The 110,935-nt window shown below is 66.7% G+C and carries 115 protein-coding genes and 6 tRNA genes (1 of these 121 cut by a window edge); 43 read left to right on the plus strand and 78 right to left on the minus strand.

Going from position 1 to position 110,935, the window contains the following annotated elements; genetic code table 11:
• From H2037_RS05480 to H2037_RS05520, 9 genes are all read left to right on the plus strand, one after another.
• A partial coding sequence (locus H2037_RS05480; RefSeq protein WP_292118766.1) for a DnaB-like helicase C-terminal domain-containing protein occupies positions 1-798 on the plus strand: 798 nt, incomplete at its 5' end.
• 47 nt (positions 799-845) lie between these two features.
• Entirely contained in the window at positions 846-1,097 is a 252-nt protein-coding gene (locus H2037_RS05485) for a hypothetical protein (RefSeq protein WP_292118768.1), read from the plus strand.
• Positions 1,098-1,135: 38 nt separating this feature from the next.
• Positions 1,136-2,200 carry an alanine racemase gene (gene alr / locus H2037_RS05490; protein ID WP_292118772.1) on the plus strand — a complete coding sequence of 355 codons (1,065 nt, stop codon included), beginning with the start codon at positions 1,136-1,138 and terminating at the stop codon, positions 2,198-2,200.
• Positions 2,201-2,249: 49 nt separating this feature from the next.
• Positions 2,250-3,620 (plus strand): DNA repair protein RadA, encoded by a 1,371-nt coding sequence (radA, locus tag H2037_RS05495; RefSeq protein ID WP_292118774.1) that lies wholly within the window; start codon positions 2,250-2,252, stop codon positions 3,618-3,620.
• A gap of 29 nt (positions 3,621-3,649) precedes the next feature.
• The gene (locus H2037_RS05500) at positions 3,650-4,246 is read left to right on the plus strand and encodes a CvpA family protein (protein WP_292118775.1); all 597 of its coding nucleotides are present in this window, start codon (positions 3,650-3,652) and stop codon (positions 4,244-4,246) included.
• Positions 4,247-4,272: 26 nt separating this feature from the next.
• The gene (gene purF, locus H2037_RS05505) at positions 4,273-5,778 is read left to right on the plus strand and encodes an amidophosphoribosyltransferase (RefSeq protein WP_292118776.1); all 1,506 of its coding nucleotides are present in this window, start codon (positions 4,273-4,275) and stop codon (positions 5,776-5,778) included.
• Between the two features lie 13 nt (positions 5,779-5,791).
• Entirely contained in the window at positions 5,792-6,103 is a 312-nt protein-coding gene (locus tag H2037_RS05510; protein ID WP_292118777.1) for a hypothetical protein, read from the plus strand.
• Between the two features lie 26 nt (positions 6,104-6,129).
• A complete protein-coding gene (locus tag H2037_RS05515) occupies positions 6,130-6,474 on the plus strand; it encodes a VOC family protein (RefSeq protein WP_292118778.1) in 345 nt (114 codons plus the stop codon).
• 40 nt (positions 6,475-6,514) lie between these two features.
• Positions 6,515-7,267 carry an SDR family NAD(P)-dependent oxidoreductase gene (locus H2037_RS05520; RefSeq protein ID WP_292118781.1) on the plus strand — a complete coding sequence of 251 codons (753 nt, stop codon included), beginning with the start codon at positions 6,515-6,517 and terminating at the stop codon, positions 7,265-7,267.
• Positions 7,268-7,274: 7 nt separating this feature from the next.
• On the opposite strand, the gene H2037_RS05525 is transcribed toward H2037_RS05520, so the two are convergent.
• Entirely contained in the window at positions 7,275-8,159 is an 885-nt protein-coding gene (locus tag H2037_RS05525; RefSeq protein ID WP_292118783.1) for an oxidoreductase, read from the minus strand.
• Positions 8,160-8,303: 144 nt separating this feature from the next.
• Here H2037_RS05525 and H2037_RS05530 point away from each other — a divergent pair, with 144 nt between their 5' ends.
• Positions 8,304-9,197 (plus strand): AraC family transcriptional regulator, encoded by an 894-nt coding sequence (locus tag H2037_RS05530; RefSeq protein ID WP_292118785.1) that lies wholly within the window; start codon positions 8,304-8,306, stop codon positions 9,195-9,197.
• 5 nt (positions 9,198-9,202) lie between these two features.
• Here H2037_RS05530 and H2037_RS05535 read toward each other — a convergent pair whose 3' ends face one another.
• The 9 genes from H2037_RS05535 to H2037_RS05575 all read right to left on the minus strand — a co-directional run bounded on the left by H2037_RS05535 (position 9,203) and on the right by H2037_RS05575 (position 16,315).
• Positions 9,203-9,652, minus strand: coding sequence for a lysozyme inhibitor LprI family protein (locus tag H2037_RS05535; protein ID WP_292118788.1), 450 nt, complete (start codon positions 9,650-9,652; stop codon positions 9,203-9,205).
• 25 nt (positions 9,653-9,677) lie between these two features.
• Positions 9,678-10,166, minus strand: coding sequence for an NUDIX domain-containing protein (locus tag H2037_RS05540; protein WP_292118790.1), 489 nt, complete (start codon positions 10,164-10,166; stop codon positions 9,678-9,680).
• A gap of 4 nt (positions 10,167-10,170) precedes the next feature.
• Positions 10,171-11,790 carry a ribosome biogenesis GTPase Der gene (gene der / locus H2037_RS05545; protein WP_292118791.1) on the minus strand — a complete coding sequence of 540 codons (1,620 nt, stop codon included), beginning with the start codon at positions 11,788-11,790 and terminating at the stop codon, positions 10,171-10,173.
• A 32-nt stretch (positions 11,791-11,822) separates the two neighbouring features.
• Positions 11,823-13,202 carry a PQQ-binding-like beta-propeller repeat protein gene (locus H2037_RS05550; RefSeq protein ID WP_292118794.1) on the minus strand — a complete coding sequence of 460 codons (1,380 nt, stop codon included), beginning with the start codon at positions 13,200-13,202 and terminating at the stop codon, positions 11,823-11,825.
• Between the two features lie 23 nt (positions 13,203-13,225).
• The gene (locus H2037_RS05555) at positions 13,226-13,972 is read right to left on the minus strand and encodes a tetratricopeptide repeat protein (protein ID WP_292118796.1); all 747 of its coding nucleotides are present in this window, start codon (positions 13,970-13,972) and stop codon (positions 13,226-13,228) included.
• An 80-nt stretch (positions 13,973-14,052) separates the two neighbouring features.
• The gene (gene panB / locus H2037_RS05560) at positions 14,053-14,889 is read right to left on the minus strand and encodes a 3-methyl-2-oxobutanoate hydroxymethyltransferase (RefSeq protein ID WP_292118799.1); all 837 of its coding nucleotides are present in this window, start codon (positions 14,887-14,889) and stop codon (positions 14,053-14,055) included.
• Between the two features lie 57 nt (positions 14,890-14,946).
• Positions 14,947-15,348 (minus strand): hypothetical protein, encoded by a 402-nt coding sequence (locus tag H2037_RS05565; RefSeq protein WP_292118800.1) that lies wholly within the window; start codon positions 15,346-15,348, stop codon positions 14,947-14,949.
• Complete coding sequence (locus H2037_RS05570; protein WP_292118802.1) at positions 15,335-15,895, minus strand: sigma-70 family RNA polymerase sigma factor; 561 nt, start codon at positions 15,893-15,895, stop codon at positions 15,335-15,337. The genes H2037_RS05565 and H2037_RS05570 overlap by 14 nt, the downstream gene beginning before the upstream one ends.
• A 24-nt stretch (positions 15,896-15,919) precedes the next feature.
• Positions 15,920-16,315 carry a DUF6249 domain-containing protein gene (locus H2037_RS05575; protein ID WP_292118804.1) on the minus strand — a complete coding sequence of 132 codons (396 nt, stop codon included), beginning with the start codon at positions 16,313-16,315 and terminating at the stop codon, positions 15,920-15,922.
• Between the two features lie 248 nt (positions 16,316-16,563).
• Between H2037_RS05575 and H2037_RS05580 the strand changes: the two genes are divergently transcribed.
• Entirely contained in the window at positions 16,564-17,061 is a 498-nt protein-coding gene (locus H2037_RS05580; RefSeq protein ID WP_292118807.1) for a hypothetical protein, read from the plus strand.
• Between the two features lie 18 nt (positions 17,062-17,079).
• Entirely contained in the window at positions 17,080-17,319 is a 240-nt protein-coding gene (locus H2037_RS05585; protein WP_292118810.1) for a DUF2188 domain-containing protein, read from the plus strand.
• Positions 17,320-17,326: 7 nt separating this feature from the next.
• Here H2037_RS05585 and H2037_RS05590 read toward each other — a convergent pair whose 3' ends face one another.
• Positions 17,327-17,680, minus strand: coding sequence for an arsenate reductase (locus tag H2037_RS05590; protein WP_292118812.1), 354 nt, complete (start codon positions 17,678-17,680; stop codon positions 17,327-17,329).
• Positions 17,681-17,800: 120 nt separating this feature from the next.
• Between H2037_RS05590 and H2037_RS05595 the strand changes: the two genes are divergently transcribed.
• Positions 17,801-19,612, plus strand: coding sequence for an ATP-binding protein (locus H2037_RS05595; protein WP_292118816.1), 1,812 nt, complete (start codon positions 17,801-17,803; stop codon positions 19,610-19,612).
• Here the strand turns inward: H2037_RS05595 and H2037_RS05600 are convergent, their stop codons facing one another.
• A complete protein-coding gene (locus H2037_RS05600) occupies positions 19,613-22,231 on the minus strand; it encodes a TonB-dependent receptor (protein ID WP_292118819.1) in 2,619 nt (872 codons plus the stop codon).
• 177 nt (positions 22,232-22,408) lie between these two features.
• On the opposite strand from H2037_RS05600, the gene ugpC reads away from it, so the two are divergent.
• Positions 22,409-23,497 carry a sn-glycerol-3-phosphate ABC transporter ATP-binding protein UgpC gene (gene ugpC, locus H2037_RS05605; protein ID WP_292118822.1) on the plus strand — a complete coding sequence of 363 codons (1,089 nt, stop codon included), beginning with the start codon at positions 22,409-22,411 and terminating at the stop codon, positions 23,495-23,497.
• On the opposite strand, the gene H2037_RS05610 is transcribed toward ugpC, so the two are convergent.
• Complete coding sequence (locus H2037_RS05610; RefSeq protein ID WP_292118823.1) at positions 23,494-23,850, minus strand: phage holin family protein; 357 nt, start codon at positions 23,848-23,850, stop codon at positions 23,494-23,496. The two genes, ugpC and H2037_RS05610, sit on opposite strands and share 4 nt — an antisense overlap.
• A 111-nt stretch (positions 23,851-23,961) precedes the next feature.
• On the opposite strand from H2037_RS05610, the gene H2037_RS05615 reads away from it, so the two are divergent.
• From H2037_RS05615 to H2037_RS05630, 4 genes are all read left to right on the plus strand, one after another.
• A complete protein-coding gene (locus H2037_RS05615) occupies positions 23,962-24,402 on the plus strand; it encodes an HIT family protein (protein WP_292118826.1) in 441 nt (146 codons plus the stop codon).
• A 66-nt stretch (positions 24,403-24,468) separates the two neighbouring features.
• A tRNA-Thr gene (locus tag H2037_RS05620) sits at positions 24,469-24,544 on the plus strand.
• Between the two features lie 131 nt (positions 24,545-24,675).
• Positions 24,676-25,770: a Gfo/Idh/MocA family oxidoreductase gene (locus tag H2037_RS05625; RefSeq protein ID WP_292118829.1), complete on the plus strand. Its 1,095-nt coding sequence runs from the start codon at positions 24,676-24,678 to the stop codon at positions 25,768-25,770.
• A gap of 190 nt (positions 25,771-25,960) precedes the next feature.
• On the plus strand, positions 25,961-26,464 hold the full coding sequence (locus H2037_RS05630; RefSeq protein ID WP_292118831.1) for a MarR family transcriptional regulator: 504 nt from the start codon (positions 25,961-25,963) through the stop codon (positions 26,462-26,464).
• A 46-nt stretch (positions 26,465-26,510) separates the two neighbouring features.
• Here the strand turns inward: H2037_RS05630 and H2037_RS05635 are convergent, their stop codons facing one another.
• On the minus strand, positions 26,511-28,238 hold the full coding sequence (locus H2037_RS05635; protein ID WP_365833233.1) for a methyl-accepting chemotaxis protein: 1,728 nt from the start codon (positions 28,236-28,238) through the stop codon (positions 26,511-26,513).
• Between the two features lie 248 nt (positions 28,239-28,486).
• Here H2037_RS05635 and H2037_RS05640 point away from each other — a divergent pair, with 248 nt between their 5' ends.
• On the plus strand, positions 28,487-29,509 hold the full coding sequence (locus H2037_RS05640; RefSeq protein WP_292118841.1) for an SMP-30/gluconolactonase/LRE family protein: 1,023 nt from the start codon (positions 28,487-28,489) through the stop codon (positions 29,507-29,509).
• Positions 29,510-29,531: 22 nt separating this feature from the next.
• Here the strand turns inward: H2037_RS05640 and gspM are convergent, their stop codons facing one another.
• The 14 genes from gspM to H2037_RS05710 all read right to left on the minus strand — a co-directional run bounded on the left by gspM (position 29,532) and on the right by H2037_RS05710 (position 45,075).
• Positions 29,532-30,005 carry a type II secretion system protein GspM gene (gene gspM / locus H2037_RS05645; protein WP_292118844.1) on the minus strand — a complete coding sequence of 158 codons (474 nt, stop codon included), beginning with the start codon at positions 30,003-30,005 and terminating at the stop codon, positions 29,532-29,534.
• Complete coding sequence (gene gspL / locus H2037_RS05650) at positions 30,002-31,114, minus strand: type II secretion system protein GspL (RefSeq protein ID WP_292118847.1); 1,113 nt, start codon at positions 31,112-31,114, stop codon at positions 30,002-30,004. The genes gspM and gspL overlap by 4 nt, the downstream gene beginning before the upstream one ends.
• Positions 31,111-32,067 (minus strand): type II secretion system minor pseudopilin GspK, encoded by a 957-nt coding sequence (gene gspK / locus H2037_RS05655; RefSeq protein WP_292118850.1) that lies wholly within the window; start codon positions 32,065-32,067, stop codon positions 31,111-31,113. The genes gspL and gspK overlap by 4 nt, the downstream gene beginning before the upstream one ends.
• 26 nt (positions 32,068-32,093) lie before the next feature.
• Complete coding sequence (gspJ, locus tag H2037_RS05660; RefSeq protein ID WP_292118853.1) at positions 32,094-32,708, minus strand: type II secretion system minor pseudopilin GspJ; 615 nt, start codon at positions 32,706-32,708, stop codon at positions 32,094-32,096.
• Complete coding sequence (gene gspI, locus H2037_RS05665) at positions 32,705-33,082, minus strand: type II secretion system minor pseudopilin GspI (RefSeq protein ID WP_292118856.1); 378 nt, start codon at positions 33,080-33,082, stop codon at positions 32,705-32,707. Before gspI ends, gspJ begins: the two co-directional genes overlap by 4 nt.
• Positions 33,075-33,623 carry a GspH/FimT family pseudopilin gene (locus H2037_RS05670; RefSeq protein ID WP_365833240.1) on the minus strand — a complete coding sequence of 183 codons (549 nt, stop codon included), beginning with the start codon at positions 33,621-33,623 and terminating at the stop codon, positions 33,075-33,077. The genes gspI and H2037_RS05670 overlap by 8 nt, the downstream gene beginning before the upstream one ends.
• Positions 33,592-34,044, minus strand: coding sequence for a type II secretion system major pseudopilin GspG (gspG, locus tag H2037_RS05675; protein ID WP_292118860.1), 453 nt, complete (start codon positions 34,042-34,044; stop codon positions 33,592-33,594). The genes H2037_RS05670 and gspG overlap by 32 nt, the downstream gene beginning before the upstream one ends.
• 11 nt (positions 34,045-34,055) lie before the next feature.
• Positions 34,056-35,264, minus strand: coding sequence for a type II secretion system inner membrane protein GspF (gspF, locus tag H2037_RS05680; RefSeq protein ID WP_292118863.1), 1,209 nt, complete (start codon positions 35,262-35,264; stop codon positions 34,056-34,058).
• Positions 35,264-36,760: a type II secretion system ATPase GspE gene (gspE, locus tag H2037_RS05685; protein ID WP_292118866.1), complete on the minus strand. Its 1,497-nt coding sequence runs from the start codon at positions 36,758-36,760 to the stop codon at positions 35,264-35,266. The genes gspF and gspE overlap by 1 nt, the downstream gene beginning before the upstream one ends.
• Before the next feature lie 4 nt (positions 36,761-36,764).
• Positions 36,765-38,921, minus strand: coding sequence for a type II secretion system secretin GspD (gene gspD, locus H2037_RS05690; RefSeq protein WP_292118870.1), 2,157 nt, complete (start codon positions 38,919-38,921; stop codon positions 36,765-36,767).
• Complete coding sequence (locus tag H2037_RS05695; RefSeq protein WP_292118874.1) at positions 38,918-39,760, minus strand: type II secretion system protein N; 843 nt, start codon at positions 39,758-39,760, stop codon at positions 38,918-38,920. The genes gspD and H2037_RS05695 overlap by 4 nt, the downstream gene beginning before the upstream one ends.
• 194 nt (positions 39,761-39,954) lie before the next feature.
• Entirely contained in the window at positions 39,955-42,597 is a 2,643-nt protein-coding gene (locus tag H2037_RS05700) for a TonB-dependent receptor (protein WP_292118877.1), read from the minus strand.
• Between the two features lie 75 nt (positions 42,598-42,672).
• Positions 42,673-44,202 carry a hypothetical protein gene (locus H2037_RS05705; RefSeq protein WP_292118879.1) on the minus strand — a complete coding sequence of 510 codons (1,530 nt, stop codon included), beginning with the start codon at positions 44,200-44,202 and terminating at the stop codon, positions 42,673-42,675.
• 216 nt (positions 44,203-44,418) lie between these two features.
• The gene (locus H2037_RS05710) at positions 44,419-45,075 is read right to left on the minus strand and encodes a sugar transferase (RefSeq protein WP_292118881.1); all 657 of its coding nucleotides are present in this window, start codon (positions 45,073-45,075) and stop codon (positions 44,419-44,421) included.
• A gap of 126 nt (positions 45,076-45,201) precedes the next feature.
• Between H2037_RS05710 and H2037_RS05715 the strand changes: the two genes are divergently transcribed.
• Positions 45,202-45,378, plus strand: a complete 177-nt coding sequence (locus H2037_RS05715) for a hypothetical protein (RefSeq protein WP_292118885.1) — start codon at positions 45,202-45,204, stop codon at positions 45,376-45,378.
• On the opposite strand, the gene H2037_RS05720 is transcribed toward H2037_RS05715, so the two are convergent.
• The gene (locus H2037_RS05720) at positions 45,379-45,906 is read right to left on the minus strand and encodes a hypothetical protein (RefSeq protein WP_292118887.1); all 528 of its coding nucleotides are present in this window, start codon (positions 45,904-45,906) and stop codon (positions 45,379-45,381) included.
• Positions 45,906-46,874: a M20/M25/M40 family metallo-hydrolase gene (locus tag H2037_RS05725; RefSeq protein ID WP_292118890.1), complete on the minus strand. Its 969-nt coding sequence runs from the start codon at positions 46,872-46,874 to the stop codon at positions 45,906-45,908. Before H2037_RS05725 ends, H2037_RS05720 begins: the two co-directional genes overlap by 1 nt.
• Before the next feature lie 109 nt (positions 46,875-46,983).
• On the opposite strand from H2037_RS05725, the gene ligA reads away from it, so the two are divergent.
• Positions 46,984-49,314 (plus strand): NAD-dependent DNA ligase LigA, encoded by a 2,331-nt coding sequence (gene ligA, locus H2037_RS05730; RefSeq protein ID WP_292118892.1) that lies wholly within the window; start codon positions 46,984-46,986, stop codon positions 49,312-49,314.
• Here ligA and H2037_RS05735 read toward each other — a convergent pair.
• On the minus strand, positions 49,311-50,252 hold the full coding sequence (locus H2037_RS05735; RefSeq protein WP_292118897.1) for a LytTR family DNA-binding domain-containing protein: 942 nt from the start codon (positions 50,250-50,252) through the stop codon (positions 49,311-49,313). The genes ligA and H2037_RS05735 overlap by 4 nt on opposite strands.
• Positions 50,253-50,263: 11 nt before the next feature.
• Between H2037_RS05735 and H2037_RS05740 the strand changes: the two genes are divergently transcribed.
• Positions 50,264-51,505 (plus strand): acyltransferase family protein, encoded by a 1,242-nt coding sequence (locus tag H2037_RS05740; RefSeq protein WP_292118900.1) that lies wholly within the window; start codon positions 50,264-50,266, stop codon positions 51,503-51,505.
• Positions 51,506-51,826: 321 nt separating this feature from the next.
• Here the strand turns inward: H2037_RS05740 and adhP are convergent, their stop codons facing one another.
• The 3 genes from adhP to H2037_RS05755 all read right to left on the minus strand — a co-directional run bounded on the left by adhP (position 51,827) and on the right by H2037_RS05755 (position 55,630).
• A complete protein-coding gene (gene adhP / locus H2037_RS05745; RefSeq protein ID WP_292118902.1) occupies positions 51,827-52,855 on the minus strand; it encodes an alcohol dehydrogenase AdhP in 1,029 nt (342 codons plus the stop codon).
• A 145-nt stretch (positions 52,856-53,000) separates the two neighbouring features.
• On the minus strand, positions 53,001-54,518 hold the full coding sequence (locus tag H2037_RS05750; RefSeq protein WP_292118905.1) for an aldehyde dehydrogenase family protein: 1,518 nt from the start codon (positions 54,516-54,518) through the stop codon (positions 53,001-53,003).
• A 137-nt stretch (positions 54,519-54,655) separates the two neighbouring features.
• Positions 54,656-55,630 carry a GAF domain-containing protein gene (locus H2037_RS05755; protein ID WP_292118907.1) on the minus strand — a complete coding sequence of 325 codons (975 nt, stop codon included), beginning with the start codon at positions 55,628-55,630 and terminating at the stop codon, positions 54,656-54,658.
• Positions 55,631-55,837: 207 nt separating this feature from the next.
• Between H2037_RS05755 and H2037_RS05760 the strand changes: the two genes are divergently transcribed.
• Complete coding sequence (locus tag H2037_RS05760; RefSeq protein WP_292118910.1) at positions 55,838-56,260, plus strand: DUF2147 domain-containing protein; 423 nt, start codon at positions 55,838-55,840, stop codon at positions 56,258-56,260.
• A 78-nt stretch (positions 56,261-56,338) separates the two neighbouring features.
• Here the strand turns inward: H2037_RS05760 and H2037_RS05765 are convergent, their stop codons facing one another.
• From H2037_RS05765 to H2037_RS05830, 14 genes are all read right to left on the minus strand, one after another.
• Positions 56,339-57,325 carry an aldo/keto reductase gene (locus tag H2037_RS05765; protein WP_292118912.1) on the minus strand — a complete coding sequence of 329 codons (987 nt, stop codon included), beginning with the start codon at positions 57,323-57,325 and terminating at the stop codon, positions 56,339-56,341.
• 97 nt (positions 57,326-57,422) lie between these two features.
• Positions 57,423-57,499 (minus strand) — tRNA-His (locus tag H2037_RS05770).
• Positions 57,500-57,629: 130 nt separating this feature from the next.
• Complete coding sequence (locus H2037_RS05775; protein WP_292118914.1) at positions 57,630-58,160, minus strand: energy transducer TonB; 531 nt, start codon at positions 58,158-58,160, stop codon at positions 57,630-57,632.
• 14 nt (positions 58,161-58,174) lie between these two features.
• Positions 58,175-58,609: a biopolymer transporter ExbD gene (locus tag H2037_RS05780; RefSeq protein ID WP_292118916.1), complete on the minus strand. Its 435-nt coding sequence runs from the start codon at positions 58,607-58,609 to the stop codon at positions 58,175-58,177.
• 5 nt (positions 58,610-58,614) lie between these two features.
• Positions 58,615-59,502, minus strand: coding sequence for a MotA/TolQ/ExbB proton channel family protein (locus H2037_RS05785; protein ID WP_292118920.1), 888 nt, complete (start codon positions 59,500-59,502; stop codon positions 58,615-58,617).
• A gap of 548 nt (positions 59,503-60,050) precedes the next feature.
• A tRNA-Phe gene (locus H2037_RS05790) sits at positions 60,051-60,126 on the minus strand.
• Between the two features lie 63 nt (positions 60,127-60,189).
• On the minus strand, positions 60,190-60,354 hold the full coding sequence (gene yacG / locus H2037_RS05795; protein WP_292118923.1) for a DNA gyrase inhibitor YacG: 165 nt from the start codon (positions 60,352-60,354) through the stop codon (positions 60,190-60,192).
• Positions 60,355-60,357: 3 nt separating this feature from the next.
• A complete protein-coding gene (locus tag H2037_RS05800; protein ID WP_292118925.1) occupies positions 60,358-61,392 on the minus strand; it encodes a ribonuclease E/G in 1,035 nt (344 codons plus the stop codon).
• Entirely contained in the window at positions 61,389-61,970 is a 582-nt protein-coding gene (locus H2037_RS05805) for a Maf family protein (RefSeq protein ID WP_292118929.1), read from the minus strand. The genes H2037_RS05800 and H2037_RS05805 overlap by 4 nt, the downstream gene beginning before the upstream one ends.
• Positions 61,971-61,988: 18 nt before the next feature.
• Entirely contained in the window at positions 61,989-62,207 is a 219-nt protein-coding gene (gene infA / locus H2037_RS05810; RefSeq protein ID WP_008261544.1) for a translation initiation factor IF-1, read from the minus strand.
• Positions 62,208-62,310: 103 nt separating this feature from the next.
• Positions 62,311-62,778, minus strand: a complete 468-nt coding sequence (locus H2037_RS05815) for a UPF0262 family protein (protein WP_292118932.1) — start codon at positions 62,776-62,778, stop codon at positions 62,311-62,313.
• Positions 62,775-63,254 (minus strand): DUF2948 family protein, encoded by a 480-nt coding sequence (locus tag H2037_RS05820; RefSeq protein ID WP_292118935.1) that lies wholly within the window; start codon positions 63,252-63,254, stop codon positions 62,775-62,777. Before H2037_RS05820 ends, H2037_RS05815 begins: the two co-directional genes overlap by 4 nt.
• A complete protein-coding gene (gene murA, locus H2037_RS05825) occupies positions 63,244-64,533 on the minus strand; it encodes a UDP-N-acetylglucosamine 1-carboxyvinyltransferase (protein ID WP_292118938.1) in 1,290 nt (429 codons plus the stop codon). The genes H2037_RS05820 and murA overlap by 11 nt, the downstream gene beginning before the upstream one ends.
• A gap of 102 nt (positions 64,534-64,635) precedes the next feature.
• Positions 64,636-64,833: a hypothetical protein gene (locus H2037_RS05830; protein ID WP_292118940.1), complete on the minus strand. Its 198-nt coding sequence runs from the start codon at positions 64,831-64,833 to the stop codon at positions 64,636-64,638.
• A gap of 110 nt (positions 64,834-64,943) precedes the next feature.
• Here H2037_RS05830 and H2037_RS05835 point away from each other — a divergent pair.
• A tRNA-Thr gene (locus tag H2037_RS05835) sits at positions 64,944-65,018 on the plus strand.
• 68 nt (positions 65,019-65,086) lie between these two features.
• Here the strand turns inward: H2037_RS05835 and H2037_RS05840 are convergent.
• The 4 genes from H2037_RS05840 to lipB form a co-directional block, all read right to left on the minus strand.
• Positions 65,087-65,674 carry a hypothetical protein gene (locus H2037_RS05840; RefSeq protein ID WP_292118942.1) on the minus strand — a complete coding sequence of 196 codons (588 nt, stop codon included), beginning with the start codon at positions 65,672-65,674 and terminating at the stop codon, positions 65,087-65,089.
• A 47-nt stretch (positions 65,675-65,721) separates the two neighbouring features.
• Positions 65,722-66,216, minus strand: a complete 495-nt coding sequence (gene msrB, locus H2037_RS05845) for a peptide-methionine (R)-S-oxide reductase MsrB (RefSeq protein WP_292118945.1) — start codon at positions 66,214-66,216, stop codon at positions 65,722-65,724.
• A 76-nt stretch (positions 66,217-66,292) separates the two neighbouring features.
• Positions 66,293-67,777, minus strand: coding sequence for a hypothetical protein (locus H2037_RS05850; protein ID WP_292118947.1), 1,485 nt, complete (start codon positions 67,775-67,777; stop codon positions 66,293-66,295).
• A 129-nt stretch (positions 67,778-67,906) separates the two neighbouring features.
• The gene (gene lipB, locus H2037_RS05855) at positions 67,907-68,623 is read right to left on the minus strand and encodes a lipoyl(octanoyl) transferase LipB (RefSeq protein ID WP_292118950.1); all 717 of its coding nucleotides are present in this window, start codon (positions 68,621-68,623) and stop codon (positions 67,907-67,909) included.
• 65 nt (positions 68,624-68,688) lie between these two features.
• Here lipB and H2037_RS05860 point away from each other — a divergent pair, with 65 nt between their 5' ends.
• The 7 genes from H2037_RS05860 (at position 68,689) to H2037_RS05890 (ending at position 74,645) form a co-directional block, all read left to right on the plus strand.
• The gene (locus H2037_RS05860; RefSeq protein WP_292118951.1) at positions 68,689-68,940 is read left to right on the plus strand and encodes a FliM/FliN family flagellar motor switch protein; all 252 of its coding nucleotides are present in this window, start codon (positions 68,689-68,691) and stop codon (positions 68,938-68,940) included.
• A 96-nt stretch (positions 68,941-69,036) separates the two neighbouring features.
• Positions 69,037-69,121, plus strand: a tRNA-Leu gene (locus tag H2037_RS05865).
• 62 nt (positions 69,122-69,183) lie between these two features.
• Entirely contained in the window at positions 69,184-70,602 is a 1,419-nt protein-coding gene (gene mgtE / locus H2037_RS05870; protein ID WP_292118953.1) for a magnesium transporter, read from the plus strand.
• 69 nt (positions 70,603-70,671) lie between these two features.
• Positions 70,672-72,477 (plus strand): glycoside hydrolase family protein, encoded by a 1,806-nt coding sequence (locus H2037_RS05875; RefSeq protein ID WP_292118956.1) that lies wholly within the window; start codon positions 70,672-70,674, stop codon positions 72,475-72,477.
• A 43-nt stretch (positions 72,478-72,520) separates the two neighbouring features.
• Positions 72,521-73,690 carry an isovaleryl-CoA dehydrogenase gene (locus H2037_RS05880; RefSeq protein WP_292118957.1) on the plus strand — a complete coding sequence of 390 codons (1,170 nt, stop codon included), beginning with the start codon at positions 72,521-72,523 and terminating at the stop codon, positions 73,688-73,690.
• A gap of 29 nt (positions 73,691-73,719) precedes the next feature.
• Positions 73,720-73,908: a DUF3008 family protein gene (locus tag H2037_RS05885; RefSeq protein WP_292118959.1), complete on the plus strand. Its 189-nt coding sequence runs from the start codon at positions 73,720-73,722 to the stop codon at positions 73,906-73,908.
• Between the two features lie 101 nt (positions 73,909-74,009).
• On the plus strand, positions 74,010-74,645 hold the full coding sequence (locus H2037_RS05890) for an exopolysaccharide biosynthesis protein (RefSeq protein ID WP_292118963.1): 636 nt from the start codon (positions 74,010-74,012) through the stop codon (positions 74,643-74,645).
• Positions 74,646-74,901: 256 nt separating this feature from the next.
• On the opposite strand, the gene flaF is transcribed toward H2037_RS05890, so the two are convergent.
• Both flaF and flbT read right to left on the minus strand, forming a co-directional pair.
• A complete protein-coding gene (flaF, locus tag H2037_RS05895; protein WP_292118965.1) occupies positions 74,902-75,267 on the minus strand; it encodes a flagellar biosynthesis regulator FlaF in 366 nt (121 codons plus the stop codon).
• Positions 75,227-75,649, minus strand: coding sequence for a flagellar biosynthesis repressor FlbT (gene flbT / locus H2037_RS05900; RefSeq protein ID WP_292118967.1), 423 nt, complete (start codon positions 75,647-75,649; stop codon positions 75,227-75,229). The genes flaF and flbT overlap by 41 nt, the downstream gene beginning before the upstream one ends.
• Before the next feature lie 149 nt (positions 75,650-75,798).
• On the opposite strand from flbT, the gene H2037_RS05905 reads away from it, so the two are divergent.
• From H2037_RS05905 to H2037_RS05935, 7 genes are all read left to right on the plus strand, one after another.
• Positions 75,799-76,233 carry a hypothetical protein gene (locus tag H2037_RS05905; RefSeq protein WP_292118970.1) on the plus strand — a complete coding sequence of 145 codons (435 nt, stop codon included), beginning with the start codon at positions 75,799-75,801 and terminating at the stop codon, positions 76,231-76,233.
• Positions 76,234-76,244: 11 nt separating this feature from the next.
• Positions 76,245-76,442, plus strand: coding sequence for a hypothetical protein (locus H2037_RS05910; protein ID WP_292118974.1), 198 nt, complete (start codon positions 76,245-76,247; stop codon positions 76,440-76,442).
• A gap of 63 nt (positions 76,443-76,505) precedes the next feature.
• Entirely contained in the window at positions 76,506-77,366 is an 861-nt protein-coding gene (locus H2037_RS05915) for a MoxR family ATPase (protein WP_292118975.1), read from the plus strand.
• 56 nt (positions 77,367-77,422) lie between these two features.
• Positions 77,423-78,223, plus strand: a complete 801-nt coding sequence (locus tag H2037_RS05920) for a methyltransferase type 11 (protein ID WP_292118978.1) — start codon at positions 77,423-77,425, stop codon at positions 78,221-78,223.
• Between the two features lie 161 nt (positions 78,224-78,384).
• A complete protein-coding gene (locus H2037_RS05925; RefSeq protein WP_292119296.1) occupies positions 78,385-78,978 on the plus strand; it encodes an HD family hydrolase in 594 nt (197 codons plus the stop codon).
• A gap of 2 nt (positions 78,979-78,980) precedes the next feature.
• Entirely contained in the window at positions 78,981-79,922 is a 942-nt protein-coding gene (locus tag H2037_RS05930) for an NAD regulator (RefSeq protein WP_292118980.1), read from the plus strand.
• Between the two features lie 86 nt (positions 79,923-80,008).
• Positions 80,009-80,098: transfer RNA gene (locus tag H2037_RS05935), tRNA-Ser, on the plus strand.
• 42 nt (positions 80,099-80,140) lie between these two features.
• Here the strand turns inward: H2037_RS05935 and H2037_RS05940 are convergent.
• Positions 80,141-80,719, minus strand: a complete 579-nt coding sequence (locus H2037_RS05940; protein WP_292118983.1) for a hypothetical protein — start codon at positions 80,717-80,719, stop codon at positions 80,141-80,143.
• A gap of 336 nt (positions 80,720-81,055) precedes the next feature.
• Between H2037_RS05940 and H2037_RS05945 the strand changes: the two genes are divergently transcribed.
• Together H2037_RS05945 and H2037_RS05950 are read left to right on the plus strand one after the other, a co-directional pair.
• Complete coding sequence (locus H2037_RS05945) at positions 81,056-81,562, plus strand: hypothetical protein (protein ID WP_292118987.1); 507 nt, start codon at positions 81,056-81,058, stop codon at positions 81,560-81,562.
• Positions 81,559-81,711, plus strand: coding sequence for a hypothetical protein (locus H2037_RS05950; RefSeq protein ID WP_292118990.1), 153 nt, complete (start codon positions 81,559-81,561; stop codon positions 81,709-81,711). Before H2037_RS05945 ends, H2037_RS05950 begins: the two co-directional genes overlap by 4 nt.
• Positions 81,712-82,138: 427 nt before the next feature.
• On the opposite strand, the gene H2037_RS05955 is transcribed toward H2037_RS05950, so the two are convergent.
• The 20 genes from H2037_RS05955 to H2037_RS06050 form a co-directional block, all read right to left on the minus strand.
• Entirely contained in the window at positions 82,139-82,966 is an 828-nt protein-coding gene (locus tag H2037_RS05955) for a hypothetical protein (protein WP_292118993.1), read from the minus strand.
• A complete protein-coding gene (locus tag H2037_RS05960) occupies positions 82,963-85,287 on the minus strand; it encodes a hypothetical protein (RefSeq protein WP_292118996.1) in 2,325 nt (774 codons plus the stop codon). The genes H2037_RS05955 and H2037_RS05960 overlap by 4 nt, the downstream gene beginning before the upstream one ends.
• A gap of 121 nt (positions 85,288-85,408) precedes the next feature.
• Positions 85,409-86,101: a hypothetical protein gene (locus H2037_RS05965; protein ID WP_292118998.1), complete on the minus strand. Its 693-nt coding sequence runs from the start codon at positions 86,099-86,101 to the stop codon at positions 85,409-85,411.
• A 2-nt stretch (positions 86,102-86,103) separates the two neighbouring features.
• Positions 86,104-86,451: a hypothetical protein gene (locus H2037_RS05970; RefSeq protein ID WP_292119000.1), complete on the minus strand. Its 348-nt coding sequence runs from the start codon at positions 86,449-86,451 to the stop codon at positions 86,104-86,106.
• 11 nt (positions 86,452-86,462) lie between these two features.
• Positions 86,463-86,693 (minus strand): hypothetical protein, encoded by a 231-nt coding sequence (locus H2037_RS05975; RefSeq protein WP_292119005.1) that lies wholly within the window; start codon positions 86,691-86,693, stop codon positions 86,463-86,465.
• Complete coding sequence (locus tag H2037_RS05980) at positions 86,690-88,171, minus strand: hypothetical protein (protein ID WP_292119008.1); 1,482 nt, start codon at positions 88,169-88,171, stop codon at positions 86,690-86,692. The genes H2037_RS05975 and H2037_RS05980 overlap by 4 nt, the downstream gene beginning before the upstream one ends.
• Positions 88,168-88,608 carry a hypothetical protein gene (locus tag H2037_RS05985; protein ID WP_292119010.1) on the minus strand — a complete coding sequence of 147 codons (441 nt, stop codon included), beginning with the start codon at positions 88,606-88,608 and terminating at the stop codon, positions 88,168-88,170. The genes H2037_RS05980 and H2037_RS05985 overlap by 4 nt, the downstream gene beginning before the upstream one ends.
• Before the next feature lie 297 nt (positions 88,609-88,905).
• Positions 88,906-90,129: an AAA family ATPase gene (locus H2037_RS05990; RefSeq protein WP_292119013.1), complete on the minus strand. Its 1,224-nt coding sequence runs from the start codon at positions 90,127-90,129 to the stop codon at positions 88,906-88,908.
• Positions 90,130-90,132: 3 nt separating this feature from the next.
• On the minus strand, positions 90,133-90,366 hold the full coding sequence (locus H2037_RS05995; RefSeq protein ID WP_292119016.1) for an AlpA family phage regulatory protein: 234 nt from the start codon (positions 90,364-90,366) through the stop codon (positions 90,133-90,135).
• 102 nt (positions 90,367-90,468) lie between these two features.
• Entirely contained in the window at positions 90,469-91,017 is a 549-nt protein-coding gene (locus tag H2037_RS06000) for a hypothetical protein (protein ID WP_292119019.1), read from the minus strand.
• Positions 91,014-92,246, minus strand: coding sequence for a site-specific integrase (locus H2037_RS06005; protein ID WP_292119024.1), 1,233 nt, complete (start codon positions 92,244-92,246; stop codon positions 91,014-91,016). The genes H2037_RS06000 and H2037_RS06005 overlap by 4 nt, the downstream gene beginning before the upstream one ends.
• A gap of 313 nt (positions 92,247-92,559) precedes the next feature.
• A complete protein-coding gene (locus H2037_RS06010) occupies positions 92,560-94,386 on the minus strand; it encodes a Ca2+-dependent phosphoinositide-specific phospholipase C (RefSeq protein ID WP_292119027.1) in 1,827 nt (608 codons plus the stop codon).
• 76 nt (positions 94,387-94,462) lie between these two features.
• A complete protein-coding gene (locus H2037_RS06015; protein WP_292119300.1) occupies positions 94,463-97,372 on the minus strand; it encodes a TonB-dependent receptor in 2,910 nt (969 codons plus the stop codon).
• Between the two features lie 149 nt (positions 97,373-97,521).
• Positions 97,522-98,529, minus strand: coding sequence for a FecR domain-containing protein (locus tag H2037_RS06020; RefSeq protein WP_292119030.1), 1,008 nt, complete (start codon positions 98,527-98,529; stop codon positions 97,522-97,524).
• 84 nt (positions 98,530-98,613) lie between these two features.
• Positions 98,614-99,117 (minus strand): RNA polymerase sigma factor, encoded by a 504-nt coding sequence (locus tag H2037_RS06025; protein ID WP_292119033.1) that lies wholly within the window; start codon positions 99,115-99,117, stop codon positions 98,614-98,616.
• Between the two features lie 144 nt (positions 99,118-99,261).
• Complete coding sequence (locus tag H2037_RS06030) at positions 99,262-102,033, minus strand: TonB-dependent receptor (RefSeq protein WP_292119036.1); 2,772 nt, start codon at positions 102,031-102,033, stop codon at positions 99,262-99,264.
• Positions 102,034-102,213: 180 nt separating this feature from the next.
• Positions 102,214-102,831 (minus strand): DUF1190 domain-containing protein, encoded by a 618-nt coding sequence (locus H2037_RS06035; protein ID WP_292119039.1) that lies wholly within the window; start codon positions 102,829-102,831, stop codon positions 102,214-102,216.
• Positions 102,832-102,836: 5 nt separating this feature from the next.
• On the minus strand, positions 102,837-103,250 hold the full coding sequence (locus H2037_RS06040; protein WP_292119042.1) for a DUF350 domain-containing protein: 414 nt from the start codon (positions 103,248-103,250) through the stop codon (positions 102,837-102,839).
• 24 nt (positions 103,251-103,274) lie between these two features.
• Positions 103,275-103,922: a DUF2491 family protein gene (locus H2037_RS06045; protein WP_292119045.1), complete on the minus strand. Its 648-nt coding sequence runs from the start codon at positions 103,920-103,922 to the stop codon at positions 103,275-103,277.
• A gap of 5 nt (positions 103,923-103,927) precedes the next feature.
• Positions 103,928-104,971, minus strand: coding sequence for a potassium channel family protein (locus tag H2037_RS06050; RefSeq protein WP_292119048.1), 1,044 nt, complete (start codon positions 104,969-104,971; stop codon positions 103,928-103,930).
• A gap of 78 nt (positions 104,972-105,049) precedes the next feature.
• On the opposite strand from H2037_RS06050, the gene H2037_RS06055 reads away from it, so the two are divergent.
• From H2037_RS06055 to H2037_RS06065, 3 genes are read left to right on the plus strand one after another with little or no spacing between them, the layout of a single operon-like run.
• On the plus strand, positions 105,050-105,730 hold the full coding sequence (locus H2037_RS06055) for a YjfI family protein (RefSeq protein ID WP_292119050.1): 681 nt from the start codon (positions 105,050-105,052) through the stop codon (positions 105,728-105,730).
• Positions 105,731-105,745: 15 nt separating this feature from the next.
• Positions 105,746-106,486, plus strand: coding sequence for a PspA/IM30 family protein (locus tag H2037_RS06060; RefSeq protein ID WP_292119054.1), 741 nt, complete (start codon positions 105,746-105,748; stop codon positions 106,484-106,486).
• 3 nt (positions 106,487-106,489) lie between these two features.
• Positions 106,490-107,656: a glutathionylspermidine synthase family protein gene (locus H2037_RS06065; RefSeq protein WP_292119056.1), complete on the plus strand. Its 1,167-nt coding sequence runs from the start codon at positions 106,490-106,492 to the stop codon at positions 107,654-107,656.
• Positions 107,657-107,676: 20 nt separating this feature from the next.
• On the opposite strand, the gene H2037_RS06070 is transcribed toward H2037_RS06065, so the two are convergent.
• The 3 genes from H2037_RS06070 to H2037_RS06080 all read right to left on the minus strand — a co-directional run.
• Entirely contained in the window at positions 107,677-109,476 is a 1,800-nt protein-coding gene (locus H2037_RS06070; protein ID WP_292119059.1) for an acyl-CoA dehydrogenase, read from the minus strand.
• A gap of 308 nt (positions 109,477-109,784) precedes the next feature.
• Positions 109,785-110,732: an aspartyl/asparaginyl beta-hydroxylase domain-containing protein gene (locus H2037_RS06075; protein WP_292119062.1), complete on the minus strand. Its 948-nt coding sequence runs from the start codon at positions 110,730-110,732 to the stop codon at positions 109,785-109,787.
• A gap of 4 nt (positions 110,733-110,736) precedes the next feature.
• On the minus strand, positions 110,737-110,935 hold the final stretch of the coding sequence (locus H2037_RS06080; RefSeq protein WP_292119065.1) for a tetratricopeptide repeat-containing sulfotransferase family protein. It continues 1,733 nt past the right edge of the window; only the last 199 of its 1,932 coding nucleotides appear in the window; its start codon lies beyond the right edge, outside the window; it ends in the stop codon at positions 110,737-110,739.

A 110,935-nucleotide genomic window follows, 5' to 3' on the forward strand; every position in this document is an offset into this window, starting at 1 on the left:
CTGGCGACCAACATGGCCTTCAACGTGGCCCGCGCCTATCAGTGGGAGCCGACGCCGGAGGGCCGCAAGACGGTCAACGGCGGGGTGGTGGCCTTCTATTCGCTGGAAATGAGCGCCGAACAGCTGGCCATGCGGATCCTGGCCGACGCCTCGGGCGTGTCGTCGGACAAGCTGCGCAAGGGCGAGATCGACGCCACCGACTTCGGCAAGCTGCGCGACGCGGCGGTCGAGATCGGCGAGAGCCCCCTCTACATCGACGCCACCGGCGGTCTGTCCATGTCCAAGCTGGCGGCGCGGGCGCGGCGGCTGAAACGGATGGAGCATGGGCTGGACCTGATCATCGTTGACTATCTTCAGCTGGTCACGACCGGCGACAGCGGCGGCCAGAAGAACCGGGTGCAGGAGGTGTCCGAGATCACCGGCGGGCTGAAGGCCCTAGCCAAGGAGCTGTCGGTGCCGATCATCGCCCTGTCGCAGTTGTCGCGTCAGGTCGAGCAGCGCGAGGACAAGCGGCCCCAGTTGTCCGACCTGCGCGAATCCGGCTCGATCGAGCAGGACGCCGACTGCGTGATGTTCGTCTATCGAGAGAGCTACTACCTGGGCCGGGCCGAGCCGCGCGAGGGCACCGAGGAGCACCTGCAATGGCAGCAGGACATGGACCGGCTGCAAGGCCAGGCCGAGGTGGTCATCGGCAAGCAACGCCACGGCCCCATCGGCATCGTCAAACTGGCCTTCGACGCCGAGACTGTCCGCTTCGGCAACCTCGCGCACGGCTATGAGGAAGTCAGCTACGAATAGGGGTCGCGCCGGTTGACCTGGGCCGCGAACAGGCCCCTTGGGTGCGGATGGCCAGCGAAACCGTCTATATCCTCCAGACCTATGTCCAGGGCCGCGGGAAGGCCCTGAGGGCCGAGCCACAGGTCGGCTGCAAGGACGCCGAGGAGGCGCGCCGCAAGGCCGAGCGCCTGGCGCCGCTGCGGCTGGGCGTGGTGGCCTTCTCCGTCTCGGCGGATACCGAGATGGGCGATTATGACGAGCATCCGACCATCATCTTCAAGTCCGGCCAACTGCCGCCGCCGTTCGCCGACGAGGACTGAGCCCTTCCATCGCCGGAAACTTGCGCCATAAGGGCCCCATGCCCTCCCCCGCCTTGCTGTCCGTCGATCTGAGCGCCCTGGCGCGCAACTTTCGCACCCTGGAAACCGTCGCCGGCGCGCCTGTCTATCCGGTGGTCAAGGCCGACGCCTATGGACTGGGCGCCGCCGCCTGCGCGACCCGGCTGATGGCCGAGGGGGCGCGCAGTTTCTTCGTCGCACGAGCGGCCGAGGGCGTGGCCTTGAGGGCGGCGCTGGGACCAGAAGGCTCGGGCGGGCCCGCCATCCATGTGCTGGACGGGTGCGCCGGAGAGACGGCGCAAGACCTCAAGGCGGCGGACCTGCGGCCGGTGCTGAACAATCCCGATCAACTGCGGACCTGGACTGCGGCCGGCGGCGGCGCCTGCGGTCTGCAGATCGACACCGGCATGAACCGGCTGGGCTTCCGCCCCGAGGACGCGCCCGAACCCTTCGACGGCCTGGGCCTGGTGATGAGCCATCTGGCCTGCGCCAACACGCCGGACCAGCCGATGAACCGGCGCCAGCGCGACGCCTTCGCCGCCGCCGCCGCCCGTTATCCGGGCGTGACCCGGTCGCTGGCCAACTCCGGCGGATGTTTCCTGGGGCGCGACTTCGCCTTCGACGCCGTGCGGCCGGGCATATGTCTGTATGGCGGCGGGCCGGAGGGTCGGCCGGATGCGCGGATCGCGCCCGTGGCCACCCTGTCGGCCGAAGTATTGCAGGTGCGCGAGGTGCCGGCGGGCGAGAGCATCGGCTATGCGCGCGGCTTCGTCGCCGACCGTCCGGTGCGAGCGGCCGTGATCGCCATCGGCTATGCGGACGGGGTGACGCGCGCCTTCGGGCCACGCGGCGCGGTCTGGGTGGCCGGCGAGACCCGGCCTCTGCTGGGGCAGGTGTCGATGGACGTCTGCACCACGGATGTGACGGGACTGGAGGTGGCCGTCGGCGACCGCGTGGAACTGTTCGGCGCCAATCGGCTGCTGGACGAGGCTGCGGCCGCGGCCGGGACGGTCAGTTATGAACTCTTGACCGGGATCAGGCCCCGCGTGGAACGCCTCCATACCGAAGACTGCGACCGGAACTGACGCAGACCTGGGCGATACGGTCGCGCCCTCCGCCCTGCTAAGGAAGTCCATGGCTCGCGATTCCGCCCTCTATGTCTGTCAGTCCTGCGGCACGGTCCACGGCAAATGGTCGGGCCAGTGTTCGTCGTGCGGACAGTGGAACACCCTGAGCGAAGAGAGCCGGTCGGCGCCCCCCGGCGCGATCAAGCCGTCGGCGGCCGCCTCGGCGCGCGGACGGGGTCTGCAGTTCGAGACGCTTCAATCCGACACCCCCGAGCCGCCGCGCCTGACCACGGGCGTGGCCGAGTTCGACCGGGTCTGCGGCGGCGGCGTGGTGCCCGGCTCGGCCATTCTGCTGAGCGGCGATCCGGGGGTGGGCAAGTCGACCCTGCTGCTGGAGGTGGCGGCCAAGGCGGCCCTGCGCGGGTCGCGCATCGCCTATATTTCGGGCGAGGAGGCGGTCGAACAGATCCGGGCGCGGGCCAAGCGGATGGGGCTGGAGCAGGCGCCGGTCAATCTGGCGGCGGCGACGGCCCTGCGCGACATTCTGGGCACGCTGAAGCGCGAACAGTTCGACATCGTCATCGTCGATTCGATCCAGACCCTGTGGTCCGACGTGCATGAGAGCGGGCCGGGCTCGATCACCCAGGTCCGGGCCTGCGCCGGCGAAATGGTGCGGCTGGCCAAGACCCAAAGCGTGGCGGTGATCCTGGTCGGCCATGTGACCAAGGACGGCCAGGTGGCGGGGCCGCGCGTGGTCGAACACCTGGTGGACGCCGTCATGACCTTCGAGGGCGAGCGCGGCTATCCGTTCCGCATCCTGCGCGCCGGCAAGAACCGGTTCGGGGCCACCGACGAGATCGGGGTGTTCGAAATGGGCGACAGCGGCCTGCGCGAAGTGGCCAATCCGTCCGCCCTGTTCCTGGGCGAGGGCAAGGAGCGAGCGCCGGGCGCCGCCGTCTTCGCCGGGATCGAGGGGTCGCGACCGGTGCTGGTCGAGATGCAGGCCCTGGTGGCGCCGTCCGCCTATGGCACGCCGCGGCGGGCGGTGGTGGGCTGGGACTCGGGTCGTCTGGCCATGCTGCTGGCGGTGCTGGAGGCGCGCTGCGGCCTGGGGTTCGGCGACAAGGACGTCTATCTGAACGTGGCGGGCGGCCTGCGGATCAACGAGCCCGCGGCCGACCTGGCGGCGGCGGCGGCCCTGATCAGTTCGGCCCTGGACATGCCCCTGCCCCAGGGCTGCGTCGTCTTCGGCGAGATCGGCCTGTCGGGCGAGGTGCGCAGCGTCGGTCGGGCCGAGGCGCGACTGCGCGAGGCGCAGAAACTGGGCTTCGACCAGGTGCTGGGTCCGACCCTGACGGTCAAGACCAAGGGGGTGAAGGTGACATCCGCGACGCGATTGACGGATGTGGTCGAACGAATCTCGCAAAACCGCTATTAGACAAGCGCAACAGCCGCCTGGACCCCTGAGTGACCGGTTACGACGTCTTCGCCATCGTGGTGATCCTGTTCTCCGCAGCGGCCGGCTGGGTGCGCGGCGGGGTGCGCGAGGTCATCACCCTGCTCAGCGCCCTGCTGGCGGCCCTGGTCGCCCTGGTGACCCTGCCGTGGACGGCGCTTCTGGGACGCGCCCTGGTCAATCCTGACTGGGCCGGGACCATACTGGCGGCGGTGGTCGCCTTCTTCATCGTCTATTTCGGCATCCGCATCTTCGGATCCTTCCTGTCGAAGCGCGCCCAGGCCCATCCGCAGCTGGGCGGGGTCGATCGGTTCATCGGCGTCTTCGTCGGCGCGGGCCGGGCCTTGGTGCTGTTGGGGGCCATCCATCTGGTCATCGTCGCCGCCATGCCGGGCGAACGGACGCCGCGCTGGCTCAGCGAAGCGGCCCTTTACAAGGTCAGCGCCGTGGGGGCCCGGGCCATCCAGATAGTCCTGCCCGGCATAGGCCGGGGGGTCGATGCGATCACACCCGTCGTCGATTCGTCCGTGCGCAAAGGATTTTCGGACGACGAAGCCTTGCCCTCGACGCAATCCAAGACTAACTCGCCGCGCGAAGCCGCCCCTTAAGTTTCCCCGGTCATCGGAGCCCCACGATGCGCCACCATATCGCCGATCCCGTCGTTCACCGCGAGCACTGGCGCGAGCCGGAGGATGACCAGCTGCGGCTGGAGTGCGGCGTCTGCGGCGTCTGGGGCGCCGACGAGGACGAGGGGTCGGCTGTCGTGGCCCTGGGCCTGCACGCCCTGCAACACCGGGGCCAGGAAGCCTGCGGCATCGCCAGCATCAAGGAAGATCGCTTCTACACCGAGCGGCACCAGGGTCTGGTGGGCGAGGCCTTCGGCGGCGCCGACCTGATGACCCGCATGCCCGGCCGCGCGGCCGTGGGCCACACGCGCTATTCCACCGCCGGCGGCAGCTTTCTGCGTAACATCCAGCCGATGTTCGCCGATCTGGACCAGGGCGGCATCGCCATCGCCCACAACGGCAATCTGACCAATTTCAAGTTCCTGCACAGCCAGCTGGTCAGCGAAGGCGCCATCTTCCAGTCGACATCGGACTCGGAAGTCATCCTCCACCTGATCGCCCGCAGCCGTAAGGCCAAGATCGTCGACCGCTTCATCGACGCCCTGGCGCGGATCGAGGGCGGATACGCCCTGGTCGCCCAGACCCGCCACAAGATGATCGGCGCCCGCGACCCGCTGGGCATCCGCCCGCTGGTGCTGGGCCAGATCGGCGACGGCTGGGTGCTGGCGTCCGAGACCTGCGCCCTGGACATGATGGGCGCGACCTTCGTGCGCGACGTCGAACACGGCGAGGTCGTGGTCATCGACGACAACGGCGTGGAATCGATCAAGCCCTTCCCGGCCCGCGCCGCCCGCCCCTGCCTGTTCGAATACGTCTATTTCTCGCGCCCGGACTCGGTCGTGAACGGCCGCTCGGTCTATGAGGTCCGCAAGGCGATGGGCCGGGGCTTGGCCCGCGAACTGGGCGTGGACGCCGACATCGTCGTGCCCGTGCCCGACTCGGGCGTGCCGGCCGCCCTGGGCTACGCCCAGGAAAGCGGCATCCCCTACGAGATGGGCATCATTCGCAGCCACTATCTGGGCCGAACCTTCATCCAGCCCAGCCAGGGCGCCCGTCAAAAGGGCGTGCGGATGAAGCACAGCCCCAACAAGTCGGCCCTGGAAGGCAAGCGGGTCGTCCTGATCGACGACTCCATCGTGCGCGGCACCACCTCGGTCAAACTGGTCCGGGCCGTGCGCGCGGCGGGGGCCAAGGAGGTTCACCTGCGTTCGGCCAGCCCGCAGATCCTGTTCCCCGACTTCTACGGCATCGACATGCCGGAGCGGGCGCAACTGCTGGCCGCCAACAAGACGCTGGAAGAGATGCGCGAGATGCTGGAGGTCGATTCGCTGGGCTTCCTGTCCATCGACGGCCTGTATCAGGCGATGGGCGAGACGGGCCGCAACAACGCCCATCCGCAGTTCACCGACCACTATTTCACCGGCGACTATCCCACCCGCCTGCTGGATCGCGAGATCGAGGAAGGCGGCCGGGAGTTTTCGGCGCGGCAACTTTCACTTTTGGTGAGCGCCTGATACCCTGAGGTTTATGGCGCACAACCTTGCCCAAAGAGAGCAATCTGGCGACGGCCCGGCCTTTCTGGCCCGGCTCATCCGTCGCCTACTGGCCATCGTCGCACTGCTCTGCGGCCTCAATCTGTTTCTCGTTCAACATGAGGCCGCCCAATCACCTTCCGGCATTGCGGGATTGGTCTGCGGGCTGGGTATTGGAATGACGTGGCGGGCCATACGCAAAACGACCCTCCCCTCGGCGCTCTGGCTGGGTGTGGGCCTGATCGCCATCCTATTGGCCGCAACAGCCGCCTACTGGATCGCCAAGGCGCTGGTCGGCGGAAACTGAACGCCGACTGGAGCGCTTAGAACAGCATGAAAAACCGGCTCGGCTACTTCTTCATGGAGACGCCCGACGTCGAGAGGGCCCAGACCTTCTACGCCGGTCTGTTCGGCTGGACGTTCGAGCATGACACTCCGACCTATACCCATGTGCGGGCGGCCGGCGCCGAGGGGGAAACCGCATTCGGCATAGTGAAGGGCGAGAAGAAGGATTTTTCGCACCTGTTCTTCCAGGTGGCCGACGTGGACGCCGCCTGCAGGCGGGTGACGGAACTGGGCGGTCGGGCCTCCATGCCAGCCGATGCCGCATCAGGCCGCAACGCCATCGTCTGCGACGACCAGGGCGTCAGTTTCGGCCTGTGGTCGCCGCCGGCCTGATGGGCTTTGCGGTTGCGTCTGACGCGCGCTAATCAGGCCTATGTCTGAACTTCCGCTCTCTGATCGTATCGCACTCGTCGTCGGCGCCTCGCGCGGCATAGGCTATGAGAGCGCTCTGGCCCTGGCCAGGGCCGGCGCCCACGTCGTCGCGACGGCGCGGACCCAGGGCGGGCTGGAAGAGCTGGACGACGCCATATTCGCCGCCACCGGCAAGCACGCGACCCTGGTCCCGTTCGACCTGGTGGACGGCGGCGGCATCGACCGGCTGGGCGGCGCCATCTTCGAACGGTTCAAGCGGCTGGACGTCTGGGTCCAGGCGGCGGCGACCATGGGGCCGTCAGGCCTGACGCCCGTGGCCCACGCCGATCCGCGCGAATTCGCCAAGGTGGAGAAGGTGAATTTCACCGGCGTCTATCGGCTGATCCGCTCGCTTGAGCCGCTGCTGCGCGCCTCGGACGCCGGGCGGGTCATCCATCTGACCTCCAGCGTCGCCGCCACGCCCCGCGCCTTCTGGGGCATGTACGCGGCGACCAAGGCCGGGGCCGAGGCCCTGATGAAGGCCTGGGCGGACGAGGTGGAGAGCACCCCGATCCGCGTCAGCATCGTCGACCCCGGCCGGATGCGCACCGCCATGCGCGCCCAGGCCTTCCCGGGCGAAGACCCTCAGACCCTGCCCCATCCTTCGGAGATCGGGTCCCTGATGGTGGAACTGGCGCGCGCAGACCTGACGCCGCCGCCGACGGTCAGGTTCCGCGACTGGCGGGACGCGCCGACGACGGAAGCCCTGGTCTAGGCCGGGGTCAGCCCCAGGCGCTGGCGCCCGGTTCCTCACGGAAAGCGAAGTCGCCGTCGGTGGAGGCGGACAGGTCGCGCCAGGCCTCCAGCTCCGTCGTCAGACCGGCGATCTTGCCCTCGATCATGCCCAGGGCGTCCGTCCCGGCGGCCCATCGCACGGGCGGATTTTCGGCATTGGACAGGGCCACCAGAGCCTGACCCAGTCTTGCCGGATCCCCCGCCTGGTTATGACTGCGCGCCTCATAGAATTCGCGAAGCGCGGCCGAGGCCTGGGCGTAGTCGGCGATGGGATGGGCGGCGTAGACGACCGAGGAGGCGTCCAGGAAGTCGGTGCGGAAGAAGCCCGGCTCGACGATGGTGACATGGACGCCAAAGGGGCTGACCTCCTGGGCGATCGACTCGCTGAAGCCCTCGACGGCGAATTTGGATGCGCAATAGATCGCGCCGGACGCCCCGCCGACCATGCCCCCCACGGACGAGATGTTGAACACATGCCCCGAACCCTGGGCCCGCATGACCGGCAGGACGGCGCGGGTCATGTCGAACAGGCCGAAGACATTGGTGTCGAACTGGATGCGCGCGTCGTGGCTGGTCGTCTCCTCGAAGATGCCGAGGTGGCCATAACCGGCATTGTTGACCAGGACGTCGATACGGCCAAAACGGGCCATGGCCGCCTCCACAGCGGCGTCGATGGCGGCCGTGTCTGTGACGTCTAGAGCCACGGACAGGACGTTGTCGCTGTCGGGGCCGAACGCCTTGATCAGGGCGTCGCGGTTTCGCCCCGCGACGACGACGCGGTCGCCGGCGTCCAGTGCGGCGCGGGCGATGCCGGCGCCCAGTCCCCGGGCCGCGCCGGTGACGAGCCAGGTCTTTTGAGTGGTAGGTGTCATGGGAAGTCTCCTCTGTCTGACGAGGCGGAGAAGACGCCGTTTCAGCCGCACAGCGTTAGAGCGATCCGGGCGTTCTCTTGCACAATCCTGTCAAACTCCGCCCATCGGCTTGCGCGCACGCGACGACGGGCGTTGGATGCGTCCATGAGCCTCTTGCCCGAAATGACCGACATCATCGCGCGCCATGCGCCGCCGGACCTGTCGCGCTCCGCCGTGCCTGGCCTGCGCCTGTATGGCAGCGACACGCAGACGCGGATGATCGCCGTGGCCTATGATCCCATGCTGTGCCTGGTGGTGTGCGGCGCCAAAAAGACGATCCTGGGCGAGACGGTCTATTCCTATCGGGCCGGAGACTGTCTGGTGGTGTCGGCGGAACTGCCGGTGTGCGGCAGCATCGTCGAGGCGCCCTATCGCGCCCTCAGCTTCGACCTGAACCCCGCGACCATCGCCGACCTGATGCTGGAGATCGAAGCCCCCGCCGCCTCGGATCAGCCGCCGCCGACAGGAATCCGTGTGACCCGCCTGGAAGACGAATTGCTGGAGCCCATGGCCCGCCTGTTGCGCCTTCTGGATCGACCCGGCGAGATCGCCGTGATGACGCCGATGATCGAGCGCGAACTGGTCTGGCGCCTGCTCCACAGCCGACACGCCGCCACCGTCCGTCAGATCGGCTCGACCGAAAGCCGCCTGTCGGGCGTCAACCGCGCCATCCGCTGGATCCGCGCCAATTACGCCCGTCCGATGCGGATCGAAGAGCTGTCGGACATGGCGGGGATGAGCCTGTCGACCTTCCACCGGCATTTCCGCACCGTGACGACCATGAGCCCGCTGCAGTTTCACAAACAGGTGCGGCTGCGGGAGGCGCGCGCCCGTCTTCTGAGCGGCGGCGACGGCGCGGCCGAGACGGGATTCGCCGTCGGCTATGACAGCCCCTCGCAGTTCAGCCGCGAATACGCTCGCCAGTTCGGCCTGCCCCCCGGCCGCGACGCGGCGCGAATGCGCGAAGGCCTGACGGCGAGCGACGCTCTGGCGGTCTGAACCCGCTATTTTGCAGGAGGAGACGCTGGACCTACGGGCTCAGGCAGGATCGGGGGCGTCGCGTCAGCGTAGGTCAGGAAGTCGCGCCAGATCACCTGGGTCCGCTCCCGGGTCATTCGGGTGCTGCAGCTCAGGGCCATGAGGGTGCGGATCGTGCCGCCGCTCCAACGGTTGTAGACGCCGTTACAGACAATGTCCCTGTAAGCGACCCAGGCGGTCTGGCCGTTGTCCAGATAGGCGCGCTGGGAAGACGCCGGCCCGTTGTCGCTCGCGCCCTGGTCGTCGGCCAAAGCCTTTCGGCGCGCGGCGGCGAGGTAGGTTTCCATCCGCTCGGTCTCCGCCGCCAGATCCCGGGCGGCGCAGGCGTTGATCTGGGGCGTCGTCATGGCCTCGGCGCAGTCCGCGGGCGCGACGGGGCTCTGGGCGATCAGGACGGCGGCGATAAGGGTAAGCATAGGCCACCTCCGAGAAGGCCCCATCTTAACCCGGTTGCGCCCCCTGCTCCACCATCAGTCCTTCGATGATGTCGGCCAGATCGTCGGGCCAGACGGTCTCGGCGGAGGCGCGGATTTCGGCGGCGCTCCACCAGCGGTGTTCGGCCAGGACGCGCTGTTCCTCCTCGGTCCAGCCGCTGGAGGACAGGGCGAAAGCCTCGGCGCGCAACAGGAAGAATCTCTGATCCACATCGGCCATGCGGCCGTCCGGCAGGCGGAAGCTGACCCGGCGGCGCGCCACCTGCGGACCGGGATCGGCGACGGTCAGGCCGGTCTCCTCGAACAGTTCGCGGCGGGCGGCGTCCTCATAGGTCTCGCCCGGATCGACGCCGCCGCCGGGTGTGGCCCAGAATTCGGAGCCGGCGATGGGGCCCTCGAGGAAGGCGAAACGGAACAGCAGCACCCGCCCCTGCCCGTCCAGGATCAGCCAACGCGAGGTCGGCCGGTCGGGAAGGACAGGCTCGACCGCGCTCATGGCGTCACTTCTTGGCGCCGCCCTTTTGGCCGGTGCGGATACGGCCGGAGCGCGAGACCTGGCGGGCGCCGCCGCGGGCGCCCTTCTGAACCGCCACCGACGAGCCCGCCTTCTTGGACGCGCTGGACTTCAGACCGCCCAGGACCTTGGGCTGGGCCTTGCGGGTCTTTTTCTGCTCCAGCGCCTTGCCGGGCAGTTTGGACAGGGCCTCTTCCTTCTCGGCCTTCTTGACCCGGCGGGGCGCGGTCTTGGCGTCGCCCTTGTAGCGTTCGGGACCGGACTTGGCGCCGCCCTCGGCATAAGGGTTCACGCCGCTGGACTTGACGTCCAGGCGGATGGGCGTGCCGGGCAGGTCGAAGCTCTCGCGGATCGAATTGACCAGATAGCGCTTGTAATGCTCCGGCATCGACTCGGCGCGATTGGCCATCAGCACGAAGGTCGGCGGACGGGCCTTGGTCTGGGCGATGTATTTCGGCTTGATCCGTTTGCCGTCCACGGCGGGAGGCGGGTGCCGCTGGGTGGCCATGGACAGCCAGGTGTTCAGGTCCTTGGTCTTCACCTTGACCGACCAGGTGTCATAGGCCTGAAGCACGGCGGGCATCAGGCGTTCGACGCCACGGCCCGAGTGCGAGGACAGGGCCACGAACGGCGAGCCCTTCAGCTGAGGCAGCTTGTCCTCGGCCATGGCTTTCAGCTTGGCCATGCGAGCCTGGGGCTCGTCTTCCAGGTCCCATTTCGACGCGACATAGACCAGGGCGCGGCCTTCGCGCTCGACCAGGTCGGCCAGCTGCAGGTCCTGAGTGTCGAAGGCGTCGTCCTTGTCCATCATCAGGATGACGACTTCGGCAAAGGTGATGGCGCGGATGGTGTCGGCGACCGACAGCTTCTCCAGCTTCTCCTGCACCCGCGCCTTGCGACGCATGCCCGCCGTATCGACCAGACGGATGTTCTTGCCCTCGAACGTCCAGTCGACCGAAATGGAGTCGCGGGTGATGCCCGCTTCCGGCCCGGTCAGCAGGCGGTCGTCGCCGATCAGACGGTTGATCAGGGTGGACTTGCCGGCGTTGGGGCGGCCGATGACGGCGATGCGGATCGGCTTGTCCGGCTCGTCGATCTCTTCGATGAAGATGTCTTCGGAGGCGGCGCGGATGGCCTTGTACAGGTCGGCCATCCCCTCGCCGTGCTCGGCCGAGATGGCGACCGGCTCGCCGAAGCCCAGGGCGTGCGCCTCGCCGACGCCGCCGCCGCTTTCGCGGCTCTCGGACTTGTTGGCCAGCAGGATGATGGGCTTGTGCACCTTGCGCAGGCGCTCGGCGAAGATCCGGTCCAGCGAGGTTACGCCTTCACGGGCGTCCATCATGAACATGACCAGTTCGGCGTCATCGAGCGCGGCCTCGGTCTGCTCGCGCATCCGGGCTTCCAGGCTGTCGTCGGTGACGTCCTCGTAGCCCGCCGTGTCGATCAGCGTCAGATCCATGTCGCCGATATTGCCGTCGGCGTAGCGCCGGTCGCGCGTCACGCCGGGGCGATCGTCGACCAGCGCAAGGCGCTTGCCGACGAGGCGATTGAACAGGGTCGACTTGCCCACATTGGGGCGGCCGACGATGGCGACCTTAAGAGCCATGTCGGCTTTCTAGCGTAATTCGGGCTGAAAAGTCAGCGGATGCAGATCAGCTGACCATTGTCGGTCAGCACATACAGGGCGCCGTTGTAGGCGGCGGGAGCGATATAGGCGGGCGCGCCCAGGTTCAGCGTGGCCTGGGCCTCGCCGGTCTTCGGGTCGAAGGCCACGGCCTCGCCATAGGAATTGACCATCACCAGACGGTTGGAGGCCAGCAGCGGACCCGACCATTGCGGATAGATGGTGCGACGACCGAAGCGCAGGAAGCCGCCGACCTTGCGCGACCGTCCGTCGTTCAGTTCGCGGGTCCAGTAGATCTGGCCGGTATCGCGGTTGACGGTGACCAGTTGACCCGACTTGGAAACGACGAAGACCACGTCGCCGACCGGCAGGGGCGCGTTCACGCCGGTGATCGGCAGTTGCCACTTGGGCTGGCCGGACCGCAGGTCCAGAGCCGACAGGACGCCCGAGTGGCTGACGCCATAGACCATGCCGCGGCTGACGACCGGACGGCCGGCGACGTCGCGAACCTCCGACAGGGCGCTGGTGCGGCTGGTGCGCGACAGGGTCTCTTCCCACAGCGGCTGGCCGTTCAGGGCGCTGAGCGCGACGAGTTGGCCCGACGAGAAGGGGGCGATGACCGTATTGCCGGTGACGGCCGGGCTGGAGGCCCGCATCACGCGCGCCGGCTCGGCGATGCCGCGATAGGTCCAGTCCTGGGCGCCGGTGTTGACGTCGAAGGCGAACAACTGGCTGTCGACATCGACGACGAAGACGTGCGACCCGGCCACCGTCGGCGCGCCATGGATCGGGGAATCGACCGGCTGGGTCCAGACGACCGCGCCGGTTGCGGCGTCGAGGGCGGTCACGGAGCGATAGCCGGACGAGACGAAGACCTTGCCGCCCGCGACGGCCACGCCGCCGCCAAAGCCGCCGTTGCGGTCACGGTCCGCGTCCTTGACGTTGGCCTTCCACAGGATGGCGCCGGTGTCGGCGGAGACGGCCGACACGGTGGATTCGCCGTCCAGAACGAAGATCTTGCCGTCAGCGGCGACGATCGGCGCCATGACGTTGCCGACACGGGCCGAACCCTCGCCGATGTCGCGCTTCCAGGCGACCCGGAAGTCGGGAGCGGCGATCACATGTTCGACCAGGTTCTCCGCCGTTCCGCCCGGCTGGGTCCAGGCCGTCGCGGCCTGGGGACCCGGCAGGAAGAAGCTGCGGCCCGACAGGGCGGCCGACGGCGTCAGCTGCTGTTCGAACTCCAGCACCGAGATCCGGTCGCCGGCGGAGGCGGTCGCGCCGGGATCGTCCTTCTTGCCCAGACCGAAGGGCAGGTTGCGGCTGACCGCGCCGCAGGAGGCCATGGTCGTGGCGACGCCGCAGATCAGCGCGACTTTCAGAACTCGGTTCATCGGGGGCGTCCTGTAAGGGGTCGTCACTGTTGGCTCGGAGCGGCCGTGGTCGACGCATTCGCTGCGCCGGCGGCGGGCGGGGTCGCCGTCTTGGCCGCGGCGGCGATGTCCTTGAGCGCGCCCGCCGTGCCGGCGTCGATGGTGGCGACGGCGATATTGGCGCGCTGGCGCACGTCGTCGGGCACGTCCTGGCCCAGTTGCAGCAGGACCAGAGCCTCGCGGGCTTCCTTGACCTTGCCGTGTTGCAGACGGGCCAGGGCCAGGGCTTCCTGGGCGAAGGCGTGCAGCGGACGATCGTCCTCGGCCAGCGGCGTCAGCCGGGCCTCGATATCGGCCAGGGGGGCGGTGTCCATGACCAGGAAGGCGGCCTTCAGGGCGGGCGGGTCCGACAGGATCGGATCGCTCGACGCCTTGGCGGCCTCGTCGAACAGGCGGACGGCGTCGGGAATCTTGTCGGCGGTCACGGCCAGACCGGCCTGCTGCTGCAGGGCCAGAACCTTGTAGGCGCCGTTGCCTTCCTTGATCGCTTCCTCGAAGGCCAGACGGGCCTCGGCGGGCTTGTCGGCGCGCAGGGCCTCCATGCCGCGATCATAGGCTTCGGCGGCCTTGGCGGCCTTGCTCGAATTCAGGCTGTCCCAGCCCCACCAGCCCAGGGCGGCGACCAGGGCGACCACCAGGACCACGCCCGCGACGGGCAGCCAGGTGCGGGCCAGGCGCTTGTACCGGTCGGAGCGAAGCTCCTCCTCGACCTGTTCGAAGACATCAACCACTGAAACGTCGCCCCAAAATCGCTAAAAGCAAACCGGCGCGGACCCTAGAAGGTCGGCTCCCCGCCCGCAACGTCGTTCCGTTACTGCGAAGCCGGCTTTTTCGAGAAGTAGGTCTCGACTTCGGCAGGAAAACGGCGGGTTTTCACATCATTGGCGAAAGCGGCGGCGGCGCGGTCGATCTCGGTGCGCAGATCGGCGTATTTGCGGACGAATTTCGGGGTCCAGTCGAACAGGCCCAGCATGTCGTTGACCACCAGAACCTGACCGTCGCAGGCGGCCGAGGCGCCGATGCCGATGGTGGGGACGTCCAGGCTCTCGGTGATATCGCGGGCCAGCGATTCGGCCACCCCCTCGATGACGATGCAGAAGGCGCCGGCCTCGGCTGTGGCCTTTGCTTCCGCCATGACACGGTCGCGCTCGACGTCGGTGCGGCCCTTGGCCCTGAAACCGCCCTCGGCCAGAATCGCCTGGGGACGCAGGCCCACATGGCCCATGACGGGAATGCCGCGTTTGACCAGGAAGGCGACGATCTCGGCCAGTTCGATGCTGGTCTCCAGCTTCACCGCCTGGGCGCCGGTCTCCTTCATCACCCGAACGCAGGCGTCGTAGGCGGCCTCCCGACTTCCTTCGTAGGCGCCGAACGGCATGTCGACGACCACCAGGGCTCGGCGCGAACCCCGCACCACCGCCTGGCCGTGCAGGATCATCATTTCCAGCGTCACGCCCACGGTGTTCGGCAGGCCGTGCACCGCCATGCCCACACTGTCGCCAACCAGAAGCACATCGCAGTGTGGATCCAGCAGGCCCGCCATAGGGGCGTCATAGGCCGTCAGACAGACGATGGGCTCGCCGCCCTTGCGACCGGCGATATCGGGCACGGAGATGCGTTTGACGGTCTCCTGGACATGAACGGACATCGCGGGCCTCCTGACGTGAAGCGGGTCAGATAGGCGCGCCGACCGCCCGAGTCACCCTCACACCTCCTGCGACAGCTTCACCAGGCCCGCAGCCAGAACGGCGAAGACCGCCCCGGCCACGATCCAGAAGGCCATCATGCCCGAGCCGTCCATCAGGTCGAACGACCCCACGCCCAAACCGTCCAGGCTGGACTGAGCCGCGCCCTGGGCCGCGGCGGCCGCCGTTCGCATGCCTTGCGACAGAGTGGTCTCGCCGTCGGTGGAGAAGTTGAAATTGACCCCCTCGCGCACCGCCAGAACGCCGCCGAACAGGCCGGCCGCCGTCAGGGCCAGGGTCCGCCAACGCGACCGCTTCTCCATGCTGGCCTGAACGGTGGCCAGAAACAGGGCCTCGTCAGCCAGTCGCGGGTTCTGTGCGAACAGCCGCTCGATCATGGGATCGAATTCATCCGCCGACATGGGTCGACCTCCCGCCTGATGCCGCCGCCGGCTGAAGCCGGGCGCGGAGTTTATCCAGACCACGTTTGACATGTGACTTCACCGTGCCGAGCGGCAAATTCATGGCCGCCGCGATTTCGGGATGGGACATCCCCGCGCCGTGGCACAGGGAAACACAGACCCGCTCAGTCTCGCCGAGCGTCTTCAAGGCCTCGTCCAGATCCATGCTCCCCGCCTGATCGACGACCACATCGGCCTCTTCGGCTTCGACTTCCGCGACATAGCGGGCCTCTCGGGCGACGCGCTTCAGATAGAGGCGCGCGGCGATCTTCTTGATCCATCCCGCGAAGGTCCCCTGCCCCCGGAATTCCGAACAGCGCTGGAACCCTTGCAGAAAGGCGTCCTGCGCCACGTCGTCGGCCAGGGACGGGGCGGCGCCCATGCGGCGCAACAGGCCCCGGACCGCCGACCCGTGCCGGCGGACCAGTTCGCCATACTCCCGCCGCCCGCCAGCCGCCGCCTGGGCGGCCAGCTCGACGTCGTGGAGATCGCGCAAGGATTTGCTCATGACCTCACCCCCCTCAGGCCGACTTCAGGCCTTGTTGGGGTTGAAGAAGCCGAGGATGATGAAGGCGACGCCGATGGCGATCGGGATACAGGCGAGGCCGAGCAAAGCCTGTTCGCCATTGCCGCCCCATTCGCGGACGCTGGATTGCAAGACGAGCGCAAACCCGGCGAGGCCGGCGCCCCCCGCAAGGCTCAGCACGCCCTTTCGGAGGTCCTTGGTGCGCGACGGCAGGTTTTTCTGCACGTCCTTGGTCATGGCGTCGATCAGTTCGGGGGGAAGGGTCTGGCCCTTGTCGACCGCATGCCGGACCGTCAGCTGCATTTCGCGACGATCGCGATTCTTGAGGAAAGACGGCCCGACGACGACCGCGACGATCGAGGAGAAGATGATGAAAACGATGAAGATGGGGGTGGCGTCCATGAGAGATGTTCTTTCGATCCGGGTGCGACAGCCTGATGCGGCGGCCTTCTGATCACAAGAGGCTGCGGGATGAGCTCACGGATGCGCGGCGCAAGGTGAAATCTTTGTAAGGTCGGGCCGCGCCCCCCGCGTCGTCTTCTCAGCCCTGTCCTCGCGTCGAAATCTAAGCTCGACAGCCGCAGGCGCACGCGCGATCCTCGGCTCAGTTCGCTGGCGTACGTGGTTCCAACCTTTCACGCGAGGTCGCGATGCTGCTTCCCCAACTGTCCGCCCTGGGCTGGTTTCACACCCTGGGCAGCCTGCCGGCCGTGCCGCTGGCGCTCTATCTGCTGATCCGGCACGGGCGCATCCCGCCGGACAAGCCGCTGGGCAAGGCCTTCCTGATCTTCATGTTCATAGGCTCCGTCTCGGGCGTTCTCGTGATCAAGGACGCGCCGGGCGTGGCCATCTCGATCCTCAGCCTAGGATCTCTGGTCGTCGGCTCGACGGTCGGATCGATCCCGCCGCTGGCGAACCACCGCTGGTGGATCGAGACGGTGGCGCTGAGCACCGCCGTCTTCACCCTGTTCCTGCCCAGCGTGACCGAGACCCTGACGCGTCTGCCGGCCGGCGACCCGATCGCCGCCAGCCCCGCCGCGCCGCTGGTCGTGGCCTTCCAGCTGTCGCTGGTCGTCGTCCTGATCGTGGGAGTAACGCTGCAACTGCTGTTCCTGCGGCGGCCGGTTCGGGCTACGGTCCCCGCCTGACCCCGAAGGAGAGCTCCCATGACCCAAGTCACCTATCGCATCGTCGAACACGACGGGGGCTGGGCTTATAAGGTGGGGGACACCTATTCGGAGACCTTCTCAAGCCATGAGGCCGCCAAGGCCGCCGCGGTCCGCGCCGCGCGCGAACAGAAGGTGCCGGACGAGACCGCTTCTATCGAATACGAGACCACCGACGGCCAATGGCTGACCGAACGCGCCGACGGCCACGACCGCCCGGCGACCGAGGTCGAGGACTGACGCCGCCTCAGGCCTGGTCGAAGGCCGCGGCGTAAGCCTCGGGCTTGAAACCGATCAAGCGCCGGTCGCCCAGGTCCAGCACCGGGCGCTTGATCATCGACGGCTGGGCCAGCATCAGGGCGATGGCCTTGTCGCGGTCCAGGTCTGCCTTGTCCGCCTCGGGCAGTTTCTTGAACGTGGTCCCGGCGCGATTCAGCACCGTCTCCCAGCCGTGTTCGTCGATCCACTGTCCCAGCTTGCCCGCATCGGCGCCGGTCTTCTTGTAGTCCTGGAACACATGGTCGACGCCGTGCTGATCCAGCCAGACGCGCGCCTTCTTGACCGTGTCGCAGTTGGGGATTCCGTAGAGGACGACGGTCATTCGCATAGGCCTTTTAAGGGATGGAGGTCGGGGGCTAGATAATCATCCTGACCGGCGGGGAAAGACTATCTTCACGCCGGGGGATCTAGATCGTGTTCGCCCGCCAAGGACGGTCCGCGCATGATCACTTCCACAGTCATCAGACGCCTTCGTGCCTTGACCAAGGTCAGGGCTGCGCGTTTCGCCGCCCTGATGCTGGCGACCATGACGGCTGTGATCGCGGCCCTTATCATCGTGGTGTTCGAAAATCTGTCCACCATCCAAAGGGCCGATCGCTCGGTTCAGCGAACCGCGGTGATCGAGAACGCGGCGGCCGATCTGCTGGCGGCCGCGGTGGACCAGGAAGCCGGCGTCAGAGCCTATGTGGAAAGCGGCGGCGACCTCGCGTCCCTGGAGCCCTATTTCGTCGGTCAGGAGAAGTTCGCCGACCTGCTGCAGGTTCTATCGCGTCTGGCGTTCGACCATCCGTCCCAACTCGCCCGACTGCACAGCCTGCGCCAAGCCATCGATCATTGGCGCGCCGTCTATGCCGTGCCCCAATTATCGCACCCGCAAAGCCGAGTCGTCGATCCGGAAACGGCGCGGAAAGGCCGGGAGGCGATGAAGGAGGTTCGTCGCCTTCTGGGCGAGGTTCGAACACAGGAAGCCCTGGTCAGCCTGGAACGCTCGCGCGAGCGCGAGCGCGCCTACTCGACGGCCCGTTTCACCGTCGCCGGCGTCGGTCTGGGCGCCCTGGGCTTCGGCGGCGGCCTAGGTCTGTGGGCCGTCCGAGCCTCGGCGCGGCGCGAGCGAGACGCCGTGGCCTTCGCCCGGGCCAAGACCCAGACCCTGGCCATCGTCAGCCACGAAATCCGCACGCCCCTGAACGGCATGCTGGGCATGCTGCAGGTGATGGCGACCGAGCCGATGACGCCTGGCCAGAAGCAGCGTCTGGAGGTCGCGCTGGAATCCGGAGAGACCCTGACGGCTCTGCTGAACGATCTGCTCGACTCCTCCAAGATCGAGGCCGGGCGACTGGATCTGGTGGCGACCGACTTCGATCTGACCCGGATGCTGGCGCGCATTGAGGCGGCCTTCGGCGAGGTGGCGCGCAAGAAGGGCGTGGCCCTGCGGATCGAGGTCGCGCCCGAGGCGGCCGGCGACTGGATCGGCGACAAGGTTCGGATCGGCCAGATCCTGGCCAATCTGGTGTCCAACGCCGTGAAGTTCACCGATCAGGGCGAGGTGCGCGTCTCCGTCAGCGCCCCAACCGCCGACGGCATTCTAGTCGCCGTGAAAGACAGCGGCGTCGGCATGGACGAAACCACCCTGGATCGACTGTTCGCGCCCTATGCCCAGGCCAGCGCCACGACATCCCACACCCACGGCGGCACCGGGCTGGGCCTGTCGATCTCGCGCTCTCTTGCGCGTATGATGGGCGGCGAGATCGTGGTCGAGAGCGTGCCCGGTCAGGGCTCATGCTTTACGGTCTCGCTTCCGCTGCAGCGAGGCGTCGCCGTTACGGACGAGCCGCAAAACACGTCGAGCCTGTCCGACCTGCGTATTCTGGCGGCCGACGACAATCCCGTGAACCGCATGGTCCTGTCCGCGATCCTGGCCAACCTCGGCGTCGAGGTCACGGTGGTGGAGGATGGGGACCAGGCTGTCGCCGCGTGGCGCGACGGCGACTATGATCTGGCGCTGCTGGACCTGCGGATGCCGGTCTGCGACGGCTTCGAGGCCGCGCGACGGATCCGCGCGGAGGAGGCGTCGGGGCGGCGCATCCCGCTGGTGCTTCTGTCCGGCGACGTGTCCGCCCAGGTGAGGGAACAGGGCCGAGAGGCGGGGCTGGACGGCTTCGTGCCCAAGCCGCTGGACGTCCATACGCTGATCGATACGATCGCCGCCGCCCTGCCCCCTCAACGCCCGCCCGCGCGTCCGCTGGCCGCCTGATCAGAATCGTTTCGTCAGCGACAGGCTGAACACCCGCCCGCGCGTATCGGCGACGACCGGGTCGTAGCCGAAGGCGAACTGGGCCAGGGGCGGCGCCTTGTCGGCCAGGTTGACGACGCCCAGGGCCAGATCCAGATCGTCGCCGAGCGCGCGACCGTACAGCAGGTCGATCGTCGTCTGGCTGGCGATGGTCGTGTCGGTGATCCCCGCGCGGTCGTTGTCATAGCCGGAGGTGTAGTGGACCAGGCCGGTCAGGGCATGGACCCCGCCGCTCCAGCCCAGGGCGAACTCGCCGCGATTGCGCGGCAAGGACCGTCCGATATTGCCGAGATTGGTCGAGCCCACGCCCGAAACCTCGGTCGCGTCGTCGTTCAGTTGGATGTCGTAGCGATCGACATAGGTCCAGGTCGCCGAGGCCGTGGCGCGCCCGCCCCACAGGCCGCGGCCATAGCGGGCCGACAGGTCGATCCCCTGGGTCTCGATGGACGAGGCGTTGATGAAATAGAGCTGGACGAAGGTCAGGGCGCCGCTGTCCGAGCGGGTGATGCGCGACTGGGCGTCCGTGCCGGTCAGGCCCGCCGTCGTGTCGGCCGCCGCCTGATCAATGATTGCCTGGGCCGACTCCTTGACCACCTGATCCGTATAGTCGAACCGCCAGGCGTCGAGCCCCAGCTCCAGCCCGTCGAACGGACGCCACAGGGCGCCGAGGGTCAGGCTCTCGGACTTCTCGGGCTTCAGATCCGCATCGCCGGAGGTCAGGGTGTTGACGAAGACAAAGGCGCCGCGATCGAACACCGAGGGCTGGGAGGCCTGGGCGCCGGACTGGGCGTAGACCGAGGGGGCGCGGAAGCCCTGCCCCCAGGAGCCGCGCAGGGCGAAGCTGTCGAAGACGTCCCAGCGCACGGCGGCCTTGGGGCTGAACCGTCCCTCCCCGTCATAGGATTCGTAGCGCCCCGCCAGTTGCGCCTCGACCCGGTCGCCCAGATTGAGCCGCGCCTCGGCATAGGCCGCCAGCGCCTCCTGGTCGCCTTCGAAGTCGGGCGAATAGCCGGCGGTCAACAGGTCGCCGGCGTTGACCAGATCGCTCCAGTCGTGGCGGAAGGCGCTGCGGCGATACTGGACCCCCAGCGCCAGATCGACCGAACCCCCGGTCCAGTCCAGGGCCCGGCCGGCGGTCGAGGCGTCGGCGGTGATCAGGCTGGCCGCGCCGCGCAGGCCGGTCGAACCGATCAGACTGTCGATCAATTCAGCACTGTTGGCCGTGCCGGTCCCGAGATAGGCGCTGCCGAACGGGTTGAAATACTGGCAGGCGCCGACGCCCGGCCTGCCGGTCGCGGCGTCGCAGCCGGCGCCGCCCAGGCCGTTCAGGGCGTTCTGCAGGGCGCTGCCGATCACATCCGGCTTGTCATAGGCGACATGCTGACGGCTGGCGGTCGCGGCGAGGCTCCAGGTCCAGCCGCTGGAAAAATCGCCGTCCAGACCGGCGGCCAGACGCCAGGTCCGATAGTCGAACTCGGCCTTCGAGGCCCCGGCCTCGGCGCCCAGCAGTCGTCCACGAAACAGGACATCCTCGCCGAAGGGATTGTCGGGATGGGAGGCCGGCACGGTCAGCGACCGCGCCAGGATCGGCAGGGACGGCGTCTGGCGCGCGGTGGTCGAGGTCGCCGACCACGCCGCCTGCAGCGACAGGCGCATGTCCCCGACCGGTCGGCGATAGTCGGCGAACAACTGGGTCCGGGTCTCTTCCGGGGTCAGGTCGAAGAAGTCGGAATAGTCGAGACGGCAGAAGGCGTCCGTCGCACTGTTGCGATAGGCGGCGGTAAAGGCGGGATCGTCGCAGTCCGGATCGGGCGCATAGGTCCCCGTGCTGGGTCGGTAATAGGAGCCCGGCTGGCCATAGCTGGTCACGGCCGTCCAGGCGGCGCGGTCATAGGTCTCGGCCTGGGTGAAGTCCCGCTCGTCCGTGCTCAGGGCCGAGCGGTGGAAATGCGACGCGGCCAGGGTCAGGTCGCCGCCCATCAGGCCGAAACCGCCTATGGCCTCGATGACGCTCTCTTCCGATCCGTCGGCGACGGCGTATTTGGCGCCGACCTCGGGGCGTTCGACATCATGGCGGGTGATGAAGTTCACCACCCCGGCGACGGCGTCGGAGCCATAGACGGCCGAGGCGCCGTCCTTGACCACCTCGACCCTTTGCAGGGCGATCATGGGCACGAGCGAGTTGATGTCGACGAAGGCCGAACCGTCCGTGGCCACCACCGCGCTGGACGTCCAGCGCTGACCGTCGACCAGGACCAGGGTCGATCCCAGGCCCAGATTGCGCAGATTGAACTGGGCCGTGCCCGAGCTCTGCGGCTGGTTCAGCTGATCCACCTGAGCCTCCGAACCCGAGTTGGCCGTGACGAGGCGGACCAGTTGCGAGGCGTCGGCGATGCCGGCGGCGGCGATGGCGTCCCGACCGACCGTCTCCACCGGCGCGATCCGGTCGCCCCCGGCGATGCGCGAGCCGGTGACGACGATGTCGTCGATCTGGGCCCCATCATCCTGAGCTTGCGTGGCGAAAGCCGTCGCCAGCCATGCGACCGAAGCCGTCGCCATCAGGATCTTGCGCTGCGTCATCTCGATATTCCCCCACGGTTAGTGGCGGGCTTCTATCCAGTGATGCAGATTTGCGAAAGTGAATTTTTGCAACTTTGCAAATAGCCCATCGCGATTGAGGCGTTTCGCAGCATTGATCCCGCGATGTAACCGGTTACGGTACGCCAAACAAAAGAGCGGCTTAGGGAAACAGGAAGCATGGCGAACGTCCGTCTGGTCGACGTGAAGAAGGCGTTCGGCGCCGTCGAGGTGCTGAAGGGCGTCGATCTGGAGATCGCCGACGGCGAGTTCGTGGTGTTCGTCGGTCCGTCCGGCTGCGGCAAGTCCACCCTGCTGCGGACCATCGCCGGCCTGGAAGAGGCGACGACGGGCCAGGTCTGGATCGGCGACCGCGCGGTCAACGACCTGTCGCCGTCGGACCGGGGCGTGGCCATGGTGTTCCAGTCCTACGCCCTCTATCCGCACATGACGGCCTACGAAAACATGGCCTTCGGTCTGAAACTGGCGAAGACGGACAAGGCCGAGATCGACCGCCGCGTCCGCGCCGCCGCCGAGGCGCTGAGCATCACCGACTATCTGGACCGCAAGCCCAAGGCCATGTCCGGCGGCCAGCGTCAGCGTGTCGCCATCGGCCGGGCCATCGTGCGCGAGCCCCAGGTCTTCCTGTTCGACGAGCCCCTGTCCAACCTGGACGCGGCCCTGCGGGTGCGGATGCGCTACGAGTTCGCGCGGCTGCACGCCGATCTGAAGACGACGATGATCTATGTCACCCACGACCAGGTCGAGGCCATGACCCTGGCCGACCGGATCGTGGTGCTGAACGGCGGGCGGATCGAACAGGTCGGGGCGCCCATGGACCTGTACCAGCGACCGGCCAATCTGTTCGTCGCCGGCTTCATCGGCAGCCCGAAAATGAATCTGCTGACCGCAGAGATCGTCACGGCTTCGGCGACGGGCGCGACGGTGAAGACGGCGGCCGGCGAGACGATCCGGGCGTCGGTCGACGCCGCCTCGGCCCGGCCCGGCGACCGCGTCGTTCTGGGCGTCCGCCCCGAACATCTGAACCTGTCGGGCGAAGGCGACGCCCTGACGGTCGAGGTCCTGTTCGTCGAGACCCTGGGCGCGGCCACCGTCGCCCACCTGAAACACCCCGCCTCGGAAGAGACGCTGACCGTCCAGCTGCCGGGCGAAATTCGCGCCAGGGCCGGCGAGCAATTGACCCTGCGCGTCCCGGCCGATCAAACCCACCTGTTCGACGCGGAAGGTCGCGCCTTTTCGAGGCTTTAGTCGCGTTTCCGATCGTCGCCGATAAAGGCGCCGGCGACCCAGCTGACCAGACCGGTGACGATGGCCGCCCCCACCCCGGCCCACAGACCGTCGACCGCGAACCCGTCCAGGAACATCGCCGTCAGGCCGATCATGGCCGCGTTCACCACCAGCAGGAACAGGCCCAGGGTCACCACGGTGATCGGGAAGGTCAGGATCACCATGATCGGCCGCACCACGGCGTTGACCAGGCCCAGAATGATCGCTGCGGCGATCAGCGAAGCGTTGCTGCTGAACCCGACCCCTGGCACGACCTGGGCCGACAGCCACAGACCGATCATGGTGACGACGGCCTGGATGATGAAACGGATCATGATGTCCTCGACGCGGTTGAAGCGTCACCATAACGCGACATGTCGGCAAAGGCTCCCCTAGGTCTTCTTCGGCTGCTAATCGGAATCCCGACACCGATATGGAGCATGCAGATGAGCCTTCACGGCGCCTACGACCCCGACAATATCTTCGCCAAGATCCTGCGCGACGAAATCCCCTCCGTCAGGGTGTGGGAGGACGAACATATTCTGGCCTTCATGGATGTCTTTCCCCAGTCGGACGGCCATGTGCTGATCATCGCCAAACAGTCCCAGGCCCGGAACCTGCTGGAGGTCGAGCCCGAGGTCCTGGCCCGGATGACCACGGCCCTGCAGCGCATCGCCCAGGCCGTCGAGAGGGCGCTGAAGCCCGAGGGCATCTCGGTCATGCAGTTCAACGGCGACGCGGGCGGTCAGACCGTCTTCCATCTGCATTTCCACATCATCCCCCGCTGGGCCGACCGGCCGATGAAGGGACACGGCCAGGCGCCCATGGCCGAGGTCGCGACCCTGAAGCCCCTGGCCGACCGGATCGCGGCGGAACTGGCCGCATAAGGGTCGAACCGTCTTGCACACGGCCCGATCCGTCCGCATAAGGCGCGCCTGTCTAGTGTGGACGGGGCCGGTTTAGCTCAGTTGGTAGAGCGCCAGTTTTGTAAACTGGATGTCGCGGGTTCGATTCCTGCAACCGGCACCACCTCCCTATGGCGCGCGCTTCGGGTGCGACAGGATGATGGCTTGCCGTCGGCGGGAAAACAGCTCTGTATCCAGAGGCGCCCGGCGGCTATCGCGTCGGAACGGACATCCCACTGAAGCGAGCGGACGGTCATGAAGCCCACGCGCCGATTTCTGATGCAGTTTGGCGCGGCCGCGGCCGGCCTTGCGCCCGCCTCTCGTCTGGCGGCCTCGGCGCCGGATCGACGACTGGGATACGCCATCGTCGGCCTGGGCGGCTATGCGGACGTCATATTGCCGCGCTTCGCCGAATGCACGCATTCGCGGGTCGCCGCCCTCGTCAGCGGCTCGCCCGAGAAGGCGCGACGATACGCCGAACGCTACGGCGTGCCGCAGAGCGGCCTGTACGACTATCGGACCTTCGACCGGATCCGCGACAACCCGGACGTCGACATCGTCTATGTGATCCTGCCCAACGGCCTGCACCACGAGTACACCCTGCGGGCCGCCGCCGCCGGAAAACATGTCCTGTGCGAAAAGCCGATGGCCAATACGGCGGCCGAGGCGGAAGCCATGATCGCCGCCTGCCGGGCCGCCGACCGCAAGCTGATGATCGGCTATCGCTGCCATTTCGAAGCCGCCAATCGCGAGGCGATGCGGATCGTCCGGGCTGGCGAAATCGGCAGGCCGCGCGTGGTCACGGCCGAGCACGGCTTCAATATCGGCGACCCCGCCCAGTGGCGGCTGGACCGCGCCTTGGCCGGCGGCGGTTCGCTGATGGACATCGGCATCTACAGCCTGCAGGCGGCGCGGTATCTGACGGGCGAGGAGCCGACGCAGGTGGTGGCGATGGAATCCACCGACCGTTCGGATCCCCGGTTCAAGACGGTGGAAGACACCATCAACTTCCAGCTCCGCTTCCCCTCCGGCGCCGTGGCCAACTGCGTGTCCTCCTATGGTTCGCATCACAACCGCTATCGGGTCGTGGGTACGGAGGGCTGGATCGACGCCGAGCCGGGCACGGCCTATTCCGGCAACAGGCTGCGACGGCTGAAGGATTGGCGGGCCGAGGATCATCCCGTCCCCGAGGCGCCCCAGAACCAGTTTTCGGCCCAGTTGGATCATCTTTCCCAATGCGTCATGACCGGCGCCGAGCCCATCGTGGCCGGCGAAGAAGGTCTCAGGGACATGCGGATCATCGAGGCCATCTACCGGTCCGCTCGCGAAGAGCGCGCCGTTTCGCTCTGACCCTTCCCGTCTGTGGCGCTCGACCGGTGGATCGCGCCGGACGCCCGCGCCACTGCGGACAATGCGTATTGTGGCGTCCGGATTTCCGTGAACTCTGTTTTATAAACTGGGAAACGCGACAATGGGATGTGGCCCCGAATCTGCCGCCTGCGGCGAACGGTTTGTCCCGGCTAGCGCAGAGGGTGAGGAGATGCGCTCTGGCCCCGCCGAATGGAGTTCCAAGTCCAGGGAAATCGACGAACGTCGCGAACTCGGCAACACCCTGGCGCTGACAGTCGCCATTCTGGCGCGACGCTGGGCCGCCTGCCTGGACGAGGTCCTGGCGGAGACGGGGCTCACTGTTGGTCAGCTCGGCGTACTGACTATTCTGAAGGATCAGAGAGCGGGCCTCACCCAAAGAGAGGCTGCGGATCAGCTGGCGGTTTCGGAAGCGGTCATGTCGACACGCACAGCCGCGCTTCTTTCGGGAGGCTTCATCGACCGACAGCCCCTGCTGGGGGATCGCCGCGCCCACCTGCTCCAGATCACCGAAGAGGGGCGGCAGGCGCTTGAGGTCGGTTCCACCTGCCTGGTTTGCGTGCACGAACGCATAATGGAATCTGTGCCGACCCAGGACCTGTTGACCGCCTTGGCGGTGCTGTCCCGGATCGGCGCCGCCATCGAGGCGCCCGCCTGCGCCGCGCGACAGGCCTGACGGGCGTCCATAACGCCGAGTGACGGGGAATAATCTCTGGCCGCGGTCAGAACTCTTCCCAGTCCGGCTCGTCCTGAAGGGCTTGAACCCGCCCGCCGCCCACGGCCGCCAGTTGAACCGGACGCCTTCTTGGGGGCGGCGCAGAACCCGTCGAGGCGGAAGCGGAGCCGAGACGGAACCGCCCGATCATCGCGGTCAGATTCTCTGTCTCTTGACGAAGCGAATGCGAGGCGGCCGTGGACTCCTCGACCATGGCGGCGTTCTGCTGAGTGACCTGATCCATCTGGTTCACAGCCGTGTTCACCTCGTTCAGGCCTGTCGACTGTTCGCTCGCCGAGGTGGCGATGTCGGTGATCAGACCGTCGATCTCGGCGACGCGGTCCACGATGACGGACAGGGCCTGACTGGTCTCGCCGACCAGCTTGACCCCCTTGTTGACCTGTGTGGTGCTGCTGGCGATCAGCCCCTTGATCTCCTTGGCGGCTTCGGCGGAGCGTTGGGCCAGGGCCCGCACCTCGGATGCGACCACGGCGAAACCGCGTCCCGCATCGCCCGCCCGCGCCGCTTCCACCCCGGCGTTCAGGGCCAGCAGATTGGTCTGGAAGGCGATCTCGTCGATGACGCCGATGATCTGGTTGATCTCCACCGAGGACCGCTCGATTTCGGACATGGCGCCGATCGCCTCGTCCATCACGGAGCCGGAGCGTTCCGCGTCTCCTCTGGCGGTCGCGGCCACCGTCGCGGCCTGCTGGGCGTTGGTCGCGCTGCGGTTGACGGTGGCGGTCAGTTGATCGAGCGCGGCGGCGGTTTCTTCCAGGCTGGCCGCCTGCTGCTCCGTCCGTCGCGAAAGATCATCCGAGGCGGTGCCGATTTCGTCGGCGCCGGCGCGGATGGCGCCGGCCGTGGAACCGACGCTGCTCATAGTGGTCTGAAGGGTTTCGACGGCCGCGTTGAAATCGGTGCGCAGCTTGTCGAGCTCTGGAATGAAGGACTTGGTGATGCGCTGTTCCAGGTCGCCGTCCGCCAGGGCCGTCAGAGCATCGCCGATTTCCTGGACAGCCTCGACCCGACGAGTGACGTCCGTTGCGAACTTCACGACCTTGGCCACCTTGCCGTCCGGCCCCACGATGGGATTGTAGGCGCCCTGGATCGTGACGCGTCCGCCGTCCTTCTTGACCCGGGCGAATTCACCGGACTGGAACCGACCCTCGGTCAGACTCTGCCAGAACTGGCGGTAGGCCTCGCTGTCGCGATAACTGGCTTCCGTGAAGATCGCGTGTTTGCGACCCACGATCTCCTCGAGGCCATATCCCATAGCCTCCAGGAACCGTTGATTGGCGTGAACGATGGTCCCGTCCAGCTTGAATTCGATCATCGCCTGGGACTGGCCGATGGCTTCGATCTGGGCGGCGAAATCCTCGCTCGCCAGACGGTGGCGCGCATCCGCCCATTCGACGACGAACCCAGCCGGTTTGCCGCCCCGTCGCAAGGGGCTGACGAGCAGATCGAAGGTGCGAGTTCCGACACGAATCGTCGCGGCGTGGGGCTTGGTCAGAGCCGCCAGCATGTTGCGCTGATGGGACGGGTTCTTGTGAAAGACGTCGATATTGCTGCCGATCAGACGGGCGGCGCTGAAGTTCGGCAGTTCCGACCGCAAGTCCGCCTCTGCCTCATTGAGCAAGTCTCGGACTGACGGGTTCATATAGGTGATGTTCAGGTCCTTGTCCGCCAACATGACATTGGTTCGCAAGGCCTCCATTGCCGTCTCGAGCATTGCCGATGACGACCGCTTTTCTCTTCCTAACACAAGTCCCTCCGCCTTTGTCTGGACGCCCCTTACTGTTGCTAAACCACATCTGTTAAACCCTGCCTTCGAGATGCTCAGGCCCCGAACCTCTGCAAATAGGGCGCGCGATAAAGCCGGATCGACGTGGCGCGGACGACACCCTATTCTCGTGTCGGCTGCGTCGGCGGAAGGTCCGCTGGCGATTGGCGTCTGACCGCCGTTTCTGGAGATCCGCCTTGCCCCTTTCCCGTCGCCTTGTTCTCGCCGGAAGTCTTGCTGGCGTCGTCAGCCATTCCACGCTCGCCATCGCGGGATCACCCAAGAGCCATCCGGAAACCGGCGTCATCCGCCTGGACCCTGCGCTCGACCGGTTGATTGCGCCTGATGCCCAACCGGAGACCCTGGCGGCCGGATTCACCTGGTCGGAAGGTCCGGTGTGGATCGCGGACGGGGGCTATCTGCTGTTCAGCGACGTGCCGGAAAACCGCATCCATCGCTGGTCCCGGGCGGACGGCGTCTCGGTCTTCATGGACCCGTCGGGATATGACGGCCCCGACGCCTCCGGTTTCCGCGAGCCGGGATCGAACGGCTTGATCGCCGGGCCGCAGGGGTCGATCCTGATGGCTGATCACGGGAACCGGGCCATCGCCCGCGTCGATCTGGCTTCCCGGACCAAGACCCTGCTGGCCGGCCGCTATGAAGGCGCGCGGTTCAACTCGCCCAATGACCTGATCCAGGCGTCGAACGGGGCGATCTTCTTCACGGACCCGCCCTATGGCCTCAAGGACATGGACCAGTCGCCGCTGAAAGAGATGGCGCAGAACGGGGTCTATCGCCTCGATCCGAACGGGGACGTCACCCTGTTGGTGGACGATCTGACCTTCCCCAACGGCGTCGCCCTGTCGCCCGATCAGCGCACCCTCTATGTCGCCGTGTCCGATCCCGCACGGCCGGTGCTGATGGCCTATGACCTCGACGCCGAGGGCCTTGCGCGGGACGGGCGGGTGTTCAAGGACTTCGCCAGCCTGACGGGACCGTCCATGCCGGGCCTGCCGGACGGGCTGGCGGTCGATGTCGAGGGCCATCTGTTCGCGACCGGACCGGGCGGCGTTCATGTGCTGGCGCCGGACGGCCGCGCCCTGGGCCGTATCGACACCGGCGGCGCGGCGGCCAACTGCGCCTTCGGCGAGGACGGCCGCACCCTGTTCATCACCGCCGGCGACCGGCTGCTGCGGCTGCGGACCCTCACGCGCGGATAAGGCGCGTCCTCAGCCGGGAGCCTCAGGACGCGGGAGCCAGCGCGCCTTCCAGGCTGATGGTGGCGTCGGCGTTCTCGACGACGTTCAGGGTGGTCGCCTCGACCTTGCGGTCATGAAGGGCGGCCAGCCAGCCGAAGGCGGCGGTGCTGGACACATTGGTCAGGCTGAAACCCAGGCCGCCGTCGGCCGACATCCCCATGACCGGCGTCAGCCCGGTCACCCCGCCGACCTCGGCCACCACGGCCGAGACATCGACGCCGCCGGCCGCAGGATCGCCGCTGGACAGACGCCCGGTCGCCTTCTGGACCATGGCCAGATCGGCCTCGGCGACGGCGCGCGCCTCGGCCGCCTCGGCCCGCCAGCCCCAGGCCGGACGCACGATCAGCAGCCAGACCAGGACGGCGGCGATGGCCAGGGCCATGACCATCAACATGCGCCGCTCGCGCAGGGTGCGGCCCTCCCACCAGGCGGCGGCTTGAGACATCAGGCCGTTCATGCGGCGCCTCCCACGATGACTTCGCTGACGACCCGGCCGCCATCCTCAACGGTCGAGGCGTCGGACAGGGACAGCCCGGACCCGGCCAGGGCGGTGCGGATGGTCTCCAGATCCGAGAAGGCCGGATAGCTGAGGGTCGCGCGGACCCCCTGGCCCGGGTCGGCCGTCAGACTGTCCAATTCGGCGCCCTCGACCTGTTCCACGGCGGCGAACAGGGCGGCCGAGACCGTGGCCAGACCGCCGGGCGGCGGGGCGACGGCCAGCATCCGCCGCGCCTCCTCCACCGGGTCGGCGGCGCGCGCGGCCTCGGGCAGGGCCTGTTCGATCAAGGCCAGAGTCTGGCGTTCGGCGCGGTCGGCGGCGACCTGATCGCGCGCACCCGCCGCCAGGGTCAGGATCAGGGGCGAGACCACCAGGGCCGCGGCCAGTCCCGCCGCCAATCGCCAACTCCCGGTCCGGGCCTCGCGCTTGCGCTCCAGACCGGACAGAAGATCGACGGCCGGGGCCGAGGCGGCGGCCGCCAGCAACCGTTCCATGGTTTCGGCGTCGTCCATGCGGTGCAATGTTCGCCCGTCGGCGACGACCTCGACCAGATCGCCCTGAACCGTGGCCGCGAAATCCACGCCGCGCAGACCCATGTCGGCGCCGAAGACGGCGGCGTTCAGCCCCTCCCCGTCCGGCGCCGGCAGCACCAGACAGTCGGGCACGACGGCGACGGGCGTGACGCCCAGGGCGGCGAGATAGTCGATCCAGGCTTCCAGCAGGCCCGCGCTGACGGCCGCGACCAGACGCGGAGCCTCGCCCTCGGCGCCTCGAACGACGGGACCGACGGCGACCACTGTGCGGTCGGGATCGCCCGCGAGATCCTCCTTCAAGGCCCAACGGGCGGCCGCGCGAACCTGTGCTCCGCCGCCGACCGGCAAATTCAGCCAGCGCACCAGGATGTCGGCGCCCGGCGCGACGGCGACGGTGCGGACATCGGGCGTCGTGACGGGATCTTCCATCAGCAGCGATCCACGCTGAAGCACCCGTCCTCCCGCGTCGAAGGTCACGAAGGGCGCCGGCATCGAGGCGGCCGGAGGGATGATGACGATACGGGTCTGGCTCATTCTTCGGGGGTCCAGCGGCGGATGACGGTGCGCACGCCGCCGTCCGATGCGGCGTGGAGCAAGGCGGTGCGGACGGCATGGGCGCCGCCGTAGTCGATATCGACCCGAAGATCGAAATAGCGCGTCAGCAGAGTGGTTTGTGCGCGTGTTTCATCATCGGATGTGAAGGCTTTCAACGCCGGCTGATCCCAGAAGGCGTCGATGCTGGACCAGCCCAGAGCCGGACGCGCCGCGATGGCGGCGCGGGCCGTCTGCAGCCCGATCGCCCCATCGCTCAGCATCACCAGGAAGGGCGCCTGGGCCGGCGCCAGGGTGTTGACGTTCAAGGCCGCCTGGGCGGTCGTGGGCAGGGCGCAGACATAGGGGCGCAGCCGGCGATACAGTTCCGCGTCTATACTGGCCACCGCCCGCATCTCGCTGACGTCGGCCAGCATGACGCCGCCGGTGCGATAGGGGGTGGTCAGGCCGGCGTAGCGGGCGTCCTCGCCGCCGTTCGGCTGGCTCTCGGCGTCTTCGTCCATCCAGTCGGTCAGGGCGGCGGCGGCGGCGGTCATCCGCGTCCGGGACAGGCCCAGCGCCTGGCCGAGAGCGATGAACTGGGCCGTGCCCTCGGGACGGGCGAACAGGTCCTCGCCCTGGCCATAGACCAGGGAGTTCAGGTTGAAACAGGCCTGACCGTCCGTGACGACGGCGCGAATGGCGCCCTCTTCCACCGGAAACTCCATCACCCGACCGTTCCAGCGCGGCTCGATCGGGGTGCGGGCGGGGTCGGCCTTCAGCAGATCGGCGATCTGGCGCCGGGCCAGGCTTTCGGCCCCAGCGGCGTACCACTGAGCCTGGGCCTGGGTTTCGCCATTGGTGGTGCGGCGAACGGAGAAGCGGACGTCGTCCAGTATGGCCACCGCCACGACCGCCATCACCGCCACCAGCAGCAGGACGGTCAACAGGGCCATGCCCTCGCGTCTTCGCCGCATCCTCCTCATGCGGATGCGACCAGGAACAGCTGATCCAGGCGGCCGACGCCGTCCAGGGTCATGACGATGCGGACGGCGTCCGGCAGGGGCCGATCGCTGGAGGCGATGAAGGCCTGGGCCTCGGACCCGTTCTGGATGAAGGTCACGGCGGCGTCCTTGACCCCGCGATAGAGAACCTGCGGCGGCCCGGCGCGGGCGCCGTCCAGATAGGGCGAGACGCGCCGCTCCAGCCGATCCTCGACCACCCGGTATTCGACCCGCTGCAGCGACGGCCGGCTCGCGCCCTCGGGATTGGACCAACCGTTGCGGACCAGGATCAGGATCGGATCGCCCGGCGTCTCCTGCCCCATCAGGGCGCGCGGCAGGGGTCGGCCCGTGGGTGCGCGTGTGCGACGCGGCGCGGCCTGGGCCAGGTCGGCCTTCAGCAGGGCGCGCATCCGTTGCAGATCGCCGATCCGGTCGGTCTCGGCGCGGACGGCGAACCGGGTGTCGATCGTCTGGCTCAGCACCAGGGCGCCGGCCCCGGCCAGGACGGCGAAGATGGCCAGGGACACCAGGACCTCGACCAGGGTGAAACCCGCCCGGCCGGCGCCCCCACCGCTGCGCCGCGACGCCCTCATGCCCCGGCCGACCGGAACAGGACACGGTCCGCCACCTGGCCGTCGTCGGTCGAGACGCGCACGTCGATCCGCCCCATGCCGGGGACTTCCGTCCCTGTGACGACGCGCCGCCAGCGCCAGACGCGGCCGGCCATCTGGGTCTCGCCCGAGGTCTCGCCGACCGGCAGGCTCTGCGCGATCATGGCCTCGGCGGCGACATTCTCGGCCACCACCCCGCCCAGGGTGCGTTCCTCGAGACGCACCGCCGAACGCGTGCTCTCGCCCGACAGGTTCAGCAGGGCCATGGCCGCCAGGGCGAATACCGCCAGGGCGACCAGCATCTCGATCAGGGTGAAGCCAGCCGAGCGCGCTTTCGGACCACGACGATCAATCATGGATCGCCACCTCGCCCGCGCCGTCGACCACGACCGTGCGGGATGTATTGTCGCGCGTCAGACGCACCTGGGCGGGATCGGCGACGCCGGTGGGGTCGAAGACGACGCGCAAGGGCTCGCGTGGCGGAACGACGCCCTCGCCCCAGGTCCGCGCGACGAAGACGCCGTTCAAGGGGGTCCATTCCACGCCGTCGAAGCTTGAAAATCCATAGCCGGACGCGTCCACATCCGCCGCCACCGACCGGTTCGTCAGGATCGCCTCTTCGCGCGCGCGCGACAGGCGGGCGGCGAACTGTTCCGCTTCCAGACCCACGGCCGGACGCGGGTCGGGCATGGACAGAACCACGGCCCCGGCCGCCAGCCCGATCACCGCGATGGTGACCATCAGTTCGACCAGGGTGAAGCCTGATCTTCTTTTTGCACTACCGCTCGCCGCGCGGCGGCTCGCTGTTTGAGCGCCGTTTGTCGCGCTACCGCTCGCCGCGCGGCGGCTCGCTGTTTGAGCGCAGTCAGCCCTGCCAGTTGCCGAGGTCCGCGTCATTGCCCTCGCCCCCTTCCTTGCCGTCCGCTCCCAGGGAGAAGACGTCGAACTGCTGACCGTGGGTGCTCTGGCGACGATAGCGATAGGGGTTGCCCCACGGATCTTCCGGCAGGCGACGCACATAGCCGCCCTGGCGGTAGCGTTCGGGTTGGGCCAGGCCGGCGGGCGCCGAGACCAGGGCCTGCAGCCCCTGCTGGTCCGTCGGGAAGTTCAGATTATCGAGGCGATAGGTCTCGATCGCCTGTTCCAGCACCGAGATGTCCGCCTTGGCCTTGCCGACCATGGCCCGGTCCTGGCTGGGCAGGACATTGAGGGCGACCACGGTGGCCAACAGGCCGATGATGACGATGACCACCATCAGCTCGACCAGGGTGAAACCTTGACGCTTCAGACGTTTGGCGCGGTTTTCTGCAGTAATCATGACACTTCCCTTCACCCCATCGCCAGGGTGTTGATCTGAAGAATGGGCAGCAGGATCGACAGGACGATCATCGCCACGACCCCGCCCATCACCACAATGATGGCAGGCTCGAGCAGACTCAACATCACGGCGGTGAAGGTCGAGAACTCGCGTTCCAGATAGTCGGCGGCCCGTTCCAGCATCGGCTCCAGCCGCCCGCTGCTCTCGCCCGAGGCGGTCATATAGACCAGCAGCGGCGGGAAGACGTCGGCGCGGCGCATGGCGGCCGACAGACCCCCGCCCTCGCGCACCGCCTCGGCCATGGCCTCGGTCGCGCGCCGCAGCGCCATGTTGGACACGGTGCGGGCGGTGATGGTCAGACCCTCCAGCACCGGCAGGCCGGCGGCGATCATCGTCGATAATGTCCGGGCCATTCGGGCGCCGTGCAGATCGCGCGTCAGCCGGCCGATCACCGGCAATTTCAGCATCGCCTGGTCGATCCGCAGCCGCACCTCGGGCCGACGCCGCGCGACCACCCCGGCGACCACCAGACCGGCCAGCGCCAGCAGGATCAACCAGCCCCAGTTTCGCATCAGATCCGACACCCCGATCACCATCCGCGTCAGCAGCGGCAGGGTCTGGTTCATGCTCTCGAACTGATCGACCACCTTGGGCACGACAAAGGTCATCAGGATCGCGATGACGCCGAAGGCCACCATGGCGAGAACGCTAGGATAGACCACGGCGGTGATCACCTTGCCGCGCACCTGCTGATCCCGCTCCAGCCCGTCGGCCAGCCGTTCCAGGATGGGCTGTAACGCGCCCGACTGTTCGCCGGCCGAGACCATGGCGCGATACAGGGGCGGAAAGGCCTGGCCCTGCAGAGACATGGCGTCGGACAGGCGACGCCCTTCCATGACGCCCGCATGGACGCCCTCCAGCACACGTCTGACGACGGGCCGGTCAGCCTGCAGCGCCAGGGTGCGCAGCGCCTCCTCGATCGGCGCGACCGAAATCAGCGTGGCCAGCTGGCGCGTGGTCAGGGCCAGGGTCTTGGAATTCAATCGACCACCCTTGGCCGTCCGTTCGCCGCGCGGCGCGATGCGCGCGGGCGTCAGTTCCAGCGGCATCAGCTTGCGACGCGTCAGCTGATCCCGCGCCTTCGCCTCGTCCGCTGCGGTCACGGCCCCGGACACGGTGCGTCCGACGGCGTCGACGGCGACATAGTCGAAGGCCGCCATCAGGCCGCCTCAACCGAATCGGATGCGGTCTCCTGCCGAGCCACGCGCACCGCCTCCTCGACCGAGGTGACGCCTTCCAGAACCAGGGTCCGGGCGCGGTCGGTCAGGGTTCCACCGGCGCCGAAGGCGGCGGCGACCAGGGCGTCCTCGTCCGCCTCGGCCGCGATCAGCCGGCGCACGCGGTCGTCGATCTTCAGCACCTCGTACAGACCCACCCGCCCCACATAGCCCGTATTGCCGCAATGGGCGCAGCCGTGCGGACGCCAGACCCGGATGCCCGCCTTGGCCCCGATCAGTTTGGCGGTCGGCTTGTCGGCGATCTCGGGCGTGCGGCAATGTTCGCACAGACGGCGCACCAGCCGCTGGGCCACGATCAGCCGCAGGGTCGAGGCCAGAAGGAAGGGCTCCACCCCCATGTCGCGCAGCCGGGTCACCGCCCCCGCCGCGTCATTGGTGTGGACCGTGGACAGGACCAGGTGGCCGGTCAAGGCGGCCTGAACCGCGACCCCGGCCGTCTCGACGTCGCGGATTTCGCCCACCATCACCACGTCCGGGTCCTGGCGCAGAATGGCGCGCAGACCGGCGGCGAAGGTCATGCCGACCTTGGTGTTGACCTGGGTCTGGCCCACGCCGTCGATGGCGTATTCGACCGGATCCTCGACGGTCAGAATATTGCGGGTCTGGTCGTTCAGCAGAGACAGGCCGGCATAGAGGCTGGTGGTCTTGCCCGAGCCGGTCGGGCCGGTGACCAGAATGATGCCGTTCGGCTCGGCCAGGGCCGCGCGGAAGGCCGCCAGGGCGTCCGGCGCCATGCCCAGCCGATCCAGCGTCAGACCGGCCTGATCCTTGTCGAGGATCCGCAGCACCACCCGCTCGCCGCCGCGCGACGGCAGGGTCGAGACCCGCACGTCCAGCGTCTTGCCGCCCAGGGCCAGGGGGATGCGCCCATCCTGCGGCACCCGCTTCTCGGCGATGTCGAGCCGGGCCATGACCTTGATCCGCGACACCAGCAGCGGGGCGATGCGCGGGTTCAGGCTCAGGGCCTCGCGCAGCACCCCGTCGATCCGCATCCGCACCAGCAGCGCGCTCTCATAGGTTTCCAGGTGGATGTCGGACGCGCCGGTCCGCACCGCCTCGGCGATGATCCCGTTGATCAGGCGGATGACCGGAGCATCGTCGGCCGTGTCCAGCAGGTCCGCCGCCGCCGGAATGTCGTCGATCAGACTGTCCAGACCGGCCGGCATGTCCAGATCGTCGCCATCGGTCGCCGCCAGATGATCCCCGGCGTAGATTTCGGACAATTGCCGGTCGAAGGCGGCCTGACCCAGCGGCTCGACGACCAGGGGCCGACCCAGCACCCGACGCGCCTCGATCAGGGCCCTGGGGTCCGCCCCCTCGCGCAATCCCACCCGCGCCACATCGCCCGCGTCCAGCAGCAGGACGCCGTGTCGTTTGGCGAATCCATAGGGCAGGCTGGGACTGACCAGGGTGATCATCGGATCAGTTTCCGGTCGGCGGCAGGGGCGCGGTCTCGACCGGGGCCACGGGCGCCGTGACGCCGGTCGGCGCGATCACCAGGGGTTGGCCCGTCGCCGGGGCGGCCGGCGCCTGGGTCCGCATGTAGTCGCGCACCAGGGCGTCCAGACTGGGTTCGCGATCCGGCTGCACCGCCTGCTGCTGGTCGCGCATATAGCCCCAGCGGTCGGCGGCCAGGCCCTGGGCCTCTTCGCGGGTGCGGATGATGGTGGGACGCAGGAAGACCATCAGATTGGTGCGGCCGCGCTGGCGGCTGTTCGAGCGGAACAGGGCGCCGACGCCGGGGATGTCGCCCAGGCCGGGGATCTTGTCCGTCTGGATGATGTCGTTCTGGTCCAGCAACCCCCCGGCGACCGCGATGTCGCCGTCGTCGACCACCAGGGTCGTCTGCAGCTCCCGCTTGTCCAGCACCAGGTCCGTGGCGCTGCTGGTCAGCCCGCCGTTGATGGCCGAAACCTCCTGGCGCAGCGTCAGGGTGATGGAGCCCCCGGCGTTGATCTGGGGCTTGACCGTCAGCCGCACGCCGATGTCCTTGCGGTCTGTCGTGGTGAACGGGTTGGAATTGCCGTCCAGTAGGGTCTGGCCCGTGGTGATCGGCACCTCCTGTCCGACCAGGAAGGTGGCCTCTTCGTTGTCCAGCGTCATGATCGACGGCGTCTGGAGCAGGTTGGACCCCGCGTCGGTCTTGGCCGCATTGATGATGAAGCCGAACAGGCCGTCGCCGACCTCGAACCCGCCGCCGCCGACAAAGCCGTTGGCGCCCACCAGGCTGTTCAAGGCCAGGTTCTGCAACTGTTCGCGCAGCGGGTCGTCCTCGTCCAGCTGCCCCGCATAGGCGCCGCCGGCGATATTCACCAGAGGCGTCGCACTGTTGGTATAATTGGTCAGGCCCACGCCGTTCTCGCCGCCGTAAAGCCACTGGACCCCCAGTTCGCGCACGGCGTTGTCGCTCAGTTCGACGACGATGGCCTCGATCAACACCTGCTGGCGGCGCACGTCCAGCCGACGGATGACATCGGCCAGGGTCCGCTGCATGTCGGCCGGGCCGGCGATGACCAGGGCGTTGGCGCCGGGGAAGCGGGCGATGGTGGCGCGCTGTCCGGTGGCGGTGACGGTGGACGACCCTATGGCGCCGCCGTCCGTGTCTCCGCCGCCCAGGCTCGAGGCGGTGCGCGACAGGCCGCTGGACGCACCGGCCGTCGAACCGGTCTGGGCGGTCCGCAAGGATTGGCTCGCGTTCGTCGAGGTCGTGACCGGCTGGCCCACCACCTGTTGCAGCACCGGCAGCAGCTGTTCGGCGTTGGCGTGTTCCAGGAAGACGACATTGACGTCCTGGTTCGCCCGCGAACGGCCGTCCAGATCGTGGATCAGCCCCCGCACGCGGGCCAGGGCCTGGCCGTCGCCGCGCAGGACGATGGAGTTGGAGCTCTCGACCGGCGTGACGGTGACCATCCCCTGCCCGCCGCCGCCCGGCGTCGCCATGACCTGTTGCAGCACACCGGCGATCTCGCGCGCCGAGGCGTTTTCCAGGGCCACGACCTCGTAGCTCGAGCGATCGACGTCGATACGGGCGATCAAGGCGCGAATACGGGCCAGATTGTCGGCGAAATCCGCGACGACCACGCTGTTGGCGCCGGGATTGGCCAGAACCTGGCCCTGGGCGCCGACCAGGGGGCGGATGGTCTCGGCGGCCGAGGCGGCCTCGATGTTGCGCAGCTGGAAGACTTCGGTCGAGAACCGTTCGACGCCGACGGTCGATGGGCCCTGGGCGGCGCCCTGGGCCGGGCTGATGCGATAGGCGCCCGACTGGGTCGGCGTCACCACCAGGCCATTGGCGCGCAGGGTCGACAGGAAGACCTCGAACAGCTGGGCGCGGCCCAGCGGCCGGTCGCTGGTCACCGTCACCGTGCCGGTCACGGCCGGATCGACGATGAAGGTGCGGCCGGTGGTCCGGGCCACGTCCTGGATGAAGGCGCGAATATCGGCGCCCTGGACGTTCAGGGTCTGGCGGGCTTCCTGGGCCAGAACCGGTGCGGCGGACAACGGCCCCTGCAGGGCCAGGACGGCGGCGAGGGCCCCGACGCCGGAACGCAGCAGGCGGTGGCGCGGAGAGGCGGTCATGGGCGCGTCCTTATCGTGGTGGTGCGCGTCTCGCCCGCGCGTTCATACTGGATTTCGGCGGACGGGGCGCTGGCCAGCTGGCCGCGCAGGGCGCCGATCGCTTGCGGGCTGTTCAGCGCCACGCCGTTGACCGACAGAATGACGTCGCCGGCCTGCAGACCGGCGCTGCGCAGCTCCGACGCATTGCCCGCCGAGGAGACGGTGAAACCGTTGACGCCCAGGCCCTGGAGGCGCGGACGCAGCGAGGCCTGGGCCATCAGTCTTTGCGGATCGACTACGGCGCCCTGGCCCGTGGCGGTGGTCGGCGACGGGGTGACGACCTGGGGCGTCGAAGGCGGCGGCGGGGGCGCTGCGGCGCCGGCCGGCGCGTCCGCGAACTCCAGACGGCTCAGCGACTGGTCTCGGGCCAGGGTGACGAAGTCGGGTCCGACGCTCTGCAGGATCAGGCCGGGCTCGACCTCCTCGCCGACGCCGACCGAGATCTGGCGTCCGTCCGGCAGGCCTATGATGGCGGACCCGCCGCCCACGCCGCCCGCGCGGACGCCGAACAAACGCATCTGACTGGCTTCCGCGCCGGAGGCTCCGGCCAGGGCGCCGGGCGCGCCCGTACGGAAGAAGGCGTCGAAACGCGATAGAATGCTCAGGTCCACAGGGCCTGTCGGCGTCGCGACGGCGACCGCCTCAGTCTGGGGCCGAGGCCCGGCGAACAGCCAGACCAGCCGACCCGCCTGCACCAGCAGCAACAGAACCAGGACCCCTTCGAGGATCCGGCGCAGAGGGAGGCGTCGTATCGCCTGGGCCGAAGCCGGCAGGCTGAAATTGCGGAATGCAGCGATCACGACGCCATGCCCGTCCCGGCCCCGACGGCCATTGCGCGATCTAGACGAACCGTCCGTATGCGGGCCGCACGGATGTGTGAAGACATGAAGAACATGTTGTGACACTTGCGCGCTATGCGGATCATTTATCTAGAACGAAAACGACCGGGAGGCCAAGGGCCGCCCGGTCGCGAAGTCGTCGCCTGTTTCTGAAATCAGAAGCGGGCGGTCAGGCTGATCGAGGCGCTCTGACCCAGGTCATAGTTGTTGACGCGGATCTTGTTGCCCAGTTCCTGATACTCGTCGAAGTCGGTGCCGAGCAGGTTCCGCAGTTCCAGGGCCATGCCCATGTCGCGGTTCATGACGGTGAAGTCCTTCCGATAGACGAAGTCGAGGAAGACACCCGGTTCCTGGATGAAATCGGGTTCGCGGCTGGAGCCGTTGCCGGCCCCGCGCGCCGTGATGCGGTCGCTCACATAGTTGACGATGATCGTCGCTTGCGACCGGGCCGTGTCGTCTTCCCAGCCCAGTTGCAGGTTGGCGACATGCTCGGACTGGCCTTGCAGACGGCTGCCGTCCTGGATGAAGAAGGACGCCTGTTCCGGCGTACCGGCGCCGCCCAGCGTCAGGACGGTGTCGTCATCGCCGACTTCGACCTCGGAGTCCGAGTAGGTGTAGTTGGCCTGCACCAGCCAACGCTTGTTGGAGATGAAGGACATGCTCTGGTCGGGGAACTCGAAATACTTCTTCACCTCGACCTCGGCGCCCATGATGGTGGCCTTGGGCGCGTTCAGGAAGGATTGCTGACGCTGGTTGCCGACATCGACGATGACGGCTTCCACCGGCTTGTCCAGGTCCTTGTAGAAGACGCCGGCGGTGATGAACTGCTGGCGAGCGAAGTACCATTCGTACCGCGCGTCGAGGTTCAGCAGTTCGGTGTCGACCAGATAGGGGTTGCCGATGAAGATGCGGTCGCTTTCCGGATCCGTATAGGCCTGAGGGGCCAGTTCACGGAACTGGGGACGACCGATTGTCTTGGATGCGCCGAACCGCAGTTGCTGATCCTCGGCGAAGTTCCAGGTCGCCGTGAACGACGGCAGCCAGTACTGTTCGTCGATCTCGGTCGCCTCGTAAGGTGCGGCGCCGCCGAACAGGTCGCGCGGCGTGACGCTCTGTTGACCGTCTTCGAAACGAACGCCGACCGTGGTGCGAACCAGCGGGATGATTTCCGCATCGACCATGGCGTATGCGGCGTTGACCTGAAGCTCGGCGTCATAGGCGTTGGCGCCGTTGGTGCCGGCGATCTCGCGCAACTGAAGCGTCGTCGGATTGATGTTGTAATCCGAGAACAGATAGTCGATGCGCGAATGACGCTGGCTGTCCGTCAGGCCGTTGACGGCCTCGAACTGCAGGTCGTGGCGCGAAGCATCGCGGTTGTTGTCGAACGAAGCCACGCCGGCGCTGATGATGGCTTCCCGGGCCGACGAGAGCGGCAGGGTGTAGGCCACGTCCAGGCCGCCGGAGACGATGTCGTCGTCCAGTTCGCTGAACGAGATCAGATTGCCCTGGACGTTGTGGATATATTCGCCGTCCGCATCCACGCCATACTGGAAGCGCGATTCATACGGCGCGTCACGCGAGGTCTTGGCATAGGCGGCTCGCCAGTCGATTTCGAGCGCACCGTCCATGAACTGATGTTCGCCGGCCAGCTGGCTGCTGAACAGTTGGCGCACGTACCATTCGGTGTAGTCGTTGCGGATCACGCTGCCGCCGGCGTCGAAGTCAGGCCCCGCGACCGTCCGGGCCCGCTTGGTGGTGTTGCGGACGTAGAAGTTGGTCCACTTGACCTCATGGTCGGCGTTCGACAGCGACAGACCGCCGAGGAAGTTCAGGCGGATGTCGTTCTGGTTCGATTCCACGTCGTAGGTGGAGACGGGCACCAGGACGTCGCCCTGGAACTGACCTTCTTCCTGGACGCCGCGACGGGCGCGCCAGCTGTTGTCATAGCCCGCGACCGCGACCAGGCCCAGGGTGCCGAACCCCGTGTCCTGCGAGAAGCCGCCGGCCAGTTCCAGACCACCGTCGATCGGGGTCTTTTCACTCTGCAGCAGGCGCAACGGCGCATTGACCAGAGACTGACCCATGGTCTGGAGTTGGTCCGCAGTGAAGTTGGCGCTGTTGATCTGCTTGCCTTGGTCAAAGGCGATGCGGACTGCGCCCGGAACTTCGCGCGTGTCGTCGTCGAAACCGGTGAAGTCGGTGCGCGATCCGTAATAGATCAGGCTTTCCTTGCCGGTCGACTCGGTGTTGCCGCCCAGCGAAAGCTTCATGTTGAAGAAGGGCTGGTTCGGAGCGTCGATCGTGTGCAGATCGATCACGCCGCCGCCGAATTCGCCGGGGAAATCGGCCGAATAGGTCTTCTGAACCGTCACGCCTTCCAGGATGCTGGAGGGGAAGAGGTCCAGGGGAACGACGCGCTGCAGCGGCTCGGGGCTGGGCAGGGGCGAGCCGTTCAGAAGGGCCGAGGAATAGCGCTCGCCCAAGCCGCGAACATAGATGAACCGTCCTTCGACGATCGACAGGCCGGTGACGCGGGTCAGGGCGGCGGCGGCGTTGCTGTCGCCGGTGCGCTCCAGATCCTCGGAGGTCAGGAAGGCCGCGACCTCGGAGCTCTCGCGGTTGGGTTCGGGAATATAGCGGCCCAAGACGACGATTTCGCCGACGTCCGCAGGCTGTTCCTCGACCTGTTCGGCCGGGGTTTGCGCCGTCGGCGCGGTCTGGGCGAACGCCAGGTTCGGCGCAATCAGCGCGCTGCTGGCGAGAAGGACCCCGCTCAGGGTCAGAGTAAGTCTATTCATGGTCTGCGCCTTGAAGGGGTCAGGAAACGCGAAGAACCGGCGGCGACCTCATGGTCGCCGCCGGCGCAGTCATCGTCAGCAGGTGGAGCCGGCGGTCAGGCCGCAGGTCCAGCCCTGCCACCAGGTGTCGGACGCATTCTGGACGGCGCCGATGTAGGTGGTGTTGGTGAAGAACGAATAGACCGAGTTCGCGTTGACCGGGGTCACGGCGTTTTCGTTCGCGCCGTTGATGAAGGCCAGGTTCTGGTTGGTGATCGTCGTGCCCGTGGCCGGAGCGGTCAGGGTCGAGGTTCCCGCCGCCGTGACATTGGTGTTGCGGGCATTGGTGAACACCGCCGTCGAGCGAGCGACGTTGGCAGGACGGTAGGAGATCGCGCAGGACATGAAGATCGAACGCAGCGACGGCGTCGAACCGCTGTCGAAGCTCGTCTGCGTGTCGGCGTCGGCGATGTCGAAGCAGCCGGCGAGCGAACCCGCTGTCGCGGTGGCGACGATGTTGATCAGGTTCGGGTTGGTGCCGGTGTCGAAGTGCATGACCGTGTGGGCGTCGGTCGGCGAGTTACGGCCGACCAGGGTCCAGTTGGCGATCTTCGGCTGCGACAGGTAGCGCGTGGCATAGGGGGTCCCGGCCGGAGCGGACGAGAACTCGAAGCCGGCCGAACGGCTGGTGGCGTTCGGAGCGCGCTGGGTCACGATGCCGAACTGGGCGCCGCCGCGCCAGCCGGTGTCGGTGTCCAGGCCGTCGTCGTCGGCGCCGTTGATGACGATGTACTTCAGGTTGGCGTTGCCGCCGAAGATTTCGATGCCGTCGTCCGAGCTGTTGTACGACTGGATATATTCCAGGGTCGTGCCCGAGCCGACGCCGGCCAGGGTCAGGGCCTGAAGCTCGTTGCCGGTCGAGATTTCAAAGCCTGAGTATTTGATCTGGACATAGCGGATGCGGCCGGAGTTGTCGGTCGCCGTATTGCCGCCGAAGAAGGCGTTGGTGCCTTCGACCTGGCCGGTGCAGGTGACCGGGGCGGTCAGCTGGCAGTTGGCCTGGGGCGCGCGGCCCGCGAGGACGATCCCGCCCCACTGACCTTGCGAGTTCAGCGTGGTCGTGCCTTCGACGTCCTGACGGCTGGTGAAGATGATCGGGTTGGTCGCCGTGCCTTCGGCGTAGATTTGCGAGCCACGGTTAACCAGCAGATAGTCGCCGCCGCTCGAGGCGAAGATCTTGACGCCCGGCTCGACGGTCAGGATGCCCTGCGTCCCGGTCGTCGAGGCCGGATCGATGCCGCGGTCGGTGCCGACTTCGGTACGGCCGCTGATCGAGTAGATGGTGCCGGCGCGAACGGCCAGGGTCAGGTTGCCCAGAACCTGTTGCGGCAGCTGGCAGACGCGCAGGGTGTTGTTGGCGATGGTGCCTACGTTCGACAGACCCGTCGGGCAATCCGTGGCGGGGGTGCCGGGCGTGGGCGTGGTGGGCGTGGTCGGCGTCGTCGGCGTGGTGCCGCCGAAATCGCCCTCGCCGGGAGAAGCCACCTCGGCGGAGCCGCAGGCGGCGAGCGCGAGGGCGCTGGCCGCCGTCACGAGAAGGGTCTTGATCTGAAGGCCGGTCATCATCAGTCCACCATGTCTGGTCAAAGAGCTACGACAGGGGACGCCCGAGCCCATGCCCGGCCGCTAAGACGTGATCGTCCCTCCTGCCCGGCTGCATTCATTAGGGAAGCCGTGTGACGGTGCATGCGCCTGGACATGAAGGTTAGGCGGAGCTTTTACGTAGCTAACGTTTCCGTTGCGCAACGTTTCGTCTGTCATCTGACTATCTCGACATCCGCCCTAGTGGACGCCTTCCCGTGTCAGGACGGCTGGAACTGTCCGCGCCAGCAGAACCAGATAGGTCCGGACGGTCAGGTTTCGCACCAGCCAGACGTCCATGGCGACGCGGCGCGGATAGGGGATGTCGTTCCGTCCCGACACCTGCCAGAGCCCGGTCAGCCCCGGCCGAACGGCGCGATATGCGGCGAAATGACGGCCGTAGAGCGCGATCTCGTCCTCGACGATCGGGCGCGGCCCGACCAGCGACATGTCGCCCTTCAGGACATTTATGAGCTGCGGCAGTTCATCGAGACTGGAGAGGCGAAGGAAACGTCCGAGACGGGTCACGCGCGGATCCTGACGCAGCTTGCGCCGCTCGATCCACTCTTGATCGATCAGTTCCGGCAATCGGGCCTGGGCGTCGACGGTCATGGATCTGAATTTCAGACAGGCGAACGGTCGCCCGCCCCTCCCGACCCTTTCATGGCGAAACAGAGACGGCCCACCGTCCTGAAGCTTCACCGCCACGGCGATCATGAGAAGGGTTGGAAAGAAGAAGATCAGGCCGCCGAGCGCGACGACCACGTCCATAAACCGAATAAGCCCGCCCGTGATCGACGCCGCCTGAGCCTGCCCGTCACTGCCCGTGCGATGCAGCACAGCCGCCACAGTCGTCATGTCTCGCCCCCCGACAAGGCGGACTATCTGTTAAGGTTGTAAAATAATCAACCCAAAGGCGCAGGCCGGTGTGAATGCGGTTTTGAACGCGGTTGACCAGGAGCTTCACCTATCATAGGTTGCATAGTGACCTCTAATGACCGCAAAACGCGCCGCCATCCCGCCCTGCGGCTGATCGAGAAGACACCGGCCGAACCCCGATGGTCCGGCCGTCGGTCGGTGCTGGCGAGCGTCGGACTGGGGGCGGTCCTGTGGGTGATCGTGGCGGGGGCGGCGTGGCTGGCCGCACGGGCCCTGGGCTGATCAGTCGCCGTTCCACCAGCCCAGGCTGAAGGGGATACGCTCGCCCCTCACGGTCACGGCGCCGGTGATCACCGGCGTCCGATCCCCGAGATTGCGGCGAGCGGTGGCCAGGGCGCCCTGGTCGATGCGGGCGTCCAGCGTCGCGTCCTCGCTCTCGGAACTCCCCGTGGCCGGCCCGGCGACCAGATGCAGGCTGTCGTCGGTCAGGTCATAGGCGCGCGGCGTCAGCTGAATCCGGCCCTCCGGTCCCGACACGACGAGGATCAACGGTGCGGCGTCGCGGCGTCCAGCCTCCCAGGCGTCGAACGCCTCGGCCTGACCGATAAACAGGCTTTCGACCCGCCAGGCCCCGGAGGTTTCGGCGACCGGTCGATAGTCCCCGGAAACGTCGCCGCTCAGCCGATGACGGAAGCGGGCCTCGGCGGCAGGCTGCGTCTGGGACGGAGCCGGCCCCTTCGATGCCTCGCGTCGTTCACACGCGGCCAGGGCGGCCAGACAGATCAGGGCCGGGATCAGAAACCGGCGCATCAGCGATCCAGCGTCCGGTCCAGGGCGTGGAAGCCGGCGATGGCCAGTTCCGTCGCGGATATGAAGACCTCCGGCTTGATCCGGTCGAAGTCGTCGCTGGGGCGGTGATAATCCGGATGATAGTCGACGCCCATATAGAGGAAGGGCACGCCGGCCTCGTGAAAGGCGCCGTGATCCGAGGCCGAGACCCAGTTGTCCGGGCCCATGTCCTGGGGCGTATCCTTGCCGAAGGCGAAGCTGACCGGGCCGACGGCGGGTACGGGCTCCAGGATCGGCCGGAACTGCGGATGCTGATAGGTCCCCGTGACCCACAGACGGCCGTCGGTCTCGGCCCGCGCCGTCATGTCGAAATTCAGGTTCAGGGTGATGGCCGACAGGGGCATGGGCGGCGCCTTGACGAATTCGCGCGCGCCCAGCAGGCCGCGCTCCTCGCCGTCGAAAGCGACCAGCAGCACGCTGTGCTCCGGCGCCTGGGCCTTCAGCCGCCGGGCCAGTTCCAGCATGGTCGCCACGCCCGAGGCGTTGTCGTCGGCGCCGTTGTAGATCTGACCGTCGCGCGTTCCGACGTGATCATAATGGGCGCTGACCACTATATAACGGTCCGCCACGCGCGTTCCGGGGATCAGACCCAGGATGTTGGCGCCGCGGAAGGTCGTCGGCCCCTCCGGCGACCGCCCGGTCGCCTCGAACGGCTGCAGCCGGCCGAACGGCGCAGGCGCCACGCCCAGGGCCTCGAGCCGACCGACGATATAGGCCCGCGCCCGCTCCCCGCCCGGACTTCCGGTGCTACGTCCCTCCATGTCGTCGGCCGAGAGGATCCGGACGTCGTCCAGCAACTGATCATAGGCGGCGGACGGAACGGCTGCCGGCGGAGGCGACGGCATCGGCTGGACGCAGCCTGCCAGGACGAGGGACACGGCGACGACAGCGCCATGAAGCATAAGGGATCGGACGGCGAGGTGCGGCATAGGCGACTCCGGAAGCGGCGGCCAGACTAGCCTGTGGTTCGACCGCCGTCAGCCCGTCGATGCGACCCCTCTCCGCCCTCGCCCGGACCAGTGGTAATGAGGGGGCGACATGTCCAGCGCGATTCCCCCCCTCCCCGCCGTCGAAGACCTGACGCCCGAAACCGCGGCCCAGGCCCTGGCCTGGCTGGCGACCGAAATGGCCCGCCACGACGCCCTCTACGCCGAGGCGGCGCCGGAGATTTCAGACGCCGATTACGACGCCCTGCGCGCCCGGAACCTGGAGATCGAGACCGCCTTCCCCGACCTGGTCCGCCCGGACTCGCCGTCGAACAAGGTCGGCGCCGTCGCCTCCAGCCAGTTCGCCGAGGTTCGCCACGGCGTGCCCATGCTGTCGCTGGACAACGCCTTCGACGAGGGCGAGGTGCGCGACTTCACAGCCCGGATCGCCAAGTTCCTCAAGCTGCCCGCCGACGAGCCCATCGCCTTCGTCGCCGAACCCAAGATCGACGGCCTGTCCGCCAATCTCCTCTATGTGAACGGCGAACTGACCGTCGGCGCCACCCGCGGCGATGGCCGCACCGGCGAGGACGTCACCGCCAATCTGAAGACGATCACCGATGTGAAACAGACCCTGGCCGGCGCCGACTGGCCCGACCGGATCGAGGTGCGGGGCGAGGTCTACGCCCCCAACGACGCCTTCGCCGCCTTCAACGCCGCCGCCGAGGCCGAGGGCCGCCGCACCTACGCCAATCCCCGAAACTTCGCCGCCGGCTCCCTGCGTCAGAAGGATGCGCGGATCACGGCCAAACGGCCCCTGCACTTCTTCGCCTACGCCTGGGGCGAACATTCCAGCGACTTCGCCGAGACCCAGTGGGAGGCCCTGCAAAAGCTGAAGGCCTGGGGTTTCCCCGTCAACGACCGCTCGCGCCGGGTCGAGGGCGCCGAAGGCCTGATCGCCGTCTATCGCGAACTGGAACGCGACCGGGCGACCCTGGGCTATGACATCGACGGCGTGGTCTACAAGGTCGACCGCATCGACTGGCAACGCCGCCTCGGCTTCGTCGCCAGAAGCCCCCGCTGGGCCGTCGCCCATAAATTCCCCGCCCAACAGGCGACGACCATCCTGGAAGACATCGACATCCAGGTCGGCCGCACCGGCTCCCTGACCCCGGTCGCACGCCTGCACCCGGTCACGGTCGGCGGCGTCGTGGTCCGCAACGCCACCCTGCATAATGAAGACGAGATCGCGCGGCTGGACGTGCGGATCGGCGACACAGTCACGCTGCAACGCGCCGGCGACGTCATTCCCCAGATCCTGGGCGTGGTCCCCGAACTGCGTCCCGCCGACGCCGTCCCCTTCGTCTTCCCCGACAAATGCCCCGTCTGCGGGTCCGAGGCCGTGCGCGAGGGCGACGAGGTCAAGCGCCGCTGCACCGGCGGCCTGATCTGCGACGCCCAGATCGTCGAACGGCTGAAGCATTTCGTCGGCCGCCGCGCCTTCGACATCGAGGGCCTGGGCGAGAAACAGCTGGTCGCCTTCCACGCGCGCGGCTGGATCAAGGAGCCGGCGGATATCTTCCGCCTGGCCCGCGACGAGGCGCGCCTGTCCGAACTGGAACGCGAAGACGGATATGGCGAGACCAGTATCCGCAACCTGGTCGCCGGCATCGACGCCCGCCGCGTCATCTCCCTGGACCGGTTCCTGTTCGGCCTGGGGATCCGCGACATCGGCGAACAGACCTCCATCGTCCTGGCCCGCGCCTTCGAAACCTGGCCCGCGCTGAAGGCCGCCTGTCTCCAGGCCGCCTCGGGCGTGCCGTCCGACGCCTGGACCGCTCTCGCCGCCGCCCACGCCATATCGCCCCGTGTCCTGACCCTGATGGCCGAGGCTGCGCCCCCCGCCGCCGATCCCTGGCCCGAGGCGACGATGGACATAAAGATCAGCCAGGCCTTCCCCGGCATGGCCGCCCCCGCTCGCCGGTCTCTGGCGACGATGGTTCAGGACTGGTCCGGCCTGGTCGAGCTGGCCCGTGTGGCGCGCGAGGAAGGTCCGTCGGAAATGCTGAACCAGATCGCCGGCGTCACCGGCGTCGGCCCCGTCGCCGCCCTGGCCCTGGCCCACTTCTTCCACGAGCCGCACAATCTGGAAGTCGTCGCCGCGCTCGAGGCGGAACTGACCGAAATTCTCGACGCCGAACGGCCCAAGTCCGACACCCCCGTCGCGGGCAAGACCGTCGTCTTCACCGGCGCCCTCGAACGCTTCACCCGCGACGAAGCCAAGGCCCGCGCCGAAAGCCTGGGCGCCAAGGTCTCGGGCTCCGTCTCCAAGAAGACCGACTACCTCGTCGCCGGCCCCGGCGCGGGCTCCAAACTGAAGGAGGCCGAGAAACACGGCGTCCAGGTCCTGACCGAAGGCGAGTGGCTGGCCTTGATCGGCTAGCCGCGCAGCGTCGCCAGGGCGGCGGGATAGCGGCGGGACAGGGGCGCATTGACCGCCCCCAGTTCCACGGTCCAGTCGCTGGAGCCGTCGGGTTGCAGGCCGGTGACACGCTCTGAATTGACCAGCCACGAGCGATGAACCCGCACGAAGCCGAACCGCGACAGTTCGGCCTCCACCGCCGCCAGGGTCGCACGCATCAGCGGACGCCGCCCATCCGCCAGCACGAACTCGACATAGTTCCCCGCCGAACTGACGGCCAGGATGTCAGCCAGGGGCGCGCGGATGATGCGGGCGCCGTCGCGGATGTCGAAACTGACCGGCCGCACCGGTTCGTCGCGTCGCCGCCGCAGATAGGCGGTCAGCAGAAAGCCCCCGACCAGCAGGACATAGGTCACCAGGTCCTTGCGCAGCTCATAGCCGAACCGATCGCCGAACTCATAGGCGCCCGCATCCATGACGGCATAACCCAGCTTCCTCAACGCCACGAAACCGCTGACGTGCAGGGCCGAAAAGGTCAGAAGCGCCGCCAGATGAATCCCGGCGAACCGCGCCTTGGGCCGCCATCCCTCGCTTGCCGCCTCGTCCGGCGGCGCCAGGCTGGCCGCCAGCCAGGGAATCCAGATCGACGCCATCAGGGTGATTGTGCTCGACACCTCCCAGAGCATGGGCTTCCAGGCGGCCACATCCGGATTGTCCGCCTGGGCCGTCAGGATATTGACCGGCGTGTTGATCAGCGCAAAGGCCAGGGCCGCCAGGGCGCACCGCCACAGATCGCGGCCGTTCAGGCGTCGCGTGATCCGCGCCCATCCGCTCGTCACGACACGCGCGCCGTTCGTCCCGGCGACCCCGGCGCCGTCCCCGCCAGACGACCGCACGGCCCCAGACGATTGCCGCCCGACCCGTCGTTCCGCGAGGACGGGGCCTGCATCATTCGCCATGGAGTTCTCGCATGTCTGTTCCGCCCCCGCTCGTGTCGCCGTCCGCGATGACAGGCCGACGATACGATCTGGACTGGATTCGCGTCGGCGCCTTCATGCTGCTGATCCTCTATCACGTCGGCATGTTCTACGTGCCTTGGGATTACCATGTGAACAGTCCACGTCCGGTCGAGGCGCTTGAGCCGATCATGCTGCTGACGAACCCATGGCGGCTGACCCTGCTGTTCCTCGTTTCGGGCTGTGCGACCCGGTTTCTGGCGGACGGGTTCGCCGCGCGCGGGCAAAGCGGATGGGCGCTGGCCGGATCGCGCGCCCTGCGCCTCTTGCCGCCGCTGCTGTTCGGCATGTTCGTCATCGTGCCGCCCCAGAGCTATTACGAAATCCTCGAAGCGGCCAAGGGCCTGGGGATCGCCGACCCCGCGCATGGACCGGTGCTCAAGGACTTCTGGGTGCGGTACGTCACCTCGACCGGCCACTGGTGCGACGCCGACGGTTGCCTGACAACGCCGACGTGGAACCACCTGTGGTTCATCGCCTATCTGCTGCCCTACAGTCTGTTGCTGACGGTGATGATCGCTTTTCCGGCCGCCCGGCGCGCCCTTCAGGCGGCGGGGGATCGGGTCTTTCGGGGATGGGGTCTGGTGGTGTGGCCGGTCCTTTATCTGATCCTGATCCGCTGGTTCCTGGCGCCCCGGTTCGAGATCACCCACGCCCTGACCGACGACTGGTACAACCACGCCCTCAGCTTCGGCGCCTTTCTGTTCGGCTATCTGATCGCCCGGTCCGAAGAGGCGCGTCAGACCCTGATGCGGCTGCGTTGGCCGGCCCTGATCATCGCCCTGTGCAGCTGGGTGGCCTGGGCGACCTATGCCTGGGTCTATCGCGGCGACGTCAATCCGGCCGAGCCGCTCAGGCAGGCGATGCGGATCGTCTATGCGCTGGATCAGGCGGGCTTCATCGCCGCCATCCTGGGCTTCGGCGCACGATGGCTGAACCGGGGCGGCCCGGCTCTGCGCTATCTCTCGGTTGGCGTCTTCCCCTTCTATATAGTGCACCAGACCGTGACGGTCGTGGCGGCCTATAATCTGGCCACGCTCCACCTGCCGTTGGGCGTGGAGGCCGGGTTGGTGATCCTGATCACCGCCTTGGGCTGCCTCCTCGCCTACGAGATCGCGCGCCGGATCGGATGGCTGGGCCTGTTGCTGGGGGTGAGGCCGCAAAAGGAGGGGCGAACCGCGCGGTCGCCCGCCTGACGCAAGGACGGGCCTCCTCAGCCCTCCTAATTCTGGAGAAAAACCGTATACGGATCAGAGGCTTGAAAATGTTTCAAGCCGCCAACCCAGCACGATCCCAAATGGGATTATGATCGTCTCAGGTCTTTGACATCGCTATCCGTCGCGCCCTTGAGCCGGCTTGAAATTGCACCCTGATTGCACAGTGCAATTCCAGACAGATTTTTGTCCTTTTAAAACAATCTATTGTTTAGAGATTGCACTGATTGCACTGGTTTTCTTTTGCAGTGCAATTCCCCGCCGGCGCCGCGCTCGACCGAGACGACGCCGGCCGTCGGAACCTCAGATCGTCATCACGATCCGGCCCTCGATCTGGCCCCTGTGCATCCGCTGGAAGATGTCGTTGATGTTCTCCAGCGGTTCGACCGAGACCGTCGCCTTGACCTTCTCGTCGGCGGCGAACTGAAGCGCCTCCTGCAGGTCCAGACGGGTGCCGACGATGGAGCCGCGCACGGTCGTGCCGTTCAGCACCATGTCGAAGATCGAGATCGGGAAGTCGCCGGGCGGCAGGCCGTTCAGGGCCACGGTCGCCCCGCGCGCGGTCATGTTGATCGCCTGTTCGAACGCCTTGGGCGAGACCGCCGTGACCAGCACGCCCTGGGCGCCGCCGTCGGTCTGGGCCTTGATCTCGGCGGCGGGATCGTTGGACGTCTTGGCGTTTACCGTCACGGTCGCCCCCAGGCGGCGGGCCAGGTCCAGCTTGGCGTCGTCCACGTCCACGGCGGCGACGTTCAGGCCCATGGCCCTGGCGTACTGGACCGCGACATGGCCCAGGCCGCCGATGCCCGAGATCACCACCCAGTCGCCCGCCTTGGTGTCGGTCATCTTCAGCCCCTTGTAGACCGTGACCCCGGCGCACAGGATCGGGGCGATGTCGGTGAAGCTGACGTTGTCCGGCAGATGGCCGACATAGTTGGGATCGGCGATGGCGTATTCGGCGAAGCCGCCGTTGACCGAATAGCCGGTGTTCTCCTGTTCGTGGCACAGGGTCTCCCAGCCGCCCAGGCAGTGTTTGCAGTGGCCGCAGGACGAATAGAGCCAGGGCACGCCGACGCGGTCGCCCTCCTTGACCAGCTTGACGCCCGCGCCGACCGCCGAGACATAGCCGACGCCTTCGTGGCCCGGAATGAAGGGCGGGTTCGGCTTGACGGGCCAGTCGCCCTCGGCCGCGTGCAGGTCGGTGTGACAGACGCCGGACGCCTCGATCTTGACCTGGATCTGGCCCGGACCGGGCTGAGGGATCGCGACCTCTTCTATGGTCAGCGGCTTGCCGAATTCGCGCACGACGGCGGCCTTCATGGTCTGGGTCATGGCCAGTCCCTTAGGTTCGACGAAAGAGGGAACGGGCGGGCCGAAAGCAGGACACCGGCCCGCCCGCGTTACGCGTTCTCTGGAACAGCACGTCAGAGAACGATCAGAGAATGGCCGATCAGGGACCCGCCATCCTTGATCTAGATCAGAAGAAGCCGAGTTTGTTCGGGCTGTAGCTGACCAGAAGATTCTTGGTTTGCTGATAGTGATCCAGCATCATCCGATGGTTTTCACGCCCGATACCCGACTTCTTGTAACCGCCAAAGGCCGCGTGGGCCGGATACTGGTGATAGCAGTTGGTCCAGATCCGCCCGGCCTGGATGGCGCGGCCGGCGCGATAGGCGGTGTTCATGTCGCGCGACCAGACCCCGGCGCCCAGGCCGTATTCGGTGTCGTTGGCGATCTCCATGGCCTCTTCGAAGGTCTTGAAGGTGGTCACGGCCAGGACCGGACCGAAGATCTCCTCCTGGAAGATCCGCATGTCGTTCGTGCCCTTGAACACGGTCGGCTTGACGTAATAGCCGCCCGCCAGATCGTCCTGCAGCACGGCCTGGTCGCCGCCAGTCAGGACCTCGGCGCCTTCGTCCGCGCCGATCTTCAGATAGCTGAGGATCTTGTTCAACTGCTGGTTCGACGCCTGGGCGCCGACCATGGTGGCGGGGTCCAGCGGGTCGCCCTGGACGATGGCCTCGACCCGCGCGATCGCCTTCTCGATGAAGGCCTCGTAGATGTCTTCGTGGATCAGGGCCCGGCTGGGGCAGGTGCAGACCTCGCCCTGGTTCAGGGCGAACATGGCGAAGCCTTCCAGCGCCTTGTCGAGGAAGGCGTCGTCGGCATCCATCACGTCCTTGAAGAAGATGTTCGGCGACTTGCCGCCCAGCTCCAGCGTCACCGGAATGATGTTCTTGGTCGCATATTCCATGATCTTCTGGCCGACGGCGGTCGAGCCGGTGAAGGCGATCTTGGCGATGCGGGGGTTGGTGGCCAGGGGTTCGCCGACCTCGGCGCCGGTGCCCGAGACGATGTTCAGAACACCGGCGGGCAGCAGATCCTGGATCAGATCGATCACGACCAGGATCGAGGCCGGCGTCTGTTCGGCCGGCTTCATCACGATGCAGTTGCCCGCCGCCAGGGCCGGGGCGATCTTCCACGCCGCCATCAGTATGGGGAAGTTCCACGGAATGATCTGGCCGACGACGCCCAGCGGCTCATGGAAATGATAGGCGACCGTGTCGTGGTCCAGTTCCGAAATCCCGCCTTCCTGGGCGCGGATGCAGCCGGCGAAATAGCGGAAATGATCGACGGCCAGGGGGATGTCGGCGGCCAGGGTCTCGCGCACCGGCTTGCCGTTGTCCCAGGTCTCGGCCTCGGCGACGGCCTGGAGATTGGCTTCGATCCGGTCGGCGATCTTGTTCAGGATGACGGCGCGTTCGGCCGCGCTGGTTTTGCCCCAGGCGTCCTTGGCGGCGTGGGCGGCGTCCAGGGCCAGTTCGACGTCGGCCGCGTCAGAACGGGCGACCTCGCACAGAACACGGCCGTTCACCGGAGAGGTGTTCTCGAAATAGCGACCATTGACCGGCGCGACCCAGCGTCCGCCGATGAAGTTGTCGTAGCGGGCCTTGAACTTAGGGGTCGCCGCGCGGACGAATTCGGGTTTGGTCATAATACGCTCCTGCAGATTTCCTCGGGCGTCGATTGTCGACGTCGTTGGGACCGGAAGCTCGGCTCGGACGAAGCGGAGCGCCAGATGGGCGTTTCATGATGCGATGCAAACCTGTCGCAGGATTGCGACAGTCGGGGTCAGTGGGGATGATTGGCCAGGCCCAGGCGGTGCAGCTTGCGATGCAGGGTGGCGCGACTGACGCCCAGGGCTCGTGCGGCCGCCGAAACATTGCCGCCGTTCAGCGCCAGGGCGCGACGCACGGCCCCCCGCTCCGCCTCCAGCAGGTCGGCCTCGACCGAGCCAGCCCCCAGGACCTCGGACGCCGCCAGCTGGGCCGCGATCCGTTCGTCGGTGATCGACAAGGCCAGGCGCGCCGCGCGGGTGGCCCCTATGACCAGATCGTCCCGGTCGACCGCCAGCAGGGCCGCCGTATTCCGCTCGACCGGATCGCCGGCCAGGACGATCCGCGCCTGGGAAAAGGCCTGACGGAAGGTCTGCGCCTCGATAGCCCGCGCCGCATCCGCGACCGCCGCCGCGATCAAGCCCAGGACGCCCGCGGTGGCGTCCGCTCGACAGGACGAGACGTCCAGCAGTCCCGCCAGACGCCCTTGAGGGTCGTGGATCGGATGGCTGACACAGCTCAGCGCCGTGTTCCGGGTATGAAAATGCTGATCCCGATGGATCGTCAGGGGCCGGTGCTCGACCAGGGCGGTGCCGATGCCGTTGGTGCCCTCCACCGCCTCTGACCAGACGGCGCCGGGCCACAGCCCCCAGCGGTGAAAGGTCTCGTCGTCCGCCGGCGCGCCCCGCCGTTCCAGCGGCACCCCGTCGGCATTGGTCAGCAGAACGCAGCAGCCGGTGTCGCCGACGGCGAGGAAAAGCCGATCCAGCACGCCCTGCGCCGCCCGCGTCATCGGCTCCATGGCCTCGCGCGCCTCGCGCAACTGCTGCTCGGTCAGGGTCGTGGGGCGGCCTCCGTCCTCGGGATCGAGCCCGTACAGGGACAAGGAGCGCCGCCACGAGGCCGCCAGCGCCGAACGCGCGGCTCCCGCGCCATTGTCGAGCGCCTGTTTGATCAGGCTTCCGTGATCGTGTCCCGGCCGTTCGCCCATCAGGGCCTCCCAGGCGTTAGTCGCGGAATATCAGACGCCTCGTTCGAAGCAACGTCAATGCGGCCTTGGTCGGACGCCGTGAAACTTGACCTAAGGTTCAGTTTTCATTGGCTATAAGGCGCCAGTTTCGGCCTTGTTTTGAACCGAAACCCGGACCAACCTGTTTCCCAACGCGCCGTCGAAGCGGCCCGAGAAAAGGAAACGACCATGAAGACCAAGATGATGCTGGCCGCCGCGACGCTGGCGGCCGCCCTCGCCTCGCCGGCCCTGGCGGCCGACCCGACCGGCCTGTGGCAGACCCCGACCAATGGGGGTCAGGTGCGTATCGCCCGCTGCGGCGAGGCCCTGTGCGGGACCCTGGTGACCTCGAACCATATCCGCGCCGACGCCAATGCGCGCGACGAGCACAACCGCAACGCCGACCTGCGTAATCGTCCGCTGCGCAATCTGCCGATGCTGACCGGCTTCACCGGCGGTCCGACCGAATGGCGCAACGGCTCGGTCTATAATCCGGCGGACGGCCGCACCTATAGCGGCTCCATCACCATGACGAACGACAACAGCCTGCGCCTGCGCGGCTGCGTCGTCGCCCCCCTGTGCAAGACCCAGACCTGGACCCGCGTTCAATAGTCGGCGCTCAATGACGAAGGCCCGGCCGGAGCGATCCGGCCGGGCCTTTTAATGTCCGCTGGGCGACGGCAGTAGTGCTTAGCGGTTAAGGGCGGCGCGCGCAGCTTCCGCGTAACGATGGCCCACCGCGGCGCCCTTGGGGAAGACCGCATCGATCCGCGCCAGATCCTCCGGCGTCAGGACGATGTCCGCCGCCGCCGCATTCTGCTCCAGGGTGGCGATTCGACGGGTGCCCGGAATCGGCACCAGATCCTCGCCCTGGGCCAGGACCCAGGCCAGGGCCAGTTGGGCGGCCGTGACGCCCTTGTCGGCGGCGATGGTCTTGACCGCCTCGACCAGATCCAGGTTCTTCTGGAAATTCTCGCCCATGAAGCGCGGATTGCTACGGCGGAAATCGTCGGCGGCCAGATCGTCGATCGAGGTGATGTCTCCCGACAGGAAACCTCGCCCCAGCGGGCTGTAGGGCACGAAGCCGATGCCCAGTTCACGCACGACCGAGAACAGTTCGTCCTCCGGCTCGCGACTCCACAGCGAATATTCGGTCTGGAGCGCGGTGATCGGATGGGTCGCATGGGCCTTGCGCAGCGTTTCCGGCGCCGCTTCGGATAGGCCCAGGAAGCGGACCTTGCCCGCCGTGACCAGGTCGGCCATGGCCCCGACCGTCTCCTCGATCGGCGTGTCGGGATCGACCCGGTGCAGGTAATAGAGATCGATATGATCGACGCCCAGCCGCTGCAAACTGCCGTCGATGGCGCTTCGGACATTGGCCGGGCTGCCGTCGGTCAGCAGTTTGGAGCGATCGGCGTTGTAGTTGATGCCGAACTTGGTGGCGATGAAGGCCTGGTCGCGCCGCTCCTTCAGCGCCTCGCCGACCAGCAGCTCGTTGGTGTGGGGACCGTACATCTCGGCCGTGTCGAACAGGGTGATCCCCAGGTCGAGAGCGCGGTGGATGACGGAAACGGACTGGGCCTCGTTCGCGCCGCCGTAGAAGGCGCTCATGCCCATGCAGCCAAGACCAAGGGCTGACACCTCGGGTCCGTTGGGACCCAGTTTGCGCATCTTCATCTGCGCTCTCCTGTCGATGTGGGGGATCGGCGACGGCGCCGACTGACAGCAGATGGTCACCGAGGCGGCGGGCTTCAAGCCCCGGCGCGCTCTCGGATGGTACCGCCTCTCAGGCTTGAACTGAGGACCTCCGGTTCCACAAACCGGCGCTCTAACCAACTGAGCTAAGGCGGCCCGCGCATCGCGAGGCGCGTTCTCTACCGGGCCTTAGGCACGCGATCAAATGATTTCTGAAGTTCTCGGGACAAAGAAAAGGCCCCGGCGGTTTCCCGCCGGGGCCTGATCTTTCACCCGGTGTCGCGGTCTAGCCGAGACGCCAGTTGATCGGGATGGTCGCGCGCCCGACGACGGGTTGACCGTCGCGCATGGCGGGCTCGATCCGCATGGTCCGAACCGCGCGAAGGGCCGCTTGGCCGAAGCCGGCGCCCGCAGGCGATTCACTCACCACCGAGCAGTTGGTCAACGAGCCGTTCGTCTCGACCTGGCATTCCAGGACGGTACGACCCGACTGTTCACGCTCCAGGGCGCGGTCCGGGTAGAACCGGGCCAGATCGGGCTGACGCGTGATGCGCGGGTTGGAGATCACCGGAGGACGCGGCGGCGCCGGCGGAGCCGGAGGCGGCGGAACCGGCTCGACCAACTCGACCTCGACGGACTCGTCGACGTAGTTGAACTCCTTCAGCTTGAACTTCGACTGCTGCAGGAAGAAGATCAGCAAGGCGAACAGGATGGTGACGACCAGCAGGCAGACCATGAGCACGGGGTAGGAAACCCCCATGAACCCCTTAGTCTTGGGTGCGTCGTAACGACTGCGATGATATTCGACGTCTGTCATACTATCTCCGCGCTCTAATTCGTCGCCTGGTCTTCACCGACCAGTGCAACGCTGTAGAAGCCGTTATCCTGCAGGGCGTTCATGACCTGCATGAAATCGCCGTAGCGAGTGTTTTGGTCGCCCCGAATGAAGATCCGCTCATCGGCCGGATTCCGGGAGCCGATTTGCTTTTGCAAATCTTCCCCCAGCGCACCGACGCTGGTCGGGAAATCGCCCACGAAGACGTCGCCGTCGTTCTGGATCGAAATATAGACCGGCTTGGGCGGATTCGGGGCCGCCTTGGCGACAGCGATTGGCAACTCGACCGGCACCGACACGGAAGCGAGCGGAGCCGCCACCATGAAGATGATCAGCAGGACCAACATGATATCAACGAAAGGCGTGACGTTGATATCGCTGTTGGCCTCTACCTGGTTGCCAGCGCCGCCCGATTTAATCTTGGCGGCCATCCGTCTTACGCCCCCTTGTCGAGCTGACGCGAGATGCCGTTCAGCAGCTCGGCGGCGAAGCCGTCGGCGCGGGTGCCGTAACCGGCGATGCGCGTGTTGAAGTAGTTATAGAAGACGACGGCCGGGATAGCGGCGAACAGGCCGATACCGGTGGCCAGCAGGGCTTCAGCGATACCGGGAGCGACGACGGCCAGGTTGGTCGTGTTGGATTCCGCGATGCCGATGAACGAGTTCATGATGCCGTACACGGTGCCGAACAGACCGACGAACGGACCGATCGAACCGACCGAGGCGAGGAACTGTTGACCGCCCGACAGGCGCTTGGCCAGACCGGATTGAACGGCGACGACGGCGGCCGTGGCGCGGCCCATCGCATTGTCGAGGTGTTCGCCGGTGACCGAGAGGCCAGCCTGACGCGACATTTCGATTTCTTCGGTGGCCGCGGCGGCCATGTCGGCCAGCGGGTTGCCGTCGAACTCTTCTTGCGTCGCGACGGCGCGCATGTCCGCGATGGTGCGGGCGCCGCGGAAGTTCTCGAGGAAGGTGTCGGTCTTGCGGTTCAGCGAGCCGAACTCGAACAGCTTGATGAGCAGCAGGGTCCAGGAAAGGATCGAGGCGAGCAGCAGGCCGGCCATGACGACCTTAACGACCATGGTCGCTTCCATGAACATGGAGATCGGGGTGATGCCGCCGCCGTGGGCGCCGCCTACGGTCTCGCTCACGGTTTCCGGGTTTGCCGCGTCGGCGGCCGGAGCCATGGCCGTCGGGGCTTCCGCGGGTGCGGCGGCCGGGGTCGGCTCGGCCGGAGCCTGGGCCAGAACCGGCGAGCTCGCCATCAGCACGGCGGCGCCGGCCATGGCGAGGATGATGTTCGTCTTTTTGCTGTTCAGCATAATTCGCCAGTTCCTGCTTGGTCTGACTCGTGGAACCAAAGGTGCGGCCGTGTCAAAGAGCCGCCCCCCAACCTGAAATGTTTCCTTCAACGCTCGATGTCCCATCGGGATCATTCAGGCGCTGAATTCTTGGATGGAGACGTGTCCGGTCGCCCGCACCGCCTCCGATATTCGAACCGCCGGAGAACACGCCTCCTAAGAATCCGTCTGACGCCTTTAAGGGAGAGCGTCGCAACCCCTTTGGCGAACCCTTACCGGAGCGTCAAGGGACAACAGCTGGATTTCACCTAACGAGAGAAGTTCGAGTCCGATTTGCAGCTTTGCCGCCGCGCGGCGACTGAAACGCGACGTTTTCGTGATGAATATCTGCTGATTAGCGCAAGATTGCTAGAAATAGAGATTAAGGAGCAGTTTTTGCCTTCACGGCGAGACTTAACGGATCATCCGCCCTCACGCAGAGCCAGGGCGACAAGACAATACGGCCGTCGGGACGGAAACCTGACTTGATAGGGGGAGCTTGTCGGGCGCCGAAACACAAGAGGCGAAAATGGTGCCTGGAGGCGGGTTCGAACCACCGACACGCGGATTTTCAATCCGCTGCTCTACCAGCTGAGCTATCCAGGCGCCGACGCGGCGTCGCGAGAGGCGGGTCTATAGGCGAGCCGTTTCCGACTGTCCAGCGCCCTTTCAGTCCTTTTCTTCGTCATCCTCGGCGCCTTCGTCGAGGGCGGCCGGAATGGCGTAGGCGCCCGTGAACCAGCGTTGAAGATCGACCTCGGAACAGCGGCGCGAGCAGAAGGGCCGGTATTTGGGATCGGCGTCCGCCTTGTGGCAGATCGGGCACTGGGCCATGGGTCAGCTCTCTTCTATACGCCCGCCTCCGGGCGGCAGGGCGGCGTCGGCCTGGATCACGGCGCGCGGCCCCAGTCGGGCGACCAAGGGCCCCAGGACGGCCGCCTCCTCAGGTGCGCAACGCGCCGCGATGCGGGGCGACAGTGTATCAGACAGCAGTTGACGCCGCAGCCGACGCATCAGCGAAAACGCACGGGTTTCGACCGTCCGACGGCCGGCGGGGTCGAGCAGCACTTCTTCGATCGGCGTACGCCGCCACGGCAGCGAGAACTGCAGCAGGCCGAACCGGCTGACCGGACCGAAGACCGCCTGGGCTTCGTCGGCGAAGGCGGCGCGCGCCGCCTTGCCGGCCGCCTCAGCGTCCTGCCCGTCTCCAACCAGATCGACGACGACCAGTCCCGCCCAGTTCCGCAGCCGAATGAGACGCGCGGCCTGAACCAGACCCAGCTGATTCGCCGCCGCCCGCGCCTGTTTCGGATCCCGTCCAGCAGCCGGGGCATGGTCGATGTCGACGGCGATCAGGGCGCGGGTGCGTTCGATCGCCAGGTCCAGGCCGTGCGACGCAAAGACATGACGGGCGGCCAGGGCCTCCTCCTCCGCCTCGGTCACGGCGTCGATGGCGGCGACGCCGGCCACCAACTCCGCCTCGCCCGCCAGATCGCGCAGCTGGGCGGCGACGTCCGGCCCGGCTTCCAGCAGACGCGGCGGCCCCTCCCCTGGCCCCAGGCGTCGGACGACCGCGCCCTTGCCGGCGCGCGGCTCGGCGGTCACCGCGACCTCCAGCCGCTGCCCCTGGACGAGGCGGTCGTTGCGAGGGAAAGGCAGGAAGGCCGGAGCCCCGGCGCCGAGATCGACGAAACCGCCTCTCAGCCCCGGATTGACCTCGACGACCCGACCGACGCATCGGGCGCCGAGACGCGTCTGGGCCGGGCTCTCGTCGCGCTGGATCAACAGATGAGTATATTGGCCGTCGCGCATGACGGCTCCGCGCGTCTCGCCAGGCGCTTCGTCGAGGAAGACCTCGACCCCGCCGCTCATGCGCGCCAGCCGACGCCGTGCAACAGCTGGACGGCTTCGTAGAGCGGCAGGCCCATCACCGACGGATGGCTGCCGACGATTCGCTGGACGAAGGCTCCGGCCGGACCCTGGATACCATAGCCCCCGGCCTTGCCGCGCCAGTCGCCGGTAGCGACATAGGTGGCGATCTCATGGTCCGACAGCGGCTTGAAGCTGACGCGGGTCTCATTGACGCGGGACGACAGCCTGCCGTCGCGCACGACGGCCACCCCGGTGAAGACGCGGTGATTGCGCCCGGACAGCAGTTTCAGAAACCGGGTCGCCTCCGCCTCGTCGGCCGCCTTCTCCAGAAAGCGACGGCCCACCGCGACGACCGTGTCGGCGGCGATGACGACGGCGTCGGGACGGCGCGTCGCCACCACCTGCGCCTTGGACGTCGCCAGACGCTCCGCCAGACGCGGCGGCGTCTCGCCTTTCAGCGGCGTCTCGTCGATATCGGCGGGATCGATGTGGTCGGGCCTGATCCCGACCTGCGCCAGCAGCTCGATGCGGCGCGGGCTGGACGAGGCCAGCACCAGTTCAGGGCGAGCCCCCGTCACGGAAATGACGGTCGCCCCTTACTTGAAGCGATAGGTGATGCGACCCTTGGTCAGGTCGTAGGGGGTCATCTCGACCAGGACCTTGTCGCCGGCCAGCACGCGAATACGGTTCTTGCGCATCTTGCCCGCCGTGTGGGCGATGATCTCGTGGTCGTTCTCGAGCGTCACGCGGAAGGTGGCGTTCGGCAGCAGTTCGCTGACGGTGCCGGGAAACTCGAGTAGTTCTTCCTTAGCCATGCGGCCTCTCACGCCCGTTGAATATGCGTTCGACCCCACGCCGGGCGGGCGCGAGGGGCGGAATGGACGGGCCTAATGCCCCAAAACGCAGAGATAGTCGAGGTCAGCCGCGACGGTAGAGGGCGCAGAGCAACGTAAACAGGCGTCGCGCCGTCTCATGATCGACGACGATCTTGCCCTCGAGCCTGGCTTCCAGCTGTTCGGCCCCTTCGTTGTGCAGGCCGCGCCGACCCATGTCGACCGATTCGATCTGGCTGGGCGACGAACCGCGCAGGGCTTCGTAATAGCTGTCGCAGATCAGCAGATAGTCCCTCAGCACCCCCTTCAGCGGCGTCAGGCTGATGGCGTAGGTGCGGGCGAATCCCTCGCCGTCGATGTCGAACACCAGGCGATTGTCCTGCAGCGACAGTTTCAATCGATAGGGGCCGCCGTCAGCGCCCACCGGTTCGAAACTGTTCTTCTCCACCAGATCGAAGATGGCGACGCGGCGTTCGTGCTCGATCTCGGCCGTGGCCGCCGGCAGGGTGACGGTGTCCAGTTCGACCGAGGTCAGCTTGTGCGGGCCGCTCATGCCGCATTCCCTTCGTCGGGCTGATCCAGATGGGTCGGCGCGATCCGGGCCGGCCAGCGCTCGGAGATGTCGGTGACGACGGCGTCGAGGCATTCGACGTCGATCCTCAGGTCGCCGCCGCCGGCGAACATCAGGATCACCCGCCCGCCCGGCGCCTCGGTCGGCATGAAATCCAGGGCCAGCAGTTCCAGCGAGGCTTCCGGGCTGCGCGACAGTCGCCGGCTCTTGACCCCCATCACGTCGCCGAACTGCATGGCGCACATGACGCGCGTCCCGCCGCACTCCCAGCAGAAGCGGCTGAAGGCGATGGTCAGGGTGCGGGCCTGTTTCTCCCAGACGATGTCAATCGGCCGCAGGATGGCGTCCTGCAGCGCGGCCGAGATGATCTGCAGATCGTCGGCGTCCTCGGCCAGCAGGCGCAGCGGCTCGACCGGCGTGCTGGGAACGGGAGGAACGGCGTCGATCTCAGTGCTCATCACCCGTTCCCTTTATCCGACGGATCTCGGCCCCGCACGCGCCGAGCTTATCCTCCAAACGCTCGAAACCGCGATCCAGATGATAGACGCGGCCGACGGTCGTCTCGCCCTCGGCGGCGAGGCCGGCGATGATCAGACACATGGAGGCGCGCAGGTCGGTGGCCATCACCTGGGCGCCGTGCAGGGTCTCGACCCCGTGGACCTGGGCCTCGCCCGCATGGACCGAGATCTCGGCCCCCAGACGCGCCAGCTCCGGCACATGCATGAAGCGGTTCTCGAATATGGTCTCGCGCACGGTGCTGACGCCGTCCGCCGTGGTCATCAGGGCCATGAACTGCGCCTGCAGATCGGTGGCGAAGCCAGGATAGATGGCGGTCTCGATATCGACCGCCTTCAGCCGCACCTTCGGATCGCGCTTGATCACCACGCCGTCGTCGGTCGGCGTCACCTCGACCCCGGCCTCGACCATCCGGTCCGTCAGGGCGCCGATCAGATCGGCCCGCGCCTTGGTCAGCCGCACCTCGCCCCCCGCCATGGCGGCGGCGACGGCGTAGGAGCCCATTTCGATCCGGTCGGGGATCACCGACCAGGTCGTCCCGTTCAGCGACGGGACCCCGGTGATGGTCAGGACGTCGGTGTCGATCCCGTCGATCTTCGCGCCCATGGCGGTCAGGCAGCGGGCCAGGTCGCCGATCTCAGGCTCGCGCGCGGCGCGACGCAGCACGGTCGTCCCCTGGGCCAGCACGGCGGCCAGAAGGGCGTGTTCGGTGGCGCCGACCGAGACGAACGGAAACTCGATCTCCGCGCCCTGGAGCCCCTTGGGCGCCTTGGCCGTGACATAGCCTTCTTCCAGCTCGATCTCGGCGCCCAGGGCCGTCAGGGCCTGCAGGTGCAGATCGACCGGCCGCGCCCCGATGGTGCAGCCGCCCGGCAGCGACACCTTGGCCTCGCCGGTGCGGGCCAGCAGCGGCCCCAGCACGTTGAACGAAGCCCGCATCTGGCGAACCAGATCATAGGGGGCGAAGGTGGAGGTCAGTTCGGCGGCATGGAACAGGCTCTCCTGCCCGTCGGCGCCGTCGCGCTCGGTCACCTGGACCCCGAACTGGCGCAGCAGCTGGCCCAGGAACCGGGTGTCCGCCAGCCGCGGCATATTGGTCAGCAGCAGGGGCTGATCCGTCAGGATCGAGGCGGCCATCAGCTTGATGGCGGAGTTCTTGGCGCCGCTGACGGGAATGTCCCCGAAAAGCTGAGCGCCGCCCTGAATGGCGATACTGTCCATGACGTCCTTAAGCGCGCCCGAAGGAAACGCCTCGGGGGGATGGTTCTCTAGCAAGCCGGCGCGCGCTTGCCAAAGGGCGGAGCCGGCGCGGGCCGATGACTTTCAGTTGCTGTCTTTAGGCGTCGGCGACGTCCGGGCCGGCGCCTTACGCCGTCGCAGATTGGCGCGCAGGGCCGAAGCCAACCGGATCGCCCGCTCGGCCCTGGCCCGTTCCACCTCGGACGGCGCGCTCGATTCGACCGCCGAGGCGGCCACAGGCGCGGGGGGCGGCGTATCGGCGTCGTGCGGGGGGCGAGTCATGGCCGTAGAATGCCGCGATCACGGGCCATGTCCAAACTTTCTTTCAGATCGTCAAAAAGCCGCTTCCCTCCCCGGAAGGGTTTGGCTATACGGCCGCTTCCTCAGTCGGGGCCGCCGTAGCTCAGTGGTAGAGCGCATCCTTGGTAAGGCTGAGGTCGTGGGTTCGATTCCCCCCGGCGGCACCATCTGAGACTGAAAAGGCCCGGCGAACGCCGGGCCTTTTTGCATTTCTGATCCAGATGTGCCGAGCCCGTCAGTCGTAGGCCGACAGGCCCCGCCGCCAGGGATCGCGCTCGTCCGCGTCCCTGTCCTTGCTCCAGCTGAAGCCCAGCGACAGCGACTTGCTTGTGGAATCGGAATTGTGAGCGCCGCCGCGCCAACCCTCGTGAGGAGCATAGTAGCCCGGACCGCGCAGGCCATATCCGCCGCCGTAGCCATAGCCGTAGAGGTCGTTTCGGCCCTCGCGATAGGCCAGGTCCAGCCGCCCGGTCTCGCCGATCGGCATCGAGACGGCGGCGGCGTAGCTGCGATACCCGCCGGTGCCGATACCCGCCTCGACCATGCCGTGGACCTGGCGGTCGTCGGTCGGGCCGGCGGCGGCAGGCTCCTGGAAGCTGGCGCCAGGGGTGCGGCTGTCGATCCAGCGCTGGATCTGTTGTTCGGTGGTCAGGCCGTGAGGCGCGGCGTCCTGGGCCGTCGGAGCGGCCACGGCGGCCTCCGGCGCCGCCGCCAGGGCGTCCGCCAGAGTCGGGGCGTTTGTCGGCGCCGTCGCGACCACGCCGTCAGCGTCACCCCCCGACGCCATCACCGCCATACCGGCCAAGAGTCCTGCGATCAGCATGCGCCGTCTCCTTCCACATCATCCTAGCACGGCGAATAAGGCCAAGGTCAGGCGTTTCCGTCGCCTCGCCGCAACGGGTCAGGCAGAGGCTCGCCCTCGGCTACGAACGACAAGGCGACCGAGTTGATGCAATAGCGATTCCCGGTCGGCGGCGGCCCGTCGGGGAAGACGTGGCCCTGGTGGCTGCCGCAGCGGGCGCACTGGGTCTCTATGCGGACCATGCCGTAGCTGGTGTCGCGGATCTCGTGGACATGGGCCGGATCGACCGGCTCGGTGAAACTGGGCCAGCCGGTGCCGCTCTCGAACTTGGTTCGGCTGCGGAACAGGGGCAGGCCGCATTCGCGGCAGCAGAAGACCCCGGCCCGTTTCTCGCCCAGCAATGTGCCGCAGAAGGGCGCCTCGGTGCCGTGCGACAGCAGGACGCGCTTTTCTTCCGGGTTCAGGTCCGCCTCCAGCCGGGCGCGCTCGGCGTCGTCGGGCGGGGTCAGGTCATAGCCGGAGGGCGAGCGCAGGCGGTCGGACGGGGGGGCGAGATCGGTCATGAACGTCAAAATAAGAAGGGGCGGGCCGAGGTTCCACCCCCTGCCCGCCCCTCAGATGCGTCCGTCGTGGTCCGTCTTACTGGAACAGGGTCGCGACCCAGGCCCGCACGGCCGTCTCGTCGGTCGGGTTGCCGGTGTAGGTCAGGCCCTGAGCGGGGGTGAAGGGGGCGTCATTGCCGCGCTCGCGGGTCATCCAGGCCTTGTGGCCATAGCTGAGGTCCGCATAGTTGGACGGCAGGCGCAGCACCGTCGGCTCGACGAAGATCGAGTCCTCGGCCGTCACCGACCCGGCCAGGCGCACGTTCGGCAGGCGGGTCAGCAGGTCCAGCGTATCCAGGCAGCCGCTGGTGCAGCCCGCATCGACCAGGACGATCACCGGCCCGGCGACGGGGTTGGGCGCGCCGGTGTCCGGCACGGAGGCCCGGCCCGGCAGGGAGAAGGTCGCCTGACCGGCCGCCAGGGCCGAATCGAAGGCGGCGACGATCGCCTGGGTCTGTTCGATCACCGCGCTCGATTCGGCGACGAAGCGCGGATCGGCCTGCATCCGCTCCAGGGTGTCGACGAACCACTGGCGATTGGCCGGGGTGGCGCGATAGGTGATCGAGCCCGCTTCCGGCTGGCGGCTGACGGTGAATTCGGGCGTCCAGATGTGGTTGGCCAGGACATAGCCGCGTCCGGTGGCGTTCAGCGACGCGCCGTTGGCGCCGCGTAGATCGATGACGAAGCCCTGCGGACCGCGAATGGCGCCCAGTTGCGCGTCCACCGCGGCGAAGAAGGCGGCGAAGTCGGCCTCGTCGCCCAGGGTGTGGACGTGCAGCCACGGACGGCCGTTCACGGTCTCGATCGCCAGCGGCGTCGCGCCCGGCGTGTAGACGGTGGCGCGATAGGCGGCTTCCAGTGCGGCGGCGTCGGCCGGCTGGCCCTGCAGCTGATATTCCTTGGTGCGACGACCGGTCTGGAAGTTGCACAGGGGCGGCATGCCTCCCGCGAACGGATTGTTGCGGTTCCACAGCAGATAGGGGGCGGTGCGGACGCGGCCGGCCTCGGTCGTCAGATCGCCTTCCCAGCGGTCCAGGCGTTGGGCCGCCAGTTCCTCGGCGGTCTTGCCCAGGCAGTCGATCAGGACCGAACCGACCGGCGGCGCGTTGCGAACGCCCGGCTTCACGTAGGCGACGACATATTTGCCGTCGCGCCAGGCGGTGGTGACGCCCGACCAACCGGTGGCGAAGAACGGGCCAAGGCCTTCATAGGTCGGACGGACCGAGATGTTCGAATCGCGGAAACCGTTGGCGTAATAGCGCAGCAGATAGGCATGGCTGTCGCCGCTGTTGACGCGGCCCACCTTGGACAAGGCGTCGGCCAGGCCGGCGTCGATCCACTGGCGGAATTCGTCGCCGGGCGCGCCGGGCACGACGGCGGCGGGGTGGTTGGCGGCCAGGACGTCATGGACCGTCTGCAGGTCCTGTTGCGCCAGGGCGCGGAAATCCTGGGCCGAGGCCGCGCCGGCGGCCAGGGTCAGGGACAGGACGGCGGCCGAGGCGGCGGCGATCAAGCGGTTCATGGTGGCTCCGGGGCTCGGGCTGGAAGCTTGGGATGCGGCCGTTAAACCTTAAGCGAACCCTGCTTGCCAAGCCCCAGACCCGGTGAAGTCGGACCGTGCGCCTGTTTTTCGGCTTTTCTCTTTCCCCGACTAGAGGGGCGACGTCTGCGCTATGGCGCCCCCGAAGATCCTATGGAAGCTGGTCTTCAGCGCCGCATCCGCCTCGTCCATCGTCGCCAGCACGCCCAGATCGACCAGGCTGGTGACCCCATGTTCCTGAATGCCGCAGGGCACGATGCCGCCGAAATGATCCAGATCCGGCTCCACGTTCAGGCTGATCCCGTGGAAGCTGACCCATTTGCGCACCTTGACGCCGATAGCGGCGATCTTGTCCTCGCGCGACCAGCCGGCGCCCTTGCGTTCGACCCAGACGCCGACGCGGCCCTCGCGCACGTCGGCCGTGACGCCGAACTCGCCCAGTCCGCCGATCAGCCACTGCTCCAGCCCCCGCACGAAGGCGCGCACGTCTCGCCCCCGCCGGTTCAGGTCCAGCATGACATAGGCCACGCGCTGGCCCGGCCCGTGATAGGTGAACTGCCCGCCCCGCCCCGTACGGTGCACCGGGAACCGGCCCGCATCCAGCAGATCCTCGTCCCGCGCCGAGACCCCGGCCGTATAGAGCGGCGGATGTTCCAACAGCCAGACCATCTCGTCCGCCTCCCCCGCCGCTATGGCGGCGACGCGGGCCTCCATGAAGGCCTCGGCGGCGGCATAGTCGACATGGCCGGACGAAACCACCCATTCGACGGGGCGATCATCCTCGCGACGCAGTTTTTGAAGGTCGGGACTTAACGGCTCGGCAAGCATACGGCTTCAATGTGCAGCCTGGGGCGTTTCCGCAAGGGACGACCTCAAAGTGAACGAGAGCGCCCGTGTCCCAGATCAACGCCGTCAATGTCGAAATTTCCGTGGTGCTGGGCCGAATGGTGCTGCCGATGTCCCAATTGCTGAAGATGGGACGCGGCGCGGTGATTCCCCTGGACGCCGGCGAAGGCGACGAGGTCTGGATCCTGGCGAACAATCACCCGGTCGCCCGCGGCGAGATCGAGATTCGCGAGGATCGCATCGCCATCACCGTGACCCGCCCCGCCGACGTCTACGACTTCATGGCCGGCGCGGCCTGAGGCCTGAACGGCCTGGGGCGCACAAAGCGCGACCGATAAAAAAGAGAGACTTTCCTTTTCCGGCGGCTTCGTCTATTCGCCGCCGCTCCGATGCGAGCGGTCGTGGCGGAATTGGTAGACGCGCAGCGTTGAGGTCGCTGTGGGGCAACCCGTGGAAGTTCGAGTCTTCTCGACCGCACCATCTGGCTAAACAGGGCGATTCATCGGCTAACTACGGCTGGACATACCAAGGGAGGCGACAACGTGAGCACCACGGATTCCGCCTTCGCTCCAGCCGAAGCGCCCGATAACGAAGACCACGCCGCCCTGGACGAGGACTATGTCCTCACCCCCCAATTCGTCGAAAAAGTCGTGGACGCCGCCGACGCCGGAGACGGCATGCGGCTGCGGTCGCTGCTCGAGGATCTGCACCCCGCCGACGTCGCCGACCTGATGGGTTTCATCACGGCCGAGGTCCGCGCCGTGGTGGTTCTGTGGCTGCCGCCGGAGCTGCTGGCCGAGACCCTGCCCGAGCTCGACGACGGGATCCGGGAAGAAGTGCTGGAACGGGTGCCGCACGGCGCCCTGGCCGAGGCCCTGCAGGAACTGGATTCCGACGACGCCGCCGCTGTGGTCGAGGACCTGGAGCACGACCAGCGCGAACGCGTCCTGGCCGCCATGCCCGACGTCGACCGCGCCGCGATCGAGAACAGCCTGGGCTATGACGAGGAATCCGCCGGCCGCCTGATGCAGCGCGAGGTGATGGCCGCGCCCCAGTTCTGGAGCGTCGGCGACACCATCGACCACATCCGCAAACAGGGCGACGACCTGCCCGAGCTCTTCTTCGACATCTATGTGGTCGATCCGCTGAACCGGCCGGTCGGCGGCGTGCCGATCAGCAGCCTGCTGCGCGCGCCCCGCAGCGCCGCCCTCAACGACCTGATGGAGCCGATCAACGAGATCACGGTCGATCAGGATCAGGAAGAGGTCGCCTACATCTTCGAGAAATACCACCTGATCTCGGCGCCGGTCGTGGATTCGGCAGGCCGGCTGGTGGGCCAGATCACCGTCGATGACATCGTCAACATCATTCAGGAAGAGAACCGCGAGGACATCCTGCGTCTGGCCGGCGTCGCCGACGAGGATCGCGGCTCGTCCGTGTCCGAGATCGTTCGTGGCCGCGTCCCCTGGCTGGCGATCAACCTGGCGACGGCGGCCCTGGGCGCCAGCGTCATCGGCCTGTTCGAAGGCACGATCCAGCAGATCGTCGCCCTGGCGGTGCTGATGCCGATCGTCTCGGCCATCGGGGGCAATGCCGGCACCCAGGCCCTGACCGTCACCGTGCGCGCCCTGGCGACGCGCGAGCTGAACTCGGCCAACGCCATGCGGACCTTCCTGCGCGAACTGGCCGTGGGCGTGGCGAACGGCCTGGTGCTGGCCCCCCTGATCGGCGTCGCGGCGGGGTTCTGGTTCCGCGACGAGGACTGGAAGATCGGCCTGGTCATCGGGGCGGCCATGATCCTGAACCTGCTGGTCGCCGCCTGTATCGGGGTGCTGACGCCCCTGACGCTGTCGAAGCTGAAATTCGACCCCGCCGTGTCGTCGGCCGTTTTCGTCACCGCGACGACGGATTTCTTCGGATTTCTGATTTTCCTCGGCTTGGCGACCATGGTTCTGTTGTAGAAATCTGGCCCCATGCTTGCTGGGACGGCGCCATGGGCCGCGCCGCCGTCTCGCTTTGGGGCAACACCTTTGTCTGACACGACCAAACCGACCAAGATCTCTCGCGAAGGGGTCATTCTGATCAAGAGCTTCGAGGGCTTCCGCCCCCGGGCCATTCAGCGCGCCGACGGGCGCTGGACGATCGGTTATGGGCACACCCAGTCGGCGCGCGAGGGCCTGACGGTTTCGGAGAGCGACGCCGAACTCCTGTTGCAATACGACCTGATCCCGGTGGCCCAGGCGGTCAAGACGATCCAGGCGCCGCTGAACCAGTATCAGTTCGACGCCCTGTCGAGCTTCGCCTTTTCAGTGGGCGTCGATCGTTTCAAGACCTCCGACGTCCTGGCGCGGCTGAACGCCGGAGCCCCGCAGGAGGCCGCCGACGCTCTTATGACGTGGGTGGAAGACCCGGACGTCGTCACCCCGCCCCGCCGCCGCGCCGCCGAGCGCGCCCTGTTCGTCGCCGATCCCGCGGGCCCCGTGTCGCTGGCCGATCTGCTCGCCGCGCCCCTGCCGCCGCCCAGGGCCACTCTGGTGGAAAGCACCCCATCGCTCGAGCCGTCGGCCCAGACCGAGCCCTTCGAACCCGTAGAGCCGGAACCGTTCCCGGCCCTCTCGTCACACCCTGTCCCGGCCGCCGATCCTGAACCGGAGGCGCAGGCTTTCGCCTCGGCTCAGATTCTGTCCTTCTCCGCCGCTCAGCCCATGACGCGCGAGGCCGCCGTCGCCGCCCTGCTTGGCGAAGTCGAGCCCGAGGTCCCGACGGGCGATGAACCGGAAGTCGCGGCTGACGTCGCCGTCGAGGCGACCGCCGCTCCGACGCAGGAGGTTGCGGCCGAGGCCGAACTGGCGGACCTTGAACTGGTCCCGGAACAGGTCTCCGAGGCACCCGTCGAGCCGGTTCTCGAACCGACCCCGGAAGGCCCGATAACCCTCCCGCCGCACGAGACGTCGGAAGCCGCCGCGATCGCGCCGTCGCCGCAGCCTCAACCTACTGGACTGAGCACCGCCGCAGCCTTCTATTCGCCCTATGCGGTCCGCACCCTGGGACCCTTGGTCGGATTTGGCGTCCGCCCGGCGCTCGTTCGCCCGACCCCTCCGGTCCCCGCCGAAGGTGAAGCCGAGTCCGCCGACGCTAAGATTGAATCCTCGGAAGCTCCAGCTGAAGCCCCGGCTGAGGACCACCCGGCCGCGCTTCAAGAAGCCGAGCCGCCGACCGCCGACGCGCCGGCCGCTTTCCAGGCCGAACCCTCCGAGGCCTCGTCCGAGGACGCCGATCTCGACCCCTCGCCCGTCGTCGAACCGGCTCCGACCGAGACGACCCAGACGGAGACTGCGTTCCAGCTGGAGCCGGAATCCGCAGACCAGGTTTCCAAACCGGCCATTGTGACGCCGGCCTTTGCACACGCCTCGCCTCTTCCGGCCTTTCAGCCGAGCGCCATGCCCTTGACCCTCACGGGCGCGCCGGATCTCCAGGCTTCGTCGCCGGACACGCGCCTGGTCTGGCCCGAGCATGCCGACTTCTCGAATCCGGACCAGACGCCCCTGTTCGAATCGGAAGCGACCTCGGCCGACGGCCAGGCGTTGGACGTCGCACCATCGGCGGAACCGGCCCCCTCGCGCCGGTTCGAGTGGAGCGAAACCCTGACCTTCCTGGTGATGGGCGTCATCGGTCTTCTATCGTTCGGCGCCTCGATGGCGGCGTTCAGACAGGCGTCCCGGTCGAACGGCGAACCGGCCTTCATAGGTTGGGTGCTGGCCGTCATCGCCCTCGCCTGCGTCGGCGTGTCGGGCTATAATCTGTATCGTCGCTGGGGCTTGGCCGACCGCGCCTAAGACTGTTTTGCGAAAGGGGATGCACGATGCTAACCCCTTGCGCATGAGCATTCCCTTCGCGCCTCAATCCATGGAATTCGGCCTCGGCGAAAACGCCGACACGATCCGCGATACGACCGCCCGCTGGGCCGCCGATCGTCTCGCGCCCCTGGCCGCCGAGATCGATGAAACCAACGCGTTCCGGCGCGAGCTCTGGCCCGAGATGGGCGAACTGGGCCTGCACGGAATCACGGTCGAGGAAGACTACGGCGGCCTCGGCCTCGGCTATCTCGAACATGTGGTGGCGATGGAAGAGGTGTCGCGCGCCTCGGCCTCGATCGGTCTCAGCTACGGCGCCCACTCCAACCTGTGCGTCAACCAGATCCGTCGCTGGGGCACGGCCGAACAGAAGCAGAAATATCTGCCCAAGCTCATCAGCGGCGAACACGTCGGCGCCTTGGCCATGTCCGAAGCGGGTTCGGGTTCGGACGTCATGTCCATGCGCACCCGCGCGGACAGGAAGGGCGACCGCTATGTCCTGAACGGAACCAAGTTCTGGATCACCAACGCCCCCCACGCCGACACCCTGGTGGTCTACGCCAAGACCGATCCTGACGCCGGCTCAAAGGGTTGCACGGCCTTTCTGATCGAGAAGGGCATGAAGGGCTTCAGCGTCTCCAAGAAGCTGGACAAGATGGGGATGCGCGGCTCGGACACCGCCGAACTGGTGTTCGAGGACTGCGAGGTTCCTGAAGAGAACATCATGGGTCCGCTGGGCGGTGGAGCGGGCGTGCTGATGAGCGGCCTCGACTACGAGCGCGCCGTGCTGTCGGCAGGCCCCCTGGGCATCATGCAGGCGGCGCTGGACGTGGTGCTGCCGTATGTTCGTGACCGCAAACAGTTCGGCAAGCCGATCGGCTCCTTCCAGCTGATGCAGGGCAAGGTGGCCGACATGTATGTCGCCCTGAACAGCGCCCGCGCCTATGTCTATGCCGTCGCCCGCGCCTGCGACGCTGGCCTGACCACCCGCTATGACGCCGCCGGCGCCATTCTCCTGGCGTCCGAGAACGCCGTGAAGGTCACCCTGGAGGCGGTCCAGGCCCTCGGCGGCGCCGGCTACACCAAGGAATGGCCGGTCGAACGCCTGGTCCGCGATGCCAAACTGTACGACATCGGCGCCGGCACCAACGAGATTCGCCGCTTCCTGATCGGTCGGGAACTGCTGGGCGGTTGAGGTTTTCTTCCGATCGGAAGGAGGCCCCCATGCCCGCAAAATCAGCAGCCCAGCAAAAGGCCGCCGGCGCCGCTCTGTCGGCCAAACGCGGCGACACGCCCAAGTCCGAATTGAAGGGCGCATCCAAGTCGATGGTCGAGTCCATGAGCGAGAAACAGCTCGAGGAATTCGCCCATACGAAACGGAAGGACAAACCCGAACACGCGGCCAAGAAATAAGGGCCCAAGACGCGATTATTCGGATTTGTTGCCGTTCTGTAAGTGGCGGGGAAACGCCTGTTCGCCTACATGGCTCGTACCCCCAGCCGAGCGCCGTCCTGATGCCTTACTCCGTCAATCAGAACGATCTTCGGCGCTTCTCGGACGTGATCGAAGATCTGGGTCAGTCGGACGACCCGAAGTTGAAGCTGGAAGAGCTGGTCGCCGCTTTCGGCGAGCGCGGGTTCGGGGCGATGATCCTGATCCTGTCCATGCTGGCCCTGCTGCCCTGGCCGCCGGGCGGCAAGGCCGTCTTCGCTATGCCCATCATTCTGATGTCGCTGGAGCTGGCCTTCCAGCGCGACTCGATCTGGCTGCCCCGCTGGGCTCTTCGCGCCTCAATCAGTCGCCCCGCCTACCGCTCCGGGGTATCGCGGATCATGAAGACCGTCCGCTACGTCGAAAATCTGACGCGGCCTCGACTCCCCTTGTTGACCGGCGAGGTCGCCGACACGGTCACCGGCCTCATCTGCGTGATCCTGGCGCTGATCATGGCCCTGCCCATCCCGTTCGGCGACGCCCTTCCCGGCATCGCAATGATCTTCTTCGCCCTCGGCATGATGCAGAGGGACGGAATCGCCATTCTGCTGGGCGCGCTCGCGACCGGCGGATGCGCCCTCTACCTGTTCCTCATCTGGCACACGGTGTTCGAGGTCACTCACCACGCCGCCGGATGGTTGGCCCAGATATTCCACTAGCCGAGCCATACAAAAGGGCCGCCGCGTCGCCGCGACGGCCCTTCATTGTCTGACCGCGAGCGGCCGGACCACAACACTCAGCCTGAAAGGATCAGGCCCGGACCTCTCCGAGGACCAGGGTCGCGGCCACCGCACGCGATTGATGACAATGAGACACTGGATCACCTCCTTTCGACTGTTAAACAGGGAGGTGAAAGGTAAGACGCCTCAACGTCTTGCAGCAATAGGCTTCGCGATTTCGTGAAGCGGACCCGCCTCAGGCCGCCTGCTGGGCCCCAGCGGACAGGCCCTGCATCATCATTCGGTTGATGTCGATCAGGTCCTGGAACGTCTCTTCCCCACGCATGACCGCCGAGGAGTGACGATTGACGAACAGACTCAGCGAAATGATCTGCGCCCGCATGGGCGCAGGCAGAACATTCGTCGGCTCGCTGCAATCCGTGGCCAAGGTCGACCACAGGCGACGATTCCAGTCGAGCGCATCTATGCGCGTCGCGAGATCGCCCTCATCGACCGTCGAGGCATGAACCAATGCGCGCGTCACCTGGCCGAACAGTCGGTACTCCAGGTCGCGCGGCGTCTCAGCCCGCGACGTCGCCGCCTTGTACGCCTGAAGCGACATTCAGCACCTTCTCTTCGTATTCGACAATCTTCCGGGCGGCCATCAGGGCCTTGTAGTATTCGCGCGCCAGCACGTGCCGCGACGCCGACACGCATTCGGCGAGAATAAGGGGGTTCTTGGTCGCGCTCATGAACTCGGAAATACGCAGCGCCAACTCGTCGTAGAATTTGGCGGCGGAAGCCTCGTCCAGGTACATCATCATGATCGGGAAATAGATGCGTCGGGCAGGCGTCGTGACCTCCTCCGCCTGCATGATGTCCTTCTCGCGCAGCACGCTGGCGCGGTTCTGAAGGATCAGCACGCCACGACGGTCGCCGTTCTGGACCACTGCGCCGTTCAGAACGAACTTCTCGCCAGGCTTCAAAGACAGCTTCAGAGCCATGGACGACCGAACTCCCGACAGGCGCGATCGACCTTATGGACCGCCTCGATGAATGGACCTTAAGGCGAGATGGTTAACCATCCCTTGTCTCTGTGATCGGTGGAACAGCCTCGGGGACGGAGCGTTTCATCCGGGTACAGGAGGCGACAATGCCGGATGATGATTATCAGGACGACCAGGCGCAGTCCGAGGTCTTCGACGAGACCCATATCGACGACGAAGGCGACGGCGACATCCTGCTGGACGAGGCCGACCAGGTGATCGATGTCACCCAGACAGACGACGACGCCGAGGACTTCGACGAAGACGACCTCGATATCGACGATCAGTTGGCGTTGGACGGCGTGGAGCGCGACGCGGACGCCCTGTTAGGGATGGATGGACAGACGATCAGCCAGACCGACGCCGACAGCAATGGACTGCGGGCGAACGACGAGATCGAGTTGGTCTATTCCGGCCTGATGGAAAACGAGCGCGGGGCCCAGGCCAGCGCCGCCCACTGGGAAGCCAGGCGTCTCGATGACGACGACATCGAACAACTCGGCTACGCCCCCGACCCCGAATCCGATCAGCCCCCGCGCTAAGGAGACAAGACATGGAAGACCACAAGAATAAGCCCGACGAATCCGCGAACACGCCCTATGCCAAGACCAGGGTTCCAGAAGAAGGAAAGCCTGATCAACTCGCAGACAGGCTGCGGCCCGGGGAGAGCCGCGAGGAGGCGCTCGTGGACGAAGGCGTCGAAGAAACCTTCCCCGCCAGCGACCCTGTTTCGGCCAAGCATATCACCTGATCGCTGTTCATATTTGATCCAATCGGCTAACCCGCTTCGTGACATTCACGGAGCGGGTTTTTCATGAGCCGGTTCGAAGGCACAGATCGCTATATCGCCACTGCGGATCTCAAGGTCGCGGTCAATGCCGCCGTGGCCCTCGAGCGGCCGCTGCTGATCAAGGGCGAGCCGGGCACGGGCAAGACCGTCCTGGCCTATGAGATCGCCAAGGCCTTCGACGCCCCGCTGATCACCTGGCACGTCAAGTCGACCACCAAGGCGCACAACGGCCTCTATGAATATGACGCCGTCAGCCGGCTCCGCGACAGCCAGCTGGGCGAGGCGCGGGTTCATGACGTCCGCAACTATCTGAAGAAGGGCAAGCTGTGGGAGGCGTTCACCGCCCCCGCCCGCCCCGTTCTGCTGATCGACGAGATCGACAAGGCCGATATCGAATTCCCCAACGACCTCCTGCAGGAGCTCGACCGGATGGAATTCTACGTCCAGGAAATCGACGAGACGATCCGGGCCGAGGTTCGTCCCATCGTCATCATCACCTCGAACAACGAGAAGGAACTGCCGGACGCCTTCCTGCGCCGCTGCTTCTTCCACTATATCCGCTTCCCCGACGCCGAGACGCTGACGTCGATCGTTGACGTCCACTTCCCCGGCATCAAGCCGCGCCTGGTCTCCGAGGCCCTGAAGACCTTCTACGAAATCCGCGACACGCCCGGCCTGAAGAAGAAGCCGTCGACGTCCGAGCTGCTCGACTGGCTCAAGCTTCTGCTGGTCGAGGATATCGACGCCGAAACCCTGCGCGAGAAGACGCCCAACCGGCTGATCCCTCCCCTTCACGGCGCCCTGTTGAAGAACGAGCAGGACGTGCACCTGTTCGAGCGATTGGCTTTCCTGGGACGGCGCGAAGGCGGGCGTCCCGGCGGCTGATCGGCATTACCGCGATTTCACTGGATCATCCTCTCGCGTCGCCCAGAATGAGCGCCATGCCCGTAACCGCCCCGCATCGTTTCGTGATCGCAGGCCTCATGGCCGCCGGCCTCGGGGTCGGCCTGGGCGGCTGCGACGGCGAGAACGCGGTCCGGATCACCACCACGACCAGCTCCGACGGCGAGACCAAGGGCGTTCTCAGGGTCGTGGACGCCCTGAAATGCCCGGACACCATGGGCGTCCTGACCCGCAAGGGGTCGGCCAATCCCGGTGGAGGCTCCTGCACCTACGGCGGACCCCGCGGCGCTGAGGTGGTCCTGTATCTGATCCCGCTGGACGAGCGCTCGGCGGAGGAAGTCTTGCGGGACTACGAGCGACGGTTGTCGGACGAAATCCCCCGGGCCGCGGTGCGGATCGATGCCCGCCAGGCGGGGGGCCAGGAGGAAGCCTCGGTTCAGGCGCCCGGCGTCGATATTCAGACCAAGGGCGAAGACGCCACCGTCAGCCTGCCCGGTATTCACATTCAGACCCAGGGCGAAAACGCCACGGTCCGTATCGCCGGCATCAACATCCAGTCCAAGGACGGCCAGGGCGTGCGCACTGAAAAGAGCACTGTCAGCGTCCAATCCGATGGTGAAACGACCCAGGTCCGCACCCAGGCGCCCGGCGAAGCCACGCGCATGACCTTCGTGCTCATCGACGACAGCGTCGAGCCCGGCGCCTGGAGCCAGGTGGGTTTCGAGGCGCGAGGTCCGGTCGGCGGCCCGCTGGTAGTCGCCACGGTGCGGTCCAAGGCGGCCAAGGATCGGGTCTTTGACGCCGCCAAGGATCTGGTCGCCCTGAACGTCGGCGACTGACGGATTTTTTCGGCTCGATCTCTCGCTCACAGCGACAGGATTCGGCGCGACGCCTTGATCCTCGGCTCGCTTTGCGTCACCTGACCAGCCCACAAGCGATCAGGATCGACGATTTGGCCGAGCGCCCCAAGAAGAAGACCGAAGTCCGCGCCTGGCAGCGCATGCTGTCCGGCCGCCGCCTTGACCTGCTCGACCCCTCACCCTTCGACATCGAGATCGAGGACATCGCCCACGGCCTGGCCCGCGTCGCGCGCTGGAACGGCCAGACGATCGGCGAACACGCCTTCTCGGTCGCCCAGCACAGCGTCGTGGTCGAGGAGATCGCCGCCCATATCAAGCCGGGCCTGGATCCGAAATGGCGGCTGGCCGCCCTGCTGCACGACGCCTCCGAATACGTCATCGGCGACATGATCTCGCCGTTCAAGGCGGCGCTCGGCTCGAGTTACAAGGATTTCGAGGCGCGGCTGGAGGCAGCCATACACGTCCGCTACGGCCTGCCGCCCAAGACGCCCCAGACGATCAAGACCCTGATCAAGAAGGCCGACAAGGCCTGCGCCTATTTCGAGGCGACCCAGTTGGCGGGGTTCAACGAGAAGGAATCCCTCAGCCTGTTCGGTTCTCCGCCCATCGACTACAGCCTGACGATCGAGCCCCAGCCGGCGTCGGTCGCCCAGGCGCGGTATCTGGAGCGCTATCAGGTCCTGGCCAAGGCGGTCGGCCTCCTTCCCGCCGACGACGCCTGGCACACGGAATAGTCATGGCGGGCGCGGCGGATCAGGGCGTTCGGATCGGCCTGTCGGTCGTCGTCATGACGCTGAAGGACCGCAAGGCCGTCGTCCTGACCACCCAGGCCGAGGACGGGGCGCGGGTTCTGCCCTTCGGCCCCTTCGATCCGGCCCGCGACCGCACCTTTGAACGCGCCCTGCGCGACTTCGTGACCCAACAGACCGGCTTCCGGCTGGGGTTCGTCGAACAGCTCTACACCTTCGGCGACGCCGGCCGCGGCGGCGCCTCCACGCCTGGACGACAACGCGACGTCTCGGTCGGCTATCTGGCCCTGACCTCCGACGCGGCCGAGGGCCAGACCCACGACGCCCGCTGGGACGCCGTCCTCGACGTCTTCCCCTGGGAAGACCGCCGCACCCCGGGCGCCGACCTGCAACAGGCCCTGGTCGACGGCCTGACCCATTGGGCGGGCGGCGACGACCGCCGCTGGGCCCGCGCCCGCGCCCTGTTCGCCCTGAGCCCCGAGCACCGCTGGAACGAGGAACGGGTGCTGGAACGCTATGAGCTGTTGTACGAGGCGCGGCTGGTCGAGGAGGCCTGGCGCGACGCCGGGCAGACCCCGCCCGACGCCGCCCCGCCCCTCCCCGGCATGACCATGGGATCGGACCACCGCCGCATCCTGGCGACCGGCCTGGGGCGGCTGCGCAGCAAGCTGAAATACCGACCGGTGCTGTTCGACCTGACGCCGAACGTCTTCACCCTGTCCGAACTCCAGGCCGCCGCCGAAGCCGTCTCGGGACTGACGCTTCACAAGCAGAATTTTCGTCGCGGAGTCGAACGGACCGGCCTGGTCGAACCCACCGGACGACTGTCCTCGGCCACCGGCGGACGCCCGGCGGAACTGTTTCGATTCAAGGGCGTCGATCCCCAGACAGGCGCCGCTCCGGGCCTGTCCCTGCCGGCGCAAAGATAGGGTCCGATTTCTTTCAAAGACCGCTTGCGGTGCAGGCCGCCTGCCATTAGAGAAGCCGCTCGCTCGACCAAGCGACTATGCACCGCGGAGAGGTGGCAGAGTGGTCGAATGTACCGCACTCGAAATGCGGCGTGCCTGGAAGGGTACCGTGGGTTCGAATCCCACCCTCTCCGCCATTTCCTATTGATTTAACTCAAGAAAAAGCCCGCGCCGGGGCCTTACCCATCAATCGGCCCATCATCGCGATTTCTTCCCTCTGAACGGCGTCCGCGCTCGTATCTGAGGTGCAGGCTGTGCTTCAATCGCGGTGGCTTCTCGCCTTCATGCAGCGTGCGTAACAGGGTCTCACCGCTCAACCGGGGGTGCGTCACGTGGTTCATAAGGTGGATGTGCGGACCGGCCACCCAGTGCTCCCCCGACGTATCCCGCTGGTCGAAATAGAGCAGGTGCCACTCGTGCCGAAACTCCTCAAGCCAGAAGAAATGCGCGTTGAAGAGCCGCCTCTCCCGAAACGTCGCCATTACCTTATTGACCGTTGTCTGTGCCCCGCTTGAAAGCCGGCCGACGCCATTGGTCGCTAGCGCATCCAGGTTCTCGGGCGACAGATGGAGGTGCGGCGGGTGGTAGTGTCGGTGGATCGCGATGTGACCGATAGGAATGGCGCCGACATCGCTCGCGAGGATGAGCCCTGTTAAGTCGTCATCGCGAACCGTGACGTCCCTAGCATAGGCCTTTAGGGCCTGCTTGTCGGCTATATCCAGGAACTCAAGGAAATCTAAGGTCTGCTGAGATGCCATCGCGGCAGCGTAGGGCTAGGCCGCGAACGACGAAACCCCGCCTCTTGCGAGACGGGGTATTTCCGTTCATCGTGTCCGTGGGCGTAGAAACCCGGACTGAAGATAGGTCGAGCGATCCGTTGGCGCGGAAAGCCGACTGAATGCGGAGCTTGGCGGCTCTCGCGACGGTAGAGGTTGGCGCCTCTGACCGACCGACATCCTATGTCGGGAGGCTGGCGCCATACAATACCCTCGCGGGAAAATCGTCAGGCCTGTCTCTTCAGCAGGTTTCTACCCTCCCGATACCAGGCGGTCCCTGGTGATGGCCGTAGAAAGCCTGAACCTGAAGAGCTACCCATGACCCACATTATCGCCCTCGACGGGCAATGGGAGGGCCTGCGCGCCTTCCCCCGCACACTTCGCACACCTGACCACCGCAAGCGCTTGGAGGCCGCCCTAGACCGGCTTGGCGGACTATATGAGCAGATGGCGACCCGCGCTGCCCTGCTGACCGCGGGTATGGATCGGGTGGATGGCCTCCGAGCCGGGATGATCGATCAACTCGACGCGATGGACGGCGACGCCGACCTAGAGCCGACACTGTGCCACCCCGGCGCCTGGGGCAGTGACCACCTCGACGGAATTGAGGACGATCGCTCTGACTTCGAGCCAGACAGCGACGGTGAACCTGATAACGACGAGGAGCCCAGTCTCTGCGGCGAGATCGGGCTGCCCCACCAGGGCCATGCCGTCGGGTCTGGCGTTACAGGGTTCGGGTCCTTCGGCGAGATCACCTACGACCTAGAGGCTCAGTGCGAGGACGAAGGGCACGAAAGTGACCGCGAACCGGAGGACGGCGAATGATCGCCGCCAACGACAACTGGCCGCCCATGACGTCAGACACCCGGGCGGCGATGGTCGAGGCGATCCTTGAAGAGTTCGACTTGCTCTGCCTCGGCACGCCCTCACCTGATCGGATCGAAGCGGAAATCCGTCAAAGGACGATCCACTAGGGCGGCGGGGGGCTGCCGGGATTTCGGCAGCCCCCTAGCCTAGCTTGGTGCACCGCTCTGAAGCCCCCTCAGGGCAAAGCGCTCGGATCGTGTAGGGCCGCAGCCTGCCGTCCGGCATTTCGGCCATGCATGTGACGGCCTGGGGCAGATCGGGGCTCACAACCATTGGCTCAGATCTCGACGGGCGCGCCATGGACCACTCCGCATCTGTCGCCGCCTTCAGCCTCAAACCCACGATGCAATGAGCGGCGAAATCTGCGCCTTTGATGCTGCCGCCTGTCTCGATGCGGCGGTCCCGCTCATTGGTCGCCATGAAGACTACCAACAGCGCTACCACGCCCGCCACGACCAGGAGAAGGACGGCGCCGCCGCAACCTACAGCGCCCTTCCCCATCGACTTCCAGCTATCGCCCGCCATTGCTCTTCCTCATCGCCGCCGGCGAAGTCGTAGCAGAGCCATCGCCCGTTCGCACCAAAGGAGCGCCAGGGCGACGGGGCGTCCTATCCGCTCGGCTCGGCGGTTCATGCGGATGCGGTGAAGCGTGACGGCCAGATTCCCATGGCCGGACATCAGCACCCTCAAGCGATCCTGTTCTGCGCCGTCGATGGGGCCGACGGTCCAGCTCTCAATATGGACCGATCCGCCCGGCGAGGTCGGAGCCCGAAGCACGAACGCCAAGAGGTCGCCGCCCAGCAACAGTGGGTCCGATGCCCCTTCGACCATCGAAAGATATTCTGAGCGGGCTCGCTTCTTTCGGTCATCGGCTACCTGGCGCGCGACGATTTCAACCATCCGGTCCACGCTGCTGCCTGTCGCCGGCATGGCCTCCAGTTCTGCAACGTCAGAAGGCGGGGGCTTAAGCGTATACCCGTCACCCAGGGCCACCGGCTCGAAACCGTCGCGGGAGTGCATAATCCAGCCCTGGACACGCTGCGCCTGTCGGCTCCACCCCCAAATAAACATCGACGACCGATGGGCAGACTGATCATCCAGCGCCGAAAGGGTGCCCTTCAGCAGCGCCGCTTGGGTCGGCAGGACATCGTCGAGATCAGCCCCCAGCGATAGCTGCAGGTGGGTGAGCCATCGGTCGAACAGGTCACCGCTGCCTGTGGAGGCAATGAGGACACCCAGGCGCTGGATAGGCACGACCTTGCTCGCGAAACCCGTTGGTCCCACAGCCCGGAAGGTGCCCGCCTGAGTGTCGCAGACCACCAAACAGGCCTCAGCTGTCAGAAGGGAATTCACAAGGCTCACAGAATCACCTCCGAGGGGCCGCTGAGCGTGATGTATGCCCCATCGCCATCTGGCGTCAGCCCCATGGCCAGACCGCCGTTGGCGAAGCCCGGCAGACGTCCACCGTTGATCATCTCCAAAAGCGGCAGGTGCTTGCGGGTCTGCTCGGCGTTGATGACAAACTCGCCGTTCGAAAGACGGGCCAGGATGCTGTCGGACTTTTCCGACCCTGGCCCACTCACCCGTCCGCCGCCCGCAAAGCCGAGGAACCCAGCGATTTTCGTAAGCCAGGACGCCCCCTGCGCCGCGCCCTGTGACGCGCCAACTGCCTTAGCTCCGACTGTGGCGCCGTTGCCGCCGCCGAACAACATGCGGGCCAGCGGTTCGGTGATCGACTGGCGGACCGCGATCGCTGCAAGATCGGCGATGATCTGGCGGGCGACATTGGAGAACACTTCACCGAGATTGCGGCTGTTCACGATGGCGTCCACCAGGCCGGCGTTGAGCGCGTCTAGCCCGCTGGCGGCAACGTCCTCATAGGCCTCCCGTATCTGGTCGGCATCGGTGAGGGCGCGCTCCCTCCACTGATCCAGCGGCCCCATGGTGTCGCGGATGACGCCCTCGGTTTGCGCTTTGAAAACCCGGTCCTGGTCAGCCAGCATCGCAGCTTGTGTCTGTGGCGAAGACTTAAGGAAGTTGGGGTCGCGCTGCATGTCCTCCCGCGCCCGGCGTTGCGCCTCCTTCAGAAGATCAAGCTCGATGACCCGGCGCGCCGCCGCCGATTTCGCGGCTCCCGCCTGCAACGACAAGAGCTGGACCGTCAGATCGCTGACCATACGCTCCTGGGCGATCCGTTCATCATCGAGATCGCGAAGGAGAATGGCGTTGCGGACCCGATCCTCGCGGAGAGCGACTTCGCGGTTCGCGGCGTCCAACTGCTGACGCTCCGCCTTCGTGATGTCCTTTCGTGCCTCTCGGCTGTCGAGTTGCGCTTTCTCCGCCGCTCGCTCAGCAGCAAGTTGGGCGGTTTCAGAGTCGAACCTCTGCTGCACGGTCATCGTCTCTTCGTCGATGATCCCCAGCGCGCGGGCGCGGAGCTTGTTGATTTCGGACTCCACCCTTTCGGCGCGACGAGCCTCCCGTTCGGCCGAGCGATCCACCGGGACGCGGGGGGCTGGAATGTCCAGTGTGCCGCCCGATGTCCGGTCGGTCCGCTGCGGCGCGGCCGTCAGTGCTCGCTCATTCTTCAGCCGGTAGATCTCGTTGATCTGTTCTTGGTTGCGGGTGAATGTCTCGTAAGCGTTCGGCCCCATGCTGCGCGCCATGATCGCGCCGCCCGCCCCGGCTGCGCCGCCAGAAGACCCAATCACCGTCGGACGGTCCGCCTCACGCCCCTTCATGGCGTCGACGGACCCATATCGGAGCATCAGGTTGGAGTTCTCTACGGTCAGGCGCTGAAGCTGCCGGTCGAGGCCGCGCGTCGTTCGGTCATCCAACTGGCGCCATGCGTCCATAGCGTCACCGAGAGCGACAGCTAGTTGCGCCACCCATCCCACCACCGTCATGATTGCGGGCACCAGGTCGATGAAAGCCGACTTTAGCTGGATATCGATGATCTGGCTGAGCGTGTCGAACTCGCCTTGGGCGGCGCTCGCTCGGCGGATCATCTCCTGGTCCATGACGATGCCCAGGCTGCGGGCTTCATCTCTCAGCGTTGCGACATCGACGGCGCTATCACGCAGGGCGTTGGAGAGCGGGCCAAGGCCTAGTTGTTCCGCAATCGCAGCCCGGTCCGCTTCCGACTTCAGGTTCTTGATCGCATCAGTGACGAAGTCGAGCGCTTCCTCGGTGGACTTGAACCCGCGCAACTCTTCGGGGCCGATCTTGAGGAAGCCGAAGGCCTTCATGGCGGATTTCGAGGTGCCTGCCGTGGCCTGCGCCAGCTTGTTGGCGAAGCTGTCTAATGCCTTGTCGGCGTCCTTGGCGTCGGCGCCGGTTTGCTGTGCGACGAACCGCCATTCCTGCAACGCATCGGTGCCAACGCCCACCTTCCGCGCACTGTTCGCCAGATCGTCCGCCATGCGGAGCCCTTGGACGCCTAGGTTCAGCGCCCCCGCCACCGCGAGCCCGAACAGGGTCACCAGACCTGTGACCACCGTCGATAGCTTCCCGACCACCCCTGAGAGGGCGTCCCCGATGCGGCTTCCGCCGGCGCCAGCTTGGGCTTCCATCCTGCCGGTCGACATTTTCAGGTCGAGTTCGGCGGCGTCCAAATCCTGCTTTAGTCTGTCCTTCGTCGCGCGAATCTCGAAGGAAGCGCTTCCGACTACCGGACCGCTCATGTGTCACCTTTCAAAGAATAGCCCCCCGCGACAGCAAGCGCGGGGGGCAGTTGATGCGGCGGCTCCGAACGACCAGAACCCGCCGCTACGCCGGAAACCCTCAAGAACCGGCGCTCGGACATCAGGCCACCTCAGAGAAGGTCGGCGGCTCGATGCCCAAGTCATTCGCTGCTTTGCGAGCGCCACTGGCGAGGCCAGGGAGCAAGCTGCGCAGGATTTCGTGCGACCGATGGAAGGCGCGCTCGTCTTCGCAGTGCTGGCGGTGACGCTCGGCGGCTTCCTTGATCGTCTGATATTCGGCGACGGCGTCTGCGTGGGCTGAGACGCAGCGCTGCAGCTCGTGTTCGGAGCGTGCGCGGTCCGCGTCCTCCTTTGCGGCGGCGCCGCGCTCAGCCTGCAGGCGGCTCTTTTCGATGAAACCCCAGACGTGGCACGCTTCGACGATTAGGTTCTGGTGCCGCAGCTGCGACTGATCGCGTGGGATCAGGCCGCCGATGCCATGACGCGCCCGCCACGAAGCCTCGTCGGGATGTTCGAACCCGACCGGCCGCTCTTCGGTGAAAAACCGTTCCCGGAGCGCTTGGCGTTCGCTGGCGCTTGGCGCACGGAGCGGCCCGTTGCCAGGATGAAGTTGGTCGCGGATTTGCTCGATGCGTTTTTCCGCATCGCCGTCCCTGATCATCAGCGGGTCCGGGTTCATCGGATGGATCGGCGGCCAAGCCGGGCAACCGGCCAGGTCCGCGCCATAGAACTCAGCCGGATCCAGGGCCATCGACAGATCGATCACCGGCTTTACGTCTTCGACGTCCGCCATGGTCAGTCCTCCGCCTTCGGCAGTTTGTAATGGCTCTGCGAGATCGGCTTGACGGTGTTTGTCACCTGCTCACCGTCGTGGATCGCTTTCGGCGGCGTGTGGCCTGGGCGGTCGGCGGGAAGCCGATATCCGAGGCGGCTCTTGTCTGCGGCGTTAGCGACCGCTTGGCCGCCGGCCGGCAGCCGGAAACCAAACGGGCCGGCAAGGCGCTCGGTGTTGACCACGGGCTGAGCCTCGGCCTCTTGGCGGCCCAGCTCCTTGCCGACCTCCATAGCCACCAGCAGGCCGATCTGCGCAGCCAGCGTGGGTTCGCCTTTCGGCTTGTCGTTTGTGATCGCGGTCTTGGTCATGGGTATTCCTTTCAATGCAGGGAGAAATCACCCTCGGCCCGCTCACGCATGGCGTGCTCGGCGAGGATCGGGTTGATGAGCGTTGCGATAGCGTGGCTGACTTCGGCTTCCGCCTGGGCCTGGCCGACGGCGTCGCGACGGGCTATTTCGGCGGCCAGGCGTTCGACTTGCTGACGCAGGCTCTCGAAAGCCTCGTCCGAGACCTCGTCATTGACTGACGGCGCGGGGGGCTGGTCCGTCATGCTGACGCTCCTGACGTGTAACGGGGCGCAACGCGGGCCGATCTCTGAGCGCGGCCGTCGCGGAGGCCTGATTTGAGGAACAGGGCCACGGTCGAGGTTTTGCGGGGCTGGATCAGCGACAGCACACCGGCAACGGCGTTGGCCAAGTCGTCATGACCGTTAGGGGCGTGGTCGATCGAGTCCTTGCCACCCCTCGCCACGCGACGCTCCAGGCCCACGATCTGGGTCACCAGGACGGGGTTATCGAGCAGGTCCGCCGTCCGGCTGTTCAGGCCGGGCAGCATGTCGCGGTAGAGATCGCTCCGGGGCCGGTCTGCGATGTTGTAGGCGACACCGTTCTTGCGGAAACGCTCGCGGGGCCACTCGCCGGCGTAACGGTCCCCGGTGACTTCGGTGATCCCATATTCCTTCAGCAGGCCGCAGAAGTCTTCCACGACAGCCTCAGGGCTGAAGGGCGGCTTGCGCTCTCTCACGGCGTCCAGGACCGCCGTCTCGCCATCAGCATGGCCAATGGCCAGCGTCATGGCGTCGTTCGACCCACCAGATGGATCGACGAAGGCGAAATAGCTGACCCAGCCCACCGGCCGGCGCTCGGTGACGCCCTGCGAAACGCAAGCGTCCACTACGTCCCGGTCGATGAAGGCCTGAACGTCGTTGCGGAACTCCCCGCCATATTCAGACGCCGCCGCCGCCGCGTCACGAGCGTAGGCCCGATCAACGACCCGCTGAGGAAGTGTCGAGTTGAACTCGCGCGATGCCCCCTTCGCGACGAGAACCACGGGATCGCCATTGGCGCCGTAGTCGCGGCGGAAGGTACCATACAGTTCACCCCGCTTGGCGTAGGGGCTGGAGATCACGAAGAGCGGACCGCCTGTCGTCGCAAGGGATGGACGGAGGGCGTTCAGGATCTCGCTGTCGGGGTTCGCAGCGCCCTCAATCTGCCAGAAGGCGATTTCATCCGCGATGGCCGCCACGGCTGTGATCGACCGCACGGTGCGGAAGTTGGCCGGCTTCACCTCGATGTCCACCAGCGTCGATAGACGGATGGTATCGGCCGTGGGCTCGCCTTCGATCAGGTCAGCCAAGACCGGCGAGTGCTGAAGGATGCCCTTGGCATGCATGAAGGCCCTGCCCGCCTGGGTGACGCTCGCCGCCAGGATGGGGATGACGCCCCGCTCGCCTGGGGCCAGGAAGGGGGCGTGATCGCAGAGACCACCCACGTATGCAGCGAGGGTGCCAGCAGCGCGGGTCTTGCCGCCTCGACGCCCCACGATGCCCCATAGCTCTTCGACCTGCTCCAAAGGCTCCAGATCGCGCTGGGTCAGGGCCGTGTAGATGGTCCGCTCATCTTGGGTCAGGGGCTCGCCCATGGCCGCGATCAGCAGCGTCCGCCAAGGGCGCCAGCTGTCACCCTCGATGGCCCCGCCCAGCAGGTTGGGATCGGTCAGGGCTTCGCGCATGGAGACGAGGGGCTTCATTCGGCCGCCTCGGGGACGTGCGCCACGCTGGCGCGGGTTTGGAGATAGGACGACACAGAGGCCGGGGCCGGTCGCCTGCGGCTGGGCTGACGCCGGTTCAGGGACGACAGGGCGCGGATGGCTCCGTTGGCTGCCCTGGTCATCTCTTCGGCGGGGACAGTCTCTCCGCGCGCCATCCGGGCTGTCAGGTCTTCGACGTGAACCTGCATCGATGCGGCGGCCCTGATCTGGAGCCGCGTCGCTTCTGTCATGGGCGTGGGCTGCTCGCTGGTCAGGGCTTCCACCAGGTCACGGTAGCGGCGGGCCGTCACCGACCGGCCGTCCACGCCAGGCAGCGAGGCAGAGCCGTTGGTTACACGGCTGCGACCACACCCCTTCCTGACAGCTTGGACCGACCTATGCACCGGCGAACAGACCTCGTTATTGATGGGTGGCATAGTGGGTGCAATCTCCCTCTAGGTCAACGATGGCGTGGCGGCTGGGGTTATCGGGGAGACAGTCTCCGCCCAACGTCTCAGCGGGCGGGAAAATGTCAGTGGTTCGGGCTGTCTCTGGGCACGGTTCCCAAGCCCACCTCTGGACCGGATCACCCTCGTGGACCTCGACGCAGTCAATCACCTGCAAGCCGGGGACATCCCCACCTGAGTGGAGACGGGACAGACGGGACACACCCCCTATAGGGGTGTCCCCTTTGTCCCCCTCAGGACATGTCCCCCGGGACAGTTTGTCCCCCATCATTTGTCCCCCTCTTCAATGATCCAACACAGGGGCTCAGCGACCCCGACTATCCCCTTCGCCACCAGTTCCTTGACGGCTCGGGCGAACGACTTTTTGCGGGCCTCTGGAGACGCATCGCTGATCTCCATGCGGTATGCGTATTCCCGCCACAGGGTGACCTTGACGACCTGGGCCCCGTTTGGGATCGGTCCGCCTGGTGACCGCTCGCCGCCTTCGGACACCGCCTGATTGAGAGCCTTGAGCGCCACCTTCTGCGACGCCGACAGACGCGGCCCCTTGGCACGCTCCCGCGCCGCTGGAGCCTCAAGGATCTCGAACCGGCCGCCATCTGAGGCGAGATGGAATGTCAGGCCGACGCGGCTGTAGTTGCTCTTCGTCAGGGTCAGGGTCAGCAGGCGCCGCTCATCAGGGTCCGACTGCTCTTCGTTGACGGTGAGGTGCAGGAACGCCCGCGACTGGTTCCGCCAAGCCGTGGAGCCAGACGTGCCCCGTCCGCCCTTCATCCCATCGACCGACGGGTGACCGAGCAAGAGGATCGAGATGTCGTGTTCCTTCGCGATGGCATTGAGCCGGCGCATGAAGGCCGAGACCTGATATCGATCGATCTCGTTTCCGCCGAAGATGGCCGCCGCATAGTCGAGGACCAGCAGGTTGGCGCCCACCTCTCGGACCTTGGCCAGCAGGCTCTCCATGAGAGGCGTGATGACCAGGTCGCCGGTGTCGGCGAAGTAGGCGACAATCGTGTCCATCCCCACGCCAGGCAGAGCGGTGATGAGGGGAGCGACCTTTTCGAACTCGACGCCGGCGCCGTCGCAAATGCGGATGAGGCGGCGCACGATCTCGTCGGTGTCATCCTCCGCGAAGAGCCCGACGGATTTCCACCCCAGGACGGTCGTGTCGAGCCATTTAGCGCTGTGCTTCGACGCCATGCAGACCATCAGCCAAAGGGCCAGCAGGGTCTTGCCGGAACCGCCGTCGCCATAGAGCGAGGTGACGCAGCCGCCTGGGATCAGTCCAGGGACAAGGAAGTAGCGATCAGCCGGTTCGCGGCCCACCCACGATGCCAGATCAATGAAGGGAAGCGCGGGGTCGTTGGCCGCAAGCTCGACGGCCTGGCCGGCGGGGCTGCGTGAGGGCACCCACTGCTCCCCGGTGAACACCTCGCCGCCACCGAGAGGATCGGTCCGAGTGTCACCCTTATTTGCCAGGGCAGAGCCCATGGATCACCCCGCCGCCTGAAGCTGTGTCAGGTGACGGCGGACTTCGCCCACGTTCCAGGCAGTCACCTGGGGGCCGAGTTTGCGGGGCTGTGGGAAGCCGTCGCGTTTCACCCAGCGCCAGACACTGGCCGGGGTTGCTGAATAGAGGCGGGCGACGGTGCCGATGCGCACGAAGGCGGCATCAGGAAGGGTGTCAAACTCCCTAAGCGCTGCGTCGTCGTTGTTATGGGTTGTCACTGTGTGGCTCCCGTTGAGAGGAAGCCGCACCATCTATGGGGAGTGCCCGGTCAAATAGACGACACGATTATTCTGGCGTTTCGATACGCCTACCCGTTTCGATTACTCGGCTCTACGGCCGGGTTTGCGCCATGTGGCAGGGGCCTCGTTCGCCCAGACCACTGTTTCGAAACGGCGCCTGGATAGTCCGGGGTGATTACGTCGCAGCGCCACAAAGGCCTCGTCCTTGGTCATCTTGCCGCTAGCGGATCGAACCATCCCCTTAAACTCGGCCCGCACCCTGGCCTCGGCCACAGACGATGACACCGGCGTCGCGAGATCGTTTGCGGCGACCGGCTGAGCTTCACGCCGCTTCCGGTCACTCTCCGCAGCAGCCAACAGCGCGTCCAGTGGATGCCCGGCCACCCGGCTTTCGAGCAAGAGCGGGAACCGCTCGCCGGAATCGCTGATCAAGGCGCCCGCCTCGACGGCCGCCCTGGCCCCATCGTCCATCCAGCCCGACGGCGCTGCCGCGACCAGTTGGCCGTCATGGTCGCGGACGTATGCAACGACAGCCCCACTGGCGAGGTAGCGTCCCAGCTTGTCGATGCCCCAGATCTCGCGGACCGCATCAAGCGTCACGATCCCCACAGGCAGAAACCCGCCGGTCATGCCGCACCGTGGAGCGAGACGACCTCGCCGCTGACCGCCGGCCGGGCGATGAACCGGGCCCAATCCTCCATAAGGCGCTGGCGCTTCCCGAACAGGTCTCCGCGCCGATAAGCGGCTTCGACTTTGTCTCCGATGGTGTGGGCCAGGGCCATTTCCGCAACATCGCGGGGGTAGTTGGTCCGCTCAGCCGCCCAATCGCGGAAGGTCGAGCGGAACCCATGAGACGTCACGTCCACGCCCATGCGCCGCAGCACGGCCGTCAGCGTCATGTTCGAAAGCTCAGTCCGCCGAGCCGAGGGGAACACCAAATCCGTCCCGGCCATCCGGGGCAGGCCGTCCAGCAGGGCGACCGCGGCGTCGGACAGAGGGACGCGATGCTCCTTGCCGGCCTTCATGCGCTCGCCAGGAACGGTCCAGACCTTGGCTGCGAGATCGATCTCGGACCACTTTGCGCCTCTGACCTCGCCGGTCCGAGCTGCGGTCAGGACGACAAACTCCAGGGCACGGGCGCCCAGACCTTGTGCAGACCGGAGCCGCCCCATGAACTCGCCCATGTCATCGATCGGCAGCGCTGCATGGTGCTGGGTCTTTGCTATGCGCTTGGGCGCCGCAAGCTGCTGGTCGAGGTGATCGCGCCAGCGCGCCGGGTTCAGGCCGTCACGATAGCCGCGTGACGTGGCCCACCCCATGATCCGCTCAATCCGCCCCCTGAGGCGCGTCGCGGTTTCGGTGCGCTCTTTCCAGATCGGCTCCAGGACCGAAAGGACATGAGCGACCTCGATGTCTCGCACCGACAGCTTGCCGATCTTCGGCGATGCGTAGGTCGCGAGCGTGTTTTCCCACTGCTGCCGATGCTTGTCGTTGCGCCAGCTGTCACCGTGCGCGGCGATGTAGGCCTTGGCGGCCTGATCGAACGTGACGACCTTGGCCGTCTCGGCCTTCAACGCGCTCTTGCGGGCGCGGCGGTCTTCAATCGGATCGACGCCGTCTGCAATCTTCTCGCGGGCCCGTCGTGCGGCATCGCGCGCGCCGGCGAGCGTCACATCAGGAAATCCGCCTAAGCCCATGTCCCGCCGCTGTCCGCCGACCATGGCGCGCAGGATCCACGACCGGCCACCACTCGGGAGAACCTGAAGGTAAAGGCCCGCGACGCCGCCGACGGCATGGAGGCCGGGGGCTGTCAGGCGGGAGACCGCCAGGGGGCTTAATTCTTTCGCTTTGCGCGCCATCAGGACACCCAACAATCAACCCATCAATATGGTTGCGACTGGTTGATATGCGTTGCGACGGGTTGCGTCTAGCTATTTCAGCGCTGACGGGCGTTCTGAGGGCCTGTTGCGACGGGTTGATACGGCGTGGAGTTCGGCGGAGGCGGACACCCTCTCCGCCATCGTCCTGGCGCCCTCGAAATCGAGGGTGTGCAGGTCAGAGACCTGATCAAAATCTTGCATCATCCATTGTCGTCGCAGGATCGTGGCGACCCGAAGCTCATGAGCCGGGCCGCCGCCTGGCGATTGGCGGCGGCCCTTGTCATGTATCTGGTTACTGATTCAGCCCCGCCGTCCTCAGCGCCGCCTGAACCTCCGCGCGTGCGGCCTCCATGTCGCGGCGGAAGGCTTCCGAGCGCTGTTCGGCGCCATAGATGACCATGCCGGACTGGATGCCGGCCTCGACGGCGCTGTAGCTGTGGGAGCCGCAGATGTAGCGGCTCTCGGCGAACTCCCGACCGCGCGCGTACAGGGCGTCGGCGCGCTGGGGCGCCAGTTCGGCCAGGATCATTCCCACATGGACGCCGTGGGCCGAGTGGCCGGACGGATAGTCGGGATTGCCGGCCAGATGCTCGCTCTTGGCTTCGCAGATCGGCTGGTCCGTGCCGATATAGGGGCGTTTCGTGGCCCAGTGGGTCTTGGCGTCGCCGACCACCGAACGATCTTCGCCCGCCCGGTCCAGCAGGGCGGTCAGGACCGGGGCGGTCTGCGGGGTCAGACGGACGCCCAGGGCCTGGGCGAAGTCGTCATAGACCTCGCCGGAGACGTCGGAGGTCGCCAGGGCCCAACGGGGCGTGCCCTGCAGGACGCGGGTCTCCATGAAGACACCCCTGTCGGCCACGGCGCGGGGCGAACCGGGCTCGGGCGGCGGGGCCAGAACATGGGTCAGATCGGGCCGGTCCTGCGCCGCCAGATAACCGCGCGTGGGGGCGCCGTCCGTCAGTTCGACGGCCAGGCCGTCGCAACGCCCCTCGGTCCGCACCGGATTGCAGACAGCGGCTGCGCCTCCCGTCAGCCGGACCGCATAGGCCGGGAAGCGCGGATCGGCCCACATATAGTCGGTCGAGACATATTGGGCCCCGCTGGCGAAGGCGGCGCTGCGGCTGGACACGTCGCCGACGCGGGCCTCGACCGTATCGGCGTCGGCGCGGGTGCGGACGATGAAGCCGGCGCGGACGGCGGCCTGGATTCGGGCCTGGTCGGCGACAGGATCATTGAGCGTCAGATAGGCGGCGGCGGGCGAGGTCTCGTCCGTATTGACGAAGAAGACGCGGCCCTCCAGCGAACGCCGCGCGCCGCGATAGGCCGCGACCTTCTCGGGCCCTTCGTCGAGGGCGAAGAAGACCTTGCCCCGCGCCGCGCCCAGTATGGGCCAGCCCCCCGCCAGAACGGCGTCGCGCAGGGTGGGATGGCGGCCCTGCACCAGGTCCGGCGTGATCAGCTGGTCGGCGGAAAAGACCGAACGGACCTCGGCGTCCAGAGCGTCCCAGGCGGCGGCGTCGAAATCGAGCGGCGGCGTCCCGCCCGGCATGGTCGCGTCGCCCGTCTTGACGTTCAGCATGATCAGGATCGGCGCATGGTCGGGGTGGGCGCGCGACCAGTCCCGGATCTCGGTCAGACAGGCCACGAAGGTCAGGCAGCTGCTGCGGAAATCCACGTCCGGCATGTGCAGGGTCTTGAACCCCGGCCGGCCCATGGCTTCGGCGAAGGCGGCGCTGGTCGGGGCGACCTGACCCGGCCGGCCGAGAGCCGACAGCGGATGGGCGTAACGACCGCCCTGCGGGTCGTTCAACACGTCGATCTCGATCTGACGGGCGCCGACGTCCAACTGTGTGCTCAAGGGGCGGTGAGAATAGTCCAGGGCCACGGCGCTGGGCCGCACGGCGATCATCGCCTGAAGCTCGGCTGCGGGGATGGCCAGCTTGTAACTATTGTGGGTGCCCACGGCGGTCACGTCGTTCATGCCCAAACGACGGTCCATCCAGGCGGCGGCGCAGGCGTCGCCCCCGGCCGCGCGAACATCGGCCGCGCCGAGATCACAGGCGGGCTGTGCGACGCCGAGGGCGGAGCTCGCCAGAAGGGCGGCCATCAGGTTGAACATCTAGGACTCCATGGGTCGTGAAACAGGATGAGCGATATCTATCGGAGCGCCGCGAACGCCCCGGCAGACGCAAACGTCATTGCAGGGACCAGCGCAGGCTGGCGGTCAGGCTGGGACCGACACGACCGAGTTGCAGCAGGCGGCGCGTGTCGTATTCGTAGGCCAGATCGGTCGTGTCGGTCAGGTTTGAGGCCGCGATCACCAGTTGCCCGCCCGAGCCGATGTCGACAGAGGCCTGGGCGTCGAGATAGCCCGCGGCGCCCACGGTGAAGTCCGACACCCCTCCCCCCTGCATGTCCGCCTCGGAACGGAAGGCCGAGCGCCAGGACCAGGAGAGGCCGGCGGTGATCGGTCCGCGTTCGAAGAAGGGATTGATCGAATAGGCCAGGCGCGAAACCCCGGCCAGACTGCGACCGCCGGGGCCGTGGGCGTCCGTCAGGGTCGCGCTGGCCCACAGGCCGAAACCGGACGGAAGCCGTCGGTGCAGGCCGACCTCCAGCCCACGGCTCACCGCCTGGCCCAGATTGGCCGGCCGCGACATCACCACCTCGGTGCGCACCAGCGGACCGGCCCGCGTCTCGAACACCAGGTCCTCGGGAACCGCCACCACGCCGATGAAGTCGTCGATCGTCTTGTGGAAGACGGCGACGCTGAGCGCGCCCCGCGAAAAGGTCCATTCATAGGAGGCGTCGAGATTGATCGACATATAGGGATCGAGGTCGGGGTTTCCGCCGACGCCGGTGAAGAGCGAGCCCGGCGACGGGTCGTCGATCTCCACCTGGCCACGATCATAGATGGCCGAGACGAGCGAGCTGGCGGGGGCGGTCGCCAGACGAAGGTCCGCCAGCGAAGGCCGGGTCATGGTCCGCGACGCCGCCAACCTCAGCCTGCGGCCCTGATCGAGATCGAAGGCGATGTTCAGACTGGGAAGAAGGCGAAGATCGGAGCCCACATGGGACTCAGGACGGATCGCCGCGACACCGTTTTGATCCGCAGTCAGGAAAGCCCCGTGCACGGTCGTTCGGGTCGTGACCAGGCGCAGACCCAGATTGCCGAAGAAGGGCGTCGCATCGGCCTGCCCCTCGAAATCAACGCGGCCATAGGCGGCCCCCACCCGCTCGCGGACCTCGTAGGAATTCTGCATGTCCGCGCCGGTGGGCGTCAGGTCGTCGGGATAGACGCCCAGGCCGTCGCTTTCTCCGGGAATGACGAAGGCGTCCTGAAAGGGATCGAAGTCCGCCACGGCCCAGCGGCCGGGATGAGCGCGTATCAGCGCATCGAAGACGCCGTCGTGAACCTGCAAGCCGAGGAAGGTGGGCGTCACGGTCGCGCCCGGCCGCAGAGCCGCTTCGCGGTCGCGCCGCTGATAGTCGCGGGATCGGTCGCTGACCTGACCGCCGAAACGAACATCGACCAGGCTGAGCGGCCCGATCCGGCGGTTCGCCGTGCGGCGGATATCCAGGAGGGCCGTAACATCGTCGTCGACGGACTCGATCGCGCGTACGCCCAACCGCTTGAACGTAAAGGCCATGGGGTCGCCGAGATCGAGATCGGTCTCGATCAGTGCGGCCTTGCGGCTGGATGCGGCGTCGCCGACATCGAAACCATAGGCGTTCGGCTGGCTTGAACGGAAGGAGATCCGCTCCAGCGGCGTATCCAGTCGGGACCGGGCTTCGGACAGGCTGACACGTGGCGTGAGCGTCCAATCGCCCAGGATGATCGTCGCGACGCCTGAAACCACGATGTTCAGATGCGATTGTTCGGAGAATTCGGTGTTGTTGTCGATCGTCCCGGCCCGGACGGAACCCCCGGTGACCACGCCGTCGGTAATGGTCGCCGTCGCATCCGGCGCCGCGACCAACTCGCCCAGTCCATAGACGACCCTGTCCTCGCGGATGGCGTTGTCGAACGTCGAGACCAGGCTGTCGAACCGCAGGTGAACCGAGTCCGACGGACGCCATTCGCCGCCGAGGAAGGCGCTGCGGCGCAGACGGTCTTCCTGTTCGACGGTGGTGCGGACGTCGCTGGGCGCAACGACGTTTTCGCCGCCGATCGTCACCGGCAGATATCGCTGAATCTGAAACCGATCATAGAGGACCGTGCGCCCCTCCTGCGACAGTCCTCCGACCAGTCCCCAGGCGCCGTCGGCGGAGACGAAACGTCCGGCGATGGACAGATCGGCCTCGGGCTGGTGCGTGCGCGCCTCCGTCGCCACCCCGGCGCGAAGGCTCAGGAAGGGGTCCCCGTCCAGGCCGCCGACGGTCTCTATGTCGATGTTCGACCCGATCCCCCCTTCGATCAGATCCGGCGTCGCCGACTTGGTCAGTTGCGCGCCCGCCAGCAGATCGGCCGAAAGCGCGCGGAAACGGAACTGCCGACCGCTCTGGGTTGAGTTGCGGATATTCTCATTGAAGGCGACCGGGGCGCCGTTCAGCGTCACAGATTGGAACAACGGCCCCAATCCCCGGACGCTGACGAACTGGCCTTCGCCCACCTCTCGCTCGATGGCCACACCGGGCACACGCTGCAGCGCCTCGGCGAGATTGGCGGCGGGCAGTTCGCCGATCCGGGTCGAAGACGCGCTGTCCGAAATGACATCGGCGATCTGCTTGCGACGCAGCGATTCCTCGATCTGTTCCGACAGGCGTCCGATGACCGTGATCGAATCCAGTTCAGTGGCGACGACGGGGGGCGGACGGGCGGCTGTGGGGGGCTCCAGCCACACCCGCACCCCCCGTGCGCCGATGAAGCGGTGTCGCAGGCCGGTGCCCTCAAGCATTCGAGCGACCGCCGCACGCCAGGACATGCGGCCTCGAACCGGTCGGCTGCGCTGCACCTCGCCCGTGGGAGAGATGAAAGCCAGTTCGCACCCGGCGGAAATACAGAGCTCCACCAGGGCGCGCCGGGCGTCCTGGGCGGGAATATCGAAGCTCTGCAACGCCTGTTGCGCCCGAGCCGGCACGGGGAAACCGCCGAAAGCCAGCATGGACACGACGACCGCCGCGACAGTGACACGTCGCGCACCGAGCGGCGTCGATGGTGCGAACGGTTTCAAGCGTGCCGTGCCTTGCGACAAGAGGGCGAACAATCAGTGACCGACCCTTACCGCGACCGCATGACAGCTCTGCGATAGACTTAATCCGCGTGTATCAGCGCGCGTCCGTCGGCAGTGTGTTCGATGGAAATCGGCAACAGATCGTCCATGCGGTCGACCAGCCCCGTTTCCCCCGTCAGAGGCAGAACAGCCGTCACCCGCATCTCGGCCAGGACAGGGTCGGCGATAACCATCGGCATGTCGACATAGCGTCCCATCTCCTCGATCACGACCGACAATGGGACGTTATGGAAGACCAGCCTGCGGTCACGCCATGCGGTGGCGGTTTCGACATCGACCCGGCTCAAGCTCACCCGGTCGAGACCCGGCTTGAAAACGGCCTGCTGACCCGGCGCCAGGACCACGGCGCGTTCGAGCACGCGCGACTTGCCGACATCAACGCGACTGATGGCGACCCGACCCTCCAGCAAGGACACCTCGGCACGATCCCGCCTCAGAACCGTGGCGAAGCGGGTGCCGGTCACGATCACATGTCGATCGGCGACGGCGACCTGGAAAGGCCGCTCCGAATTGTGCGCGACATCGAAATAGGCCCCGCCCTGCAACAGTTCCACGCGTCGAGCGTCCGGACCGAACCGGACCTGTATGCGCGAGCCCGAATCCAGGGTCACACGAGACCCGTCCTCGAGCGCGACGTCAGTGATCTGACGCGGCGCGCTGGCGTAAACACGACCGCCCGCTTCGATTGGGGCTGACGACAGGCCGGGCAGGACCAGGGCGGCGACGGCGAAGGCGGCGACAGCGGAGGCGGCAAGCCCGCCGGCGATCAGGAAGCGCCGCTGCGGATTGGAGGCGCGCCGTCCCCGCAGCCGCGCCAGGTCGTTGGCGAAGACAGACGCCAAAGGCGTCAGACCAGCCAGGTGGGCTTTCGCAGCCTCGTACTGACGAAGATGGTCTTCATTCTCTTCAAGCCACTCGAGGAAGGCCGCCTGATCGCGCGCGGCGACGTTTGGCCGGCGCATCCGCGCCAGCCAGGATTCGGCGGTTCGCGGCCGACGATCGAACAGGGATGTCAGGCGCTGAATCATGCGCGAACGATACGCTCCGGGACGTGGCAGGGGGATAGGGCGCCGACGCCTTCAATACTCACAACGACGGTTGCGCCAGACACCTCAGTCATCTCGTGAAATCTTCAGCTGACGGAGGGCTTCGGCAATATGTTTCTCGACCATGCTGACGGACACGCCCAACCGCGTCGCAATCTGGCGATAGGTCATCTCTTCGAACCGGTGAAGCAGGAAGGCGTCACGCGTGGATCTGGGCAGAGCGCGGATGACGGCGGCGGCGGCGGCCAGGTTTTCTCGCCCGATCAGATGCTGGTCAGCGGCGGGCGTATCGCTGGCGACCGCGCGCGGTCCGGCGTCCAGGGTATGGATGTCGTCGGTGCCGCGCACGCCCTTGCGGCCAGCGGATTTCCACCGGTCCATCTGCAGGTTGCGGGCGATCACGAACAGCAGGGGGCGCGCGTCGGCGCCGGACATGTCGTGGCCGGCGCGATGAAAGCGAACGAAGGCCTCCTGCACCACATCCTCGGCGTCATCGGGCGACAGGCCCCTACGCTGGAGATAACCCATCAGGTCGCGGCGCAGTTCGGTGAAATGACGATCAAGCGCCATCGTCCCCTCCTCCCGATCTGACGCGAGCCATGAACGCACGAAAACGTCCCCTCCTCGCGGAGGGGACGTCGCGCCAGGCCGACCTCTGGGGGATCAAGAGGCCGACCTGGTGTCTATCGAATGAGGTTCAATCCGAGAAATGGATCAGAACTCCATCCGCAGGCCGAAGTTGATGCGGCGACCCGACAGCTCGTACATGGTCGGGAAGGACGGATCCATCGTATAGCCCTTGGTGGCTTCGTCGGTGACGTTGATGCCTTCCAGGTTGATCTGGAGGCTGTCGGTCACATTGTAGCTGGCCGACAGGTCGAGCTGACCATAGCCCTCACGCCAGATCGGGTACATCTCGTAACCGATCCCTTCGACATACTTGTCCTTGTAGTTGTAGGAGGCGCGCGCCTGGAACTTGGCGTTCTCGTAGAACAGGGTGACGTTGTAGGTGTTGTCGGCCAGACCGACCGGCGGGGTCGGGATGCCTAGGGTGGACGAGCCGGAGAGCGAGCTGTCCAGCACCGTGTAGTTGGCGTTGATCCCGAAGCCTTCCAGCGGGGCGTAGAACTGTCCGAACGGCACCATGGCGACCAGTTCGACACCGCTGACGTCATAGGAGCCCGGCTCGTTGATCGGCTGATAGACGTCGAACTCATAGACGCCGTCGATCGTGCCGTTGGCGTTGTACTTGGTGACGTTCGGCACCGTGCCCGTCAGGGCCTGACGCACGACGCCTTCGATTTCCTTCCAGAAGTAGGAGACCGCCAGCAGACCGCCGTCGCCCAGATACTGTTCCAGACCGACTTCCCACTGCTTGGCGTAGGTCGGCTTCAGGTTCGGGTTGCCGTCCGTGAAGCGGAACGAGTTGAAGCTGGCCGTGCGCTTGTAGGCCAGGTCGGTCAGAGCCGGACGGATCAGGGTCTCCGACGCCGCGGCGCGGAAGATCAGGCTGTCCGTCAGATCCGCCGTGATGTTGATGCTCGGCAGGACCTTGTCATAGCTGCCGTCGCTCGACACCGGATCGGGCGTATAGCCGGTCGAGCCGTTCGGGTTCTGGATCTGGTGATAGCCCGAGGAGGTGATCGAGGTGTCGATATACCGGGCGCCGCCGTTGACCGCGACCGGAACCGGACCCAGGTCGAAGTTCAGATCGGCCATGGCGTAGAGCGCCAGAACCTCTTCCGTCACTTCGTAGTAGTCGCCCACGTTGAACGGGGTGAAGAAGCCGTCATAACGGAAGGTGCGACGGGCGTATTCATTGGAGACCTGGTTCCAGGTCAGGTCGCGGACGTTGAAGTCGCCGCCGGGGACCAGGTCGCCGATCGGCGTCAGCTCGCTGTCCGCCAGCGTGCGGGTGTTGAGCCAGGCGGTGCTGCCCGCCGAGGGTCCCTGGATGTTTAGCGAGCCGTACTGACGCTGCTTGGACTTGTCCGTATAGCGGGCGCCGACCTGAACGCTGGTCAGGGCCGGGAAGAAGTCCAGATCCAGGTATTTGGTGAAGTCGACCTGGGCGGCGTACTTGTCGTCGTCGATGGCCTCGTAGTTGGTCTCATAGGCTTCGAACAGATAGCGTTCCGGCGAGTTGTACATGTCGAAACCGGCGGACGAGGCGCTCGGGATCGTCTCGCCGCCCTCGGCCGTCCACCGCGTCCGCGACGGCGCATAGGCGACGTGCTTCAGGTTGGCGTTGTCCAGGGTCTTCTCGGCGCCGGAGTAGCCGGCGATGGCGTGCAGCTTCCAGCTGTCGCCGCTCCAGTTCAGCTCGGTCCCGAACTGCTTGTAGTCAGTCTCGTTGATCCGCTCCTTGCTGAGGAACTCGTGCTGGGTCGCGGTGTAGGAGACGTCGCGCAGCACGACCATGCCATAGTCGGCTAGGGTGGTGTCGTCGTACTCGTGGATCGTCTCCAGGGTCGAGCGGCTGGAGGCCGAATAGGCCGCCGCGTCGTACTCGTCCTCGGTCGTGTCATAGCTGCCGACCATGGCGTCGAAGGCCAGGCTGAAGTTCGACGACGGACGATACTGCAGCGAGACCGTGCCGCCCCACTGATCCTGGGTGTTCAGATAGGCGCGGTCGCCGACCTTGTCCTGGAAGATGATACGGTTGGTCTCGTTCGTGTCGGCGCGATTCTTGACAATGACGCCGGCGTCGCGGGCCAGAACGGCCGCGGCCTGGACGCCACGAGCGCCCGTGGAGGTCGCCAGGAAGCGGGACATCGGGCGGAAGTTGATGCCGGATTCCGAGTCGGTGCGGTTGGTGCGACGAGCGGTCGAGAAGGACACCAGCGCGCCGAAGTCGCCCCAGGTGTCGCTGGCCAGGAAGGCGATCTTCGGATCGACTTCTTCGGAGATCGAGTTGTAGGCGCCTTCGACCGAACCGACCACCCGTCGTCCGGCGTAGTCGAACGGACGGGCCGTCGAAATATTGACCGAGCCGGCGATGCCGCCCTCTTCGTCCGAGGCGCGCGGCGACTTCTGGACGGTGACCTGCTGGATGATTTCCGAGGCGAAGATGTCGAACTCGACGTCACGGCCGCCGCTGCCCGAAGCCGTCGCCAAGCCGTTGATGCTGACGAAGGTGAACTCGCTGGGCAGGCCGCGCACGTTGACGCGCTGGCCCAGGCCCTTGTTGCGTTCGATGGTCACGCCGGGGATGCGCTGCAGCGCCTCGGCCAGGTTCTGTTCCGGGAAGTTGGCGACGTCGGTCGCGACGATCGAGTCGGAGAAGCCGACGGTCTTGCGCTTGATGTCCACCGCCTCTTCAAGGCTGCGGCGGTACGAGCCGGTGACGACGATTTCGTCGACGACGGCCGCTTCGGCGCCGGTCTGCGCGGTCATGACGACTTGGTCGGCCGATTGCGCCAGGGCGGCGAACGGCGATGCAGCCACGACGGCGAAGGCCGTGGTGCCAAGGATTCGGTTCTTCATTTTGGATAGCCCCCAGTGAGTTCTAGGCGCTTCAACGACGGGGTCTCCCGGCCCCTCAATGTGTGACAGGGCTTTTCATTCAATCTTCACGGCGCTGTCGCGTTCGACCGGCTTCGGCACGAAAAACGGCCCGCAGGCGCATCCTGCGGGCCGTCGATAAACGCCTCCAGTGGCCGACGACTATCCGCCGTAGCTGCGCCCGCCGCCGCCGAAGCCGCCGCGTGACACGACGGTGGTGCGGCTCTGGACCCGCGTGGGCGCCTGGCGGGCCACGTCGCCGTGCTCGCGGGCGTTGGTGACGGTCCGGCCGCTGCGATAGTCGCGATAGGTGTAACCGCCGCCATAGCCGTTCGAATATCGGTTCTCACGGTCGCGATACAGCGGCCCGCCCCCGCGATAGCCGCCGCCGTTCAACAGCTGTCCGACCACGAACCCGGCCAGAAGCGGCGAGAAGAACGAGCCCCCGCCCCCGTTGTTCGGCTGACATTGGGACGGCCCCCACTGGCCCTCGCATTCCTCGCGGGTGGCGTAACGCGGCGCGGTCTTGGCCGCCTCCTCCCGGGCCTTGGCCAGGGCGGCGTCGCATTCGTTGTCGGGTATGTCGTCGGCGGCCCGGCATTCGTCCAGCGAGGCATAGGCCAGCGTCGGCTCCGGCGGCGGCGCCGGAACCTGTTGGGGCGAGCCGCAGGCGGCCAGAGAGAAGCTGGCGGTCGCCATCAGGCTGCTGACATGCAGTACGCGCGACCGCTTCAGCCGCCGCATGGTGTCGGTTTTGGGCAGGTCCTTGGGATCGGTCATGGCGGTCACGACGTCATGCAGGCGGCGTTGAGCAGCCCGACGCAGATGGAGATGGAGGCCAGATAAACGGCGGCGGCGATCTCGCCCGCCTCGATCCGGACGACCAGATTGCGGAAGGCCAGGCGGCTGATGGCCACGAAGACCACGATCTGGATCACGCCGGCCAGGAGGGCCCAGGCCGCGAACTCCATCAGGCTGACCGTGTGCGACAGGGCCGAGGCCAGAGGCAGGACATAGCCGATAAGCGCGCCGCCCAGCGCGATGGCGGCGGCCGTATTGCCTTGGCGGATCAGCGTACGCTCGTGATACGGCGTGACCCACTGGTAGACCAACTTGAACGCCAGGGTGAAGGCGCCGGCGACCGCGAAGGCGATCAGGAAGGCGACCGCCCCCTGCTGAAAAATGAACCAGTCGAACATCGTCTTATCCTTCTTGGATCGCGCTCAGGCGCGGAACTCGGCCATTTCCAGTGGAATGCCGATCATGATTTCGTGGGTGGTTTCGCCGCCCTCGGGCTGCTGTTCCAGGGCGATCATCAGTTCGCGTCCTCCCGCCAGATCGCGGGCGTACAACATGCAGGTCTGGAAGATTTTCGCATAGGGCGTCGTCGCGGCTCGGTCGTCCCAGATTGTCTCCCACAGGGTCACGGGCGGCTGGACGGCGTCGCTCTCGGCGAACCAGAAACGGGGATAATCCGGCAATTCTTCGGCCGCCCCATGAAAGACCGGCGCCGACAAACGGTCGCGCCACACGCGCCGCTCGCGCTCGCCGGGCGGATAGGCCGAGGTCCAGGGGATGAACAGGCTGAAGTCATAGCTTTCCAACCCGGCCTCGTCGTCGCTCATGGCCTGAAGCATGACGTGGTCGTCGGTATAGAAGCGGTGCACATACTGGCCGCCGTCCAGGCTGACCAACCCCTGGGCCGAGATGTCCAGCACGTCGCGATCCAGGGCGAAATGAGTCTCGTCCCCCAGCCGGCGCCAGGCCAGCGGGTCCAGCGAGACGGTCCGACCCACCGTGATGTTACGCACCGTCGCCAGCCGCGCTGTCGGCTCGGTCTTTTCCGACGATCCGAAGAGTTTCTTGAACATCGATCCTAGCTTCCGGCCAGACTGGCCTGCGCCAGTCGAACGGCCGACACATAGAACAGGCGGTCGCCCGGCTCCACGCCCGTTTCAGGCGGCGGATTGAAATGCGGCGCCTCGGCCCCCTGCGGCTGGTGCGCCAGCAGGGTCGCGCGATGGTGGAGAAGACGCTGAGCCAAGTCGCCGAATGACCGCGCCGCGCCCTGCCAGGTCAGGCTGAACAGGGTGGCGCTCACGTCCAGTTGGCTGGTCAGGGCGCTGATGACCTGGCTGGAGCCCGGATCGCGGGCGGAACGCGCCAGCATCTCAGGCCCTGAAGACAGGACGATCTCGACCTGCGGGCAGTGCTGGGCCAGAAGGCGGGCGCTGTCGGCGTCGTCGAAGAAACAGACCACATGGGCCGTCTTCGGCGCGGCGGCCGAGGCCGCAAGCGTGGCCGTCAGCGTGTCGGCGTCGCTGTCGGCATAGACCAGAATGCGACTGGCGGTCGCCGCGCCCGCGCGCGCCAGAGCATCGGCTGAGGTCAGACTTTCGCTGTGCACATAGCGAACCCGCGAATCCAGATCATTGACCACGTGGCGCGTCACCAGGACCAGGGTCTGCGCCGTGTTCAACTCCGCGCACAATTCGCTGATCATCTTCGGCGTGCGGGTCGGGTGATAGCCGATCATAATGATCGTGTCGGTCATCTTGGAATAGTCTCCCTTGCCTGCACGCCTCAGACGCCAGATGTCGCCGATGGCGCCCAGCACCTTGGCCACCACCGTCGTGAAGGCCGCTATGGCGCCGGGGAAAATCCAGATGGCGGTGATCAGGCGCCCGGCGACGTCTTGCGGACTGAGGTCGCCATAACCGACCGTATAGGCCGTTGTGGCGTACCAGTAGATGAAGGTGACCGGCGAATGCAGCTCGGTTTCGCCGGCCAGGGCCAGCAATAGCCAGGACGAAACCGCGTGAAGCAGGATCAGTCCACCCAGCATCCGCCAGTGCGTGTCGGCCATGGCTTGGAACGCCCGGTCGAAAATCAGCGCCAGTTTCATCCTAGGCAGCAACATGCCATTCCCTTCGTCTCAACCAACTGACCGCAAACCCCTAGGCGAAGTCAAGCGTTCATGTTACGCGTTACATGAAACATGACCACGACCGCTCCGCCCTCCTCCGCCGCCAATGATCGCATTCGTGCGTGGCGGCAGGCGCGTCGCGAGGCCGGGCTGGTCAAGCTGGAGCTCTGGGTGCCTGAATCCGCCCGCGACGATGTGAAGGCCGCCGTTCGCGCCATTCTCACAGACTCAACGCGTGGCCCCCAGCTTGCCGGCCGCGCGCGCCGCCCCACTTCTCATTCCATCCCCTCTGGAGACGACCACCATATGGACGCCGTGATCGAAACCCCCTGGACCGTGCCGGCCATCAAGACCGCGCTGGAACAGTCCCCCCTGCTGCGCGACGGGGAAATGAGCCTGCGCGTCGTGGAGGGGGCGGACCCCGTGCTGCTGGCCACGATGCACGAATACGGCGACCTGCCGATCTATCTCAGCGTCGGCGGCGCCCAGATCGTCTGTTCGGTCCTGTTGTGGCCGGTCGCCGAACAGGCCGACCGTCACGCCTTCAACGAGTTCTTGCTCAAGGCCCAGCGCGTGGTGCCGCTGTCCGCCTTCGCCATCACCAATGTGGGCGGCGAAGACGTGTATGAGTTGATGGGCGAACTGTCGTGCAAGACGACATTGCAGACCATCCTCATCGAACTGCGCACCCTGGCCGAGAATGCGATCGACGCCACCGAACTGCGTGAAACCTTCGGCGCCGACGCCGCCTGATCCGGAGACCCGACCATGTCCATGCTCAGAAAACTCTCCGCACTGTTCCGCGGCTCCGCCCATGACGCCGCCCAGGGCGTCGTTGACGCCAATGCGCTGAAGATTCTCGACCAGGAAATCCGCGACGCCGACAACGCCCAGGGCAAGGCGCGCGACGACCTCGCCGGCCTGGTGGCGCGCCGCCGCATGGCGGAAAACGAAATGGCCAGCTTCCGCGACCAGATCGCCAAATACGAAAGCTCGGCCCGCACCGCCCTGGGCCAGGGCAAGACCGACCTGGCGCGCGAGGTCGCCTCGCGCATCGCCGAGCTGGAGGTCGAGATCACCAGCCGCGGCCCGCTGATCGAAGACATGAAGACGGCCGAAACCCGGCTGCGCACCGCCATCGCCTCGACCGACCAGAAGATCGAGACGCTTCGTCGCGAGATCGACATCGTCAAGGTCAACGACTCCGTCCAGCGCGCCCAGACCTCGGTCGCCCTGAACTCGGCCGGCGCCCAGTCGCGCATCGGCTCGGCCGCCGACAGCCTGCAACGCATCAAGCAGCGCCAGGCCATTCAGGAAGAGAAGCTAAACGCCAGCCAGGCCCTGGAAGACCGCCGCACCGGCGCCGACCTGGACGCCAAGCTGCGCGACGCCGGCATCCTGCCCGGCCATTCCTCGGCCGACGACGTCCTGGCCCGCCTCAGCCAGCCCGACGTGACCGTGGTCACGCCGCGCATCGGCCAGTCCACGCCCGACAAGGACCCGGCCTGACCCATGGAGCGTCTGCGCCTCGAACCCCGAACCGACTGGGACGCCAAGGCCGAGGAACTCGGCTTCACCTGGCGCCACACCGACGGCAAACCCTATTGGGACGAGACGGCGGCCTACGCCTTCTCGCTGGCCGAGATCGAGGACGGGATCGAGGCGCCGACCGCCGAACTGCACGGCCTGTGCCTGGATCTGGTCAACGACGCCGTTCAGTCCGAGCGGCTGATGGAGCAGCTCGATATTCCAGAAACCATGCGGGACTATGTGGCCGACAGCTGGAAGCGGGGCGACCCGTCCCTCTATGGCCGGTTCGACTTCGCCTATGACGGCGCTGGCCCGGCCAAGCTCTACGAATACAACGCCGACACCCCGACCAGCATCTATGAGACGGCGGTGTTCCAGTGGCTGTGGCTGGAGGACCAGATCGCCGCCGGCGTCCTGCCCGCCGACGCCGACCAGTTCAACAGCCTGCACGAGAAGCTGGTCGACCGGTTCCGCGCCATCTTCCCCGACGGCGGCTTCATCCATTTCGCCTCGGACGCCGACTTCGTCGAGGACCGCCAGACGGTGCGCTTCCTCGAGGACCTGGCCCGTCAGGCCGGTCTGGACCCCCAGTTCGTCGCCATCGACCAGATCGGCCTGAACGAAGAGGGCCGGTTTGTCGATCACGAGAACTGGATCATCCAAGCCCTGTTCAAGCTCTACCCCTGGGAACAGATGCTGCGCGATGAATACGCCACGCCCCTGCCCACGGCCGACGTCCGCGTCCTTGAGCCGGCCTGGAAGAGCATCCTGTCCAACAAGGCCATCCTGCCCCTGCTGTGGGAACGCCACAAAGGCCACCCCAATCTGCTGGAAGCCTATTTCGAGGGCGATCCCGCCGAAGCCGCCCTGGGGGCCTCCTATGTGCGCAAGCCGCTGTTCTCGCGCGAAGGCGACAATGTCGAACTGATCGACCAGGGCCACAGCGCGGCCGACGTCGTCGACGGCGGCTATGGCGAGGGGCGCTACATCCGCCAGGCCCTTTGCAATCCGCCCCTCTTCGACGGCAACCACGTCATCGTCGGCTCCTGGGTCGTCGGCGAGGAACCGGCGGGCATCAGCCTGCGCGAGGACCCGGGCCGGATCACCCGCAACACTTCGCGCTTCGTGCCCCACTTCATCCGCGACTGAGGCCGCTTTCCCGCCGTCGCTCAGAACCAGGCGTCACGCATTTCCAGGGTCGTGTCGTCGCGACGGATCAGCAGGTCGAGCTGAGGCTCGACCTTGGGCAATTCCCAGTGGAAGAAGTACCGCGCGGCCTGACGCTTGCCGTCGTAGAAGTCGCCGGTCTTGCCAGCCGCCGCCAGCGCCTGTTCCAGCCAGATCCAGGCCAGGACCGCATGGCCGACGACCTCCAGATAGGCCGAGGCGTTGGCCAAGGCCCGTTCGGGATCGCCGTCGCTCCAGACCGCGGCTGTCGCCTCGCCGATCCGGGCCATGGTCCGCATCAGGGCCTCGCCATACGGCTGCAGTTCCGGATGATCTGCGGTCCGGGCCACCGTCGCCAGAACCGTCTCGCCCAGCAGTTTCAGCCCCGACCCGCCGTCCATGATCGCCTTGCGGCCCAGCAGGTCCATCCCCTGGATCCCGTGCGTCCCTTCGTGGATCGGGTTCAACCGGTTGTCGCGATAGAACTGCTCGACCGGATAGTCGCGGGTATAGCCGTATCCGCCCAGCACCTGGATCGCCAGGCTGTTGCCCTCCAGGCACCATTGTGACGGCCAGCTCTTGGCGATCGGCGTCAGCATGTCCAGCAGCCGCCGCGCCCGGTCCCGCTCGGTCGCCGCCTCGGCCGTGGCTTCATCGTCGGTCAGGCGCGCGCAGTACAGGTTCAGCGCCAGCGCTCCCTCGGCATAGGCCTTCTGCGCCAGCAGCATCCGCCGAACATCGGCGTGCTCGATGATCGGCACGGGCGGACTGGCGGGATCCTTTGCCGAGACCGGCCGGCCCTGCGGCCGTCCACGCGCATAGTCCAGGGCGTGCAGATAGCCGGTATAGCCCAGGGCCGCCGCCCCCGCCCCGACCCCGATCCGCGCCTCGTTCATCATGTGGAACATGGCGGCCAGCCCCTGGTTCGGCACCCCGACCAGTTCGCCGACGGCGCCCGCCTCGCCCCCCGGCCGGTGCTTGCCCTCGCCGAAATTCAGCAGGGTGTTGGTCGTGCCGCGATAGCCCATCTTGTGGTTCAGCCCCGCCAGGACGACGTCGTTGCGCTCGCCCGGCGCACCGCTCTCGTCCAGCCTGTGTTTGGGAACCACGAACAGAGAAATCCCCTTCACCCCCGCCGGCGCCCCCTCTATCCGGGCCAGCACCATATGGACGATGGTCTCTGACAGGTCGTGATCCCCGCCCGAAATCCACATCTTCGAGCCGAACAGCCGATAGGTTCCGTCGGCCTGCGGAACCGCGCGGGTGCGTATATCCCCCAGCGACGAGCCCGCCTGGGGCTCGGACAGGCACATGGTGCCGAAGAACCGCCCCTCCAGCATGGGCCGCACATAGGCGTCGATCTGCGCGGCCGTGCCGTGGGTCTTCAGCAGATTGGCCGCGCCTATGGTCAGGAACGGATAGGCGGCGCTGCCGACATTGGCGGCCTGGAACCAGGCGAAGCCCGCGCGCTCGATCACATTGGGCAGTTGCAGCCCGCCCAGATCATAATCCTGCGACGCCGAGAACAGTCCGGCCTCGCGAAAAGCGGCCACAGCCTGCGCCACCTCGGGGATCATCGTCACCCGTTCGCCGTCAAAGGTCGGCTCGTTCTGGTCGGCCTTGCGATTGTGCGGGGCGAAATGGTCGGCCGCGATCTGGGCGCAGGTGTCCAGAACCCCGTCGAACGACACCCGATCATGATCCGCGAACCGCGCCCGCTGCGTCAGCCGCTCGACCCCCAGCCATTCGTACAGGATGAAATCCAGGTCGCGCCGTGACAGGATCAGCGAGGCGTCAGACATTCAGAACTCCGAAAACATGCGCCTTTCGGCGATGCGGGCGGGCAGCCTAGGTCGGCCCTCGCCCGGCCGCAAGCTGTCGGCGAACGTCACGCGGCGACCCGCCCCCGGCCCTATTCGACCAGCTGCTAACGCAATTTCGGAAATGATCCTTCATCTTATCAAACGGTTCGAAATAAGTCTGGCCATCAGACCGGCGCCCTCCAGACCTGTGTTAGGCTTGGGGTCATGGTCTTTGGCATCGTGATCGAACCGACTTGGACTCTTGGACTCGTTAGACTGTTTTTTCCAAGTCCAACTTCGCCCTCGCCCTAGCCGAGGTCGTCCGCCACCAGATGCTGAAGCACGCGCTTTTCCAGCACCAGCAGGGCGCCGGCCCGGTTGGTGCGCATGACCAGGCCTTCGGCCAGCGGCCGCGCCGCCTGATGCACGGCCCCGGCCAGGCGCTGGAAGTCCGCCTTTCCTTCTCCGGCGATCCCATGCAGGCCGCACAGCTGACGCCAGTCCTGGACGAAGCCTTGCAGCATCAGATCGAACCGGGCGGCCCGGGATCGCACTTCGGGAGTATCGGCGGCCAGGGTGATTTCGGCGCGCAGATCGTCGATCAGAAGCTGCACCTCCGCCGCTGGCATGACGGACGAGCGCTGATCGTGCTCGGTCAAGAGTTGAGACCGGGCCGAAGGCTCCCAGCCCACGGTCCGCCATTGCTCGCGCGGCGGCGTCGGCCCGCAGGCGAACTGCCAGAAGGCCGCCGTGCCCGTGGTGTCGGCGACCAGATGGACCCGCTCCGCCTCGGACCCGTTTTCCACATGGTGGCGGCGCCAGTTGTCGAAGATCCAGGCTTCGCCGGCGCCCATGTGCACGACCTCGCCGTCGCAGTGGAACCGCACCTCCGGCCGGGTGAAGACCGGAATGTGCAGCCGCACCCGCGTATGCCAGTGATAATTGATGTCGGCGTGTTCGGGCACGACGGCGCCGGGGGCCAGACGCATCAGGCGCGACCGGCTCCACACCACCCCGAACCCGGCCAGCACCTGGCGCAGATAGGGCGCCTCGTTCAGCCAGCGGGTCGGCAGCATCTGGCCATGAACCGCATCCGTCTCGCAGCCCCCGGCGCTGATCAGCCGCGAGGCGCTGTTGCCGGGCGCCCGATCGGGATGCGGCCCCCAGGCCTCGACCGGCAGGGCCGCGACCTCGGTCTGCAGCCGTTCGACATCGAACAGGACAGGAAGCTGGAAGAAGGGTCGAGAGAGGCGCATCGGGTCAGTCCCTGTAGCCGGTCAGCGCATCGCCCAGCGCCGCTTTCAAAGGCCCGAGCCAGGGCTCGTACCGCCGCCATTGATCCAGTCCGTCGCGGCCGATCGGCCGGCGCACCTGTTCCGAACTGGGGGTTCGCACGCTGCGCCGGGTCTGATGGAAATCGAGACAAGCCGGTTCGAAGGCCAGGCCGCAGTGCGCCAAC

Origin of the sequence: Brevundimonas sp., from assembly GCF_013912065.1 — a bacterium.
Lineage (GTDB): Bacteria > Pseudomonadota > Alphaproteobacteria > Caulobacterales > Caulobacteraceae > Brevundimonas.

What these genes read in the sequence shown, in the direction of transcription:
- yacG (WP_292118923.1), bottom strand. Translation starts at nt 60,354, where the DNA reads ATGGCCCAGTGCCCGATCTGCCACAAGGCGGACGCCGATCCCAAATAC.
- radA (WP_292118774.1), top strand. Translation starts at nt 2,250, where the DNA reads ATGGCTCGCGATTCCGCCCTCTATGTCTGTCAGTCCTGCGGCACGGTC.
- H2037_RS05965 (WP_292118998.1), bottom strand. Translation starts at nt 86,101, where the DNA reads ATGGCGGACGTCGAAGACGTAAAGCCGGTGATCGATCTGTCGATGGCC.
- H2037_RS05570 (WP_292118802.1), bottom strand. Translation starts at nt 15,895, where the DNA reads ATGAGCAAATCCTTGCGCGATCTCCACGACGTCGAGCTGGCCGCCCAG.
- H2037_RS05755 (WP_292118907.1), bottom strand. Translation starts at nt 55,630, where the DNA reads ATGGGCGAACGGCCGGGACACGATCACGGAAGCCTGATCAAACAGGCG.
- alr (WP_292118772.1), top strand. Translation starts at nt 1,136, where the DNA reads ATGCCCTCCCCCGCCTTGCTGTCCGTCGATCTGAGCGCCCTGGCGCGC.
- gspF (WP_292118863.1), bottom strand. Translation starts at nt 35,264, where the DNA reads ATGGCGGCCTTCGACTATGTCGCCGTCGACGCCGTCGGACGCACCGTG.
- H2037_RS05625 (WP_292118829.1), top strand. Translation starts at nt 24,676, where the DNA reads ATGAAGCCCACGCGCCGATTTCTGATGCAGTTTGGCGCGGCCGCGGCC.
- H2037_RS05985 (WP_292119010.1), bottom strand. Translation starts at nt 88,608, where the DNA reads ATGCCACCCATCAATAACGAGGTCTGTTCGCCGGTGCATAGGTCGGTC.
- H2037_RS05785 (WP_292118920.1), bottom strand. Translation starts at nt 59,502, where the DNA reads ATGCTGAACAGCAAAAAGACGAACATCATCCTCGCCATGGCCGGCGCC.
- H2037_RS06015 (WP_292119300.1), bottom strand. Translation starts at nt 97,372, where the DNA reads ATGCTGGCTTTCGGCGGTTTCCCCGTGCCGGCTCGGGCGCAACAGGCG.
- H2037_RS05535 (WP_292118788.1), bottom strand. Translation starts at nt 9,652, where the DNA reads ATGCTTACCCTTATCGCCGCCGTCCTGATCGCCCAGAGCCCCGTCGCG.
- H2037_RS05610 (WP_292118823.1), bottom strand. Translation starts at nt 23,850, where the DNA reads ATGATCCGTTTCATCATCCAGGCCGTCGTCACCATGATCGGTCTGTGG.
- H2037_RS05540 (WP_292118790.1), bottom strand. Translation starts at nt 10,166, where the DNA reads ATGAGCGCGGTCGAGCCTGTCCTTCCCGACCGGCCGACCTCGCGTTGG.
- H2037_RS05485 (WP_292118768.1), top strand. Translation starts at nt 846, where the DNA reads ATGGCCAGCGAAACCGTCTATATCCTCCAGACCTATGTCCAGGGCCGC.
- H2037_RS05565 (WP_292118800.1), bottom strand. Translation starts at nt 15,348, where the DNA reads ATGTCGGCGGATGAATTCGATCCCATGATCGAGCGGCTGTTCGCACAG.
- H2037_RS06020 (WP_292119030.1), bottom strand. Translation starts at nt 98,529, where the DNA reads ATGATTCAGCGCCTGACATCCCTGTTCGATCGTCGGCCGCGAACCGCC.
- H2037_RS05525 (WP_292118783.1), bottom strand. Translation starts at nt 8,159, where the DNA reads ATGACACCTACCACTCAAAAGACCTGGCTCGTCACCGGCGCGGCCCGG.
- H2037_RS05725 (WP_292118890.1), bottom strand. Translation starts at nt 46,874, where the DNA reads ATGCCGCACCTCGCCGTCCGATCCCTTATGCTTCATGGCGCTGTCGTC.
- H2037_RS05630 (WP_292118831.1), top strand. Translation starts at nt 25,961, where the DNA reads ATGCGCTCTGGCCCCGCCGAATGGAGTTCCAAGTCCAGGGAAATCGAC.
- H2037_RS05920 (WP_292118978.1), top strand. Translation starts at nt 77,423, where the DNA reads ATGCCCGTAACCGCCCCGCATCGTTTCGTGATCGCAGGCCTCATGGCC.
- H2037_RS06070 (WP_292119059.1), bottom strand. Translation starts at nt 109,476, where the DNA reads ATGTCTGACGCCTCGCTGATCCTGTCACGGCGCGACCTGGATTTCATC.
- H2037_RS05635 (WP_365833233.1), bottom strand. Translation starts at nt 28,238, where the DNA reads ATGCTCGAGACGGCAATGGAGGCCTTGCGAACCAATGTCATGTTGGCG.
- H2037_RS05840 (WP_292118942.1), bottom strand. Translation starts at nt 65,674, where the DNA reads ATGCTGATCGCAGGACTCTTGGCCGGTATGGCGGTGATGGCGTCGGGG.
- H2037_RS06035 (WP_292119039.1), bottom strand. Translation starts at nt 102,831, where the DNA reads ATGACCGATCCCAAGGACCTGCCCAAAACCGACACCATGCGGCGGCTG.
- H2037_RS05915 (WP_292118975.1), top strand. Translation starts at nt 76,506, where the DNA reads ATGAGCCGGTTCGAAGGCACAGATCGCTATATCGCCACTGCGGATCTC.
- H2037_RS05735 (WP_292118897.1), bottom strand. Translation starts at nt 50,252, where the DNA reads ATGGCGAATGATGCAGGCCCCGTCCTCGCGGAACGACGGGTCGGGCGG.
- gspM (WP_292118844.1), bottom strand. Translation starts at nt 30,005, where the DNA reads ATGAACGGCCTGATGTCTCAAGCCGCCGCCTGGTGGGAGGGCCGCACC.
- H2037_RS05940 (WP_292118983.1), bottom strand. Translation starts at nt 80,719, where the DNA reads ATGGCATCTCAGCAGACCTTAGATTTCCTTGAGTTCCTGGATATAGCC.
- flbT (WP_292118967.1), bottom strand. Translation starts at nt 75,649, where the DNA reads ATGGCTCTGAAGCTGTCTTTGAAGCCTGGCGAGAAGTTCGTTCTGAAC.
- H2037_RS05515 (WP_292118778.1), top strand. Translation starts at nt 6,130, where the DNA reads ATGAAAAACCGGCTCGGCTACTTCTTCATGGAGACGCCCGACGTCGAG.
- adhP (WP_292118902.1), bottom strand. Translation starts at nt 52,855, where the DNA reads ATGACCCAGACCATGAAGGCCGCCGTCGTGCGCGAATTCGGCAAGCCG.
- H2037_RS05510 (WP_292118777.1), top strand. Translation starts at nt 5,792, where the DNA reads ATGGCGCACAACCTTGCCCAAAGAGAGCAATCTGGCGACGGCCCGGCC.
- H2037_RS06055 (WP_292119050.1), top strand. Translation starts at nt 105,050, where the DNA reads ATGACCACGACCGCTCCGCCCTCCTCCGCCGCCAATGATCGCATTCGT.
- gspL (WP_292118847.1), bottom strand. Translation starts at nt 31,114, where the DNA reads ATGAGCCAGACCCGTATCGTCATCATCCCTCCGGCCGCCTCGATGCCG.
- gspG (WP_292118860.1), bottom strand. Translation starts at nt 34,044, where the DNA reads ATGATTACTGCAGAAAACCGCGCCAAACGTCTGAAGCGTCAAGGTTTC.
- H2037_RS05775 (WP_292118914.1), bottom strand. Translation starts at nt 58,160, where the DNA reads ATGACAGACGTCGAATATCATCGCAGTCGTTACGACGCACCCAAGACT.
- ligA (WP_292118892.1), top strand. Translation starts at nt 46,984, where the DNA reads ATGTCCAGCGCGATTCCCCCCCTCCCCGCCGTCGAAGACCTGACGCCC.
- H2037_RS05930 (WP_292118980.1), top strand. Translation starts at nt 78,981, where the DNA reads ATGGCGGGCGCGGCGGATCAGGGCGTTCGGATCGGCCTGTCGGTCGTC.
- H2037_RS05590 (WP_292118812.1), bottom strand. Translation starts at nt 17,680, where the DNA reads ATGACCGTCGTCCTCTACGGAATCCCCAACTGCGACACGGTCAAGAAG.
- H2037_RS05780 (WP_292118916.1), bottom strand. Translation starts at nt 58,609, where the DNA reads ATGGCCGCCAAGATTAAATCGGGCGGCGCTGGCAACCAGGTAGAGGCC.
- H2037_RS05700 (WP_292118877.1), bottom strand. Translation starts at nt 42,597, where the DNA reads ATGAATAGACTTACTCTGACCCTGAGCGGGGTCCTTCTCGCCAGCAGC.
- H2037_RS05980 (WP_292119008.1), bottom strand. Translation starts at nt 88,171, where the DNA reads ATGAAGCCCCTCGTCTCCATGCGCGAAGCCCTGACCGATCCCAACCTG.
- H2037_RS05760 (WP_292118910.1), top strand. Translation starts at nt 55,838, where the DNA reads ATGAAGACCAAGATGATGCTGGCCGCCGCGACGCTGGCGGCCGCCCTC.
- H2037_RS05960 (WP_292118996.1), bottom strand. Translation starts at nt 85,287, where the DNA reads ATGAGCGGTCCGGTAGTCGGAAGCGCTTCCTTCGAGATTCGCGCGACG.
- H2037_RS05740 (WP_292118900.1), top strand. Translation starts at nt 50,264, where the DNA reads ATGTCTGTTCCGCCCCCGCTCGTGTCGCCGTCCGCGATGACAGGCCGA.
- H2037_RS05580 (WP_292118807.1), top strand. Translation starts at nt 16,564, where the DNA reads ATGCTGCTTCCCCAACTGTCCGCCCTGGGCTGGTTTCACACCCTGGGC.
- H2037_RS05670 (WP_365833240.1), bottom strand. Translation starts at nt 33,623, where the DNA reads ATGACGCGGACCTCGGCAACTGGCAGGGCTGACTGCGCTCAAACAGCG.
- H2037_RS05750 (WP_292118905.1), bottom strand. Translation starts at nt 54,518, where the DNA reads ATGACCAAACCCGAATTCGTCCGCGCGGCGACCCCTAAGTTCAAGGCC.
- H2037_RS05970 (WP_292119000.1), bottom strand. Translation starts at nt 86,451, where the DNA reads ATGACCAAGACCGCGATCACAAACGACAAGCCGAAAGGCGAACCCACG.
- H2037_RS05890 (WP_292118963.1), top strand. Translation starts at nt 74,010, where the DNA reads ATGCCTTACTCCGTCAATCAGAACGATCTTCGGCGCTTCTCGGACGTG.
- H2037_RS06065 (WP_292119056.1), top strand. Translation starts at nt 106,490, where the DNA reads ATGGAGCGTCTGCGCCTCGAACCCCGAACCGACTGGGACGCCAAGGCC.
- gspK (WP_292118850.1), bottom strand. Translation starts at nt 32,067, where the DNA reads ATGGCCCTGTTGACCGTCCTGCTGCTGGTGGCGGTGATGGCGGTCGTG.
- H2037_RS05950 (WP_292118990.1), top strand. Translation starts at nt 81,559, where the DNA reads ATGATCGCCGCCAACGACAACTGGCCGCCCATGACGTCAGACACCCGG.
- H2037_RS05910 (WP_292118974.1), top strand. Translation starts at nt 76,245, where the DNA reads ATGGAAGACCACAAGAATAAGCCCGACGAATCCGCGAACACGCCCTAT.
- H2037_RS05880 (WP_292118957.1), top strand. Translation starts at nt 72,521, where the DNA reads ATGAGCATTCCCTTCGCGCCTCAATCCATGGAATTCGGCCTCGGCGAA.
- purF (WP_292118776.1), top strand. Translation starts at nt 4,273, where the DNA reads ATGCGCCACCATATCGCCGATCCCGTCGTTCACCGCGAGCACTGGCGC.
- H2037_RS05600 (WP_292118819.1), bottom strand. Translation starts at nt 22,231, where the DNA reads ATGACGCAGCGCAAGATCCTGATGGCGACGGCTTCGGTCGCATGGCTG.
- lipB (WP_292118950.1), bottom strand. Translation starts at nt 68,623, where the DNA reads ATGCTTGCCGAGCCGTTAAGTCCCGACCTTCAAAAACTGCGTCGCGAG.
- der (WP_292118791.1), bottom strand. Translation starts at nt 11,790, where the DNA reads ATGGCTCTTAAGGTCGCCATCGTCGGCCGCCCCAATGTGGGCAAGTCG.
- H2037_RS05530 (WP_292118785.1), top strand. Translation starts at nt 8,304, where the DNA reads ATGAGCCTCTTGCCCGAAATGACCGACATCATCGCGCGCCATGCGCCG.
- H2037_RS06040 (WP_292119042.1), bottom strand. Translation starts at nt 103,250, where the DNA reads ATGTTCGACTGGTTCATTTTTCAGCAGGGGGCGGTCGCCTTCCTGATC.
- H2037_RS05820 (WP_292118935.1), bottom strand. Translation starts at nt 63,254, where the DNA reads ATGAGCACTGAGATCGACGCCGTTCCTCCCGTTCCCAGCACGCCGGTC.
- H2037_RS05705 (WP_292118879.1), bottom strand. Translation starts at nt 44,202, where the DNA reads ATGATGACCGGCCTTCAGATCAAGACCCTTCTCGTGACGGCGGCCAGC.
- H2037_RS06050 (WP_292119048.1), bottom strand. Translation starts at nt 104,971, where the DNA reads ATGTTGCTGCCTAGGATGAAACTGGCGCTGATTTTCGACCGGGCGTTC.
- H2037_RS05585 (WP_292118810.1), top strand. Translation starts at nt 17,080, where the DNA reads ATGACCCAAGTCACCTATCGCATCGTCGAACACGACGGGGGCTGGGCT.
- H2037_RS05575 (WP_292118804.1), bottom strand. Translation starts at nt 16,315, where the DNA reads ATGGACGCCACCCCCATCTTCATCGTTTTCATCATCTTCTCCTCGATC.
- H2037_RS06030 (WP_292119036.1), bottom strand. Translation starts at nt 102,033, where the DNA reads ATGAAGAACCGAATCCTTGGCACCACGGCCTTCGCCGTCGTGGCTGCA.
- H2037_RS05550 (WP_292118794.1), bottom strand. Translation starts at nt 13,202, where the DNA reads ATGAACCGAGTTCTGAAAGTCGCGCTGATCTGCGGCGTCGCCACGACC.
- H2037_RS05595 (WP_292118816.1), top strand. Translation starts at nt 17,801, where the DNA reads ATGATCACTTCCACAGTCATCAGACGCCTTCGTGCCTTGACCAAGGTC.
- H2037_RS05975 (WP_292119005.1), bottom strand. Translation starts at nt 86,693, where the DNA reads ATGACGGACCAGCCCCCCGCGCCGTCAGTCAATGACGAGGTCTCGGAC.
- H2037_RS05815 (WP_292118932.1), bottom strand. Translation starts at nt 62,778, where the DNA reads ATGAGCGGCCCGCACAAGCTGACCTCGGTCGAACTGGACACCGTCACC.
- H2037_RS05615 (WP_292118826.1), top strand. Translation starts at nt 23,962, where the DNA reads ATGAGCCTTCACGGCGCCTACGACCCCGACAATATCTTCGCCAAGATC.
- H2037_RS06045 (WP_292119045.1), bottom strand. Translation starts at nt 103,922, where the DNA reads ATGTTCAAGAAACTCTTCGGATCGTCGGAAAAGACCGAGCCGACAGCG.
- infA (WP_008261544.1), bottom strand. Translation starts at nt 62,207, where the DNA reads ATGGCTAAGGAAGAACTACTCGAGTTTCCCGGCACCGTCAGCGAACTG.
- H2037_RS06075 (WP_292119062.1), bottom strand. Translation starts at nt 110,732, where the DNA reads ATGCGCCTCTCTCGACCCTTCTTCCAGCTTCCTGTCCTGTTCGATGTC.
- H2037_RS06000 (WP_292119019.1), bottom strand. Translation starts at nt 91,017, where the DNA reads ATGACCGGCGGGTTTCTGCCTGTGGGGATCGTGACGCTTGATGCGGTC.
- gspI (WP_292118856.1), bottom strand. Translation starts at nt 33,082, where the DNA reads ATGATTGATCGTCGTGGTCCGAAAGCGCGCTCGGCTGGCTTCACCCTG.
- H2037_RS06025 (WP_292119033.1), bottom strand. Translation starts at nt 99,117, where the DNA reads ATGGCGCTTGATCGTCATTTCACCGAACTGCGCCGCGACCTGATGGGT.
- H2037_RS05850 (WP_292118947.1), bottom strand. Translation starts at nt 67,777, where the DNA reads ATGAACCGCTTGATCGCCGCCGCCTCGGCCGCCGTCCTGTCCCTGACC.
- murA (WP_292118938.1), bottom strand. Translation starts at nt 64,533, where the DNA reads ATGGACAGTATCGCCATTCAGGGCGGCGCTCAGCTTTTCGGGGACATT.
- H2037_RS05990 (WP_292119013.1), bottom strand. Translation starts at nt 90,129, where the DNA reads ATGGGCTCTGCCCTGGCAAATAAGGGTGACACTCGGACCGATCCTCTC.
- H2037_RS05830 (WP_292118940.1), bottom strand. Translation starts at nt 64,833, where the DNA reads ATGACTCGCCCCCCGCACGACGCCGATACGCCGCCCCCCGCGCCTGTG.
- gspD (WP_292118870.1), bottom strand. Translation starts at nt 38,921, where the DNA reads ATGACCGCCTCTCCGCGCCACCGCCTGCTGCGTTCCGGCGTCGGGGCC.
- gspJ (WP_292118853.1), bottom strand. Translation starts at nt 32,708, where the DNA reads ATGAGGGCGTCGCGGCGCAGCGGTGGGGGCGCCGGCCGGGCGGGTTTC.
- H2037_RS06010 (WP_292119027.1), bottom strand. Translation starts at nt 94,386, where the DNA reads ATGTTCAACCTGATGGCCGCCCTTCTGGCGAGCTCCGCCCTCGGCGTC.
- H2037_RS06005 (WP_292119024.1), bottom strand. Translation starts at nt 92,246, where the DNA reads ATGGCGCGCAAAGCGAAAGAATTAAGCCCCCTGGCGGTCTCCCGCCTG.
- H2037_RS05905 (WP_292118970.1), top strand. Translation starts at nt 75,799, where the DNA reads ATGCCGGATGATGATTATCAGGACGACCAGGCGCAGTCCGAGGTCTTC.
- H2037_RS05925 (WP_292119296.1), top strand. Translation starts at nt 78,385, where the DNA reads ATGCTGTCCGGCCGCCGCCTTGACCTGCTCGACCCCTCACCCTTCGAC.
- gspE (WP_292118866.1), bottom strand. Translation starts at nt 36,760, where the DNA reads ATGATCACCCTGGTCAGTCCCAGCCTGCCCTATGGATTCGCCAAACGA.
- H2037_RS05710 (WP_292118881.1), bottom strand. Translation starts at nt 45,075, where the DNA reads ATGACGACTGTGGCGGCTGTGCTGCATCGCACGGGCAGTGACGGGCAG.
- msrB (WP_292118945.1), bottom strand. Translation starts at nt 66,216, where the DNA reads ATGACCGATCTCGCCCCCCCGTCCGACCGCCTGCGCTCGCCCTCCGGC.
- H2037_RS05800 (WP_292118925.1), bottom strand. Translation starts at nt 61,392, where the DNA reads ATGAGCGGCGGGGTCGAGGTCTTCCTCGACGAAGCGCCTGGCGAGACG.
- H2037_RS05720 (WP_292118887.1), bottom strand. Translation starts at nt 45,906, where the DNA reads ATGCGCCGGTTTCTGATCCCGGCCCTGATCTGTCTGGCCGCCCTGGCC.
- H2037_RS05520 (WP_292118781.1), top strand. Translation starts at nt 6,515, where the DNA reads ATGTCTGAACTTCCGCTCTCTGATCGTATCGCACTCGTCGTCGGCGCC.
- ugpC (WP_292118822.1), top strand. Translation starts at nt 22,409, where the DNA reads ATGGCGAACGTCCGTCTGGTCGACGTGAAGAAGGCGTTCGGCGCCGTC.
- panB (WP_292118799.1), bottom strand. Translation starts at nt 14,889, where the DNA reads ATGTCCGTTCATGTCCAGGAGACCGTCAAACGCATCTCCGTGCCCGAT.
- H2037_RS06060 (WP_292119054.1), top strand. Translation starts at nt 105,746, where the DNA reads ATGTCCATGCTCAGAAAACTCTCCGCACTGTTCCGCGGCTCCGCCCAT.
- H2037_RS05765 (WP_292118912.1), bottom strand. Translation starts at nt 57,325, where the DNA reads ATGAAGATGCGCAAACTGGGTCCCAACGGACCCGAGGTGTCAGCCCTT.
- H2037_RS05945 (WP_292118987.1), top strand. Translation starts at nt 81,056, where the DNA reads ATGACCCACATTATCGCCCTCGACGGGCAATGGGAGGGCCTGCGCGCC.
- flaF (WP_292118965.1), bottom strand. Translation starts at nt 75,267, where the DNA reads ATGTCGCTTCAGGCGTACAAGGCGGCGACGTCGCGGGCTGAGACGCCG.
- H2037_RS05885 (WP_292118959.1), top strand. Translation starts at nt 73,720, where the DNA reads ATGCCCGCAAAATCAGCAGCCCAGCAAAAGGCCGCCGGCGCCGCTCTG.